120 protein-coding genes and 1 other RNA gene (2 of these 121 cut by a window edge) are annotated in these 115,343 nt (G+C 36.5%); 72 read left to right on the top strand and 49 right to left on the bottom strand.

Features of this window, described 5'->3' with window-relative positions:
• From IW16_RS13640 to IW16_RS13625, 4 genes are all read left to right on the top strand, one after another.
• Nucleotides 1-489, top strand: the 3' portion of a protein-coding gene (locus tag IW16_RS13640; RefSeq protein ID WP_034745120.1) for a mevalonate kinase family protein. 438 nt of this gene lie to the left of the window's left edge; 489 of the gene's 927 nt are visible here — the last part of the coding sequence; its start codon lies off the left edge, out of view; the stop codon is at nucleotides 487-489.
• A 10-nt stretch (nucleotides 490-499) separates the two neighbouring features.
• The gene (locus IW16_RS13635) at nucleotides 500-1,429 is read left to right on the top strand and encodes a UbiA family prenyltransferase (protein ID WP_034745118.1); all 930 of its coding nucleotides are present in this window, start codon (nucleotides 500-502) and stop codon (nucleotides 1,427-1,429) included.
• A 64-nt stretch (nucleotides 1,430-1,493) separates the two neighbouring features.
• On the top strand, nucleotides 1,494-2,660 hold the full coding sequence (locus IW16_RS13630) for a proline dehydrogenase family protein (protein ID WP_034745117.1): 1,167 nt from the start codon (nucleotides 1,494-1,496) through the stop codon (nucleotides 2,658-2,660).
• A gap of 226 nt (nucleotides 2,661-2,886) precedes the next feature.
• On the top strand, nucleotides 2,887-3,906 hold the full coding sequence (locus tag IW16_RS13625) for a T9SS type A sorting domain-containing protein (protein ID WP_034745114.1): 1,020 nt from the start codon (nucleotides 2,887-2,889) through the stop codon (nucleotides 3,904-3,906).
• 58 nt (nucleotides 3,907-3,964) lie between these two features.
• Here the strand turns inward: IW16_RS13625 and IW16_RS13620 are convergent, their stop codons facing one another.
• Nucleotides 3,965-4,501 (bottom strand): helix-turn-helix transcriptional regulator, encoded by a 537-nt coding sequence (locus IW16_RS13620; protein WP_034745112.1) that lies wholly within the window; start codon nucleotides 4,499-4,501, stop codon nucleotides 3,965-3,967.
• Nucleotides 4,502-5,339: 838 nt separating this feature from the next.
• Here IW16_RS13620 and IW16_RS13615 point away from each other — a divergent pair.
• Entirely contained in the window at nucleotides 5,340-6,449 is a 1,110-nt protein-coding gene (locus IW16_RS13615; RefSeq protein WP_034745111.1) for a M14 family zinc carboxypeptidase, read from the top strand.
• A gap of 77 nt (nucleotides 6,450-6,526) precedes the next feature.
• Here the strand turns inward: IW16_RS13615 and IW16_RS13610 are convergent, their stop codons facing one another.
• Nucleotides 6,527-7,042, bottom strand: a complete 516-nt coding sequence (locus IW16_RS13610; RefSeq protein WP_034745108.1) for a DUF4920 domain-containing protein — start codon at nucleotides 7,040-7,042, stop codon at nucleotides 6,527-6,529.
• Between the two features lie 143 nt (nucleotides 7,043-7,185).
• On the opposite strand from IW16_RS13610, the gene IW16_RS13605 reads away from it, so the two are divergent.
• The 5 genes from IW16_RS13605 to uvrA all read left to right on the top strand — a co-directional run bounded on the left by IW16_RS13605 (nucleotide 7,186) and on the right by uvrA (nucleotide 15,222).
• Nucleotides 7,186-8,601 carry an APC family permease gene (locus tag IW16_RS13605; RefSeq protein WP_034745106.1) on the top strand — a complete coding sequence of 472 codons (1,416 nt, stop codon included), beginning with the start codon at nucleotides 7,186-7,188 and terminating at the stop codon, nucleotides 8,599-8,601.
• Nucleotides 8,602-8,770: 169 nt separating this feature from the next.
• On the top strand, nucleotides 8,771-9,211 hold the full coding sequence (locus tag IW16_RS13600) for a GPW/gp25 family protein (RefSeq protein WP_034745104.1): 441 nt from the start codon (nucleotides 8,771-8,773) through the stop codon (nucleotides 9,209-9,211).
• Between the two features lie 25 nt (nucleotides 9,212-9,236).
• The gene (locus IW16_RS13595; protein ID WP_034745366.1) at nucleotides 9,237-11,123 is read left to right on the top strand and encodes a type VI secretion system baseplate subunit TssF; all 1,887 of its coding nucleotides are present in this window, start codon (nucleotides 9,237-9,239) and stop codon (nucleotides 11,121-11,123) included.
• 24 nt (nucleotides 11,124-11,147) lie between these two features.
• Nucleotides 11,148-12,080, top strand: coding sequence for a DUF3829 domain-containing protein (locus tag IW16_RS13590; RefSeq protein WP_034745102.1), 933 nt, complete (start codon nucleotides 11,148-11,150; stop codon nucleotides 12,078-12,080).
• A gap of 310 nt (nucleotides 12,081-12,390) precedes the next feature.
• Nucleotides 12,391-15,222, top strand: a complete 2,832-nt coding sequence (gene uvrA / locus IW16_RS13585) for an excinuclease ABC subunit UvrA (protein WP_034745100.1) — start codon at nucleotides 12,391-12,393, stop codon at nucleotides 15,220-15,222.
• 52 nt (nucleotides 15,223-15,274) lie between these two features.
• Here the strand turns inward: uvrA and IW16_RS13580 are convergent, their stop codons facing one another.
• The gene (locus tag IW16_RS13580; protein ID WP_034745098.1) at nucleotides 15,275-15,655 is read right to left on the bottom strand and encodes a DUF7079 family protein; all 381 of its coding nucleotides are present in this window, start codon (nucleotides 15,653-15,655) and stop codon (nucleotides 15,275-15,277) included.
• Between the two features lie 33 nt (nucleotides 15,656-15,688).
• Nucleotides 15,689-16,174: a hypothetical protein gene (locus IW16_RS13575; protein ID WP_034745096.1), complete on the bottom strand. Its 486-nt coding sequence runs from the start codon at nucleotides 16,172-16,174 to the stop codon at nucleotides 15,689-15,691.
• Between the two features lie 205 nt (nucleotides 16,175-16,379).
• Between IW16_RS13575 and IW16_RS26130 the strand changes: the two genes are divergently transcribed.
• The 4 genes from IW16_RS26130 to IW16_RS13560 all read left to right on the top strand — a co-directional run bounded on the left by IW16_RS26130 (nucleotide 16,380) and on the right by IW16_RS13560 (nucleotide 18,111).
• Nucleotides 16,380-16,514, top strand: coding sequence for a bacteriocin-like protein (locus tag IW16_RS26130; RefSeq protein ID WP_084694546.1), 135 nt, complete (start codon nucleotides 16,380-16,382; stop codon nucleotides 16,512-16,514).
• Between the two features lie 204 nt (nucleotides 16,515-16,718).
• Nucleotides 16,719-17,231 (top strand): DUF421 domain-containing protein, encoded by a 513-nt coding sequence (locus tag IW16_RS13570; RefSeq protein WP_034745094.1) that lies wholly within the window; start codon nucleotides 16,719-16,721, stop codon nucleotides 17,229-17,231.
• A gap of 5 nt (nucleotides 17,232-17,236) precedes the next feature.
• On the top strand, nucleotides 17,237-17,731 hold the full coding sequence (locus IW16_RS13565; protein WP_034745093.1) for a GNAT family N-acetyltransferase: 495 nt from the start codon (nucleotides 17,237-17,239) through the stop codon (nucleotides 17,729-17,731).
• Between the two features lie 146 nt (nucleotides 17,732-17,877).
• Nucleotides 17,878-18,111: a hypothetical protein gene (locus IW16_RS13560; protein WP_034745091.1), complete on the top strand. Its 234-nt coding sequence runs from the start codon at nucleotides 17,878-17,880 to the stop codon at nucleotides 18,109-18,111.
• Nucleotides 18,112-18,153: 42 nt separating this feature from the next.
• Here the strand turns inward: IW16_RS13560 and IW16_RS13555 are convergent, their stop codons facing one another.
• Nucleotides 18,154-18,468, bottom strand: coding sequence for a DUF4286 family protein (locus IW16_RS13555; RefSeq protein WP_034745089.1), 315 nt, complete (start codon nucleotides 18,466-18,468; stop codon nucleotides 18,154-18,156).
• Nucleotides 18,469-18,616: 148 nt separating this feature from the next.
• On the opposite strand from IW16_RS13555, the gene gyrA reads away from it, so the two are divergent.
• The 6 genes from gyrA to IW16_RS13525 all read left to right on the top strand — a co-directional run bounded on the left by gyrA (nucleotide 18,617) and on the right by IW16_RS13525 (nucleotide 25,597).
• Nucleotides 18,617-21,202 carry a DNA gyrase subunit A gene (gene gyrA, locus IW16_RS13550; RefSeq protein WP_034745087.1) on the top strand — a complete coding sequence of 862 codons (2,586 nt, stop codon included), beginning with the start codon at nucleotides 18,617-18,619 and terminating at the stop codon, nucleotides 21,200-21,202.
• Nucleotides 21,203-21,230: 28 nt separating this feature from the next.
• Entirely contained in the window at nucleotides 21,231-22,259 is a 1,029-nt protein-coding gene (locus IW16_RS13545; protein WP_034745085.1) for a tetratricopeptide repeat protein, read from the top strand.
• A 157-nt stretch (nucleotides 22,260-22,416) separates the two neighbouring features.
• Nucleotides 22,417-23,253 (top strand): 1,4-dihydroxy-2-naphthoyl-CoA synthase, encoded by an 837-nt coding sequence (locus IW16_RS13540; protein ID WP_034745083.1) that lies wholly within the window; start codon nucleotides 22,417-22,419, stop codon nucleotides 23,251-23,253.
• 92 nt (nucleotides 23,254-23,345) lie between these two features.
• Nucleotides 23,346-24,275: a 1,4-dihydroxy-2-naphthoate octaprenyltransferase gene (menA, locus tag IW16_RS13535; RefSeq protein WP_034745081.1), complete on the top strand. Its 930-nt coding sequence runs from the start codon at nucleotides 23,346-23,348 to the stop codon at nucleotides 24,273-24,275.
• Between the two features lie 12 nt (nucleotides 24,276-24,287).
• Nucleotides 24,288-24,734, top strand: coding sequence for an SRPBCC family protein (locus tag IW16_RS13530; RefSeq protein ID WP_034745079.1), 447 nt, complete (start codon nucleotides 24,288-24,290; stop codon nucleotides 24,732-24,734).
• Nucleotides 24,735-24,910: 176 nt separating this feature from the next.
• On the top strand, nucleotides 24,911-25,597 hold the full coding sequence (locus IW16_RS13525) for a metal-dependent hydrolase (protein ID WP_034745077.1): 687 nt from the start codon (nucleotides 24,911-24,913) through the stop codon (nucleotides 25,595-25,597).
• A gap of 105 nt (nucleotides 25,598-25,702) precedes the next feature.
• Here IW16_RS13525 and ffs read toward each other — a convergent pair.
• Nucleotides 25,703-25,800, bottom strand: an RNA gene (gene ffs / locus IW16_RS26125) — signal recognition particle sRNA small type.
• Between the two features lie 130 nt (nucleotides 25,801-25,930).
• Between ffs and IW16_RS13515 the strand changes: the two genes are divergently transcribed.
• The 15 genes from IW16_RS13515 to IW16_RS13440 all read left to right on the top strand — a co-directional run bounded on the left by IW16_RS13515 (nucleotide 25,931) and on the right by IW16_RS13440 (nucleotide 38,191).
• On the top strand, nucleotides 25,931-26,530 hold the full coding sequence (locus IW16_RS13515) for a DUF4199 domain-containing protein (protein WP_034745073.1): 600 nt from the start codon (nucleotides 25,931-25,933) through the stop codon (nucleotides 26,528-26,530).
• A gap of 16 nt (nucleotides 26,531-26,546) precedes the next feature.
• Nucleotides 26,547-27,497 carry a glycosyltransferase family 2 protein gene (locus IW16_RS13510; RefSeq protein ID WP_034745071.1) on the top strand — a complete coding sequence of 317 codons (951 nt, stop codon included), beginning with the start codon at nucleotides 26,547-26,549 and terminating at the stop codon, nucleotides 27,495-27,497.
• Nucleotides 27,498-27,499: 2 nt separating this feature from the next.
• On the top strand, nucleotides 27,500-27,892 hold the full coding sequence (locus IW16_RS13505) for a hypothetical protein (protein WP_034745069.1): 393 nt from the start codon (nucleotides 27,500-27,502) through the stop codon (nucleotides 27,890-27,892).
• Nucleotides 27,893-28,288: 396 nt separating this feature from the next.
• Nucleotides 28,289-28,543 carry a hypothetical protein gene (locus tag IW16_RS13500; RefSeq protein ID WP_034745067.1) on the top strand — a complete coding sequence of 85 codons (255 nt, stop codon included), beginning with the start codon at nucleotides 28,289-28,291 and terminating at the stop codon, nucleotides 28,541-28,543.
• 18 nt (nucleotides 28,544-28,561) lie between these two features.
• A complete protein-coding gene (locus IW16_RS13495) occupies nucleotides 28,562-29,290 on the top strand; it encodes a DUF3667 domain-containing protein (RefSeq protein ID WP_034745065.1) in 729 nt (242 codons plus the stop codon).
• A gap of 6 nt (nucleotides 29,291-29,296) precedes the next feature.
• Entirely contained in the window at nucleotides 29,297-29,998 is a 702-nt protein-coding gene (locus IW16_RS13490) for a GIN domain-containing protein (protein WP_034745063.1), read from the top strand.
• Nucleotides 29,999-30,240: 242 nt separating this feature from the next.
• Entirely contained in the window at nucleotides 30,241-30,594 is a 354-nt protein-coding gene (locus tag IW16_RS13480) for an ATP-binding protein (protein ID WP_131327892.1), read from the top strand.
• Between the two features lie 17 nt (nucleotides 30,595-30,611).
• Nucleotides 30,612-32,327 (top strand): phospho-sugar mutase, encoded by a 1,716-nt coding sequence (locus IW16_RS13475; RefSeq protein ID WP_034745058.1) that lies wholly within the window; start codon nucleotides 30,612-30,614, stop codon nucleotides 32,325-32,327.
• A gap of 19 nt (nucleotides 32,328-32,346) precedes the next feature.
• Complete coding sequence (locus IW16_RS13470; RefSeq protein ID WP_034745055.1) at nucleotides 32,347-33,249, top strand: outer membrane protein assembly factor BamD; 903 nt, start codon at nucleotides 32,347-32,349, stop codon at nucleotides 33,247-33,249.
• Nucleotides 33,250-33,275: 26 nt separating this feature from the next.
• Nucleotides 33,276-34,529, top strand: a complete 1,254-nt coding sequence (locus IW16_RS13465; RefSeq protein WP_034745053.1) for a pyridoxal phosphate-dependent aminotransferase — start codon at nucleotides 33,276-33,278, stop codon at nucleotides 34,527-34,529.
• A gap of 168 nt (nucleotides 34,530-34,697) precedes the next feature.
• On the top strand, nucleotides 34,698-35,288 hold the full coding sequence (locus IW16_RS13460) for a hypothetical protein (RefSeq protein WP_034745051.1): 591 nt from the start codon (nucleotides 34,698-34,700) through the stop codon (nucleotides 35,286-35,288).
• A 19-nt stretch (nucleotides 35,289-35,307) separates the two neighbouring features.
• Nucleotides 35,308-36,030, top strand: a complete 723-nt coding sequence (gene kdsB / locus IW16_RS13455) for a 3-deoxy-manno-octulosonate cytidylyltransferase (protein WP_034745048.1) — start codon at nucleotides 35,308-35,310, stop codon at nucleotides 36,028-36,030.
• A 103-nt stretch (nucleotides 36,031-36,133) separates the two neighbouring features.
• Nucleotides 36,134-36,796: a hypothetical protein gene (locus IW16_RS13450; RefSeq protein ID WP_034745046.1), complete on the top strand. Its 663-nt coding sequence runs from the start codon at nucleotides 36,134-36,136 to the stop codon at nucleotides 36,794-36,796.
• Nucleotides 36,797-36,883: 87 nt separating this feature from the next.
• Entirely contained in the window at nucleotides 36,884-37,459 is a 576-nt protein-coding gene (locus tag IW16_RS13445) for a glutathione peroxidase (RefSeq protein ID WP_034745044.1), read from the top strand.
• Nucleotides 37,460-37,675: 216 nt separating this feature from the next.
• A complete protein-coding gene (locus IW16_RS13440) occupies nucleotides 37,676-38,191 on the top strand; it encodes a VOC family protein (RefSeq protein ID WP_316931925.1) in 516 nt (171 codons plus the stop codon).
• Nucleotides 38,192-38,199: 8 nt separating this feature from the next.
• On the opposite strand, the gene IW16_RS13435 is transcribed toward IW16_RS13440, so the two are convergent.
• A complete protein-coding gene (locus tag IW16_RS13435; protein WP_034745043.1) occupies nucleotides 38,200-38,856 on the bottom strand; it encodes an NAD(P)H-binding protein in 657 nt (218 codons plus the stop codon).
• Between the two features lie 99 nt (nucleotides 38,857-38,955).
• Here IW16_RS13435 and IW16_RS13430 point away from each other — a divergent pair, with 99 nt between their 5' ends.
• Nucleotides 38,956-39,309 (top strand): MmcQ/YjbR family DNA-binding protein, encoded by a 354-nt coding sequence (locus IW16_RS13430; RefSeq protein WP_034745041.1) that lies wholly within the window; start codon nucleotides 38,956-38,958, stop codon nucleotides 39,307-39,309.
• Here IW16_RS13430 and IW16_RS13425 read toward each other — a convergent pair.
• Nucleotides 39,306-40,226, bottom strand: a complete 921-nt coding sequence (locus tag IW16_RS13425) for a bifunctional riboflavin kinase/FAD synthetase (RefSeq protein WP_034745039.1) — start codon at nucleotides 40,224-40,226, stop codon at nucleotides 39,306-39,308. The two genes, IW16_RS13430 and IW16_RS13425, sit on opposite strands and share 4 nt — an antisense overlap.
• A gap of 330 nt (nucleotides 40,227-40,556) precedes the next feature.
• Here IW16_RS13425 and atpD point away from each other — a divergent pair, with 330 nt between their 5' ends.
• The 3 genes from atpD to IW16_RS13410 all read left to right on the top strand — a co-directional run bounded on the left by atpD (nucleotide 40,557) and on the right by IW16_RS13410 (nucleotide 43,339).
• A complete protein-coding gene (gene atpD / locus IW16_RS13420) occupies nucleotides 40,557-42,065 on the top strand; it encodes a F0F1 ATP synthase subunit beta (protein WP_034745036.1) in 1,509 nt (502 codons plus the stop codon).
• A gap of 84 nt (nucleotides 42,066-42,149) precedes the next feature.
• Nucleotides 42,150-42,431, top strand: coding sequence for a FoF1 ATP synthase subunit delta/epsilon (locus IW16_RS13415; protein WP_034745034.1), 282 nt, complete (start codon nucleotides 42,150-42,152; stop codon nucleotides 42,429-42,431).
• Between the two features lie 80 nt (nucleotides 42,432-42,511).
• Complete coding sequence (locus IW16_RS13410) at nucleotides 42,512-43,339, top strand: hypothetical protein (RefSeq protein WP_034745032.1); 828 nt, start codon at nucleotides 42,512-42,514, stop codon at nucleotides 43,337-43,339.
• Nucleotides 43,340-43,399: 60 nt separating this feature from the next.
• Here IW16_RS13410 and IW16_RS13405 read toward each other — a convergent pair whose 3' ends face one another.
• Nucleotides 43,400-45,589, bottom strand: coding sequence for a B12-binding domain-containing radical SAM protein (locus tag IW16_RS13405; RefSeq protein ID WP_034745362.1), 2,190 nt, complete (start codon nucleotides 45,587-45,589; stop codon nucleotides 43,400-43,402).
• A gap of 191 nt (nucleotides 45,590-45,780) precedes the next feature.
• Nucleotides 45,781-46,524, bottom strand: a complete 744-nt coding sequence (locus IW16_RS13400) for a bactofilin family protein (protein ID WP_034745031.1) — start codon at nucleotides 46,522-46,524, stop codon at nucleotides 45,781-45,783.
• A gap of 323 nt (nucleotides 46,525-46,847) precedes the next feature.
• Here IW16_RS13400 and IW16_RS13395 point away from each other — a divergent pair, with 323 nt between their 5' ends.
• From IW16_RS13395 to IW16_RS13385, 3 genes are all read left to right on the top strand, one after another.
• Nucleotides 46,848-47,435 (top strand): Crp/Fnr family transcriptional regulator, encoded by a 588-nt coding sequence (locus IW16_RS13395; RefSeq protein ID WP_034745359.1) that lies wholly within the window; start codon nucleotides 46,848-46,850, stop codon nucleotides 47,433-47,435.
• A gap of 130 nt (nucleotides 47,436-47,565) precedes the next feature.
• The gene (locus tag IW16_RS13390; RefSeq protein WP_034745357.1) at nucleotides 47,566-48,216 is read left to right on the top strand and encodes an NADPH-dependent F420 reductase; all 651 of its coding nucleotides are present in this window, start codon (nucleotides 47,566-47,568) and stop codon (nucleotides 48,214-48,216) included.
• A 2-nt stretch (nucleotides 48,217-48,218) separates the two neighbouring features.
• Nucleotides 48,219-48,719 carry a YybH family protein gene (locus IW16_RS13385; RefSeq protein WP_051890214.1) on the top strand — a complete coding sequence of 167 codons (501 nt, stop codon included), beginning with the start codon at nucleotides 48,219-48,221 and terminating at the stop codon, nucleotides 48,717-48,719.
• Nucleotides 48,720-48,737: 18 nt separating this feature from the next.
• Here the strand turns inward: IW16_RS13385 and IW16_RS13380 are convergent, their stop codons facing one another.
• The 3 genes from IW16_RS13380 to IW16_RS13370 form a co-directional block, all read right to left on the bottom strand.
• Complete coding sequence (locus IW16_RS13380) at nucleotides 48,738-49,640, bottom strand: DMT family transporter (RefSeq protein WP_034745030.1); 903 nt, start codon at nucleotides 49,638-49,640, stop codon at nucleotides 48,738-48,740.
• A 72-nt stretch (nucleotides 49,641-49,712) separates the two neighbouring features.
• On the bottom strand, nucleotides 49,713-50,975 hold the full coding sequence (locus IW16_RS13375; protein ID WP_034745029.1) for an aminotransferase class I/II-fold pyridoxal phosphate-dependent enzyme: 1,263 nt from the start codon (nucleotides 50,973-50,975) through the stop codon (nucleotides 49,713-49,715).
• A gap of 79 nt (nucleotides 50,976-51,054) precedes the next feature.
• A complete protein-coding gene (locus IW16_RS13370) occupies nucleotides 51,055-52,092 on the bottom strand; it encodes a PLP-dependent cysteine synthase family protein (RefSeq protein WP_034745028.1) in 1,038 nt (345 codons plus the stop codon).
• A 222-nt stretch (nucleotides 52,093-52,314) separates the two neighbouring features.
• On the opposite strand from IW16_RS13370, the gene IW16_RS13365 reads away from it, so the two are divergent.
• The 9 genes from IW16_RS13365 (at nucleotide 52,315) to IW16_RS13325 (ending at nucleotide 66,516) form a co-directional block, all read left to right on the top strand.
• Nucleotides 52,315-55,800, top strand: a complete 3,486-nt coding sequence (locus IW16_RS13365; protein ID WP_034745027.1) for a glycosyltransferase family 117 protein — start codon at nucleotides 52,315-52,317, stop codon at nucleotides 55,798-55,800.
• Between the two features lie 91 nt (nucleotides 55,801-55,891).
• On the top strand, nucleotides 55,892-57,379 hold the full coding sequence (locus tag IW16_RS13360) for a hypothetical protein (protein WP_034745026.1): 1,488 nt from the start codon (nucleotides 55,892-55,894) through the stop codon (nucleotides 57,377-57,379).
• Nucleotides 57,380-57,528: 149 nt separating this feature from the next.
• Nucleotides 57,529-58,059, top strand: coding sequence for a DUF1697 domain-containing protein (locus tag IW16_RS13355; RefSeq protein WP_034745024.1), 531 nt, complete (start codon nucleotides 57,529-57,531; stop codon nucleotides 58,057-58,059).
• A 30-nt stretch (nucleotides 58,060-58,089) separates the two neighbouring features.
• The gene (locus IW16_RS13350) at nucleotides 58,090-58,497 is read left to right on the top strand and encodes a hypothetical protein (protein WP_034745022.1); all 408 of its coding nucleotides are present in this window, start codon (nucleotides 58,090-58,092) and stop codon (nucleotides 58,495-58,497) included.
• Between the two features lie 893 nt (nucleotides 58,498-59,390).
• Complete coding sequence (kdsA, locus tag IW16_RS13345; RefSeq protein WP_034745020.1) at nucleotides 59,391-60,200, top strand: 3-deoxy-8-phosphooctulonate synthase; 810 nt, start codon at nucleotides 59,391-59,393, stop codon at nucleotides 60,198-60,200.
• Between the two features lie 44 nt (nucleotides 60,201-60,244).
• Entirely contained in the window at nucleotides 60,245-62,449 is a 2,205-nt protein-coding gene (locus tag IW16_RS13340; protein WP_034745018.1) for a TonB-dependent receptor plug domain-containing protein, read from the top strand.
• A 219-nt stretch (nucleotides 62,450-62,668) separates the two neighbouring features.
• Nucleotides 62,669-63,049 (top strand): HYC_CC_PP family protein, encoded by a 381-nt coding sequence (locus IW16_RS13335; protein ID WP_223878173.1) that lies wholly within the window; start codon nucleotides 62,669-62,671, stop codon nucleotides 63,047-63,049.
• A 118-nt stretch (nucleotides 63,050-63,167) separates the two neighbouring features.
• Nucleotides 63,168-63,641, top strand: coding sequence for a DUF3347 domain-containing protein (locus IW16_RS13330; protein WP_034745351.1), 474 nt, complete (start codon nucleotides 63,168-63,170; stop codon nucleotides 63,639-63,641).
• 88 nt (nucleotides 63,642-63,729) lie between these two features.
• Nucleotides 63,730-66,516, top strand: a complete 2,787-nt coding sequence (locus IW16_RS13325; RefSeq protein ID WP_034745016.1) for a multicopper oxidase domain-containing protein — start codon at nucleotides 63,730-63,732, stop codon at nucleotides 66,514-66,516.
• Between the two features lie 126 nt (nucleotides 66,517-66,642).
• Here IW16_RS13325 and IW16_RS13320 read toward each other — a convergent pair whose 3' ends face one another.
• The 7 genes from IW16_RS13320 to IW16_RS13290 form a co-directional block, all read right to left on the bottom strand.
• Entirely contained in the window at nucleotides 66,643-68,694 is a 2,052-nt protein-coding gene (locus IW16_RS13320) for a S9 family peptidase (RefSeq protein ID WP_051890212.1), read from the bottom strand.
• Between the two features lie 349 nt (nucleotides 68,695-69,043).
• Nucleotides 69,044-70,162, bottom strand: a complete 1,119-nt coding sequence (locus IW16_RS13315; protein ID WP_034745014.1) for an FAD-dependent monooxygenase — start codon at nucleotides 70,160-70,162, stop codon at nucleotides 69,044-69,046.
• A gap of 20 nt (nucleotides 70,163-70,182) precedes the next feature.
• Nucleotides 70,183-70,680, bottom strand: coding sequence for a GNAT family N-acetyltransferase (locus tag IW16_RS13310; protein WP_034745013.1), 498 nt, complete (start codon nucleotides 70,678-70,680; stop codon nucleotides 70,183-70,185).
• A gap of 5 nt (nucleotides 70,681-70,685) precedes the next feature.
• Nucleotides 70,686-71,279 (bottom strand): hypothetical protein, encoded by a 594-nt coding sequence (locus tag IW16_RS13305; protein WP_034745011.1) that lies wholly within the window; start codon nucleotides 71,277-71,279, stop codon nucleotides 70,686-70,688.
• Nucleotides 71,280-71,341: 62 nt separating this feature from the next.
• Complete coding sequence (locus IW16_RS13300; protein ID WP_034745009.1) at nucleotides 71,342-71,773, bottom strand: hypothetical protein; 432 nt, start codon at nucleotides 71,771-71,773, stop codon at nucleotides 71,342-71,344.
• Between the two features lie 64 nt (nucleotides 71,774-71,837).
• Nucleotides 71,838-72,704, bottom strand: coding sequence for a sigma-70 family RNA polymerase sigma factor (locus IW16_RS13295; protein WP_002979276.1), 867 nt, complete (start codon nucleotides 72,702-72,704; stop codon nucleotides 71,838-71,840).
• Between the two features lie 275 nt (nucleotides 72,705-72,979).
• The gene (locus tag IW16_RS13290) at nucleotides 72,980-73,771 is read right to left on the bottom strand and encodes a S1/P1 nuclease (RefSeq protein WP_034745007.1); all 792 of its coding nucleotides are present in this window, start codon (nucleotides 73,769-73,771) and stop codon (nucleotides 72,980-72,982) included.
• A gap of 374 nt (nucleotides 73,772-74,145) precedes the next feature.
• Here IW16_RS13290 and IW16_RS13285 point away from each other — a divergent pair, with 374 nt between their 5' ends.
• From IW16_RS13285 to IW16_RS13270, 4 genes are all read left to right on the top strand, one after another.
• Nucleotides 74,146-75,087: a type VI secretion system baseplate subunit TssG gene (locus IW16_RS13285; protein WP_034745005.1), complete on the top strand. Its 942-nt coding sequence runs from the start codon at nucleotides 74,146-74,148 to the stop codon at nucleotides 75,085-75,087.
• Nucleotides 75,088-75,141: 54 nt separating this feature from the next.
• A complete protein-coding gene (locus IW16_RS13280; RefSeq protein ID WP_034745003.1) occupies nucleotides 75,142-76,044 on the top strand; it encodes a TssN family type VI secretion system protein in 903 nt (300 codons plus the stop codon).
• Nucleotides 76,045-76,071: 27 nt separating this feature from the next.
• Nucleotides 76,072-77,211 carry a hypothetical protein gene (locus tag IW16_RS13275; RefSeq protein ID WP_034745001.1) on the top strand — a complete coding sequence of 380 codons (1,140 nt, stop codon included), beginning with the start codon at nucleotides 76,072-76,074 and terminating at the stop codon, nucleotides 77,209-77,211.
• 110 nt (nucleotides 77,212-77,321) lie between these two features.
• A complete protein-coding gene (locus tag IW16_RS13270) occupies nucleotides 77,322-78,488 on the top strand; it encodes an aminotransferase class V-fold PLP-dependent enzyme (protein ID WP_034744999.1) in 1,167 nt (388 codons plus the stop codon).
• Nucleotides 78,489-78,548: 60 nt separating this feature from the next.
• Here IW16_RS13270 and IW16_RS13265 read toward each other — a convergent pair whose 3' ends face one another.
• Nucleotides 78,549-79,202: a metal-dependent transcriptional regulator gene (locus tag IW16_RS13265; RefSeq protein ID WP_034744997.1), complete on the bottom strand. Its 654-nt coding sequence runs from the start codon at nucleotides 79,200-79,202 to the stop codon at nucleotides 78,549-78,551.
• An 85-nt stretch (nucleotides 79,203-79,287) separates the two neighbouring features.
• Here IW16_RS13265 and IW16_RS13260 point away from each other — a divergent pair, with 85 nt between their 5' ends.
• A complete protein-coding gene (locus IW16_RS13260; protein WP_034744995.1) occupies nucleotides 79,288-80,322 on the top strand; it encodes a threonine aldolase family protein in 1,035 nt (344 codons plus the stop codon).
• 98 nt (nucleotides 80,323-80,420) lie between these two features.
• Here IW16_RS13260 and IW16_RS13255 read toward each other — a convergent pair whose 3' ends face one another.
• Nucleotides 80,421-80,921 carry a hypothetical protein gene (locus IW16_RS13255; protein WP_034744993.1) on the bottom strand — a complete coding sequence of 167 codons (501 nt, stop codon included), beginning with the start codon at nucleotides 80,919-80,921 and terminating at the stop codon, nucleotides 80,421-80,423.
• A 223-nt stretch (nucleotides 80,922-81,144) separates the two neighbouring features.
• On the opposite strand from IW16_RS13255, the gene IW16_RS13250 reads away from it, so the two are divergent.
• The gene (locus tag IW16_RS13250; RefSeq protein WP_034744991.1) at nucleotides 81,145-82,104 is read left to right on the top strand and encodes a hypothetical protein; all 960 of its coding nucleotides are present in this window, start codon (nucleotides 81,145-81,147) and stop codon (nucleotides 82,102-82,104) included.
• A 1,049-nt stretch (nucleotides 82,105-83,153) separates the two neighbouring features.
• Here the strand turns inward: IW16_RS13250 and IW16_RS13240 are convergent.
• The 7 genes from IW16_RS13240 to IW16_RS13210 form a co-directional block, all read right to left on the bottom strand.
• Complete coding sequence (locus tag IW16_RS13240) at nucleotides 83,154-83,711, bottom strand: DUF4256 domain-containing protein (RefSeq protein WP_034744987.1); 558 nt, start codon at nucleotides 83,709-83,711, stop codon at nucleotides 83,154-83,156.
• Nucleotides 83,712-83,970: 259 nt separating this feature from the next.
• Nucleotides 83,971-84,372 carry a DoxX family protein gene (locus IW16_RS13235; RefSeq protein ID WP_034744985.1) on the bottom strand — a complete coding sequence of 134 codons (402 nt, stop codon included), beginning with the start codon at nucleotides 84,370-84,372 and terminating at the stop codon, nucleotides 83,971-83,973.
• 17 nt (nucleotides 84,373-84,389) lie between these two features.
• Entirely contained in the window at nucleotides 84,390-84,968 is a 579-nt protein-coding gene (locus tag IW16_RS13230) for a YdeI/OmpD-associated family protein (protein WP_034744983.1), read from the bottom strand.
• Between the two features lie 111 nt (nucleotides 84,969-85,079).
• Nucleotides 85,080-85,538 (bottom strand): SRPBCC family protein, encoded by a 459-nt coding sequence (locus IW16_RS13225; RefSeq protein ID WP_034744981.1) that lies wholly within the window; start codon nucleotides 85,536-85,538, stop codon nucleotides 85,080-85,082.
• Between the two features lie 122 nt (nucleotides 85,539-85,660).
• Entirely contained in the window at nucleotides 85,661-85,978 is a 318-nt protein-coding gene (locus IW16_RS13220; RefSeq protein ID WP_034744979.1) for an ArsR/SmtB family transcription factor, read from the bottom strand.
• A 128-nt stretch (nucleotides 85,979-86,106) separates the two neighbouring features.
• Nucleotides 86,107-86,823 carry an HNH endonuclease gene (locus tag IW16_RS13215; RefSeq protein WP_051890210.1) on the bottom strand — a complete coding sequence of 239 codons (717 nt, stop codon included), beginning with the start codon at nucleotides 86,821-86,823 and terminating at the stop codon, nucleotides 86,107-86,109.
• Nucleotides 86,824-87,018: 195 nt separating this feature from the next.
• The gene (locus IW16_RS13210; RefSeq protein ID WP_034744977.1) at nucleotides 87,019-87,438 is read right to left on the bottom strand and encodes a helix-turn-helix domain-containing protein; all 420 of its coding nucleotides are present in this window, start codon (nucleotides 87,436-87,438) and stop codon (nucleotides 87,019-87,021) included.
• Nucleotides 87,439-87,610: 172 nt separating this feature from the next.
• Between IW16_RS13210 and IW16_RS13205 the strand changes: the two genes are divergently transcribed.
• Both IW16_RS13205 and IW16_RS13200 read left to right on the top strand, forming a co-directional pair.
• The gene (locus IW16_RS13205) at nucleotides 87,611-87,853 is read left to right on the top strand and encodes a SymE family type I addiction module toxin (protein ID WP_084694545.1); all 243 of its coding nucleotides are present in this window, start codon (nucleotides 87,611-87,613) and stop codon (nucleotides 87,851-87,853) included.
• Nucleotides 87,854-88,242: 389 nt separating this feature from the next.
• Nucleotides 88,243-89,112: a nucleoside hydrolase gene (locus tag IW16_RS13200; RefSeq protein WP_051890208.1), complete on the top strand. Its 870-nt coding sequence runs from the start codon at nucleotides 88,243-88,245 to the stop codon at nucleotides 89,110-89,112.
• A 96-nt stretch (nucleotides 89,113-89,208) separates the two neighbouring features.
• Here IW16_RS13200 and IW16_RS13195 read toward each other — a convergent pair whose 3' ends face one another.
• The 4 genes from IW16_RS13195 to IW16_RS13180 form a co-directional block, all read right to left on the bottom strand.
• Nucleotides 89,209-89,682 (bottom strand): DUF6265 family protein, encoded by a 474-nt coding sequence (locus tag IW16_RS13195; RefSeq protein WP_034744975.1) that lies wholly within the window; start codon nucleotides 89,680-89,682, stop codon nucleotides 89,209-89,211.
• A gap of 65 nt (nucleotides 89,683-89,747) precedes the next feature.
• Nucleotides 89,748-90,560 carry a helix-turn-helix domain-containing protein gene (locus IW16_RS13190; protein WP_034744973.1) on the bottom strand — a complete coding sequence of 271 codons (813 nt, stop codon included), beginning with the start codon at nucleotides 90,558-90,560 and terminating at the stop codon, nucleotides 89,748-89,750.
• Nucleotides 90,561-90,881: 321 nt separating this feature from the next.
• Nucleotides 90,882-91,754, bottom strand: coding sequence for a DMT family transporter (locus IW16_RS13185; protein WP_034744971.1), 873 nt, complete (start codon nucleotides 91,752-91,754; stop codon nucleotides 90,882-90,884).
• 197 nt (nucleotides 91,755-91,951) lie between these two features.
• The gene (locus tag IW16_RS13180) at nucleotides 91,952-92,347 is read right to left on the bottom strand and encodes a VOC family protein (RefSeq protein WP_034744969.1); all 396 of its coding nucleotides are present in this window, start codon (nucleotides 92,345-92,347) and stop codon (nucleotides 91,952-91,954) included.
• A 208-nt stretch (nucleotides 92,348-92,555) separates the two neighbouring features.
• Between IW16_RS13180 and IW16_RS13175 the strand changes: the two genes are divergently transcribed.
• Together IW16_RS13175 and IW16_RS13170 are read left to right on the top strand one after the other, a co-directional pair.
• Entirely contained in the window at nucleotides 92,556-93,089 is a 534-nt protein-coding gene (locus IW16_RS13175) for a hypothetical protein (protein WP_034744967.1), read from the top strand.
• A 23-nt stretch (nucleotides 93,090-93,112) separates the two neighbouring features.
• The gene (locus IW16_RS13170) at nucleotides 93,113-93,706 is read left to right on the top strand and encodes a hypothetical protein (protein ID WP_034744965.1); all 594 of its coding nucleotides are present in this window, start codon (nucleotides 93,113-93,115) and stop codon (nucleotides 93,704-93,706) included.
• 115 nt (nucleotides 93,707-93,821) lie between these two features.
• Here the strand turns inward: IW16_RS13170 and IW16_RS13165 are convergent, their stop codons facing one another.
• The 5 genes from IW16_RS13165 to IW16_RS13145 all read right to left on the bottom strand — a co-directional run bounded on the left by IW16_RS13165 (nucleotide 93,822) and on the right by IW16_RS13145 (nucleotide 97,350).
• Nucleotides 93,822-94,553, bottom strand: a complete 732-nt coding sequence (locus tag IW16_RS13165; RefSeq protein ID WP_165571980.1) for a WG repeat-containing protein — start codon at nucleotides 94,551-94,553, stop codon at nucleotides 93,822-93,824.
• A 46-nt stretch (nucleotides 94,554-94,599) separates the two neighbouring features.
• Nucleotides 94,600-95,562: a zinc-binding dehydrogenase gene (locus IW16_RS13160; RefSeq protein ID WP_034744961.1), complete on the bottom strand. Its 963-nt coding sequence runs from the start codon at nucleotides 95,560-95,562 to the stop codon at nucleotides 94,600-94,602.
• Nucleotides 95,563-95,605: 43 nt separating this feature from the next.
• A complete protein-coding gene (locus tag IW16_RS13155; protein WP_034744959.1) occupies nucleotides 95,606-95,911 on the bottom strand; it encodes an ArsR/SmtB family transcription factor in 306 nt (101 codons plus the stop codon).
• 151 nt (nucleotides 95,912-96,062) lie between these two features.
• A complete protein-coding gene (locus tag IW16_RS13150; RefSeq protein ID WP_034744957.1) occupies nucleotides 96,063-96,653 on the bottom strand; it encodes a methyltransferase domain-containing protein in 591 nt (196 codons plus the stop codon).
• A gap of 190 nt (nucleotides 96,654-96,843) precedes the next feature.
• A complete protein-coding gene (locus IW16_RS13145) occupies nucleotides 96,844-97,350 on the bottom strand; it encodes a RidA family protein (RefSeq protein ID WP_223878172.1) in 507 nt (168 codons plus the stop codon).
• Between the two features lie 184 nt (nucleotides 97,351-97,534).
• Here IW16_RS13145 and IW16_RS13140 point away from each other — a divergent pair, with 184 nt between their 5' ends.
• Nucleotides 97,535-98,353, top strand: a complete 819-nt coding sequence (locus IW16_RS13140) for an aminoglycoside phosphotransferase family protein (protein WP_051890207.1) — start codon at nucleotides 97,535-97,537, stop codon at nucleotides 98,351-98,353.
• 135 nt (nucleotides 98,354-98,488) lie between these two features.
• Here the strand turns inward: IW16_RS13140 and IW16_RS13135 are convergent, their stop codons facing one another.
• Nucleotides 98,489-99,280 (bottom strand): helix-turn-helix domain-containing protein, encoded by a 792-nt coding sequence (locus tag IW16_RS13135; RefSeq protein ID WP_034744955.1) that lies wholly within the window; start codon nucleotides 99,278-99,280, stop codon nucleotides 98,489-98,491.
• Nucleotides 99,281-99,411: 131 nt separating this feature from the next.
• Between IW16_RS13135 and IW16_RS13130 the strand changes: the two genes are divergently transcribed.
• The 4 genes from IW16_RS13130 to IW16_RS13115 are packed head-to-tail and all read left to right on the top strand — an operon-like array spanning nucleotide 99,412 to nucleotide 104,035.
• Nucleotides 99,412-100,737: a TolC family protein gene (locus IW16_RS13130; RefSeq protein WP_034744953.1), complete on the top strand. Its 1,326-nt coding sequence runs from the start codon at nucleotides 99,412-99,414 to the stop codon at nucleotides 100,735-100,737.
• 15 nt (nucleotides 100,738-100,752) lie between these two features.
• Nucleotides 100,753-101,796, top strand: a complete 1,044-nt coding sequence (locus tag IW16_RS13125; RefSeq protein ID WP_034744951.1) for an HlyD family secretion protein — start codon at nucleotides 100,753-100,755, stop codon at nucleotides 101,794-101,796.
• 5 nt (nucleotides 101,797-101,801) lie between these two features.
• Nucleotides 101,802-103,394, top strand: a complete 1,593-nt coding sequence (locus IW16_RS13120) for an MFS transporter (RefSeq protein WP_034744949.1) — start codon at nucleotides 101,802-101,804, stop codon at nucleotides 103,392-103,394.
• 35 nt (nucleotides 103,395-103,429) lie between these two features.
• Nucleotides 103,430-104,035, top strand: coding sequence for a TetR/AcrR family transcriptional regulator (locus tag IW16_RS13115; protein WP_034744947.1), 606 nt, complete (start codon nucleotides 103,430-103,432; stop codon nucleotides 104,033-104,035).
• Nucleotides 104,036-104,098: 63 nt separating this feature from the next.
• Here the strand turns inward: IW16_RS13115 and IW16_RS13110 are convergent, their stop codons facing one another.
• The gene (locus IW16_RS13110) at nucleotides 104,099-104,773 is read right to left on the bottom strand and encodes a phosphatase PAP2 family protein (protein ID WP_034744945.1); all 675 of its coding nucleotides are present in this window, start codon (nucleotides 104,771-104,773) and stop codon (nucleotides 104,099-104,101) included.
• Between the two features lie 221 nt (nucleotides 104,774-104,994).
• Here IW16_RS13110 and IW16_RS27080 point away from each other — a divergent pair, with 221 nt between their 5' ends.
• Entirely contained in the window at nucleotides 104,995-105,126 is a 132-nt protein-coding gene (locus IW16_RS27080; protein ID WP_262484364.1) for a hypothetical protein, read from the top strand.
• A gap of 224 nt (nucleotides 105,127-105,350) precedes the next feature.
• Here IW16_RS27080 and IW16_RS13105 read toward each other — a convergent pair whose 3' ends face one another.
• The 8 genes from IW16_RS13105 to IW16_RS27205 form a co-directional block, all read right to left on the bottom strand.
• Nucleotides 105,351-105,620 carry a hypothetical protein gene (locus IW16_RS13105; RefSeq protein ID WP_051890205.1) on the bottom strand — a complete coding sequence of 90 codons (270 nt, stop codon included), beginning with the start codon at nucleotides 105,618-105,620 and terminating at the stop codon, nucleotides 105,351-105,353.
• A 123-nt stretch (nucleotides 105,621-105,743) separates the two neighbouring features.
• Entirely contained in the window at nucleotides 105,744-106,304 is a 561-nt protein-coding gene (locus IW16_RS13100; protein WP_051890243.1) for a helix-turn-helix domain-containing protein, read from the bottom strand.
• A gap of 204 nt (nucleotides 106,305-106,508) precedes the next feature.
• Nucleotides 106,509-106,793: a bacteriocin-like protein gene (locus tag IW16_RS26635; RefSeq protein WP_034744943.1), complete on the bottom strand. Its 285-nt coding sequence runs from the start codon at nucleotides 106,791-106,793 to the stop codon at nucleotides 106,509-106,511.
• A gap of 375 nt (nucleotides 106,794-107,168) precedes the next feature.
• Nucleotides 107,169-108,200: an ACR3 family arsenite efflux transporter gene (gene arsB / locus IW16_RS13090; RefSeq protein ID WP_034744941.1), complete on the bottom strand. Its 1,032-nt coding sequence runs from the start codon at nucleotides 108,198-108,200 to the stop codon at nucleotides 107,169-107,171.
• A gap of 16 nt (nucleotides 108,201-108,216) precedes the next feature.
• A complete protein-coding gene (locus IW16_RS13085) occupies nucleotides 108,217-108,834 on the bottom strand; it encodes a low molecular weight phosphatase family protein (RefSeq protein WP_034744939.1) in 618 nt (205 codons plus the stop codon).
• A 23-nt stretch (nucleotides 108,835-108,857) separates the two neighbouring features.
• The gene (locus IW16_RS13080; protein ID WP_034744937.1) at nucleotides 108,858-109,310 is read right to left on the bottom strand and encodes a DUF6428 family protein; all 453 of its coding nucleotides are present in this window, start codon (nucleotides 109,308-109,310) and stop codon (nucleotides 108,858-108,860) included.
• Nucleotides 109,311-109,368: 58 nt separating this feature from the next.
• Nucleotides 109,369-109,695: an ArsR/SmtB family transcription factor gene (locus tag IW16_RS13075; protein ID WP_034744935.1), complete on the bottom strand. Its 327-nt coding sequence runs from the start codon at nucleotides 109,693-109,695 to the stop codon at nucleotides 109,369-109,371.
• Nucleotides 109,696-109,812: 117 nt separating this feature from the next.
• Nucleotides 109,813-109,959: an AraC family transcriptional regulator gene (locus IW16_RS27205; protein WP_394332456.1), complete on the bottom strand. Its 147-nt coding sequence runs from the start codon at nucleotides 109,957-109,959 to the stop codon at nucleotides 109,813-109,815.
• Between IW16_RS27205 and IW16_RS13070 the strand changes: the two genes are divergently transcribed.
• Nucleotides 109,951-110,796: a M24 family metallopeptidase gene (locus IW16_RS13070; RefSeq protein WP_084694543.1), complete on the top strand. Its 846-nt coding sequence runs from the start codon at nucleotides 109,951-109,953 to the stop codon at nucleotides 110,794-110,796. The two genes, IW16_RS27205 and IW16_RS13070, sit on opposite strands and share 9 nt — an antisense overlap.
• Before the next feature lie 155 nt (nucleotides 110,797-110,951).
• Entirely contained in the window at nucleotides 110,952-111,914 is a 963-nt protein-coding gene (locus tag IW16_RS13065) for a beta-1,6-N-acetylglucosaminyltransferase (RefSeq protein WP_228376940.1), read from the top strand.
• A 164-nt stretch (nucleotides 111,915-112,078) separates the two neighbouring features.
• Here IW16_RS13065 and IW16_RS13060 read toward each other — a convergent pair whose 3' ends face one another.
• Nucleotides 112,079-112,873 (bottom strand): hypothetical protein, encoded by a 795-nt coding sequence (locus tag IW16_RS13060; protein WP_228376939.1) that lies wholly within the window; start codon nucleotides 112,871-112,873, stop codon nucleotides 112,079-112,081.
• A gap of 702 nt (nucleotides 112,874-113,575) precedes the next feature.
• Here IW16_RS13060 and IW16_RS13055 point away from each other — a divergent pair.
• The 3 genes from IW16_RS13055 to pdxR form a co-directional block, all read left to right on the top strand.
• Nucleotides 113,576-114,022 (top strand): DoxX family protein, encoded by a 447-nt coding sequence (locus IW16_RS13055; RefSeq protein ID WP_034744932.1) that lies wholly within the window; start codon nucleotides 113,576-113,578, stop codon nucleotides 114,020-114,022.
• Between the two features lie 14 nt (nucleotides 114,023-114,036).
• Nucleotides 114,037-114,477 carry a carboxymuconolactone decarboxylase family protein gene (locus tag IW16_RS13050; protein ID WP_034744930.1) on the top strand — a complete coding sequence of 147 codons (441 nt, stop codon included), beginning with the start codon at nucleotides 114,037-114,039 and terminating at the stop codon, nucleotides 114,475-114,477.
• A gap of 129 nt (nucleotides 114,478-114,606) precedes the next feature.
• Nucleotides 114,607-115,343: the 5' portion of a MocR-like pyridoxine biosynthesis transcription factor PdxR gene (gene pdxR, locus IW16_RS13045; RefSeq protein ID WP_034744928.1), read on the top strand. It continues 727 nt past the right edge of the window; only the first 737 of its 1,464 coding nucleotides appear in the window; the start codon lies at nucleotides 114,607-114,609; its stop codon lies beyond the right edge, outside the window.

Below are 115,343 nucleotides of genomic sequence, written 5' to 3'. Positions count from 1 at the left end.
GATCCGCTGATCTGTTACATGAATCTGCCTATTCTTATCGAAAACAGAGAAAACCTGGATAGAGTTTCTATTCCTGAAGGAGAGGAAGGCAAAGGTGCCATATTTCTTATCGACAGTGGTATAACCGGTGAAACCGGACCTATGATTCAAATCTTCTTTGAAAAAATGAAAACGGAAGGTTTCCGTAAGACACTAAAAGAAGAATTCATCCGTTACAACAATGCATGTATCGAGTCTTTTCTTAAAAAAGATATGAATCCGTTCTTCAGAAACTTAAAAAAACTTTCTCATTGGGCATACGAACATTTCCGTCCTATGATCCCTGAAAGTATTTTCAATATCTGGAAAAAAGGACTGGATTCTAATGCCTATTATCTGAAACTCTGTGGAAGCGGTGGTGGAGGATACATTCTGGGCTTCACTAAAGATTATGCGAAAGCCGAAAAAATGCTTGACGGTTTTCAGAAAGAAGTGATTTACAGATTTTAAAGAGATCGGAATGAATTCTGAAAAAGAAAATTTCCAATCCAAAAATTACATCTCTAAATCTATATTTTACAGATTATCACAATTTGTAGGCTTTCTGATTGGTGCAAGATTTTTTGTCGCTATACTGCTTACTTTCGCACTGTATGTTTCTACTTTTTTCCTTTTCAATCAGGATGAAACCTTTAGAAATTTTGTCTTTGATTTTAAAGTACACGGCATTATTTTCTGTACAGTGATTACTATTCTGGCCGGCGGGATTATCAATCAGTTTTATGATCTTGAAAAAGATCATGTAGTAAAACCTTTCAGGACCAGGATCCAGAGTTTTATAAAGCAAAAATATTTTTTATATGCCTATCTGGCTCTTACCGCAATTTCTCTTGGTGTAGCATGGATGATCTCCCATAAAGTTTTCGCTTTTTTTTTGGTATATCAGTTTTTTATGTGGTTTTACAGTCACAAACTGAGCCGTTTGCTGATCATCAATAATCTTACTTTTGTAAGTCTTACGTTATATCCGTTTTTTGGAATGATGGTATACTATGAAACCTTTTCCAAAAAGGTGTTGTTAATGGCTATTTTTCTTTTCCTGATTCTTCTGTGTATTGATATTGTAAAAGATATGCTTACCAAAAGTGTGGACAAAGCGTTCGGATATACAACAATTCCTAACTTTTTCAAAAGCAGAAATACACAAATCATCATTATTTCTTTACTGATCATTACGATGGCGGTTTCTATGAAACTTATTCTCAAAACAGGGATCACAGGCTTTATGGCTTATTACTTTACGGGTGGTCTGTTTGTAATGATTCTCTGTATTTATCTTTTGCTTGATTCTTCAAGGAAAAGTAAATTCTTCACACTCAACATTTTAAGGTTTTGGGTTTTTGTAGGAATTATGGCAATGCTTTTGAATGGAATTGAGAACAAATTATAGAAAAATTTCTTTAAATAAACTGAGGTTATTATTACCTTTGCAAAACTAAATTTAATAAAAAGGAATGCCCATTTTTAACGATACTAAAGTTGCATTTGCAGACAAGTCTGATGCACAATTGAGAAAGGCGTACTGGATGTTTAAAATGATTGAACAGCCTGCTCTTACCAGCCTTGGAACTTCTGTTCTTAATTTTACAGTACATAATAATTTTCCATTCGTGACCGGAATTGTAAAAAGCACATTATTTGAGCAGTTCTGCGGAGGAGAAACGAGGGAAGAGAGTATGAAAGTGGTGAAACAGCTTTTCAAGAGAGGAGTAGGAAGTATTTTTGATTACTCAATTGAAGGTAAGGAAGATGAGGAAACTTTCGATGCAGTATGTAAAGAGATTAAGGATATCATCAGATTTTCAGTTGGAAATCCTGCTATTCCTTTTATCGTGTTTAAACCTACCGCTTTTGGAAGAATTGATCTTTATGAAGCTGTCGGAAAAGGTGCTGAACTTACTTCCAGTCAAAAGGAAGAATGGGCGAGAGTTGTAAAAAGATTTGATGAAGTATGTGCTCTTTGCCATGAAAATGATAAGAAAGTGATGATAGATGCTGAAGAAACCTGGATGCAGGATGCGGCAGATCACCTTTGTGAGGAGATGATGGAGAAATATAATCAGGAAAAACCGATCGTTTGGAATACCATTCAAATGTACAGAACGGGTAGACTGGAATATATGGAAGAAAATCTTCAGAGAGCAAGAGAAAAGAATTATTTTATCGGGTACAAGATCGTTCGTGGTGCTTACATGGAGAAAGAAAGAGCAAGAGCCGCGGAAAAGGGATATCCGGACCCGATTCAGCCAAACAAAGAATCTTCAGATAAGAATTATAATGCGGGGATCGATTTCGTTATGAATCATCTTGACAAAGTATCGGCATTTTTTGGGACTCATAATGAGATCTCATCTGAACTGATCATGGATAAGATGAAGTCCAAATCTCTTGAAAACGGGAATCCACACATCTATTTTGGACAACTTTACGGAATGAGTGATAATATTTCCTTCTATCTATCAGATAAAGGCTATAATGTGGCTAAATATCTTCCGTATGGACCAGTAAAAGATGTTGTACCATATCTTACAAGAAGAGCACGGGAAAATACTTCCGTGGCCGGACAAACAGGAAGAGAATTAGGTCTTATTAAAAAAGAGCTGGAGAGACGTAAAAAATAGTAATATAGAATAAATACACAAATAGACCTGCAGAATTGCAGGTCTATTTTTTATATATAGATGTATAGTAAAATATGATGTGAGTAATGAATTTCAATAGTTAGCCTCTATTGTTGAATATTCTAATAAATATAAAATAGATTGTATATATGTTAAAAATATGAACTTTTTATTGTTTAATTAATTGCAATGATCTATATTTGGTAAAACAAATAAAAACTAATATATGAAAAAAACATTACTCATTGCTGCCTTGATGGCAGTAAACTTTACCTTAGCACAAACCTACAGTAATGGAGGTTTAAGTACGGGGGCAACCTCAAAAAACGGGACTGCTGCACCTGCAGGATATACCTGGTCTGAGCTTCAGAATAATACAGGAAATACAACAGAGTCTAATACCAGTCTTGGATTGGGAGGAACATTCAGTTCTGCTGCTGCAAGTTTTTTTATTGCAGATGATTTTACAGTTCCAGCAGGATCAAGCTGGCAGGTTACTACCATTGACTTTTTTGCCTATCAGACTAATTATACAGGGACAACCGCTCCTTTTAATACGGTCAGGGTTAATATTTTTAGCTCAGATCCGTCGGTAGCAGGCGCTGTAAGTGTTTACGGAGATGATACAACCAACAGATTCAGTGTCGGAGCAGATGCCAATATGTACAGAACCGGAAACAGTTCGGTACCAGTGAATGCTTTACCAGGAACAACCAGAAAGGTATGGAAAGTTACTGCTAGTACTCCAACTACTTTAAATCCCGGAACATATTGGGTAAAATATCAGTTGCAAAACGTCGTTACTGCCAGTGGTGGCTTTTTACCTCCGGTTACTATTGTAGGAAACAGGGGGCTTCCCACTTTTAATGCCAAACAGTTTGATGCTGTTCTGGGAACCTGGGCTCCTATAATAGATAATGGAAACCCTACGAGTGCTCCGGATTATCCTTTGGATATGCCTTTTGTAATTACCTTTACATCTACAACATTGGGTACACAGGAGACCATGCAATATGATAACAGAGTTCAGGTTTATCCTAATCCGGTAAAAGATAATTTCAGAATTAACAATCCTGAAAAGCTCAAAATAAGTTCTATCGAAATTATAGATACTTCAGGAAAATTGTTGAAAACAATAAAAAGTTCCGAAGAGTATAATGTTTCAGATCTGCCAAAAGGAATTTACATTCTGAAAATAAAGAATGAAGGTGGGCTTACAAAAATCACAAAATTAATAAAGCAATAGCTTTAGTTTTCTTCTTCAAATATTTTTTATCCTGATCATTTTCTATGATCAGGTTTTTTTATGGCTCAAAACTTTCAAATTTTCCATTTTCATAGAACAGAACAATTCTTTTAATCTTATTTTCTTGATTACCAATAGCTTGACTTATGATATGATCTTTAGAATTTTCTAATCGCTGAGAATCTGTTATATTTTCCTGAGTCTTATAAGGTGGTGGTATAAACGATTCTCGTGGGCTCTCTTTCACAGACTCACTTACGTCTTCTGTTCCAAAGTCATCATCATCCTTCATCATAGTAAAGAGGTCGGGGAGCGGAGTAGGTCTCACTTTGTCATCAGTGGGTTGTTCTTCATTTGATGATTCTGTTTCCGGTAATTCTGACTTCAGCATTTCACCTTCACCAGTTATCAACCAATCCCAAAGGATTTCGGGAAAACTGGATTTGATCTTAATGACAAATTCAAGAGACGGCTTGTTTCTTCCTGAAGTAATATGGGAAATGGAAGAACGCTGCACATCAATCTCATCTGCAAACTCGGAAGGGCTGAGATTGGAATACTCAATAACTTTGGAAATTCTTTCGTTTAAACTCATAAAACTAAGTTGTCAATTGTGTTACAAATGTAAACAATATAATTTACACAAACAAATCACAAAAGTAAATTCTGTTTAATTTCATCAGTATACAGATGTAAACAGATATAACGTGATTATTTACAGTTATTTAGAGTATTTATCTTTTGATTACACCACTATTTAACAAAGTAAACAACTTTTTATAAGCGTCTAATTTCTTTGATCATTTTTGTTGAGTGCTAAGAGTGAAAGAATTATTAAAATACTTATCTAAACGTTAATTAACCAATAAATGTCTGATTACTAGTGTTGTCAAATGTAAATTCCTAATTATTGAATATTTCATGGAATAGGTTTTTTTAGATCATATAAGACCTTTTTTTGCAGTATACAGATGTAAATTAACCATTTAAATGGCTAATCATCAGTATTATGCAAGCTTTCAATCTGTACTCTTTGTTGTAAAAGCATTTTAGTATTTGAAATGACCAAGATGTAGAGCTAATGAAGCTAAAGTAAATTGAATTTCATAGATAGAATACAAAAAGAAGTCAATTTACATTTGTATATAGCATTATTCAACTAAGTTTTCCACAGCAATGACGTTTAATAATAATACCCTTATTTACAGAGTAATAGGCTTTTTGTCACTTAAAGCAATGTTGTAAATATTGTTTAGATAAATCTTGTAAATAACTGAAAATAAGGTATATGAATTAATATGTTTAGGTTATATTCAATTAACAATTTTATCAACAGACAAAATGGCAGTACGGTCTGTTTGGTGAAATTACAAATGTTAACCAATGCTTTTTGTCTAAAAATCATTAAATTTGACTCTTGTAAATTATTTATAATGAATTTTGAACAGATCTATTCTCCCAATCCTAATTTTGTAAACCGCTATATTTCCCCTGAAAAATTATTTTCTTACCTACAGACAAATCTCAGCGATTATATTCAGGAGATCGGAAGATCATATTTAGATAAACCTATTTATCAGTTAAGCATCGGAACCGGAACTATTAAAGTTCTTGCATGGTCACAAATGCACGGTAATGAGTCAAACGCTACCCATGCTATGCTCGATCTTTTGGAAACTTTGGATAAGGTTCCGGAAATGAAAGAAGAGCTTTTTACTAAGATCAGCCTCGAATTTATTTTTATGCTTAATCCGGATGGATCTGAAAGATGGACCAGACTGAACGCAGGAGATATTGACTTGAACAGAGACTTCCATAATGAATCCAGCAGAGAAATAAAATTTCTTAAGAAAGCTGTTGCTTCAGGTAAATATAACTATGCACTGAACTTGCATGAGCAGAGAACGATTTTTACGACAGATGGTATACACCCTGCTACACTCTCATTTTTGGCGCCTTCAGAAAATGAAGAACGTACCATAACAGATAACAGGAAAAAATGTATGGCTGTAATAGGAAGGATTTATGAACATCTCAAAGAATTAATTCCAAATCAAATCGGACGATATTCTGATGAGTTTTATCCAACTTCTACGGGAGATAACTTTATTAAAGCAGGAATGCCGACAATTTTATTTGAAGGAGGTCATTTCGCAGATGATTATACAAGGAAAGGTACCAGAAAATATTACACGGTTGCTTTATATTATGCATTAAAAGCTATCAGTGAACTGGACTCTGGTATTGAAGGATGGGAGAAATATCTTGAAATTCCGGAAAACCAGGAGACACACTATGATATTATATACAGAAATGTAAAACTGAATACAGATCATGAATGCATTCTTGATGTTGCTGTTCAGTACCGTGAAATTATAGAAGAGGGAAAAGATGAAATATCTTTTGTTCCTTTCGTAATGGAAGTGGGAGATGTGAAAAAAAGAAAAGGCTGGCTGGAAGTAGACTGTACAGGTAAGAGATTTGTTGCGGCTACCAAATATCCAAAACTTGATGCCGTAGCGGAATTTAAGATAGAAGACTAGAAAAACGGATTGTGTAAAAGAAAACGACCTCAAAAAGTACTGCTTTTTGAGGTCGTTATTTTTTATGTTGATAAAAATTAGTTCACCACTTTGATTCCATTGGCTACAAATCTAATCTCTTCTTTAGGCGTTGTGATAGCATCAATTTCAGCCTGAGGCTTTTTAGCATCCTCGGCATAATGTTTTTGTTCGTCTATTGAGGTTACTTTTCTTTCTGCAGTTCCTTCAAGTACTACTGTTTTACCCTTTAATGCGGTAGGTACAAAGAATGCATAATCTTTCATCTTTACGAAAAACTGAGAGTTATCTTCAGTTTGGATGGTAAGCCAGCATCCTTTTTTCTCACAAACATCAGTTACTTTTCCCTTAACTGCTACACCTTCCACTTTTTTATTATCTTTTTTAAGCTTCTTGCTCAGTTTATCTACTGTGATGGCTTTAGATTCTGAAGTTGAAACCACTCCAGCTCCGTAAGCATCACCTACAACAGCATTTCCTGCCGGTGGTCCAAACTTTTTCTGTGACGTCTCCTGTGCAAAAGCTAAAGTTGAAACACTCACTGCTGCAGCAAATAATATAGCCTTGAATTTCATTTTTAATATTTTTTTCAAAAGTACTAATTAAAATTGAATAACAATTCGATAAAAGGTTGATAAAAAACAGGTGGTGCAGTAAATTTTAAACAAATTTCAAAATGAATGACAGATTTGTTTATATTTGAGCCCTATACTTGACTATGCAAAAAAAACTGAAACTTTGGGATGCCATTATGCTGGTAATGGGTTCTATGATCGGAAGTGGGATCTTTATTGTGAGTGCCGATATGATGCGGAACCTTGGATCCGGTTTCTGGTTGGTAATAGTATGGATTATTACCGGAGTGATGACGGTAGCCGCTGCAATCAGCTACGGAGAGCTTTCAGCTTTGTTTCCAAAAGCAGGCGGGCAGTACACCTATCTTAAGGAAATCTTCGGAAAAAGAATGGGATTCCTCTATGGATGGGGACTGTTTACGGTGATTCAGACAGGAACTATTGCAGCAGTAGCGATGGCTTTCGGTAAATTTACTGCTTACCTTGTACCATCATTGAATGATGCAGCGCCACTTTTTCAGAGCGGGGAATTCAAAATTACATGGATACAGATTCTGGCAATGGCGGTTATTCTTTTACTTACTTATATTAATACAAGAGGGGTTCAAAGTGGAAAGCTGCTTCAAAATATATTTACAGGGTCAAAAATAATTGCTTTATTGGGATTGATTGCTGCCGGATTCATCCTTGTTGATTTTTCGCATATGTCTGAAAATTTCAGTCTTGGCTTAGATTCGTTTAGTAATCTTAAAAAAGATATTAGTGGTAATTTTCTTAAAGAAGGTTGGGAACCCATCGGTGGAATGACTTTGCTTGGAGGTATTGCTGCAGCAATGGTAGGCTCAGTCTTCAGCTCAGTGGCTTGGGAAAGTGTAACCTTTGTTTCCGGAGAGGTGGAAAACCCAAAAAGAAACATCGTTAAATCGATGATCTACGGGACTTCTGCTGTAATGATCCTTTATCTGGCGGTAAATTTTGTATACCTGAATGCTTTAGACAGAGAAAGTATCGCTTTTGCTACCAATGACAGGGTTGCAGTAGCAGCATCGCAGAATATTTTCGGCAGCGCCGGAACGATTATTATTGCTGTTCTTGTGATGGTTTCTACATTTGGATGTAACAATGGGCTTATTCTGGCAGGTGCGAGAGTGTTTCAGACTATGGCAAAAGACGGTATGTTTTTTAATTCAGCGGAGAAAAACAATAAGAATGAAGTTCCGGCAAATGCTTTATGGATGCAGGGAATTTGGGCTTCAATACTTTGTCTGAGCGGGCAATATGGCAATCTGCTGGATATGATTTCTTTTGTGATTGTTCTGTTTTATATGATTACTGTCTTCGGGGTTATTTATTTAAGATTCAAAAAACCTGATATTGAAAGACCTTACAAAACATGGCTTTATCCGTTAACTCCGATTATTTATCTTCTTATTGGAACCGGATTCTGCGTATTGCTTTTGATATACAAACAACAATATACCTGGCCTGGATTTTTAATGGTATTACTGGGTCTTCCGGTCTATTACTTTATTAACAGAAAAAAACAAACGGATCAATAAGATAACATTGAACGGTATTAATAATACTCCAGGGCTTCCAGACAATTCTGGAAGCCCTTGTTTTCGTAATATTTTTGATGTCTTTTCCTATTTATTTCATGAAAATGTGTATTTTGGTACTTCTTTTTAAGTCAACTAGACCATGAAGTAAAAAATTAAGAAGCTGACTATGGATACACCAAATTACAGAATGCCTTTTGTGCCTTCAACGCTCATGACTGAGGGAGGGAGCATTGATATTTGCGACATGGGCGAAAGCATTGCGCACAATATCATGCTGCTGATCACCACCAAAAAAGGAGAGAACCGATATGATGACAATTATGGAAACGACGTATGGAGCCTGGAATTCGATAATGGAGTTACCAGTGCCGTTTGGGAGAATGTTTTTATTAAAAGCCTAAGAAGGCAGATTCAGGAATATGAGCCAAGGATCGTACATGCACAGGTTGATGCCCACATTCAATTTGTAGAACACAGCTACGATACCAAAGAACACACAGAGATCAAAAAGAAAGTAAGAATTGCCATCAATGCAAAAATGGAGGCAACAGGAGAGCGTTTCAGCTTTTCTACAGAATTATTTTTAAGTCCGATGTCTATTGACTAAATGTTTTAAACAGCAAGAAAAATTTATGAACTTAGATCAAAATATATATTCCAAAGAATCTGTAAAGGCTAGAATGCTTCAGAATGCCACCAAAGTTTGGGGACTGAAAAGCCCGCAATCTCTGGATCCATTTGTTAAACTATTAATAGATGCTTTCAGTACAGAGGTATTTAAAGCCAATAACGAGATACAGACAGTTAATGCAAGGATACTGGAGAAACTCGCAAAACTTCTCACTCCTTCTATCTATACCCATCCGATCCCTGCTCATGCGGTTGCTTTCACGCTGCCTTACGAGTCTTCAGAAGTTCTGCTGGAACACACGGAATTTTTCTTCCGTAAGCAAATGACCTCTACGGTAAAATCAGAGTCTGATAAACAGTTGAATATCCCATTTACGCCGGTAGGGAACGTACGTATTAACAAAGTGCAGACCGCAGTGATGTTTGTAGGAAATACCTGCTACAGTGTTGATGATCGACTTAATAAAATACCTGTAGCCAGATTTCAGGGAAAACCAGAAGATTACCGAAAGATCACGATAGGGGTGGACGTGAGCAGATTTGCAAATGATAACTTTCCTAAATATATCAGTGTGTTCTGTTCAAACCCTGCTTTTGAACATATGGATTTTGTCTATAAGCTTCTTCCTTATATTACCGTTACAAGTAATGGAAATCCTTTGTTTGTAAGGGAAGGACTAAGCTATCTTACGAATAATAACCAGCCTGACGGATACGAACAGATGTTCAAAGAACAGTCTATCCGAAATAAAGCTATTGAGGATATCAAGAGTATATACCGTCACAAATTCATTGAAATTACGGGACTTTCAAGCAGCCTATTTTCAGAACCTGGAAAACTGCCTCAGAATCTGGATTTTCTGGATGGAAAAGAAGAGATCAGAAAACAGATTGGAGACAAGAAATATTTATGGCTTACTTTCGAATTCCCACCGCAGTTTTCTGCAGAAATTTTGGATAACTTTTCATTTGTAATGAATGCTTTCCCAATATATAACAGAGGTTGGAAAAAGACGGAATACAGTCTTGATATTATGGGAAATAATATTCCTCTGGTTACAGACGAAGGGGAGCATTTCCTATATGTAGATGAGGTTCAGGATGGAGATGGAAGAAGATATACTGAAATTCCTTTTACACCTGCAGATGATCTTAAAAAAGGTCTTTATACGGTTAGAAAAGGCGGAATGGAACGGTTTACCAATAGAAATGCCGTTGATATGATCGCTAACGTACTTGAGCTTACAAGAGATGAGATTGCTGCGTTTTCACTTTTAAACAGAGATAATGTAAAAGGTGTACTCAGCGAAATGTCTGACAAAATGAAGACCATGGTACAGAAAGTCAATAACGCAAAAAGAAATATCCGACAGGAACTGAATTATGTGATCATGGAACCTGTAGAAAAGACAGATCACACATATGCTTCTTTTTGGGTTACGCACTGTACACTGGCCAATCATATGCGTCCGGGAACGGAACTGTCCAATCAGTTGAAGTCACAGACCGTTATTCTTCTTACCGAAACGATAGGTGGAGCTGAGGAACAGAAAGGAACAGACAGTATCCAGGCTTATAAATATGCCTTAACAACAAGAGATAAGATTATTTCTCTGGAAGATGTTAAAAACTATTGCAGAATGATCCTTAAAGATGAGTTGAAAGAGGTAAGAGTAAGAAGAGGCACTATGATAAGCAACCGACCGAAAGAGGGTTTTGTAAGAACTGTTGAGGTGGAGATCATCCCACAGAATTATTCTTTCTATGGTAGGGCGTACTGGGAAAATATGGCCAATATTATTAGAAATCAGATCATTTCAAAAGCTATTGACGGAATTGAATATGTGGTAAAAATCAGTAATGAAGATATCGATTTTGACGAAATATAACTAACTAAACTAAAACTATAAAATATGAGAAAGATTATTGTACTTGCTATGGCTCTGACATTTACGTCGGTCGGTGTTATCAGCTGTAAAAAAGACGTCAGCCAACTGGGAAAATCTGTGTTGAATCTTGGAGGAGCAGATGATGCCAATGCTATTATTGATTTTAATAATAACTTTTTAGATTCTTATAAGAATACATCCAGACACATTGAAAGCATTCTCAAATATGCAGAAGCAGCCTCAGCTAAAGCAAAAGGGCAGAATGTAACAATGATGCCTATCGTGATAAGTTCAATGGATTTTTCATTTGGAAAAATTAAAGAAGTTCCATCAGGGTTTGGAAAAGACAAAGCGGCCATAGAAGCGGACTTTAATACCTACAAAGCTAAAAAGGAAAATATAACTAAAAAGTTCGAAGAGCTTAAATCTTATATGACCTCTGAAGATTATAAAGATGACAAAGGGGCAAAAGCAGATGCTATAACAAAAGAAATTGAAGCCGATGCGCAGGCTGTATTTACTTCAGGAGAAAATGTAGTGGCAAAGATCAAACCTGGAACAGATGCTGCAGAAGAAGTGATTCTCAAAGATCATCCCATGAAAGAGTATATTGTCTCTTCCAAAGGTATTATGAACTCTTTGGATGCTACAATTGATGTTTTGGATAAGCAGTATTCAGGGAAGTTCAATGAAGCGGAAGCTCAGAAAAAATATGATGATCTTGCCAAAAATGTAGAAGCGAATTCAAAATTAGATTTCAATGTCAAAGATCCACAATATTCTTACAAAAAATCACAGTTTGAAAGTTTCAACAAAAGTGCTTCAGGATTTTTAGATACTTATAGAAAATTGATCCGTAATGCTAAAGGTGCAGGGAAAATTTCTGATAGTGATATCCAGCAGATCGATTCTTCTTATGAATCTGTACTTAATTCGTACAATTCATTTGTAAAATAAATAGTAAATCAACCTATACATAAAGACTGGTACATTGTATCAGTCTTTTTTGCTTGCAATGAAAACGAACGTAATAATCTTTGTTTTTTGAAAAAGCTATGGTAAAAGTTTTATACACTAAGAAACAAATTGATAATAAAGGGGATAAAAACAATAAAATAACAAATAGCATTCTCTGGACAAAGTAAAATTTTACATGACTAAAAATTTAACTAAAATTAAACTTTAATAAAAACTTTCCGGTTCATACAATTCCATAAAATTCCGTAATTTTGCACATTGTGATTTTCAGGCAGAGTCACTCCAAATTATGAGCAAATCAACAGAATATATAGAAGTTTACGGAGCACGTGAACACAACCTTAAAAATATTAATGTTAAGATCCCGCGTAACGAACTGGTAGTAATAACCGGGCTTTCGGGAAGCGGAAAATCATCTTTGGCTTTTGATACCATCTTTGCCGAAGGGCAGCGTCGGTATATCGAAACATTTTCAGCCTATGCACGTCAGTTTTTAGGAGGATTGGAGCGACCTGATGTAGACAAGATTGAAGGACTTTCCCCCGTAATTGCTATAGAACAGAAAACCACCAACAAAAACCCAAGGTCTACCGTAGGAACTGTTACTGAACTTTATGATTATTTACGTCTTTTATATGCAAGGGTTTCCGATGCATATTCACTGTCTACAGGGAAAAGACTGGTAAGTTATACAGAAGACCAGATCCTTGAAACGATCAAGGAAAATTATAAAGGCGAAAAGATAATGCTGATGGCACCGGTGGTACGTTCAAGAAAAGGTCATTACCACGAGCTCTTCGTGCAGATGGCAAAAAAAGGATACGGCCAGGCACGAATTGATGGTGAACTTCAGGATATAGAGTACGATCTTAAATTAGACCGTTACAAAACACACGATATTGATATCGTTATTGACCGTTGGATCATTGGAGAGAATGCCTCAGAAACCCGAATGGAAAAATCCCTTCGTACAGCAATGGAAATGGGTGAGGGAATCATAGGGATTCAAAAACTGGGAAGTACAGATATTGAATACTTCTCGAAGAATCTAATGGATGCCGAAACTGGCCATTCACTGGCGCTTCCGGAACCCAATACATTTTCTTTCAACTCTCCGAAAGGAAGCTGTCCGGCCTGTAAAGGATTGGGTATGATCAAAAAGATCAATACAGATTACTTTGTTGAAAACCCTAAACTGTCGATCAATCAGGGTGGACTGTTGCCGCTGGAAGATATTAAATCTAATAAATGGATTCTGTCACAGATCAAAAATATTCTTGAGATCTTTGGATTAGGAATGTCAACACCTATGCAGGACATTCCGGAGGAAGCTTTGGATTATATCTACAACGGATGCCATAAGGAATTTAATAAAGATCTGAAATACGCAGGTATTACCAAAAAGATAAAAATAAGCTTCGACGGTATGATCTCTTTTATGGAAGAGATCATTGAAGAAAGAGAATCTTACGAAGCTGTGTTGCTGGAAAGACACTTTACAACTGAAGAAACCTGCCCGGAATGTGGGGGAACACGCCTTCAGCCTGCCAGCTTAAGTTTTAAAATTGACGGAAAGAATATCGCTGAGGTGAATGCTTTAAGTTTATCTGATTTAAAAGAATGGCTGTCAGATGTTAAAGATAAGTTCTCTGAGAAAAATAAAATCATCGCTTACGAAATCTTGAAAGAGATTGAAACAAGACTTCAGTTTCTTCTTGATGTAGGTTTAGATTATCTGAGTTTAAGCAGAAGTTCCAAAACGCTTTCAGGAGGAGAGTCTCAAAGAATCCGTCTTGCCACACAGATCGGCTCACAGTTGGTAAATGTTCTGTATATTCTGGATGAACCAAGTATCGGACTTCACCAGAGAGACAATGAAAGGCTGATCAATTCATTAAAGAACCTAAGAGATATTGGAAACTCTGTGATTGTGGTTGAACATGACAAAGATATGATCCTGGAGGCTGATGAGGTATTGGATATTGGCCCGAGAGCTGGAAAATTCGGAGGAGAAATCCTGTGGCAGGGAAAACCAAAGGACCTGTTAAAAGCAGATACCATCACGGCACAGTATATTAATGGAAAAAGAAAAATAGAAGTTCCTTCAGAAAGAAGAGTTGGAAATGGTAAAAATATCCTTTTAAAAGGAGCTACAGGAAATAACCTTAAAAATGTTACTTTAGATATTCCTTTAGGAAAACTGGTTGTGGTAACGGGAATTTCAGGAAGTGGAAAATCATCGCTGATTAACGGGACTTTATACCCAATCCTGAACAAGCATTTTTACAGAGCAGTTCAGGAGCCTCTTCCGTATAAGAAGATAGAAGGTCTGGACAATATTGATAAAATTGTAGATGTAGACCAAACGCCAATCGGAAGAACACCCCGTTCAAATCCTGCAACGTATACCGGAATGTTTACAGACATCAGAAATCTTTTCGCAGAACTTCCGGAGAGTAAAATCCGTGGTTATAAACCGGGAAGATTTTCTTTCAACGTAAAAGGAGGAAGATGTGAAACCTGTCAGGGGGGTGGACTGAAAGTAATTGAGATGAACTTCCTGCCTGATGTGTACGTTCACTGCGAAACATGTAATGGAAAACGTTTCAATAGAGAGACTCTGGAAGTACGCTATAAAGGGAAATCTATTTCTGATGTACTGGATATGACGATTGATGAAGCCGTTGACTTCTTCCAGCCGATTCCTAAGATCTTTGCTAAAGTAAAGACCCTTCAGGATGTAGGATTAGGATATATTACCCTTGGACAGCAGTCCACAACGCTTTCAGGAGGTGAGGCGCAGCGTATCAAGCTGGCAACAGAACTTTCCAAAAGACAGACTGGAAATACACTTTATATCCTGGATGAGCCGACTACCGGACTTCATTTTGAAGATGTAAAGATCTTGATGGAAGCGATCAATCAGTTGGTAGAATTAGGAAACTCATTCATTATCATCGAACATAATATGGACGTCATAAAATTAGCCGACCATATTATCGACGTTGGACCTGAAGGAGGAAAACACGGCGGGCAGATCGTAGCTCAGGGGACTCCTGAAGAAATCGTGAAGTCTAAGAAAAGTTTGACTGGAAAGTTTCTGAAGAGGGAATTGGAATAAGAAAATATCTATATTATTATATGAAAGAATCTGTGAAAGCAGATTCTTTTTTTTATTCTTTCCGAATTTTATTATACATATTTTCCAGCCGTATCCAATAGTCTTCCTGCATCCAGCCATATTTTTTATAATTAATACTGATCATCAAATGATTAAAGCTGTTTCTGGTTTCAAGGTGGTTCATAATAGCTTCAATCAGCCATTTTTCATTAAAACCTGCCCACTCACCGGCAGGTTGCAATAGATTGGATTGGAGAACAGGAAAGACTTCATAAATATTTATTTTTTTTACCTCTTCGAAACCATATGGGCTTTCCAGAATTGTCTTTGCAACATATTGAAAGTCCGAATCCTGAAGTTCAGTATCGAGATAAAAATCAGAAAGAGCGATCCAAATAGGTTTTCGCTCTTTAATATTTATTGACGTTGACATTTTGCAAGGCTAAATAATGATGTTCAGGTTCTTTTACAAAGAAGATATGTAAACCTCTATTTTAGTTCCATCATAATTAAATGTTCCATCAGAGTTACGCTTGCCTAATACCCATTTCATATCTACAGGAACAGACCAGGCAGTTCCCAGTGAAAACCCGTTTACAGATCTGATTTCTGAACCGCTGCCTGTAGTGATCGCAGAATGAAACCATGTTGTGTCTCTTACTCTGTAAAATCCTATAGCTTTTCCTTTAGGAATTACAGAATAACCATTCCATTTCTCTCCTGCAGAATAATTGAATTTATTGAGCCAGCCCTGTGCATGGAACTGTACAAGTTCACTCGGAGATATAGCCGCTCCTCTCATGTATAAAGCATAGGCTACCACATCATGGCATATTCCTTTATTGTAATTACCCATATCATCCTGACCGGAAAGAAGACCATTAGAGATTAATGATTTTTTTGCGGGTTCCAATTGCCCGGCGTGGGCTCCTTTTGGTGTTATAATTTCCATATTTTTTTATTGTTTGGTGTGATGTTTTTGGCTTATTGAAAGATACGGAATAAATTTTAAACAGGATTTTCATAAAAAGGGGTTGATTTTTTTGAGTATTTATATCGTGTAGGATCATCTATAAATCTTGAAAGCTTTAAATATTAAATTGTAATAAATAACTCAGAAATCCGTTATAAATTGAGCACACATAAAATTAAACGATATGAAAAATTTAAAGAAACTTACAAAGACAGATTTGAAATCCGTGTACGGAGGTGAACCTAAAAAGTATTGTGTATACTGCGAAAGATTAAATAAAGTAGTATGCAGCGAAATTCCAATCGCTCAATGCCCTTAATAATTAAAGCTGCTTTTTAGGCAGCTTTTTTTATGAGAACGTGCTAATTATTTTATTTGATAATACTGGCAAAATCTTTCAGATTTTTTTTCCGTTGAAGTTTTAAATCATATTCAGATTTCTCAATTTTTTTATTAAGTGTGTTAAAAATAAATTGAGCAGTCAATCATAAAAATGTATACATTTGATTATAAAATGTGATCTGTGAATCCTATTCTTGATGTCGTCGTGCGCTCCCTTTGCGTTTACCTTTTTATGGTAGTTGCGATTCGCCTTTTTGGTAAAAATCAGCTCTCTCAGCTCAATGCAGGGGATGTAGTGTTGCTTCTCCTTATTTCCAATGCAGTCCAAAATGCAATAGTGGGCCCAGATACCTCACTACAGGGAGGTTTGATTGCGGCTCTTGTTCTTTTTGCTGCTAACTTTATTTTAAAAAGGCTCATGTTTTCCAACCGTAAATTTGAAACATTCATGGAAGAGGATCCTGTGATTCTGATCAGGGATGGGATGATAGACCAGACTGCTTTAAACAGGGTGAAGATCACAAAAGATGAGTTGGAAGAAGCAATTAGAGAGCACGGTGTTGAAAAAATAGAAGATGTAAAACTTTCTATCCTTGAAGTAGATGGAAACATTAGTGTTATTTCACAGGATGAAACAGGAAAACAGACACATTATTCAAGAATAAAAAGAAGAAATAAAAGAAAATACCATTAAATATAATGAATTACGAATTAAGAGAAATGCTTCCCAGTGATGAAAAAAAAGTACTGGAAATCTTCAGAATGGGAGTGGATGGTGGAATAGCTACTTTTGAAACAGAAGTACCGACTGCTGAGGCATGGAATATGGAGTATTTCAATGATTGCCGCTGGGTACTGGAAAACGAAAGCAATGAAATAGTAGGTTGGTGTGCGCTAAAACCCGTAAGCAAAAGAGAATGCTTTAAAGGAGTAGCTGAGGTAAGTATTTATTTTGAAAATTCCTATCAGGGAAAGGGGTTAGGTTCGGTGTTGCTGAAAAAGTTGATTCTTGACAGTGAAAGCCATGGATTCTGGACATTGCAGGCCAATATTTTTCCGGAAAATGAAGCATCGATAAGATTCCATCAGAAAAACGGATTCAGAACAGTAGGGGTCAGAAAAAAGATAGGAAAGCTCAACGGACAATGGAAAGATCTTGTGATGCTTGAAAAGCGAAGCGACATAATAGATTAGTTGTATTCTACAAAGTAGAAGTGGTCATCTGAAATTACGGATAAATTTTAAAATAGGGGACACAACTAATTTCTAATATTTAACCTCTTTTCAAGCTTTGGCATCAACCTTGTTATTTCCCTGCTGAAATTTGAAAAAGTAGAATAATGAAAGGTTTAATTAAAATGGCAGGGGTTGTTACGGTCTTGTTCATGATGTCATCATGTGTAGTGCATGATCAGCATGCAAGAAGAGTTCCGCCGGGACATGCCAAGAAAATGTATGGAGGAAGCGCAAGATACTATGCGCCTGGACACGTCAAAAAAAGAGTTTATTACTATGACGATGATGACAGAGGTCGCCACCATAAGCATAAAGGTAAAAAACACCACAGAGATTGAAAAATAGAAAAGCCCTGAAAAATTCAGGGCTTTTGATTTTATTTAAAATCTGGATTTTTTAGGATTCAGAAACGTATTGAAGATCATGACTTCTGTTCCGAATTTTTTTTCAACTCTTTCTGCAATGTTCAGCATTTCACTTTTGATGAAATCTTCTCTGAGTTCTTCATTGTCAAACATCAGAAGGAGATTATAATTCTTACCCTCATCAATATAGTCGGTATGTACTTCGGAAAGAATATATTTGTTGACATCCATAAGGTTTTCCGCCATAAGGACCAGTGTTTCGTCGATATAATTTTCCCATTCTTCAATATTGTTTTTCGTGCAATGGAAAGTTATACTCAATAAGCTCATATTTTATGAATTTTTAAGATTTTCTGAATAAATTCTAGCACAAAAATCGGTAAAAATTTCGTAAATTAGCCCGTTAATAAAAATTGGAAATAAATAATTTTCAGACGCACAGCTAAGGGTCTGACTGTCATTATAATAAAATTTGTTTATGCAAAAAGAAGGAGAAAGACTGATTCCTATCAACATTGTTGATGAAATGAAATCGTCTTATATCGATTATTCGATGTCGGTTATCGTTTCAAGAGCGTTGCCGGACGTAAGAGACGGCCTGAAACCCGTTCATAGAAGAGTACTGTATGGTATGTATGGACTAGGGGTTTTTTCTAATAGAAAATATTTAAAATCTGCCAGAATTGTTGGGGATGTTTTAGGTAAATACCACCCGCATGGAGACTCTTCTGTTTACGATGCAATGGTAAGAATGGCTCAGCCTTGGAGCTTACGTTACCCTCAGGTAGACGGGCAGGGTAACTTTGGTTCAATGGACGGTGACCCGCCTGCAGCAATGCGTTATACCGAAGCAAGACTGAAAAAAATATCAGATGATATTCTTGCTGATCTAGATAAAGAAACGGTAGATTTTCAGAATAACTTTGATGACAGTATGACGGAACCTACCGTTATGCCTACAAAAATTCCAAATCTTCTGGTAAACGGAACATCCGGTATCGCTGTAGGTATGGCGACCAACATGGCACCGCACAATTTATCAGAATCTGTTGATGCTATTTCTGCATATATCGATAATAAAGATATTACGATCGATGAACTGATGCAGCATATCACGGCACCGGATTTCCCTACAGGAGGTATTATCTACGGTTACGACGGGGTAAGAGATGCTTTCCATACAGGAAGAGGAAGGGTCGTGTTAAGAGCAAAAGTAAATTTCGAAGAGATTGGAAACAGAAATGCTATTATTGTTACTGAAGTTCCTTTCCAGGTCAATAAAGCTGACATGATCGCCAGAACGGCAGAACTTGTTAAAGATGATAAGATTGTAGGTATTCATGAGATCAGAGACGAATCGGACAGAAATGGTCTGCGTGTCGTTTATGAACTTAAAAATGATGCAATCCCGAATGTTGTCTTAAACCTGTTATATAAATATACAGCACTTCAAACTTCTTTCAGTGTTAATAACATTGCTTTGGTTAAAGGAAGACCGGAACAGCTGAATTTAAAGGATATCATTCACCACTTCGTAGAGCACAGACATGAAGTGATTGTGAGAAGAACTCATTTTGAGCTTAAAAAAGCGAGAGAAAGAGCTCACATCTTGGAAGGTTTCATGAAGGTGATTGGTGCTCAGGATTCTTTAGACAGAGCAATTTCTATTATCCGTCACAGTGCAAACCCTCAGGGCGCAAAAGAAGGCTTGATCGAGGCATTTGATCTTTCTGAAATTCAGGCTCAGGCTATTCTTGATCTAAGATTGGCACGTCTTACAGGAATGGAACTTGACAAGATCCGTGATGAATATGACGCGATCATGAAAGAAATCATGAACTTGGAAGATATTTTGGCTAATGAACCTAGAAGATTTGAGATCATCAAAGAAGAACTTGCTGAGATCAAAGAAAAATATGGTGACGAAAGAAGAACGGCAATTGATTTTTCAGGAGGAGAAATGTCTATCGAAGATATCATCCCCAATGAAGCAGTTGTTCTTACTATTTCACACGCAGGATATGTTAAAAGAACATCTCTTTCCGAATACAAAATTCAGAGTAGAGGCGGTGTAGGAAACAGAGCGGCAACGACCAGGGATGAAGATTTCCTTGAGTATATTGTTTCTGCGACTAATCACCAGTATATGCTGTTCTTCACAGAAAAAGGAAGATGTTACTGGCTAAGGGTATTTGAAATTCCTGAAGGATCAAAAACTTCGAAAGGAAGAGCGGTACAGAACCTTATCAATATCGAACAGGATGATAAGATCAAAGCATATATCAGAACCAACAACCTGAAAGACGCTGAGTATGTCAACCAAATGAGTGTGGTGATGGTTACCAAAAACGGTACGATCAAGAAAACATCTCTGGAAGCTTATTCAAGACCAAGGGTAAATGGGGTTAATGCAATTGAGATCAGAGATAATGACCAGTTATTAGGAGCATACCTTACCAACGGGACATCTCAGATTATGATCGCTACCAAAAATGGTAAATGTATCCGTTTCCCTGAAGAGAAAGTAAGAGAAGTAGGTAGAGGGTCTATCGGGGTTCGCGGGATCAGCATGGAAGAGGATGATGAGGCAATTGGTATGATTGTTGTGAACGATGTAGACAAAGAAACAGTTCTTGTAGTATCTGAAAAAGGTTATGGTAAGAGAACTGCTGTAGAAGACTATAGAATTACCAACAGAGGAGGAAAAGGAGTTATTACCCTAAACATTACCGAAAAGACAGGAAATCTGATTGCTATTCAGAATGTGACAGACGAAGACGGATTGATGATCATCAATAAGTCTGGTGTTGCCATCAGAATGAATATGGATGAAATGAGAGTGATGGGAAGAAATACTCAGGGAGTAAGAATGATCAACCTTAAGAAAAATGACGAAATTGCAGCAATTGCAAAAGTAGAAATGGATAAAGAGGTAGAAGAGGATTCTGAAGAAAATGAAGAAGGAACAGAAATTGTAGCCGATAACCAGGAAAACAATACAGTACCTCAGGCTGAAAAAGAAAATCCGGCTGAGGAAAATGAGAGTTCTGATTCTGAAGAGTAAAATGTACAATTAATATAATATAGTTAATATGAAGAAACTGATTTTAGGTATAGCCATCGTGGCTTCTGCTTTCGTTTTCGGTCAGAAAGGCGACGTTAATGCCAAGTTACAGGAAGCGAATAAAGCTGCAATGGATGCATATACTGCAAAAAATTATACTGTTGCTGCGCCTAAGTTTTTAGAAGTTTATAACTTATTGAAAACAAATGGGCAGGATGATAAGATATATATGTATTATGCTGGTTTAAGTTATGCTTTGGCAAATAACAACGATGAAGCCATCAAAATATATACAGATCTTGTTAATACCGGTTTTACAGGTATTCAGACAACGTATACTGCAAAAGAGAAAAAGTCCGGTCAGGTAGTGAACTTGGATAAAGCAACTTGGGATCTGATGAAGAAGAATGCTGATTATTCAGACTTCAAAACAGAACAGACACCAAGTGTTGAACCTGAACTATATGAAACATTAACGACTTTGCTTCTTAATGCTAAGAAACCTAATGATGCATTGGTGATCATTGAAAAAGGATTGGCAAAATATCCTAACAATACCAAGCTTAAGGATGCTCAGGGTACTGCATATTACGAATCCGGTAATACTGAAAAGTTCATTGGAGCTTTGAAAGAGCAGTTAGCTAAAAATCCTACTGATGCTACCAACTGGTATAATCTTGGAGTAATGCAGTCTAAAAATCCTGCTACAGTAGAAGATGCAATTGCGTCATTCAAAAAAGCAATCGAAATTAAGCCAGACTTTGATAATGCTTATCAAAATCTTGTGTATACAACGGTTGGTGATGATTCTAAAATTGTAGAGCAGATCAATGCTACAAGAAAAGATAAGCCGGATGAAGCGACTAAGCTGATTGATGCAAGAAGAGAAAGATTTGCTAAAGCACTTCCATATGCCGAAGGTTGGTATAAAGCAGCGCCGGAAAATCTTGATGCTCTTACTGCATTAAAAGAGATCTACATTGTAACAAAAAATGTAGATAAGGTTAAAGGACTTAAAGCTAAAGAAGCCGAGCTTAAAGCTAAGGTAAAACAGTAATTCTTTATTTTAATAATAAATAGAACCGGAACATTTATGTTCCGGTTTTTTATTTTTTTTACCAAAAATAAAACTCTGCTTTTTGCTGTGATTATCGTTAAATTTCACCGTAAAAATTCTCTGCAATTCCGTATCTTTGAGAAAAATTTTTTACAAGATGATAGAGTGGAAAACCGTCAAAGAATACGAAGATATTACCTATAAAAAATGTAATGGTGTAGCAAGAATTGCTTTTAACAGACCTGAGCTTCGAAACGCTTTTCGTCCAAAAACTACTTCCGAATTATATGATGCTTTTTATGACGCCTCTGAAGATTCTTCAATAGGTGTTGTGTTGCTTACCGGAGAAGGACCTAGTCCTAAAGATGGAGGCTGGGCTTTCTGTAGCGGAGGAGACCAGAAAGCAAGAGGTCATCAGGGTTATGTGGGAGAAGATGGAAGACATCGTTTAAATATTCTGGAAGTACAGCGCCTTATTCGTTTTATGCCTAAGGTGGTTATTGCAGTTGTTCCGGGATGGGCCGTTGGTGGAGGGCATTCACTTCATGTGGTTTGTGATCTTACTCTAGCGAGTAAAGAGCATGCTATTTTCAAGCAGACTGATGCTGATGTTACCAGTTTTGACGGGGGTTACGGATCTGCTTATCTTGCAAAAATGGTGGGTCAGAAAAAAGCCCGTGAAATCTTCTTTTTAGGAAGAAATTATTCTGCTCAGGAAGCTATGGATATGGGAATGGTGAATGCCGTAATTCCACACGATGAGTTAGAAGATACAGCCTATGAATGGGCTCAGGAAATTTTAGCTAAATCTCCATTGTCTATCAGAATGTTGAAGTTTGCAATGAACCTTACAGACGACGGAATGGTAGGGCAGCAGGTTTTTGCAGGTGAAGCAACCCGTTTAGCTTACATGACGGAAGAAGCTCAGGAAGGACGAAATGCATTTCTTGAAAAAAGAAAACCGGACTTCGGAGAAAATCAGTGGATATCTTAAAATAAGAAATTAGTGTTTAGAAGTTAGAGATTAGACTCCCAAAGTTTAAAATCTAACTTCTGACCTCTAATATCTAACATCTAAATATAAAAATGGTTGATTGGATAAAAGCCGCAAGGCTAAGAACTTTACCGCTTTCACTAAGCGGGATTATAATGGGTGCTTTCATTGCAAAATGGAGACTTTACAGAGAAGGTGGAATATGGGACTGGAGAATTTTTGCTCTGGCCCTTTTGGTAACGCTGTTATACCAGATTTTATCAAACTATGCCAACGACTACGGTGACGGTGTAAAAGGAACTGATGCCAAAAGGATCAATGAGGCAGAATCAAGAGCCGTAGCTTCCGGAAAGATCACGGCAAAGCAGATGAAAAATGCTGTCATTATTTTCTCAGTATTGTCTTTTGTGGCAACAATTGGTCTTTTATATGTTGCATTTTTTCCTGATTTCATGAACGAATTTTATACATTCGTTGGATTGGGTGTTGCGTGTATTTTGGCTGCAATAGGCTATACAGTAGGAAAAAAACCTTACGGATATATGGGGTTGGGAGATCTTTTTGTATTTGTGTTTTTTGGATTGGTTTCTGTATGCGGAAGTTATTTCCTGTTTACAAAAACCTTCAGCTGGGATATGTTACTTCCCGGAACAGCTATCGGTATGATGAGTATGGCTGTTTTGAACCTAAACAATATGAGAGATATTGAAAGTGACAGACTTTCAGGTAAAAATAGCTTAGCGTTAAGAATAGGCTTTAAAAACGCAATGATTTACGAAATGATCCTGTTGCAGCTTCCTTTGATTTTAATCCTTGTCTTCTTAGGCGTAAACGGATTTATACAGGCACAGAACTATTACGTTTTCATCGTCATGATCCTTCTTTTGCCATTGATGAAGCTAAGAAGAAATATCATGACGGTAAAAGAGCCCAAAGAGTTAGACCAATACCTGAAGCAGGTGGGGATCATGACTTTCATGATGGCAGTGCTTACAGCCTTTGGACTTAATTTTTTTAACTAAAATAATACCACTATGAGTACTGATGTTTATGTTGAAGCTCAGATGCTTATCAGAAAACCTGTGGCAGAAGTTTTCGAAGCATTTGTCAATCCTGAAATAACAACTCAGTTCTGGTTTACAAAATCTACGGGGAAACTCGAAGAAGGAAATTCAGTAACCTGGGAATGGGAAATGTATGGCGTGAAATCCAATGTAACGGTTCATGAGATCATTCCGGATCAGTCGATAAAAACAGAATGGGGAGATCCTGCAGTGCAGGTGGATTATGAGTTTAAAGAAATGGAGAAAGGAACTCTTGTGGTCATTAGAAGCTATGGATATGACCAGACAGGAGAAAACCTTCTACGGACGGTAAATGATAATACAGGTGGTTTTACGACTGTTTTAGACGGTTGTAAAGCTTATCTTGAACATGGAATTAAGCTGAATCTCATTGAGGATAAATTTCCCCGGAAATAGAAAATCTCATGAGAAGAGTAGAGAGCATTACATCTTGGGTATCTGTTATCATGGCTCTGTTTCTTATGTATGATCTGATTAAAGAATTAATCAGAAAATACCGATGTGCTGGGAGCTATATCAGATTTTTTTCAACTCAACCATTTCATGTACTTAATTAGAAAAATCAATTAAAAATGAAAATACAATTTTTAGGACAAAACTGTTTTTTGTTTACTTACAAAGACAAAACAATTTTAAGTGATCCTTTTTACAATTACAAAAAAGCGGAATCAGGATTTGATATCGCTGCTCAGAAAATCGATTATATTCTGCTGACTCATGCCCATGGTGATCATATTGCAGATGTGGCAGAAGTGCTGCATAACCATCCGGACGCTACCGTAATTGGAGTGCCTGAAGTATGCGCATATTTTACAACAGCGAAAAATAAAGATGATGTGAACTTAGGAGGGTCGGCAAAAATCGACGATCTTAAAATTTCCATGGTACCTGCTCATCATACAAGTTCGTTCCCGGATGGGAGCTATGGAGGTGTTCCTGTGGGATATATTTTCAGACTTCCTGAAGGTAAAAACATCTATTTGGCTGGAGATACTGGTGTAATGGCTGATATGGAGCTTTTCCCTAGACTTTACGGGAATATCGACCTGTCTATCCTTCCCATCGGAAGTCACTACACGATGTGCCCTAGAAAAGCGGCTTTTGCAGCTGCAGAACTGCTGAAAACTCCGAAAGTAATCGGATGCCATTTCGATACATTCCCTGCCATTGAAATTAATCATGAAAGTGCGCTGAAGCATTTTGCAGATAAAAATGTAGAACTTGTTCTTCCTAAGCTAGGAGAGGAGTTTGAATTTTAAATAAGAAATAAAAGGTAATATGGAAATTGGAATGGAAATGTTGAAATGTATAGAAACAAAAAAAGATAATCTTCCAATTACCTTACTTCAACTTAAATTAAAAAAAAATGGCAAGCTACCTAAATCACACCGCTACGACCAATTACCTTTGCTGTGTTCCCACCCTGGAGGATTCTCAGGAGCTGGTTGTTTAGGACTTGCCGTTGCAAAGGTAGGAATAATTTATAAACTTCAAAATATTATTAAAGAAAATTAGTAGAAAAAATGTAGTATTAAAGCTAAACAGCTGGAATTTAGTGCAATAATTTTTCAACTTTTTTTAAAAAATCTAACATGACGAAAAGTCCATCAACATTAGGAATTATACTTTTTATCGCTACAATGATCATTTTTTTTGTAGCTTATTTCTTTTTCTCCGGAATCAATTATTTTGAAATCTCGTTGAAAATCAATGCATTCGTTCTTCCGATCTTATATGCGGGAGGAGCTTTCTGGTCCGTAAAATCGTTCTGGAACAAAAATAGAGTGGTAAGTTTTAAAGATGCGTTCTCAAGAGCGTTCGTCCCGATGTTCATCGGAGGGATTCTGTCCATCTTCAGTATCTATGCTTTCCTGAATTTTGCAGATACGGATGCCAAAAAATTGCTGAACTACCAGTATGTACAGAGGCAGAAAACAGAGTTAGACACTGAATACCAGTCTGCAAGAAAGATCATGAAGCATCAGAAAGATATTGATGAATTAGACAAAAAGTATCAGGAAAGGCTTCCAAGTTTTTCTCCGGAAGCCATTAAAGGAAAAGATATGCTTACCGCAAGTCATTTTTCAGGATATTTTGCGGCAATTCTTATATTTTACGTAGTTTTGTCAGTGTTTTTTGGAGCGTTTTTCAGAACAAGAACAGTTTATCAGGAAACAGAAAATCAAGAATAATTTTTATTAGAATTAAATGAATTTATCTATAGTTATTCCGTTATTAAACGAAGAAGATTCCCTGGAAGAACTTTTTTCAAGGATTGATAATGTCTGTTATACCAACAGCTTATCCTATGAGATCTGGTTTGTAGATGATGGAAGTACAGATCTTTCGTGGAGCATTATCGAAAATATGAAGGTTCAACATCCTCAGATCCACGCTATTAAATTTTCCAGAAATTATGGAAAATCTCAGGCCCTTCATGCTGCTTTTGAAAGAACAAACGGGGATGTGGTTATTACCATGGATGCCGATTTACAGGACTTTCCGGAAGAAATTCCTGAGCTTTATAAAATGGTTATTGAAGATAACTACGATATTGTTTCAGGCTGGAAAAAGAAACGTTTTGACAATGTAATGACGAAAAATATTCCGTCAAAGTTGTTCAATGCTGCAGCTAGAAAAGTGTCGGGAGTAGAACTTCATGATTTCAACTGTGGCCTGAAAGCATACAAAAGGCAGGTTGTAAAATCGATTGATGTGTACGGAGATATGCACCGTTATATTCCTGTACTTGCTGCTAATGCAGGATTCAGGAGAATCACAGAAAAAGAAGTACAGCATCAGGCAAGGCCATATGGAACTTCAAAATTCGGAACCGAAAGATTTATCAGAGGTTTTCTGGATCTTGTAACGCTTTGGTTTGTAAGTCGTTTTGGAGGAAGGCCCATGCACTTCTTTGGCGCGGTAGGAACTGTAATGTTCATTGTAGGTTTTCTTTCTGCACTTTGGCTGGGTATTTCAAAACTGATTGATGTGGCAAGAGGGATTTACGGACATTTGATTACCAACAACCCATGGTTTTTTATTGCTCTGACGATGATGCTTATGGGAACGCTGCTTTTCATAGCCGGATTCCTGGGCGAAATGATCATTAGAACCAATAGAGAACATAAGAATTACAATATTGATGAAGTGATTTAACGATGGAAGAGAAATTACCGAAAATATATTCTACAAAGGCGATTTTAGGTTTTTCAATTTTTCTATCTACACTTTTTGGTGGTGTTTTACTGTTCCAAAATCTAATAGATATCAATAAAAAGAAGGAAGCTTACACCGTACTTGGAATTTCAATTCTGATTACAGTAATAACTATTTTGATTGTTAATGTACCAGATGAGCCTAAAAGTTCGCTTGCTTATTTGTGCGGCATTGCCGGAGGAAGTTTTCTTTCTTATTACTTTGTTCCGAAATACTTTCCGAATGAAGAACTTTATCCTAAGAAAGCGATATGGAAACCTCTGATTATTGGCGCAGTTATCGTAGTTTTTTTTGTAACACTGATGATTTATTCAGCGTCACATGAAAACTATTAAATCCGGTTTCTGATTGCATAATAGTGTTCATAATAAATAAATTCCCCAAACGGCATTGAGCTTTTTGGGGATTTTTTATTCTGCCGGTATTGAGGAGAGATAAGTAAACTCTCAGGATTTTCCATAAATAATCATGTTTTTATGACGCATAATTAACTTGATAATTCTGAATATTCCAGAAATCATGAAGTGTAAATTTTTAACAGAAAACATCCTTATAGAAGCTTTTTTGACACCTTTTTTATTTATATTTGTAGGTAATTTATAAGATTGGTAACAAAATACAACAATTCGGTTAAATTTATTTTAATATGTTTTTCCTTTATTTTATTGTCCTCCTGCAGTTCATCAAGGCTCCTCGGATCGTGGGAATTTATAGATTTATATGATGGGGAATTGACTCATATCGACACGTTAAAGTCCAAAGAAAACAATTCCAGATATGGGAAAGGAATGCTGACCTTTTATAAAGATCATTCTTTTAGTTCACTGGAGAGTACAGGTAAATACAGGGAACAGCATCAAAAATTAAAAATGAAGTATAGTGATGGGACCGATACAATAGTGATGAATATTTCTTATATAAGCAGAAATTATCTTTTGCTGTCAGCCGGAAAGCAGCCTACAACCTGGTTTTACAGGAAAAAATAAACTAAACTGATTTTTAATATGAACCCAAAAAGCTGTCTGAACTGTGGTCATAAGATTTCCGATGAGTTTTGTTCTCATTGCGGACAGAAAGCAGATACAGCAAGAATAACTCCTCAGACATTAATTAAAACAGATATTCTGGGATCAATCTGGCATATAGAAGCAAGGTTTTTCCGAACGGTAAAACATATTTTATTTGGACCCGGAAGAATGGCGATGGATTATATTTCAGGGAAAAGAATTAAATATTATAATCTGTTTTCTTTATTGCTGATTTTATTTGGATTCAATGTTTTAACCATGCATTTTTATTTGCATCTTAATCCAGCCGAAATTCCGGAAGGAAGCTCAAATATTTTGGACTTTTTCTCTAAATATTCTAAAACAATTCTCTTTGTAATCATTCCTATGCTGGCTGTGAATGCTTTTTTCGTATTCAAAAGAAAAAAATTGAATATTGCAGAGCATTTTATCATCGGAACAGTAAGCCTGTTAGGAATTTTAATCCTACTTTTGTTTAATGATATGGTAAGTCTGATCGGTCTGTGGAAACCTGCAGCGAAGATTTTTGCTATTTTAGATAAGGCTTCAGTTGTACTTCTCGCTCTCTTTCCGGCAGTTACGTATTGGAATGCATTTAAAAACTCATACTCAAAACCGGGCCTGCTTTGGAGAGTATCGGTACTTTATGTCCTGATGGGAATAGAAAGTCTTGCAGTTATTATCGTTTTATTTAGAATATTTTAATTAAATATGAAAAAAATATTGTACACATCCCTGCTTGTAGCGGCAGTTTCCTGTGGGAAAATTTCTCCAAAAGGAACTATTGAAAGGAAAGACGTGGATGTTTCAGAATTTGTGAATCTGGATCTGGAAGGAAAGTTCCGGGTATTTTATGCCAGGGGCGCTAAGAATTTTGTAGAAATAGAAACCTATCCCAATGTAGCCGGAAACCTCGATGTAGATGTAAAGGACAAAACCCTTTTTATCAAAGAAAAAAGAGGGACAAAAGGAGTGGATTTTTATAACGTAACCATCTATTCAAAATATAATCTTGAAAAAGTTGCCGTTGCAGACTCTGTAGAAATGAATATTTCAAGCGAAATAAAGACCGATAATTTTAGACTCAATTTAAAAAATTATGCTACATTTATGGGTTCAGTGAACACCAGAAGAGCAGAAATAGACATGCAGAATAAGAGCCGGGCCAACTTTCGGGGACTGACCAAAAATGCAGTGATAAAGATCTCAGATACAGCAAGTCTGATCGCTCCCTACTGGAAGATAGAGAATCTGAATATCGACTCTAAAAATGGAAACTATGCTGAAGTCAATGTGAAAGATTCTTTAAAAGGAAATATCAGAAACACAGCTAAATTTATCTACTATAATAACCCGATCCGCGCATTTAAAATTGATAAAACGACAAGGGTTGAAAATAAAAAGTTAGAGTAAAAGTTGGAAGAGAAAAAGTACACAGAAAGTAGTATAAAATCTTTGGATTGGAAGGAGCATATTTGGCTTCGGCCAGTGATGTACTTTGAAAAATGTTTTGAGGAACATAATCTTAACAGTATTGCATTGGAGATATTGTGTCCGGCAATTGATGAATATTTTGATGGTAACTGCTCCGAAATTCGTTTGAGTATTAAAGAAAATGCTGTCCAAATAGAATATAATGCAGGAATGGAACTGCGGTGGCTGAAAACTTTATGACTAAGTTGATGGCCTGCAAGAACGAGAAAAAACATTTGGAAGTTGGTCAGGAATATTGCCTGTTGGGAATAGCGACAATAAATGCAGTCTCAGAAAGATGTGAATTAAATACAATCTGGAATAAACAAAAAGGATATTTCATTTTCGAAAAGGGCAATACTTTTTTAAGAGAGATTTCCTCTGCAGAGACTTCTCAAAATTTCACAAGAATTAGTTTTGAAATGAGCAAAGTAATTTTTGGAGATTTAAAATTTGAATGGGAGGATTTGCAATTAAAATTATCCTCTTTGAAAGAAAAACTGCCTCAATTAAAAATGGAACTTTATAAACTATAAAAGAACAAAATACAAATATGACAACATTAGAAAAAGCGAAACTTTGGTTAAGTGATACATTCGACAAAGAAACAAGAGATGCCGTGCAGGTATTGATTGACAGCAATTCTCCGGATCTGGAAGACTCGTTCTACAGAGAACTGGAATTCGGAACAGGAGGAATGAGAGGTATCATGGGCGTAGGAACCAACCGCTTGAATAAATATACATTGGGACAGGCTACACAGGGATTGGCCAATTATATGCTTCAGCAGTTTAAAGGAGAGGAGATCAAAGTGGCTATTGCTTATGATGTGCGCCACAATTCTAAAGAATTTGGTAAACTGGTTGCTGATGTTCTTACAGCAAACGGAATTAAAGTGCTTCTTTTCAAAGACCACAGACCGACTCCGGAATTATCTTTTACCGTAAGAGACAAAAAATGTAATGGAGGAATTGTTTTGACAGCATCTCACAATCCACCGGAATATAACGGGTATAAAGTATATTGGAATGACGGAGCACAGATTGTTCCGCCAAATGATGAAGCGATTATCAATGAAGTATATTCTGTAAAATTTGAGGAAATTAAATTTGATGGAAACGACGATCTTATCGAATGGATAGGAGAAGAGCAGGATGACGTATACATCGATGCCTGTATTGAAAATTCAACATATCAGAATGTAGGTAAAGAGAATTTAAATATTGTTTTCACCTCTATTCATGGGACAACATATACTACAGTTCCTAAAGCACTGGAAAAAGCTGGATTCAAAAAAGTGGATCTGGTAAAAGAACAGATGATCCCAAGTGGTAATTTTACGACAGTAGAATCTCCAAACCCTGAGGAACCTGCTGCATTGGAAATGGCGATTGATCTGGCAAGAATTACCAACGCAGACATCGTGATCGGAACAGATCCTGACGGTGACAGATTGGGAATTGCTGTGAGAAATCTTGATGGTGAAATGCAGCTTCTGAATGGTAATCAGACCAATACAATCCTTACTTATTACATTTTAAATGAATGGAGAAAGCAGGGAAGAATCACAGGAAAAGAATTCATCGGATCTACGATCGTAACCTCAGATATCTTCTTTGATATTGCTCAGAAATTCGGAGTTGAATGTAAGGCAGGACTTACAGGATTCAAGTGGATCGGAAAAATGATCCGTGAAGCCGAAGGAACACAAAAATTTGTATGTGGTGGCGAAGAAAGTTTCGGTTTTATGACCGGTGATTTTGTCCGCGATAAAGATTCATGTGGAAGTATCCTTGTGGCATGCGAAATTGCTGCATGGTGTAAAGCCAATGGAAGAACAATGTATCAGTACATGATTGAAATCTATGAAGATCTTGGTATGTACTATGAAGGACTGGTCAACATTGTAAGAAAAGGAAAAGAAGGAGCTGAAGAAATTCAGAATATGATGAAAAACTTCCGTGAAAATCCACCGAAAGAACTGGCTGGGTCATTAGTAGAAGAAGTAAAAGACTTCAAAGAGCAGACCAGCTTCACTGTTTCAAAGAACGAGACAAAAGTGATGAATGACATTCCAAAATCGAATGTACTGATTTATTATACTCAGGACGGGACAAAAGTCTGTGTGAGACCTTCCGGAACAGAACCTAAGATTAAGTTTTATGTTTCTGTAAAAGACAGTATCAGTTCTGAGGCAGATTTTAAAGATAAATTAAAATCCTTAGAAGCGAAAATTGAGGAAGTAAGAAAGGATTTAAAGTTAGATTAATCTTACTGATCTGTAGGAGATGATAAGAAAAATTATAGCGGTTGGTGTACTTTCTCTGCTTATTTTTTCCTGTAAAAAAGAAGCAGAGAAAGCAGCAGAAGGAGTAACAGCCAAGGATTCGATTGCCAAAACAGAAGTAAAAGAAGATCTTTTTAAACCCATTGATACAGCTTGTTCACCAAATAACAAAACGGAGGATTATATTACAGCTTTTCAATGGTATAAGGCTAAAATTGATAAGGAAATTGCAGGAAACAGTCCGGTACAAAATGATAAGGTATACGATGATTATGTAAAAATAAGAACAAAGTATACAGACTGTCTGAATGGTTTACATGCTGATATATTGGATAAATATACCGATTATCATACACGTGAACCGGATACTTATAATTTGCCAGCCAACGTAAAAAAAATTGCTGGCGAGCTGAATAAGGTTGGGCTTGAATTTCGTGTAATGGGAGAAGGGCTTACCGAGATTAGGTCGTTGCCCGGATATGATTATTCCGTTTTTAAGAATAAGGTGACTCCTGATTATGATGGTTATATTTTGCAGCTTGCAAAAGATAATAAAGAGAATTATGCTGTGAATGGAGGCCTTATGATTACCTGGGAAGAGTTAGGTGACAGACTGATAGCATGGGAGAACTTTATCAATACCTATCCTAAAAGTCCTTTGATAAAGAGAGCGAAAAAGGAGTATAATGATTATTTGTTAGATTATATTCTGGGGATGGACAGTTCACCTACTTATGATAGAACAGAGGGGAAGTTGATGGATGACACCAGAGAAGAGTACAACAGGATCATAAAAAAATATCCGAATTCAAATACAGCAAAAAAAGCAAAAGAACTCATAGCAGCTTTTGATGCACAGGTACCGGTGGATCAAATAGAAGAGAAGATTAATTTGAGGAAATAATAGTAGTAAATTTAAATAAAAATAAAGTGAAAGTTTCAAAATTAGCGGCGAACCTGATTGGTTCCGAAATCGTAAAAATTGGTAATGAAGTAAATGATTTAAAAGCAAAGGGAGCGGAGATAGCCAATCTTACTATTGGTGACCTGAATTCTAATCTATATCCTATTCCGGCATTGCTGAAGGAAGAGATTCAGAAGGCCTATCAGAATAATCTGACGAATTATCCGCCAGCCAACGGACTTTTATCTTTAAGAAAAGAAGTTTCTAAAGACTTGAAAAACAGATGGAATCTGGATTATTCACCCAATGATATTTTAATTACTGCCGGATCGAGACCATTGATCTATGCAGTTTATAAAACAATCGTAGATGAAGGTGATAAAGTGGTATATCCTACACCATCATGGAACAACAATCATTATGCTTACCTTACTTCTGCAGATGCAGTAGAGGTGAAGACTACCCCCGAAAATAATTTCCTTCCGACTGCGGACGATTTGAGACCACACCTGGATGGTGCAGTTCTGCTGGCATTATGTTCACCATTAAACCCTACGGGAACAATGTTTACCAGAGAACAGCTTTCTGCTATCTGTGAACTGGTTCTGGAAGAAAATAAAAAAAGAGGAGAAGATCAGAAACCATTATACCTGATGTATGATCAGATCTATTCTAACCTTACTTTTGGGGCAGAACACGTAGATCCGGTTTCTCTTTTCCCCGAATTGAAGGAATATACCATCTATATTGACGGAATCTCTAAATGCCTTGCTGCAACTGGTGTACGTGTAGGTTGGGGATTTGGTCCTGCTCATATTCTGGATAAAATGAAAGCTCTTCTGACGCATGTTGGAGCTTGGGCACCAAAACCAGAACAGGAAGCAACTGCAAAATTCTATGAAAACCCTGAAAACGTAAATGTTTTTGTGGAAGATTTCAAAGGAAAATTAGAGGAAAGCTTAAAGGTTCTTCATGGTGGAATTCAGGATTTAAAAGCAAAAGGACTGGCTGTAGAAAGCATCGAACCAATGGGTGCTCTTTATCTTACCATCAAATTGGATTATATCGGTAAAACTAAACCGGACGGATCAGTTATTGAAAACTCTTCTGATTTGGTTTTCTATCTTATCAATGATGCTGGTGTTGCATTAGTTCCATTTTCAGCTTTCGGAGAAGCAAAATCTGAACCTTGGTTCCGTGCTTCAGTAGGAGGATTAGATGTAAATGAAATTAAAGTGATGATGCCGAAGCTAGAGACTGCTTTGAATAATCTTAAGTAATTTTTTAAGGTAACAGTATAGCACTGTATCAATTCCGGGATTTATAATATTGGTAAACTGTTACACAATCAGAGGATTACATTAAACAATAAAATATATATGCTTCGACCACGCTGAGCGGAGTCGAAGCTTTTTTTATGATAAGTATAAATAAAATTGAGTTTATTCATGAAGCTTTCGAAAAGGTTTTTCCTGGAAACTAAAATCTTGAGCTATTCAACGCTTGGAATTATCATTTTGGTTATTTTAAGTGTTTGGCTTTCAGGAGAAAGTTCTCACAGGTCTTTATTTCAGAATTCTATCTTATCAACATCTATTTTAGCAGGTATATTCTTCATGTTTATCAGTTCTGGACTGTATTACGGGCTAAAGCTTAAAGACAATGTAGGAAGTATTTTAAACAGAAAAAAATTAAAAACTTTTTCGGATAATTCTCCAGGTTTTAATACCCTTGAATTTGATGCTGATGTAGGAGAGGGCTGTTTCAGTATTTTAATCTCCATTGTATTATGGGTGCTATTTTCAGTAGTGATCATTTTCGGGCTGTACTTTTTGGGTGTTTTCTTCTGGGCAGGAATTTTGTTATTGACAGCCATGTTGTACTGGATTTTTTTCCGGGCTTTAAGGCTGGTATTTAAAAATTCAGGAAAATGTAAAGGAAATTTACTGAAAAGTCTTACTTTCGGATTGTTTTATTCTTTTCTGTACATCTCCTGGATCTACGGAATTATCTTTTTAGCGAATTATATAAATTCATAACTTATAATTTTAATAATAAATGAAAATCATAGCTGTTATTCCTGCACGTTACGAAGCAAGCAGATTTCCTGCAAAGCTGATGCAGATGCTGGGTGAAAAAACAGTCATCACGACTACCTACAGAAATGTTGCTGAAACAGGACTCTTTGATGAAGTATTTGTCGCTACGGATTCAGAAATTATTTTTGATGAAATTGTTGAAAACGGAGGAAAAGCCGTCATGACCGGGCAGCATGAAACCGGAAGTGACCGCATTGCGGAGGCTGTACAGGACATCGATTGTGATATTGTGATCAATGTACAGGGAGATGAACCTTTTCTTAAATTAGAGCCCTTAAAACAGCTTATCGGCGTTTTCCGAGAAGATGAGAATCAGGAAATTTCACTGGCATCATTAAAAATAAAACTGACAGAAAAAGAAGAAATAGAAAATCCAAATAATGTAAAAGTAATAACAGATAACAACGGATTTGCTCTTTATTTTAGCCGTTCTGTAATTCCTTTTCACAGAGAGATTTCTTATGATGTCAGCTATTTTAAACACATTGGAGTCTATGCTTTCAGAAAACATGCCTTGCTTCAATTTTCAAAACTGGAAATGAAACCTCTGGAAATATCAGAAAAGATCGAATGCATCCGTTATCTTGAATATGGGATGAAGATCAAACTGATAGAGACAAACTTCATCGGAGTAGGGATTGACACACCGGAAGATTTGGAAAAAGCCCGGAAATTAATTTGAAAATGAAAAGCATAGAGCAATTAGATAAATTATCCTTCTGTCTTTTCGCTTTCTTTGCTTTTTCGCCCAATTCCCCCTATATTTGAATTTATAAATAAGATTAATGAAGAAATTACTTTTGCTATTCGTGCTTATATTCTCTCAATTATCTTTTGCTCAGACCGCAAAAGAAATTATAGACAAAAATATAGAACTGTCTGGAGGATTAACGAATTGGAAACTCTTAAATTCAGTATTGCTGCAGGGAAAAGTGATCTTAGGAATTAAAGATGAATATCCTATAAAAATTTACCAGCAGCGTCCCAATCTTACGAAAACTCTGATCAGCATTAGTGGTAAAGAAACGGCGATTGAGGGTTTTGATGGCAATAAAGGATATGCAATGAATTATGCAGCCAATAAACTTCAGGTATATCCGGAATATGTTCCCGAAAGCTTCGACAACGACTTTATTGAGTGGGAGAATAAGGGATTTGATGCGAAATATCTTGGGAAAGAAAAAGTAGGAGAGATCTATTGTCATAAAGTGGAACTGACCAAAAATGTTAATAAAAACATTTATTTTTTTGATGTAAAAACATATATGTTATTAAAAGAGGTTAAAAAAGATGAAACACTCGTATATTCGGATTATAAAAAAGTAGGAAATCTTGTGATGTCTTTCAGGATAGAATCTTCAAGTTCTAAAAAAGATGGAGATTATGTGATGATCCTGAACAGAATTGATGTCAATAAAGTATTTCCGGCCAATATTTTTAAGTTTTAATGAATAGGATAGAAGCCTAGTGGAACGCTTGACGTTTCATTACATTATAAATAACTTTGGCAAAACTGCCAATTAAAATTGATAAGAATGAAAAATATTTTCATCTGGCTGCTTTCTTTAGTAGCACTTTTACAGAGTTGTACCAATCAGAAAAGTGAAATTTCTCAAGCTAAAACCAAAGAACTTATGGGAAAAACGATATATGACTATAAAGTTGAAAGCCTTGATGGTAAGGAAATCAACTTTGCTGATTTTAAAGGAAAAAAAATCCTTATTGTTAACACAGCATCAGAGTGTGGATTTACGCCACAGTATGCAGATCTGGAGAAAGTGTATGAAGAATATAAAGACAAATTGGTCATTGTAGGTTTTCCAGCCAATAATTTCGGAGGACAGGAACCTGGAACCAATACAGAGATCGGGGCTTTCTGCCAGAAAAATTATGGTGTAACATTTCCACTGGCTGCAAAAGTATCAGTAAAGGGAGATGATACGGCTCCTATTTTCAAATATTTAACGGAAAAAGATCTAAACGGAGTAAAAAATACAACGATTCTTTGGAACTTTACCAAATTCCTTATTGATGAAAACGGAAAGCTTGTTGATACTTTTGTAAGTACGACAAAACCTACTGACGAGGCTATTACAAAATATCTGAAGTAAGAATAAAAATTATAAAATAACGTTTCAACTCCGCTCAGCAAGACAGTTCAACAATACAAACAGTATTAGAAATGTCATGCTGAACGGAGTTGAAGCATTTTACAGCTGACCTGTATTATTCTCAAAGTATTTCAGATAAAAAATATATTTTTACAGAGTGGATGGATGTCTTTATCCACTTTTTTTATGACTATATTTTTAAAACAACATTGACTTATGAAAAAAATAATTTTTGGGCTTTGCATTCTTGCTTCCTTTATGATGGGGTTTGCTTTTAAGTCAGCTACAGAAAAGGGTTCTGATAATCTGAAAAAGGTAACGGGAATCGGTGGTATTTTCTTCAAATGTAAGGATCCTAAAAAAATGAGAGATTGGTATAAAGATCATCTTGGTCTTAATACCAATGAATACGGAGCCGTATTTGAGTGGTATCAGGGTGCCGATAATTCTAAAAAAGGATTTAGTCAGTGGAGCCCTTTTAGTGAAAAAACAAAATATTTTCAGCCTTCAGAAAAAGATTTCATGATCAATTATCGTGTACAGAATCTTGAAAAACTGGTAGAACAACTTAAAAAAGAAAATGTTACCATTGTTGATAAGATAGAGACTTATGAATACGGAAAATTCGTACACATTATGGATGTAGAAGGAAATAAGGTAGAGCTTTGGGAGCCTGATGATGTTGAATATGAAAAATTAGGAAGTAGTATGGGCAGCAAAACCACCAAATAAAAGGTCAACTATTCATTAGTCTTCTCCGCAAAACAGAAAATATTTCCCAGCTTGATACTGGAGTATCCATTACTTTTTATTTTCGATGAATTGATCATTGCTTTAGCTAAAATATCGGTAGGCAAAGGTTTTTGACTTTCCAGTAATCCAAGTTTATTGGCAAATTTTATAATTCTGCTGCCTAAAACTTCTCCGGTTCTTTCAGAGTCTTTTCTTTCGAGCATTCCGGGTTTAAAAATAGTGATTTTAGTGAAATGGAGCTGTTTTACAGCTTCTTCCAGCTCTCCTTTCATTTTGGAATAAAAAATCTTCGAGGTGGGATCTGCTCCATAAGAAGAAACCAGAATATAGTCATCCACTTCATTTTCTTTAGCAGCTTTGGCAAATTGATACTGATAATCAAAATCTACTTTTCTTTGAGCCTCTTTGCTTCCGGCATCTTTTAAGGTAGTTCCTAAGCATGAAAAGGCTACATCTCCTTTTACTTTGTCTTTCCATTCATCAGGATTCTCAAAATTAACCACATGTACTTTCAGCTTATCGTTCTGGACAGCTACAGGCTTTCTGACAAAGATATCTACTTCATCAAATTCATTATCATTAAGCAGTTGCTTAACCAAATCCTTTCCTGTAGCGCCAGTTGCGCCAATTACCAAAGCTTTCATAGTCGTTGTGATTTGTATAGATTGTATTTTCTTTCTTAAATTTACTACATTTGAAATTAATATCAATGATCATTAATCACTTATCATTTATAAAAATTCATGGATGCTAACGAAATTTTAGACTATTGCCTTGCAAAAAAGGGAGTTACAGAAACTTTTCCTTTCGATAATGAAACCCTTGTTATGAAAGTAGGAACAAAAATGTTTTTGCTCATGGGGCTGGGAAGACAGCCACTGGGAATTAATGTAAAGACGGATCCTGAGTGGAGCGCAGAACTCCGTGAACAGCATCCGCAAATCACTGGAGCATTTCATATGAACAAGACCCATTGGAATTCAGTGCTGATGGACGGTCTGAAAAGAGATCTGATTTTTAAATTAATCGATCACTCTTATGAATTGGTTTTTAATTCATTAACGAAAAAAGCCAGGGAGGAGATTGTAAACAGTTAGAATTGAAATTCCTGAGTAAGCCTCTTATCTTCATCCAATCTTTCGATAAGCTTTTCAAGACCTTCGAATTTTATTTCATCATGGAGAAAGTCTCTGAATCTTACTGTGATTTTTTCACCATAAATATCATCATCGAAATCAAGGATATAGACTTCAACCGTTAATTTTTCACCGTTTACTGTAGGGTTGGTACCAATGCTCAGCATCCCTTTGTACTGCTTGCCTTTTACTACAGTATCTACAATATAGGCTCCTTTTTTTGGTAAAAGTTTGATGGATTCTGTATCAATATTGGCTGTCGGATAGCCAATTGTTCTTCCAATCTTCTTTCCGTGAACTACAGTTCCTGAAACAGAGTAGGAGTAGCCAAGCATTTCATTGGCCTCTTTAATATTCCCTGTCAGTAGGGCATTACGGACTTTCGTAGAGCTGATGTTATTCTCGTGAATATTAATAGCTTCCATCTGCTCTACATCGAAATCAAGTTCTTTGGAAAGCTTTTGAAGAAGCTCAAAATTGCCGCTTTTATTTTTTCCGAACGAATGATCATAGCCTATAATAAGGTATTTTACGTTCAGTTTATCAATAAGGATCTGTCTTACAAATTCTTCTCCGGTAAGATTTCTGAATTCTTCATCAAATTCTTTGAGAAACAAATGATCAATGCTGTATTTTTCAATCAGATCTTTCTTCTCGTCTACCGTATTAAGAAGTTTCAGATCTTCATTCGGATTAAAAACAAACCTTGGATGAGGCCAAAAAGTAAGGATAGCTGTTTCCAGATTATTCTCTGTACCTACTTTGATCAGTTCATCGATGATACTTTTGTGCCCGAGATGTACTCCGTCAAACATTCCTAAAGACAATGCTAAAGGCTTTTGAGAGGAATAATCTTTAAAATTCTTGAAAACTTTCAAAACGGAAAAATTTGAATGCAAATATAAAACCTTTATTTTGAATAGGACGAGTTTTGAGGTATCGATTCGGTGATGTGATTATATAGTAATTAATGAACAGGCTAATTAGATGATCGGTTAATTTTTGAAATGCCGGAAAATCAGGGGCTCAACAAATATTCAAGTTTACATATAAGCTTTATTTTCTAATAACACTCCATAATTTGAGCCCAAAATCGTGAATCTCGCATCCCGAACCGAAATCTTCCAAAAAGTATGATAAAAATCTTTTTTTTACCAATTGTAGGTTTATGAAGAATCATTATATTTGCACCAAGAAAAAATTTAGCAATGGCAAACCAAATTAAAGGTAAAATTTCTCAAATTATTGGTCCGGTAATCGACGTTGTCTTCACAGATGTGGAAGCAATTCCAAGTATTTATGACGCGTTAGAAATTACAAAAGGCAACGGTGAAAAAGTAGTCCTGGAAGTAGAGCAACATATAGGTGAAGATACAGTAAGATGTATCGCAATGGATGCTACAGATGGTCTTCAGAGAGGTCAGGAAGTGATCGGATACGGAAATCCTATTACAATGCCAATCGGTGACGCTGTAAACGGAAGACTATTCAACGTTGTTGGGGATGCTATCGATGGACTTCAAAATATTTCTAAAGAAGGTGGTCTTCCAATTCACAGACCAGCTCCAAAATTTGATCAACTTTCAACTTCTGCAGAAGTTTTATTCACAGGTATTAAAGTAATCGACCTTATCGAACCTTACGCAAAAGGAGGTAAGATTGGATTGTTCGGTGGTGCCGGTGTAGGTAAAACAGTATTGATCCAGGAGTTGATTAACAATATTGCAAAAGGACACGGAGGTCTTTCAGTTTTTGCCGGAGTAGGTGAAAGAACGAGAGAAGGAAATGACCTTTTGAGAGAGATGCTTGAATCAGGAATTATCAAATATGGTGATGATTTCATGCACTCTATGGAAAACGGAGGTTGGGATCTTTCTAAAGTAGACCTAGAAGCTATGAAAGAATCTAAAGCTGCATTCGTTTTCGGACAGATGAACGAGCCGCCAGGAGCAAGAGCTAGAGTAGCACTTTCTGGTCTTACATTAGCTGAGTACTACAGAGATGGTGGTGAAAGCGGACAAGGTAGAGACGTACTTTTCTTCGTAGACAACATCTTCCGTTTTACACAGGCTGGTTCTGAGGTATCTGCACTTCTTGGACGTATGCCTTCTGCGGTAGGTTACCAACCAACTCTTGCTTCTGAGATGGGAGCGATGCAGGAAAGAATTACTTCAACTAAAAATGGTTCAATTACTTCAGTACAGGCGGTTTACGTACCTGCGGATGACTTAACTGACCCGGCTCCTGCAACGACGTTTGCTCACTTGGATGCAACGACGGTATTGGATAGAAAAATTGCTTCATTAGGTATTTACCCAGCAGTAGATCCATTGGCTTCTACGTCAAGAATCCTTGCTCCGGAAATCATCGGTGAAGAACATTATAACTGTGCTCAGAGAGTAAAAGAAATTCTTCAGAGATACAAAGCTCTTCAGGATATCATCGCTATTCTTGGTATGGAAGAACTTTCTGAAGAAGATAAGTCAGTAGTTTACCGTGCTAGAAAAGTTCAGAGATTCTTATCTCAGCCTTTCCACGTAGCTGAACAGTTTACAGGTATTCCAGGTTCATTGGTTGATATCAAAGATACGATTAAAGGATTTACAATGATTATGGATGGTGAATTAGACCATTTACCAGAAGCTGCTTTCAACTTGAAAGGAACTATCGAAGAAGCTATTGAAGCAGGACAAAAAATGTTAGCTGAAAACGCATAACTAGAATAAATAGAACAAAGAAAAAAGAGTAAAGACCATGCGTCCCTCTTTTTTCTTTTCTCTTTTCTCTTTAATCTAAGAAATATGAATATAAAAATTTTAACACCAGAGTACGTAGTTTTTGAAGGAGAGGTAGACTCTGTATTGTTGCCTGGAAAGAATGGTGAATTTCACATCATGAAAAACCACGCAGGAATCGTTTCTTCTTTGATCGGAGGTAAGGTAAAGCTTTTTACAAGTTCAGTTGGAGAAGCTTATGCTAAAAACTTTACTAAAGAAACTGAGAAAGACTCTGTTTTTTCTTATCCTATCAAAAGCGGTGTTGTAGAATTTAATCATGATAAAGGAATCATCCTTTGCGAATAATTAAATGAAAAGCTAAATATATTTTCAAGAAAGTGTAACTTTGGTTACACTTTTTTTATGTTGTGTAAAAGTCTGATTTTATGAAGAAAAGTATAATCACATTCTTTACCATTCTGGGAATCTTCTGTAATGCCCAGAATTTCAAAACCAAAAGAGGAATTGTAAGCCTGGATGGAATTCATGTTGCCAAGATCGCAAACAAACACAATATCTATACTTTTATGGATCTCAATGAGACACCCATGTATACCGTTGAGTTTATAGATAAAAGCGTAGTAGATTCTGTAAGAGACAGTTATATAAAACTAAACAGGGTTTATAACAGAGACAAAACGATAGAGCTGGACTATATATCACCATCAGCATTTTCGGGTGAAGAAAAATCAGCGGTCTATACATCTATAAAAGGTCTAAAAATCATTGATAACAAAGGAATCAATATCAAAAATCTTGATGAAGTTTTCAAAAATATACCCAAAAGAAAACTCGATACCAAAACAAAAGAGGCCTATACTACAAGAAGTAAAATTGATAAACTGAATATTGAAGTCAATAAAGTAGGAGAGATCATCAGCAACGGTGTACCTGTTGGATACTTTACCAATCTTCCGGTAAGTTTCGGTTCAGATGATACGATTACCGACAAAACTTTTCTCGATATAGAAATATATGATGCTAAAAGCAAGTATATTGGGAAATATATTACTACAACCAAACAAATCAAAACAGCTAACGGAAAAATCTTTACCCTCTACAGGGAAATGTCCGGGAGAGCATCACTTTTGAAATTTCCAACTTATAAATCCATTGCAGAACGGATAGCTATTATGGATCCGAGTTTTATTAAGGTTCAGGAGAAAGTGATAGTAGGTCCGGTTTTGAAAGACAGTGGTGACAGCAAAAATTAAAGGCTCACAAAATACCCAAAGGCTTATTTTGGGGATTTTTCCATCAAAAAGGTGAAAAGATTACAGACTTAAAATGACACCATTGTCCCTAAGCTGCTGTATAGGTTTTGAAAACCAAAACAATTCAAAATCTTCAAAATCTTCTTCAAATTGATTCTTAAGTTGTTGAGCTGTAATCTTTTTTGGATTTTCTATGGAATTTTCTTCCAGTACTTTCATCAGCCACTCTGCTTTATTCTGCTCCAAATCGATCTTTATTATGTTCGTTTTTAAGTGGAATGTAAGAAGCGTATATGGACCAGAGTATTTCTTTTTATTTTTTACGCGATTCTCAGCGATTACGTTTTTGGTTAAAAATACAACTTTTGAGTTACCCTTAAAATTGAATGATGGATCATCCAGAAGACAGTCGTGAATATAGTCAGGGTGAACAGCCGGCCTTGGAATTTTGAAGTCAAACCATTCCTGAAGCGGAAATTCAAAATTGATTCCATGCATATAGTTGAAAAGAGATTTTTTCAATCCGAAACTGAATTTACTGTGATCGATTCCGGTTTTGTCGGTAAAATCAATATCGTTGTTCGCAAACAGAATTTCTTCCTTTACAGGAGTTACTCCGAATTCTTCCGGATTGATTCCAACAGGTGAATGAGCTGTCATCGCAAACTGATGCCAGAATCCACTTTGAAGAATTCCCATTTCAAACATCTGTCTTACCATTTCTAAAGAATCTACTGTTTCCTGAATAGTCTGAGTCGGATAGCCATACATCAAATAGGCATGAACCATAATTCCAGCTTCCGTAAAATTCCTTGTCACTCTGGCAACCTGTTCTACTGAAACTCCCTTATCAATTAATTGTAACAAACGATCGCTGGCCACTTCAAGTCCTCCGGAAACAGCAACACATCCTGAAAGCTTCAAGAGATAACATAAATCACGGGTAAAACTTTTTTCAAATCTGATATTGGTCCACCAGGTAACGACCAGATTTCTTCGGAGAATTTCCAATGCGACCTCCCTCATCAATGCGGGTGGTGCTGCTTCATCTACAAAATGGAATCCTGTTTCACCTGTTGTTCTGATCAGTTCTTCCATTCTGTCCACCAGAATTTTTGCAGAAATAGGTTCGTAGATTTTGATATAATCTAAAGAAATATCGCAGAAAGTACATTTCCCCCAATAGCAGCCATGAGCCATCGTGAGTTTATTCCACCTCCCATCGCTCCATAAACTGTGCATTGGATTAGCAATCTCAATTACTGAAATATACTCATCCAGTTTTAGATCTGTATAATCCGGTGTACCAATGTCGGCCTGTTTATAATCGTGTTTCTTAGAGTTATTTTTATAAGTAACCTTTTGGTTCTCAATCAAAAATGTCCTTTTGTATTCTGTTTCAGGTGAAGGATTTAATACACTGTTGCAAAGAAGTTCAAGAGGAACCTCACCATCATCAAGTGTAATAAAATCAAAAAATTCGAAGACCCTCTGGTCTTTTACTTCCCTTAATTCTGTATTCGGGAAACCTCCTCCCATTGCCGTTTTAATGTGAGGATAATTCTTTTTAATAAATTGAGCACATTTGAAACCGGCGTATAAATTTCCGGGAAATGGCACCGAAAAGCAGACCAACTTTGGCTGGACTGATTCTAATTTTTCTCTGAGTATTTCTAATGTGAAATTATCAATAAATGTCTGATCATCAGATAATTTAGAATATAATTCATCAAAAGAATTGGCGCTTTTTCCAAGACGTTCCGCATACCTGCTGAATCCAAAATCCGAATCAATATTTTCAATGATATAATCAGAAATATCCTCTAAATATAACGTAGCAAGATGCTTTGCCTTATCCTGAAGCCCCATGTTTCCGAATGCAAAATCCATATCATCCAGCTGATTGAAACGGGAAGCTTCGGGAAGGAAATTCATACTGCAGATCTGCCTTGCAAGGGTAGGCGTTTTGCCCTGAAGAAATGGAATAACCTGATCTATCGTCTTCAGGTATTCTTCACGAAGCGCATAAATTCGCTGTGAATTTTCAGAGATTTCCTGAAGATTGATTTCTGTTTCAAAAATTTTACGGATCCCGTTTTTGGAGAATAACTCCAAAATAACATCAAGTCCCAGATCGATCTGATAGCTGGAAATATTTTTGGTATTCAAAAAGCCTTTTATATAAGCTGTTGCAGGATAAGGAGTATTGAGCTGGGTAAAAGGCGGAGTGATGAGAAGCAGATCTTTCAACAGGAAAATTTTCAAATTTATTTACATTCAATCATAATTTAAGAATTTGAATTTCAGTTGTTTAGTAACAAAATGTATCAAAAATTCTTTTCAAAGATTGCGGCAACAAAGATAGTCAATTTGTAGTGTATGCTGCAAATATAGACATGAATTATAAAAATACCGATCGGGTAATGACTTCTTATTTTTATTTATATGAATAAAGATTCAGGTTGATGGATATTGATATAATTCAAAAATGCATCTTCATCAAAGAATCCGTTTTCATCAAGTATTTCAGGATTCAGAACAGACGCTTCATTTCCATTTTCCAGGGCTGTATTTTCAACAAACCTTCCTGATTTTCCTTTTATTGTATTATGGAAGCTCATCAGATATCTGGAATATATTTTACTCTCAGAAACTGTATACTGACCGTTTTCTGCAATAAGAGAAGTATACATATTTCCCGCGCTATAGGTTTGATGATCATTACCAGATGCACTAAACAATACCGTACAGAAAATATTTCCTGAACAATATAATGAACCGTTGACGATGATATTTTTGGCTTTTATATCCCCGGTTACAATAAGTGTAACATAGTCTTCAATGAAAAGATTCCCGGTTAGATTAATATCATTTTCAATAAGTATAACGATATATCCATCACCTTGTTCGGTAACCACATCCAAAGACGTTGTGCTTTCATTTTCCATAAGCATGATCTCGGGTTCGTCATCGTCACTGTCCCTATTAAAAGCAGCTTCTTTTATTTTTTCTGCTGTTTCCTGATCCAGCATATCCAGAAACTCTGTAAAGCTGTCTTCATCAGGATCATCTTCGTTATTGAACATAAATTCCAACTCCGGTTCAATAGCAGTATATAATACTTCCGAAACCTTCATTATCTGATCAGTTAATTGTGCTCTTGTTAGTTTCTGAATTTTTTTCATTGGTGTTAATCATCAAATAATACATATTTCTCCGTTCACTAATCTGAGCGGATAGTCATACAAAGATATACCTAAAAGGGATTAATTTTGGAATTCTTACAATATTAAACTTAGTAAATTAGATGGAGGGATTGATACTATGGTGCCGTCCCTATATTAAAAATAGATCATAGAAAAGATGAAAGCTATGGAGCCACAGTTTTTGAACTGTTGGTAAAAACAGGGAGACAATTAAAATACGGACTTTTCATGAATTTACAATTCAGTTTTTTTTGATATATTGTGATGGGATTGATCAGTATAAAGAAACACATACAGTAGAAATGTCAAAAGAAACAGCATCACTTATCAGTTACTTTAGAAGTTATATTCCTCTTTCCAAAGAGGAGATTGAAGTATTAAATGAAAGGGTAACGGAAAGACGAATAAAGAGAAAGCAGTTTATCCTGCAGGAAAATGAGGTATGCCAGTATTATACTTTTGTAGTCTCCGGATGTCTCAAAATGTTTAGCATAGATCATGATGGAGTAGAGCATAATCTTCAGTTTGCCTCAGAAAGCGACTGGATCGTTGATATAGACAGTTTCCACAATAAAAAGCCAAGCAAGCTATATATTGTAGCTCTGGAAAATTCTGTTGTTCTGCAAATCGAGAAGACTGACCTTTGGTACTTATATACCTACTATCCGAAATTTGACAGGAACTTCAGAGTCATTATAGAACATAAATTTATAGAACTTCAGAACCGTATACTTCAGAATATAAGTGCTTCAGGAGATGAAAAATATGAATTTTTCCTGAAACAGTACCCACAGCTGGCGAACCGTCTTTCTAATACACAAATCGCTTCATACCTGGGGATTACTCCTCAATTCCTTAGTAAAATCCGTGCTAAAAGAATAAAGGATTAGTCCGTTTTATGAAACTATATTAAGAATTCATCTTACCAAATGTCAAGATGTTTTCTTAAACTTGTTTATCGGTTTTTCATCCATTTCTGTCCTAATTTTGACCCATACAAAAACATTAAAATTTAAAAAAATGGAAACAGAGAAAAAAGTAGCGGTAATCGGATTGGGAAATATCGGTAAAGCAGTAGCGACTAATTTAGTAAACAATCAACATAACGTTATTGTAGCAGCAAGAAATGCTGATGAAGCGAATGATTTCGCTGCACAGTCAGGTGGATTTGCACAAAGTGCAACTATTGAGGAGGCTATCAATACGGCAGATATTATTATACCTGCGATATGGTTTGGTTCTTTTAAGGATTTCTTTAATGACAATGGAAACAGTTTACAGGGTAAAATCATTGTTGATGTATCCAATCCTATTGCTCCCGATGGAAATGGAGGATTTAAAAAGATCATCGGAGAAAGAGAATCAGCAGGAGAGCTGAACAAGGTGATTCTTCCTAAAAATTCTAAACTGGTGAAAGCGTTCGGAACACTTGGTGCAGGAACCCTTGCATCATCGTCCAATAGACAGCCAGAAAAAGCAGTATTATTTTATGCTTCTGATGATACCGGCATTAATAATGATATTGAAAATGTGATCAGAAATACAGGCTTTGAACCATTGCGCATAGGTGGTATTGATCAGTCGATCCGAATTGAAGTTTTCGGCGATTTGCACGAATTCGGAAAGTTAGGAAAGACCGTAAACCTTGAGGAAGCGAAATCAAACCTTTGATAATGAAGAAGATATTCATAGCGACTCAGATTATATTCCTATTATCGGCCTGTACAGGGAAGAAGGAAAGCAATGGTCCAACGATTAGTAAAACAACAGAAAAAAATACAATAATGGAAGCCAATATAAAAAAGAATATAGAGGAGACTCTTTACGCCTACGAAAATGCCCTTAATACTTCGTCTACTGAGAAGGTACTGCCGTTGTATACCCAGAACGGAATATTCATGCCTCAGGGAGCGAATAGCGCTGAAGGTCAGGAACAGCTGAAGAAATCCTATGACTTTGTTTTCAAAACACTGCAGCTTAATGTTAAGTTTACCATTGAAGAGATTACATTGATCAACGAAAATTACGCAATAGCACGTACCTTATCTAAAGGGACTCAGCAAATAAATACAGAACGTAGAATAACCCCTGAAGAAAACCGTGAACTTTTTGTAATGGAAAACGAAAACGGGAAATGGAAAATTGCCCGGTACATGTTTAATAAGATGAAATAAAAAAATGCCTGATCAACGTCAGGCATTTTTTAATATATTTTGTCGGTCATGTTTTGATTTTCTGTGGTCTGCGATGACGTTAAAAATGACGGCCAAAAGAATCAGTGTAATACCAATGAGGAGATTGGTGGTAAACTTTTCATGAAACATAAGAACACTTACCATTACAGCAACTACAGGTTCGAGAGCTCCTAAAATAGCGGTAGGAGTAGACCCGATATATTTAATGGCATACACTAAACACAGACTTGAAATGACCGTCGTCAGAAATGCGAAAATAAGAAAACTGACAAAGACAGATACCGAAGGAATAGCAAAAGATTCTCCGCTTGCTGATGCCTTAATCATAAAAAATGTTGAAGTAAAAAGCATCGAATAAAATGAAAGCTTGAACCCTGACACTTTAAGGTCTGATTTATTTACGATCACCATATAAAGCGCATAAAATAATGAACTCAACATTACAATTCCAAGTCCTGCGAAATTGATCTCCAGACCTTTTCCTTTTAAACATAAAACAATAACTCCTGCAAATGCCAATAGCAGAGACATAACAGAAAGTTTATTGAGTTTCTCCTTATAAAAGAAAAATAAGAGCAAAGCTACGATAATGGGATAAATGAACAGGACGGTAGAAGCAATTCCCGGGGTAAGAAAATCATAGCCTATGAATAAAAATTCCGAGGACAGAGCATAACATACTCCAAGAACTGCAAGGATCAGTAATTCTTTTTTATTGATTCTAAAACTTTCTTTGGAATAAAGCAGATATCCGCCTACCATTAAGGCCGAAAATAAAAATCGGTAGAACAAAGTAATGTCCATAGAAAAATGAGCCTGCTTTAGCGGCAGGATAAAAATGGGAATGAGTCCGAATGAAACAGACGACAAAACTCCTAGCAGATAACCTTTAAATTTCATGCGTTATTTAGTTTATAAAAAACCACTGAAAATAATTCAGTGGTTCTTTTTAAGTATATGGCGATATCGATATTACATTTGCTTGTATTCGATATTCATTTGTTTTTCCATTTCTCTGTAATGCCCTGAAGTTAATTTTTCGCGGATACCATCAAAAGCAGCCAGCGTTTCATTAATTTCTGAATCCGTATGCGAAGCCGTTGGAATCAGTCTTAATAAGATCATTCCTTTAGGAATTACAGGATACACTACAACTGATGTGAAAATTCCGTAGTTCTCTCTCAGGTCTTTAGCCAGAAGAGTAGCTTCAATTGTTGTTCCTTCTATGAAAACGGGAGTTACACAGGTATTGGTATTTCCAAGATTGTAACCTCTCTCTCTCAAACCATTTTGAAGTTTATTGACGTTTTCCCACAATTTTGCCTTAATTTCCGGTCGGTTTCTCAAAAGTTCTAATCTTTTTAGACCTCCAATTACCATTGGCATTGTTAAAGATTTAGCGAAAATCTGAGAACGAAGATTGTATTTCAAAAATCTGATAATCGTTTCATCTCCTGAAAGGAAAGCTCCGAAACCTGCCATAGATTTGGCAAATGTAGAGAAATAAACATCAATCTGATCCTGGCATCCCTGCTCTTCACCAGCTCCGGCTCCGGTTTTACCCAAAGTTCCGAAACCATGGGCATCATCTACCAATAGTCTGAAATTGAATTTTGATTTTAAGTCACAGATTTCTTTCAGTTTCCCCTGCATTCCTCGCATTCCGAAAACTCCCTCAGTAATTACTAAGATTCCGCCTCCGTTTTCCTCTGCTACTTTTGTTGCTCGGGCTAAGTTTTTTTCCAAACTTGCCATGTCATTATGCTTGAAGGTAAAACTTTTACCCATATGAAGACGAACTCCATCTACAATACAAGCGTGAGAATCGGCATCATATACAATAACGTCATGTCTTGTCACTAATGCATCGATAGCTGAAACCATTCCCTGGTAACCGAAATTCAATAAATAAGCAGCTTCTTTTTGAGTAAACTCTGCCAATTCTTTCTCCAATTGCTGATGCTGCTGAGTTTCACCGGACATTGCTCTTGCACCCATCGGATAAAACATTCCGAATTCTGCAGCCGCTTTTGCATCAGCTTCTAAAACTTCCGGATGATTACAAAGACCTAAATAGTCATTTGCACTCCAGAAAATTACATCTTTACCTTGAAATTTCATTCTTGGACCAATTGGACCTTCCAGTTTTGGGAAAACAAAATACCCTTCAGCATAATCAGCAAACTGTCCTAATGGACCTGGGTTTTGTTTAATACGTTCAAAAATATCTAACATTTTGTATAGTAATTTTTAATTGAAAAAGTCTTTTCTGCAGAACACAAAAGACTTGATTTGTATCGTGGTTTATTTATTCCTATTTGATGAATTCCGTTTTGAAAACTTCATCGTAATTGTGTACACAGTTATTCACAAAACCCTGCTCAGCCATCCACTTATCACTGTATACTTTAGTAATATATCTCGACCCGTGGTCTGGAAATATCAGGACAATGATATCATCTTTAGTAAGCTCGTGAGACTGAGCATACTGTATCAGTGCCTGAGTTACAGCTCCTGTAGTGTATCCTCCCATGATAGCTTCTTTAAGCGCTATTTCACGGGTTCTGTAAGCAGACATCTCGTCGTTGACTCTTACAAATTCATCTACCTTATCAAAAAGAAGGGCCGCAGGGATCAGATTTTTCCCCATTCCTTCGATTTGGTAAGGATGTACATCCTCTTTATGAATCTCTCCGGTTTCGTGGTAGCTCTTCAGGATAGAACCGTCAGCATCCACACCGATGATTTTGATATCAGGGTTTTTCTCTTTTAAAAATTTACCCGAACCGGACAATGTTCCACCCGTTCCAGTGCAGGCAAAAAGGTGGGTTACCTTTCCTTCTGTCTGCTCCCAAATTTCCGGACCTGTAGTCTGGTAGTGCGCATCAATATTCAATTCGTTAAAATATTGATTGATGTAAACTGAATTTGGGGTCTCTGAAGCTATTCTTTTAGCTACTTCATAATATGATCTGGGATCATCTGCTGCAACATTAGCAGGACAGATATATACGACAGCCCCCAATGCTTTTAAATAAGCAATTTTTTCAGGCTTTGTTTTGTCGCTTACCGCCAGAATACATTTATATCCTTTAATAATACAGACCATTGCAATAGAAAAACCGGTATTTCCGGAAGTAGTTTCTACAACTACTGAATCTTCCTTTAATAAACCTTTTTGTTCAGCGTTTTCTATAATATGAAGTGCTATTCTATCTTTTGTGGAATGTCCAGGATTATATGATTCTAACTTGGCATAAACGGTTGCAGGAATATCTTTTGTAACAGTATTAAGCTTCACCATAGGAGTATGTCCTATTAGGCCAAGAATATTATCGTAAACATTACTCATTATTTGTTATTTTCAATAAAAATCTGACCGCAAAAATACAAAAAAATAAATAATTACTAAACTTTTGTTTGATTTCAAGCCAGCGATTCGATAAAATTTATTTTCTGATTTGCAATCTTAGCTGAAGTACGGTCACAAATACTACGCCAAATTTTTTAAATTTTGTTAAAAACACCATAGAATGCTATAAAAGCCTTATTTTCGCGTAATTGATTTAATACTATGAAAAATTGGACTTTTAAGCAATGGAACACCGTTTTAGGATGGGTGATTTTTGTCATTGCATTTTTCACGTACTTGTCGACCATAGAACCCAATTTCAGTTTCTGGGACTGCGGCGAGTACATTTCCTCTGCTGTAAAACTTGAAGTAACGCACGCTCCCGGAGCTGCCTTATTCCAAATCGTGGGTGCCGTGGCAGCCATTTTTGCTTTAGGAAAAGGCGAAAATTATTCTATCATCATCAATGCAATGTCTGCATTGTTCAGTGCGCTGACTATTTTATTTTTGTTCTGGACAATTACTCATTTTGTCAGAAGACTTTTAAACAAAGATTTTGATGAAGTTACGAAACACCAGGAAATCTCCATTCTTTTTGCAGGAGCAGTGGGCGCATTATGCTTTACGTTTTCAGATACCTTCTGGTTCTCTGCAGTAGAAGGAGAAGTATATTCTATGGCTTCAATGTTTATCGCATTGCTGGTATGGCTGATCACCAAATGGGAAAATGAGTATCTGGCAAAAGACAGCGAAAGATGGATTATCCTTATTTTCTTTGTATTGGGACTTTCCGTAGGGGTACACATGATGGGGATGCTTGCAGTACCAGCAGTATGTCTGGTTTATTATGCAAGAAATTACAAATTTACCTGGAAAAACTTTATCTGGGCCAATGCGATTACGCTGGGAATTTTGATCATTGTTTTCAAAATTATTTTCCCGCTGATCATGACAATGTTCGGAAGACTTGAAATATTCTTTGTGAATGGGCTTGGACTTCCTTTCCACTCAGGAACGATCGTCGCATTTATTTTAATGACAGCAGTATGTTTCTTCATTATTAAATATGCCAGAAAAGCTAAGAAAAATATTTACCAGACCGCTGCATTGTCAGTCGTTTTTATGATTATTGGTTTCTCTTGCTGGATGGTCATTCCAATCAGAGCGAATGCGAATCCTCCAATGAACCTTAACGATCCTGATACAGCAATCGGAATGCTGGATTACTATAACAGAGAGCAGTACGGTGACTGGCCTACCATCTATGGACAGAACTATACGGCTTTTCTTGATGCCAACGGAATTGAGAAAAATGAAGACGGAAGTTTTAAGACTCAAAAAACAGGTGAGATCTACGAAAAAGATGAGAAAACAGGAACGTACAGAAAGACAGGAGACCGTTTCAACTATGTCTTCAGTAAATCTCAGATCAGCTTAATGCCAAGAATGTTTAATGAGGATAAGGATGTGATGGGCAACTATATTTCGATGTATGGGGCTCCGGATTTTACCTTTAATTATGCTAACGAAGATGTAGCAGACAATCCTCAGGCGAAGCAGATTTTTGATGAGCTTAGAGGAAAATATGAAGATAAATCTATTACAGCGGCAGATTACCTGAAAGTTAAACCGTATAATCTGATCAATGTTCAGAAGCCTTCACTGGCTCAGAATATGGACTACTTTATCACATTCCAGAATGGATATTACTTCGTACGATATCTGATGTGGAACTTTGTTGGAAGACAGAATGACCTTGAAGGAAACATGGAAAATACGAAAGGAAACTGGATCTCAGGAATTTCTTTTATCGATAATGCTTTATTGGGGAATCAGGATAAAATGCCTGCTAAATTCCAGAATGAAAGTACCGTTAAGTTTTTCTTTTTACCATTGATCTTAGGATTGATCGGTTTCTTCTTCCAGTTGAACAGAGACTTCGGAAGATTCTACGCTCTTCTTTCATTATTTGTTTTAACAAGTGTTGGAATTATTTTCTATACAGGAGTAAAACCTTTTGAGCCAAGAGAGAGAGATTATGCCATGGTAGGCTCCTTCTATGCATTTGCGATCTGGATAGGAATGGGAGCCGGGGCTATTATGTGGTTCCTTCAGTCTAAAGTAAAATCCAATGGAGCTAATATTGCAATCGGAGTGGTTTTATTGGGAGTCCCTTTTATGATGGGCTTCCAGAACTATAATGTTCACGACAGAAGCAACAGATATACAGCGTATGATTATGCTTATTCCGTATTGAAGTCACTTCCGAAAAATGATATCTTATTTGTTTACGGAGATAATGATACCTATCCGGTATGGGCTATTCAGGAAACTGAAAGATTCAGAGATGATGTGAAGGTGGTTAACTTCACCCTTGCTTCAACACCTTGGAACCTGGATCAGATCAAGAGAAAAACATATAATGCTGCAGGAATTCCAAGTGAACTGACTCATGATGATTACAGAGATGGCGTCAATGATCAGATCTATATGATGAAGAAAGAAGACTGGGAAGGCGTGTTCTCTATGTTGAAAGAACAGGGAGTTCCCGACAGTCAATTCGGAGCCTTCAGAAAATACCTTACACAGGATTCACTGACATTGAAAGAAGCTGTAAATTTTATCAAATTTAAATCTCCTGAAAAGGATGAGCTTTTAAAAATGTACTTCGGGGAAGAAAAATTTGAAAAATACAATATTCTTCCGGTGAATAAATTCATTCTTCCTGTTAATAAGGAGAATGCACTGAAAGCAGGAATCATTACTCAGGAAGATCTTCCGAATGTAGTGAATCAGATCATGATTACTTACAAAGGAAATACATTATATAAAAATAACCTGATTATGCTGGATATGCTGGCGAATTTTGATTGGAAGCGTCCGATCAACTTTTCATCAGGAGGAATCTACGACAGTGAAAACATCTTCTATCTGAATGAATACCTTCAGTTTGACGGATTCAGCTACAGATTGGTACCTATCCATACGCCTCCAAATGCAGACGGAGATATGGGAAGAGTAGATACCAACTCATTATATAATGTCGTGAAAAACTTCAGATGGGGTAATTTTAAACACTTGAACAGCCACTTTGACGAAACAGCTACTTCAAATATTATGAGCTACAGAATGTCAGCAAGCAGAGCTGCATCAGCACTGGCATTAAACGGGCAGAAAGCTAAAGCGGTGGAATTACTTGATCTTGCATCAAGAGAAATCCCTGCTGAGAAATTTAATGATCCACGTTCATTAAGTGCTATGGTAACAGGATACATCATTGCCGGACAGGAGAAAAAAGGTCTTCAGCTGGCAGAAATCCTTAAAAAAGGAATCTTTGAAGAATATGATTATTATTTAAGCCTTGCCCCTGGAGATCAGAATTTTGCAAGAAGACAGATGAGAACAAAACCGATGGAATATTCTCTTGTCGTTTCTGCGGTTACAGATGCTTATAAGAAATTGGGTCAGGATGACAAAGCGTATCAATACCTTGTTAAATCTATAGAGCCAATCGATAAAAAGTTCAATACCTTCATCAAAGAGCTTCAGCAGATGGGTAAAGAAAAAGCGATGAAGGAGTCTGAAAACGTACAGAAAATTACTCCTTTCTACCAATACTTATTTGATGTGATGGAACCTTTTGATTCTACGTATTCAAAAGAAAAAGAAAATCAAATCACCACAGCAATTATTAAAGTAACACAATAAACATTAAAAAAAAAAACGGAACTTCGGTTCCGTTTTTTTGTTATTGGGATTCCTGAATTTTAAGATTATATTTGTGATCTAAAAATGCGTGATGGCAAAAAACACCAATAACCGACTCCCAATCTATGCTGTGATTTTCACAGTGATTATTAAACTCCTTTTTTTACTGACCCACTATATTCAGGAAGATGCGTTCATTACCTGGAGAGTGGCTCAGAACCTGCTGGACTACGGAGTGATAGGCTTTAATGGGGAAACCCGGATTTCAGCTTCTACCACGCATCTGTATGTTTTCGTATCGTATATATTCAATCTGATTTTTGGTAAAGAATATTTTATTGAACCATTATTGATTTTTAATTCCATCCTTTTTACGATAGGAACCTTATTCCTTGCCCATTTAACACTTAAAAACCCCTGGCAAAAAGCTATATTTATATTTCTGATCGGAATTCTGCCGCCAGCAGTGAAGATCTCTATTCTGGGAATGGAATACGGAATTCTTTTCTTTCTTGAAATGGCACTTCTGTATTACGGTTTTAGTAAAGGAAAAAAGTGGGCACTGATTCTTCTCCCGCTTTTGATCATGTTCACAAGGATTGATACCGTAATTTTTCTTGGGATTGTATTTTTGGTAGATATTTTTTGGAATAAAAAGATCAGGTGGAGTTATATTTTCGGAGGTATTCTGGGGCTTTTATCGGTGCTTTCATTCAACTGGTTATATTTCGGAGAATTGGTCAATAATACTATTGTTGCCAAAAAACTTCTTTACGAACACCATTTTACTTTTGAGCAGAATCTCAATTATTTTCTGGTAAGCTTTGGTAATTTCTGGGGAATGCTTAAACTTCCTGGAAGTTTTAATCCGGTGACCATTATTGTCCTTATTTTTGAGCTGCTCTGTTTTATATATCTGGTAAGACAGCGGGAAAAGAGGAATTATTTTTTATGGATGATATTCCTTTTCGGTTGGGCAAAACAGATTATTTTCATCTCTCAGAAAAGTTTATTCGACTGGTATTACTGGGTGCCTCAGCTTCTGCTGTTTGTTCCTGTTCTTATTTTTGTGCTGGAGCAGAAAGAGAAACGTAAGCTATGGCTGTCTCTTCTGGTTGTATTCTATATTTTACCAATGACCGTTTTTCAGACCATACATTCGATTGCTACAGGAAACGGAGAGTGGAATTACCGCCGAAAAATAGGGTTGTTTTTAAATACCTACGAGAAAGATAAAAATCAGTGGATTCTATTGGAACCGGCAGGTTATGTTCCTTATTTTTCAGGATTAAAAACCATTGACGAAGTAGGACTGGTAGACAAGCAGATCCAGACGGAAGTTAAAAAAGACAAAGCTCATTACTGGCTGAATACGGTAAAAAACAGAAAACCAAAATATCTTCTTTCTTATAATAATCTGTTTAAGGGGAAAGATGCGGTATATTATATGGAGCATTACAGGCTTCTTCAGGAATTTCGGGTACAAGACAATCTGAAAAGTGATAACCGTATCCTGGAAAAGATCTACCATCTTAAACCTTCGGGAACAGATTATAATTTATACGTTAGGATTGATTGAAAAAATGGAAGTTAGAAATTAGAGGTTAGACGTTAGAGGTGAGAAATTAAAAATTTTGATGGACGACCCTTAATTCAAAATTCAAAAATTCTAATACCCTCAAATCTGAAAAATCTTCAACTCAAAAAAAAACCATAAAGCAAAAAAATATGAAGTACTGTGCTTTTCTCCGCGGTGTCAACGTAAAAGGAACCAATATGAAAATGGCTGATGTATGCCAGGTCTTTAAACAGGCCGGAATGCAGGAGGTAGGTTCTGTACTGGCTTCAGGAAATATTGTTTTTTCTTCTGAAAAAAAGGCAGAAGATTTGAAGGGAATTTTGGAAAAAGCGATGTCTGACCATTTTTCGTATGAAGCTTTTTTATTCATTAAGTCTCTGGAAGAAACCGAACTTTTTTGGAAAAATATTCCTTTTGAAAAAAATGAAAACCTGCATATTTACGCTTTTGTTGGAAACTCAGGAATAGAAAGTGTTTTGATGGAAGAATTTGAGAAAGCTTCCAAAACTGAAAACGAAAAAGCTGAGATTTCCGGAGAAATATTTTACTGGCAAGTCCCCAAAGGAAATACTCTGGATTCTACCTTTGGAAAGGTGTTGGGAAAGAAAAGCCTTAAGGACCAATTTACCAGTAGGAATATCAATACATTTGAGAAAATTTTAAAGAAAATGTATTCCTGATTAGATTAATAATCACTAGTAGGAAAATATATGGAAAAGAATGACTTTTTACATTTTGTTATTACCGAACCCATTCGTGATATTCTTGTGAGTGGATATGTCGATTTACAAAATATACCAGTATTTCATCCCTTATATGAACGTATTTATTTAATATTTGATCAAATTAAAATTGAAATCTGTGTTGGTGATGAATCGAAAATTATTTTTACGGTTATTGAAAATATAAGGCAATGGATTGATGTGGATGAGGATGACCTATTTTCTGTAATGTCAATATATTCACTTGTATTTAAAACAGAACAAGTGATACGTATCATATCAGCTGCGTGTGGTGATTCGTTACTTTCTGGCTTAAAGTTAAAGTATATCGATGGTGAAGCTGAAAGATGTGTGACATTTGATCCTAAGAATTTTTTCGGGTTCAGCTTTGAATAATGAGTTACCATTTCGTTAACGATGTCAATAGAAATGTTTCTGAGCATTTTATATATAGGATGATGTATCATAATGTATTCATTGCGAAACAAAATTCTGTTAGCTCTCAATAATTATGGTAAAACTGTCCGTTTAATCAAATAAATATCTTATGAAATCCCTCTGTAATGGTAATGAGATTTGAACAGGTAATCATGTATATACGAAAGACAGAGCAGTAGGTTTCTTGCATGTGATTCTGATCGACAAGAATGCGACATGATACCATACATTAATAAAAATGAGCGAAACGGATTTGAAGTTAATTGTTTTTACATCTTTTTTGGGGGCAATAAAAGATGGTATGCGAGCTATCGCATATGACCTTATATACTTGCGTGGATACTTTTCCAGAGATCCAAATAATGACGATTAATGCTGTTACAGAAATAATCGCATCATACCCTCAATTTAATAGACAGAAAATAGAACTTACTCGATCGAATGAGTCTATTGGGATTTTAAATCCGTACAAAGGCTGGGTATTTGTACGCTGTGAGAACTAGATGATAGTATTCCATAATTCTTTATGGAAAGCTGGCTGATTATTTTAAAGCTGAAGATTGGATACGAGTCAACTATACGGCTAGGGCAATAAGAATTTATTACAATCAATACTTCTTGCTAGAGCATGATAGCTAGGATAAAATATAATTTAGTCTTTTAGAAAGCTGCTTAATCGAAAACACACAATGAAAATATTTTCTAAAATTCAATGTATTGATGTTCATGGTCTTATAGTTAATATATCCAGTTTGTCATCTCGAATCTCGAATCTTACATCTATTCCCGCCAAATAATTTCCAAGTCTGAAACTTTCTCAGTATTTTTACTGAACTTTTAATTACAACAAAATGATTCAGTATTTAGATAATATTCAGCACAAAGATTCAAAGAACTTTTTCCTTATTGCAGGTCCTTGTATTATTGAGGGAGAAGATATGGCTTTAAGAATTGCTGAAAAAGTGATTAACATTACAGACAAGTACAATATTCCATATATTTTTAAGGGAAGCTTCAAAAAAGCAAACAGAAGCCGTGTAGATTCTTTCACATCCATTGGAGAAGAAAAATCTCTTGAAATCCTTAAAAAAGTAGGAGAGACGTTCAATATTCCTACTACAACAGATATACACGAAAATGACCATGCGGCTTTGGCGGCACAATACGTTGATGTATTGCAGATCCCTGCGTTTTTGGTACGCCAGACCGATCTTTTGGTGGCTGCGGCAGAGACCGGAAAATGTGTAACGTTAAAAAAAGGACAGTTTCTTTCTCCGGAATCGATGAAATTTGCAGTACAGAAAATTACAGATTCCAATAACCAGAAGGTAGCCATCATTGAAAGAGGAAATTCTTTTGGGTATACAGATCTGATTGTAGATTACAGAGGTATTCCTACCATGAGAGAATATGCACCGGTCATTTTGGATGTAACCCATTCATTACAACAGCCTAATCAGAGTTCGGGAGTAACAGGAGGAAGACCTGACCTGATCGAAACAGTGGCCAAAGCAGGAATTGCAGTAGGCGCAGATGGAATCTTTATAGAAACACACCCAACACCGGAAACCGCTCTATCAGACGGAGCCAATATGCTAAGATTAGATTTATTAGAAGATTTGTTAAAAAAATTAACAAGAATTAGAGAATCGATTTTGTAATTGTTAAAAAATCCCTATTTTTAGAAATTCTTAAAATATTTCTTTTGAAAAAACTAGTTTTACCGTTGAGCCTTATGGTTCCTATGCTTATTTTCTCTCAAAACAGAAAAAGAGATACAGCAGAAAAAGTAACCGATATTGAGGAAGTCGTTTTCCAGAAAAAAGTCATCGGAAGAACGAACGACATTACCAATGTCAAGATTTCGGCAAAAGATGCTAAAAATGTAGCCTCTATAAGTGGTGGAATTGAAGGACTTCTTAAAACACTTCCTTCGGTAAACTCCAATACTGAGCTGTCTTCCCAATATATGGTACGTGGTGGAAACTACGACGAAAACCTTATCTATATCAATGATATTGAAATTTACAGACCTTTTCTGATCAGAAATTCACAGCAGGAAGGGATGAGCATCATTAATCCGGATATGGTTTCTGCAGTCAACTTCTCAGCCGGAGGATTTGAGCCTAAATATGGCGACAAAATGTCTTCAGCTCTGAATATCTATTATCGTGAGCCTGAGAAATTTGAACTCTCAGGAGAAGCCAGTTTAATCGGCGGAAGGCTTACAGCTGGGTTGGCTTCAAAGAATAAAAAACTGACCGCATTATTTTCAGGAAGATACAGAAATACCAATCTTGTTCTGAATACGCTGAACGAGGATACGGATTTTAACCCTACGTATTGGGATTTCCAGTCATATATCAACTACCATTTCAGTGATAAATTCTCCATGTCATTCATTGGATATTATTCCAAGAACGATTATGAAATGATTCCTAAAGCGAAAAGTGTCACTTTTGGGAGCCTTCAGCAGCCTATTACGGTCAATATCGGCTATGGCGGGCAGGAGCAGGATATGTATAAGAATATGATGGGAACTGTTTCGATGAATTATAAGCCTTCAGACAAATGGAAGCTTACATTGGACAGTTTTGCCTATCAGAACAGAGAAAAAGAATATTATTCTGTTGCTTCAGGCTACGAAATACAGACTTTTGATCCTGTGACGCAGGAGCCCAACGCTTCTTTTGATGGAGGAGGACAGATAGAGCATGCAAGAAATGACCTGTATGTAAGAACTTACGGTACGCAGTTCAGAGCGAAATTCTCTCCGAATATCAATACAGATATAGAAGTTGGTTTTAAATATGAAAAAGAAAACCTGAATGACAATACCAACGAATGGAAATTGGTAGACGCTTCGGGATACAGTATTCCACGTCCAATTGATGATCCGAGAACAGGAATGTCCGGAGATCTTCAGCTTTTTTACCAGATTGCCGGAAAAAATAAAATAGAGCCTTCAAGACTTTCTGCCTATGCACAGTATTCTCAGAAGTTTTACTGGGGAGCCAGCAAAGTATTTGTGAATGCAGGGGCAAGAGTTTCAAACTGGAGCTTCAATAAAGAAACAATCTTTTCGCCAAGATTTCAGTTTGCTATAAAACCTGACTGGGATACGGATATGCTCTTCAAACTTTCAGGAGGGATATATTATCAGGCACCTTTCTATAAAGAGATCAAAGATCTGGACGGAAACTTTAATTCCGATATAAAATCCCAGCGTTCGATGCAGTTAATTCTTGCCAACGACTATGAATTTTATATGTATGACAGACCATTTAAGCTGACTACAGAGGCTTATTATAAAAAAATGGATGATCTGATCCCTTATTATATGGATAATGTAAGGATCCGTTATTCCGGGAAAAACAATGCTTCAGGGTACGCTTATGGAATTGATACAAGATTATTTGGAGAATTTGTCCCGGGGGTAGATTCTTGGTTGTCTGCGAGTTATGCCAGAGTATTTGAGAATATTGACGGAAGAGGAAATATTCCGAGACCAACCGATCAGAGATTCAGATTTGCGATGTTCTATCAGGATTATATGCCTAAATTCCCTTCAATGCGTGTCAACCTAACGTTGGTTTATGCGATGGGACTTCCGAATGGAGCACCTGTTTTTACCGATCCTTATCAATATCAGAGAACACTGCCTTCTTATAAAAGAGTGGATTTAGGACTTTCAAAAGTATTCATAGATTCCAAAAGCAAGAAAAACCGTTCAGGTTTCTGGGGTAATTTTGAAGAACTCACGTTAGGCGTTCAGGTTTTCAATGCATTTAACATCAACAATACTGTGGCCAACCAGTGGATTACTGATTATAATTCGAGTGTTATGTATCCGGTTCCGGTACGTCTTACAGGACGTTTCTTCAATGTTAAACTTGAGTTTAAACTGTAACCGGGAGAATAGATATAGATATTAGATGTGAGATTTTAGAAGTTAGAGATAAAGTTGTAAAGACTGATATTCTACTTCATACAACTATTCTTTGCCTGTATAAAAATATAGAAAAGCTTCTGAAATGTTCAGAAGTTTTTTCATTGGGCTGAATTTTATAACAAGTATACAGAATTTTATAACAGCAGTTTCAAGGATATTTTTACCTTTGTCTTACCAATGAAAAAGATTCTCGCCATACTGTTCTCTGTTTTCTACTTCGGATTTTCTTCCGGAGCTGCATTCAGCGTACATTTCTGTATGGAGGAGTTTGTTTCTGTAAGCCAGAAAACCACGGACATCTGTGGCAAATGTGGTGTAAAGGAAAAAAAAGGATGCTGTAAAACAGAGATTAAAGTCGTAAAAGTCGATGATTCGCAGAAATCTGATTTGCTGATGATCGATTTTTTAAGTCAGATCGCTCCGGTATTGTCGCAGCAGCAGTTTTTCTTTGCCGATAAATCTTTTTCAGCTACAAAATTTACCCAGATAAGAATCAATGGCCCCCCCGAATACAGGCCGGTTCCTATCTATATCAATCATTGTAATTTTAGAATTTAAGATTCGTCTGTTGTCTGGTATTGTTCAGATGATCATTCCTTTCGTAGACAACACGTTTCAGCGCATGATGCGTTTCAATTATTCTTTATTAAAAAATTTAATTCTAAAATTTAAAACAATGAAAAAGTATATCATTACAGCAGCATTATCTCTATTCTCAATTCTTTCAATTTCTGCACAGTCTAAAAAAGACGCTCAGGTTTCGAAACTCTATCAGAATTATATCGCCATTAAGTCAGCTTTGGCTTCAGATGATGCAGACAAAACATCAAAAGCAGCTGCAGAATTTATTAAAACAGCCTCGGCCGTTGATTATAAATTAGTTTCAGAAGGTAATCTTAATATTCTGAGAAAAGATGCTACGGTAATTTCTGATGCCCGAAATATTACAGCACAAAGAGAAACCTTTTCCAACCTTTCCGAGAATATGATCGCTTTGACCAAAGAATTTAAGCTTTCTGAAAAACCTGTCTTTGTACAGTATTGCCCAATGGCTGACTCAAGTTGGTTAAGCGACGAAAAGCAGATCGCTAATCCTTACTACGGAAAATCTATGCTTTCTTGTGGAAGTGTAAAGTCAGAAATCAACTAATTATCCTATTTAGTTTTAAAATAACAAGTTGCATAGCCTGATCTATAATTGGCTTTAGGTTATGCAATTTTAAAAAGTTCGGAATATTATGAAAAAAATGATCATATTTCTGGTGCTTTTGTTCTCTGTTTTTACTTTCGCACAAACAACGAAAACATATTATACCTGCCCGATGCATCCAGAAGTAGTATCCTCAAAACCAGGAGACTGCCCGAAATGCAAAATGACCTTGGTAAAGAAAACAGTTGTGTTGAAACCAAAGGTTGTAGCACAGCCGCCACAAAAGACAGTTCAAAAGCCTGCAGATATTAAAAGCAATAAAGTTAAGGTTAAGACGGAAAGTAAGGTAAAGTCGAAGGCTGACATGCCTAAGGTTAATGTAAAGATAAAAACTAAAGAACCTGCAGTAAATAAAATCACAGCGAAGCCAAAATCTTCTCAGCTCCCATTTCAGCATAAAGCTCTTTACAGCTGCCCGATGCATCCTGAAGTGACTTCAGATCAACCTGGTAAATGCCCGAAATGCGGAATGGAATTGGTGGAAAAAGAAGGTCCTAAGCATTTTGTTGCAGAAGAACCGAAACAGAATCAATCCCTATTTAAAAGAAACTCTGAAAACGGAAAAGTTACTTTTGGTGGAAAAACAGTGAGATATGATCTCTATGTAAAAGATACGATCGTTAATTTCACGGGAAAGAATCGTAGAGCACTTGCCGTCAACGGGAAACTGCAGGCTCCCACTTTATATTTTACAGAAGGAGATACAGCAGAAATTTACCTGCATAATATGCTTAAGGAAAATACAGGACTGCACTGGCATGGTGTGATCCTTCCCAATGAACAGGATGGTGTTCCATACCTTACCACAAAACCTGTTACACCTGGCGAAACGCATTTATATAAATTCAGAGTATCTCAAAACGGAACCTATTGGTACCATTCCCACGAGGCACTTCAGGAACAGATTGGAATGAACGGGATTTTAGTCTTTAATAAAAGAGAAGGTGAGCCCAAAACTTCTTATACAAAAGAAATTCCCGTACTGCTTGGAGACTGGAGCGATGAAGATCCGATGCAGATCGCCAGAAGACTTCATATGGCCAATACAGACTGGTATGCCATTAAAAAGAATGCGGTACAAAGTTACTGGGAAGCCATTAAATCCGGAAATTTCGGAACGAAAGCCCTGAATGAATGGAAAAGAATGGAGGCGATGGATGTAAGCGACGTTTATTATGATAAATTCCTCATCAACGGACTTCCAAGTTCTGATTATTCTAATTTGAAAGCAGGTGATAAAGTACGTTTGAGGGTAGCCAACGGCGGATCGTCAACGTATTTCTGGCTGAATTATGGAGGAGGAAAAATAAAAGTAATAGGAAATGACGGTAACGATGTAGTCCCGGTGGAAGTTGACCGTCTTATCGTCGGTGTTTCTGAAACTTATGATATTGAAGTGACCATTCCTGAGAACAAAAGTTTTGAATTCCGTTCTACATCTGAAGACAGAGTAGGACATGCTTCACTATGGCTTGGTTCCGGTGAAAAAGTAGAAGCTCCCAATCTGCCCAGACTGTTGCTGTTCGAAGGAATGAAAATGATGAACGGCATGATGGAAATGAGCGGGAATATGAAGCCTATGAATATGACGATGGGCAATCAGATGATGGATATGAACGAAGTCATGTACCCTGAGCTTTCTGAAAGCCAGAGAAAAATGACGATGAAACATATGAACGAAATGATGGGGGTGAAAACCAAAGAGTCTGATAAAGATAAAAAGGAAGATCATTCTCAACATTCAGGAATGGACATGAAGGAAGAAAAGCCGATTAAAAGGCTGTCGTATAATCTCTTAAAGTCTCCTGAAAAGACAATTCTTCCGGATGAAAATGTTAGGGAAATGAAGTTTACCCTTGAAGGAAATATGAACCAGTACCTTTGGACCCTTGATAATAAAACGGTAACAGAAACGGATAAGATTCTGGTTAAAAAAGGGGAGGTTCTTAGAATTACACTCTACAACAATTCAATGATGCGTCATCCCATGCACCTTCACGGGCATGATTTCAGATTGATCAATTCAAAAGGAGAGTATTCTCCACTGAAAAATGTAGTGGATATTATGCCTATGGAAACCAATACCATTGAGTTTGCAGCCAATCAGGATGGGGACTGGTTTTTCCACTGCCATATTTTATACCATATGATGGCCGGAATGGGAAGGATTTTCAGCTATGAGAACTCAAAACCAAACCCGCAACTTCCAGACAGAAAGCTGGCATGGAAAAATTTCCTGAAGGATAATAAAATGATCAGCTCTATGGGAATGCTTGACATTGCAAGCAATAAAATACATGCAGAAAGCATGACGATGTTCGGACCAAGATGGGCCAATCTGAATCAGTTTCATTCCAATTGGGATTTCGATCACTTTGAAGGAAATGTAAAAGTAGGAAGATTCTTAGGGAAATTCCAGTGGGCACTTCCTTATGCAGGTTTCAGAATTCAGAAAAACCATGAGATTATGGAGAGGCAGATGGCAGAAGATATGGGGATGAAATTCCGTGGCAAAAAGACGTGGTTTGGACAGCAGAAAGCTTCAAAAGATCAATATGCCTTTATGGTCGGTGTACAGTATATGCTGCCGATGCTGGTGACCGCAGATGCAAGTGTAGATCAAAATGGGAAAGTTCTGCTGGAACTGAGCAGAGAAGATATTCCGATTTCCAGAAGGATAAGGGGAAATTTCAGCCTTAATTCTGATGGAGAATTTTCGACAGGACTGAGATATATCTTACAGAAATGGGTGTCAGTTTCCGGAAACTATGATAATGAAATAGGCTGGGGAGCCGGACTTACTTTTACCTACTAAAATGAGGCTGTTACAAATGACAGCCCTTTTATTTTGTGAGATCACGGATTCTTTATAATAAAAAAGCCAGCTCATTTAAAGTAATGAGCTGGCTTTATGTATGGGTGTAATCCGTCAGTTCTGCTTTTATTTCGAAACTTTCGGTGTAGCAGCATTTGCTTTTTCTTTTACTTTTTCAGCTGGTTTATAAGTAACATTTTTAATATCAACGGTCATTTCCTTCAGACGTTTTGCAACAGCTTCCGGCATTTCTTTCTGATATCTCCCTCCAATGATTTCCGAAAGGAATTTCTCCGTTTCAGCATACATCGCCATATTATTCACCGGCTTTCTGAATCCGTGTCCTTCGTCATCTGCCAGAATATAGTTCACCTTTTTTCCTTTATCACGAAGGGCAATTACAATCTGGTCTGCTTCAGCCTGTTTTACTCTTGGGTCATTCGCTCCCTGGATAATCAATAGAGGTTTCACGATTTTGTCCACGCTGAATAGCGGGCTTGCCTCACGGATCAGCTTTTTACCTTCTTCGGTTTTCGGATCACCTACCATTCCATAAAGGAAGGCACGTCCTGATTCCCAATAGGCAGGAACAGAATCGAGCAGGGTAAATATATTACTTGGTCCAACGATATCCACTCCTCCGGCATACAGGTCCGGAGTGAAAGCTAAACCAGCCAGTGTTGCATATCCACCATAGCTTCCTCCCATGATAACTACCTTATTTTTGTCAGCAATACCATTGTCAATCAGGTATTTTACGCCCCAGGTAATATCATCCTGCATCAGTTTTCCCCACTGTAAGTCTCCACCATTTTTGAATTTTTTACCGTAACCGCCGCTTGCTCTGAAATTAGGTTGCAGAACAGCATAACCTCTGTTGGCCAAAAACTGTACAGTAGAATTATACCCCCAATAATCTCTTGGACCTTTTGGACCTCCATGAACCAAAACGACAACCGGTAGATTTTTTCCGGAAGAACCTGTAGGCACTGTCAGATAAGCAGGGATATCCAGACCGTCGCTGCTTTTATAAGTTATAGGAGTCATAGCAGCCAGATACTTCTCCACCTTTTTCAATTCAGTTCTTGGTGTATACTGGAAAACCAATTCTTTTGTTTTTGCATCAAAGAAATAGGCTTCAGAAGCATACTTGTCTCCCCAAACTGAAATTAAAAATTTAGAATAGTCTTTTGTTGAACTGGAAAAATCAACTTCTCTTCCCGGGAATTTACTTTGTAGAAATTTGTAATTAGCTTCCCATGTTTTGTCTTTCCAGTAATTTTCAGTCTTATCTCCCGTATAGGTTGTTGAAATGATTTTTCTGGTATTTCTATCCATAAATAATCCTCCGAAATCAACCTTTCCCTTTGGATCACTTTCTATTTTTGTCGTCTGTTTGGTTTTAGGATCCATCAGAAATAGTGTTGATTTATCCAAATCTCCTTTATCAGTTACGAGATAGAATTTAGAATTATCTTCATTCCAGTTGGAAATATAAGCACCTTCTGTCACTAATGTTTCATAGATCGGAGTAAGTTTATCACCGTCCTTGTATAAAAATTGGGTAGTTCCCTTATCGTCTGTTTTGGATAAAACCCTTAGTTTTTCATCCCAGTCGAAATCATAACCCGTAACACGATCTTTATTTTCGTAGATCTTTTTCAGTTCCCCTGTTGAAATTTTCAGTGAATACAGATCATGCCAGGCTTTATCCCGGTTATTCAGTCCAATCATTAATAAGTCAGGATCTTTTTTGCTTACCATATAGATCTGGGCTGTTACCTCATTAATGGGGGTTAAATTTCTTGATTCAGGAACTCCTTTTGTTACACTTGCATTAGGATCCACTGCAAAAATATTCATATTCTCATCCCCATTTTTGTCTTTTACATACAAAATATATTTTCCGTTTTCCGACCAGAAATATCCGGCCAGCGGACGCTTGCTGTCGGTCAATGGACGGGCTTTGTCAAAAGGCTCATTCACCTTTTTTACCCAAATGTTCATAATCCCTTCATATTGTTTCATAAAAGAAATCCACTGTCCATCGGGGCTCAGCTGCCCACCGGATATTTCCGGGTTTCCATAAAATAATTCCCGATCCAGTAAAGGAACTTCCTGTGCGTGTGTTGTCTGAAATCCTATCATGAGTAATAATAAATAAAATATTTTTTTCATTGTCCTATTTTTTGTATTTAAATATATGAAAAAATACGCTTAAAGATAGAGAGTGAAAAAAAGCGCGTTTTTAGTGCAAATTGTTTAAAATTATTAGTTTAAAATACAAATCTGTCTGATTTATTTACTGTAAATACTAGTAAGGTGGTTAATTTTTATTCTTGAATTGCTTTGAAGTCAAATTGTGATAATCCCATATTTAGTACGTGGAATGTATCATAATTCTAAAAATAAAAATTAGCTCAAAGTAAATTGGTACTTAAAATATCTTGGAATGAATAAAGCCAACAGGAATATCCAGAGCAGGTAAGAGTTGAATGAAATGATTTCAGTTAAAGAAAAGGCTGTCCTACATTTCCAGTCGGATAACTTTTTCTGCCAGCTTTTGGTTCGTACTTTCCGGAATTAACCGCATCAATAGATTTCGTACTGTATTTCCTTTTTCCCACTGTGAAATTTTTCCGATCTTCCAGCTGGTGTCTACAATATAATCAACCTTTTTTCGTCTTATTTTTTGAAATTTTTCAAAAACAGCATTAAAATCCCGATTCTCTTCGAGAAGTCTTCCAATAATGTAGGCGTCTTCAATTGCCTGACAGGCACCTTGTCCCATATTGGGAGTAGTTGCATGAGCAGCATCTCCAATCAGACAAAGGTTATCAGAGTACCATAAAGGAATAGGAGACAGGTCGTTGATATCGTTAAGAATGATATTTTCTTCTGAAGTCGCTTCAAGAATATGTACAATAAGCGGATGAAATTCACTGAAAATTTCAGACAGATGATGATAGAGTTTGTAGTTCTGTTCATTCACTAAAGCATACCAGTATACTTTTTTCTCTGAAATTTTCACGAAACCAAACCGCTTTCCTTTTCCCCATGCTTCAATGGCTTCGTGATTGAAATGGTCGGGCAACTCAAATTCTGTTAATCCTCGCCAGCATTTCTGTCCGGCATTCCGGATGTTTCCTGTTTTCAGGATCTGGCTTCTAATCTTTGATTTGATCCCGTCAGCTCCAAATACTATTTTACTTTCCGTATGGATTCCGTTTTCAAAGGATAAAGAATAATTTACCTTTTTTTCAATCTTATTTAAAGAGTGATTAAGTTTAATATGTTCATATCCAATATTTTCTGCCAGAATCTTCTGCAGCTCAGCTCTGTGAATAGCTACATTACAGGAATTGTATTTTTTCTCCAGCGTATGAATGTTTGTTTTTGTTATGGGTTTTAAAGATTCATCCGTTATGGAAATTCCGTGGATTGTATGACCTGCATTTTCAATTTTTGTTTTTAAACCCAGCCTGTCAAAGATCTGCATGGCATTGACGGCCATCATGATTCCGGCACCTACGGGTTTTATTTCCGGAGCACCTTCATATATGGTAAAGTCCAACTGATGCTGCTTCAGAATATTTCCCAAAGCCAGTCCGCCTATTCCGGCTCCTATAATTGAAATTGTATTCATACAGGTTTGGGTTTTACTTTTTAAAGGGTCAGAATATAATTTTCAGATACTTTTTTGAATCCATATTTATTGAAGAAATGATGGGCTCCTGTATTGTCGATTCCGCTTTCCAGCATCAGAAAGCTGATATTCCAGTTTTTTGATTCTTCCACAGCCTTTTCCAGCAGCGTACTTCCAAGTGACTGTCCTCTGAGAGAATGATCTAGAAGCATATCTTCCAGTACTGCGTAATTCTTAAATCCACGGATGATATTGAAAACCAGCATTCCGATGATTTTTCCATCTTCATTTTCGGCAATAAGAATACTTAATCTGGAATTATGATCCGCATCAAAACCTGAATTAAACTGCGCTGTCAATATGTTTTTAAGGTCAGGATTCCAATGATTTGAATCTAAAGCTCTTCCTGAAACAATCTCACCATGGGATATATAGGAATCTGTTTTGTGTGTGATAAAAAAGTCAACCAGTTCTTCAGTTCGTGTCGTATCGTTAAGCCATTTTGTGGAGTAGTTCATTATTTTTATTTAAAATTTTTCAGTTCGTTTAACAGGTGATTCTGTTTATTGATAAAGTTTTCAAGACTGTCAGCTTTCAAGGGATGTGCATTCTGATATTTTACGATTTCAGGAAGCGTTTTTCTGATTTTGAAGGCTGTATAAAGGTTGTTGATATCATCACTGTTTTTATTCACTTTTGCAATCAGTTCTTTTACGTTGCTGATCTTAAGATCATATTGGTCAGCACTTATTTTGATTTCTTTTTCTACCTGCTGTTTCAGGAGAGAGTCTTTAATCATTTCAGCCTGCTGATGAGCATCAAGATAAAAAGATTCCGATTTATTGAGCGTTTCGCTATACAGGGACAGAACCTTTCCGCTTTCTTCAGAAACCTTGGAGACTTTGTCATCAAGAGCTTTTAGGTTTTTATCATTTTTGAGGAGCTCAAAATAAATTTTATCGATCATATTATCCTTACGGCCGCTTTTCAGAGAACCTGAAATAGATGATTCTGAATTGTCGATGGCATTTTCTGCAATTGGTGCATTTTCAGACTTATTTTCTTTACAGGAAAGCACTGAAAGTGCCAAAGCTGAAGCTAAAAGTATTTTTTTCATAGGTTTTTTAGATTGGTTTTATTCCTTATTAGTTGAAGATAGTCTAAAAATTGTTACAACCTTTATACAACCGAATGCAAATCAAAGTTTTTATTTTTAAAATTTAATGTAATCTTAAAATGTCCTAAGCTTGTATTCCCCGTTATTTCCAGGAAATTATGATGCACTTTTCTAAAGGAAACTTCAAACCTTTCGAAAATGGAGGGAAATTTTTCATTGCTTTTGCTCAATTGCAGAATAGGTTTATTGAAAGGAATGATAAAAATTTCCTGATCTAAAAAAACGATGTCTGCCTTAAAATAGGTCAGTTTTGCACTTATTTTGGAATAGCTCTCGATATTGGTTTCGACCTTTTCTATTAAAGTATAATGACGGTTTTTTATATGTCTGAAAAAGACAGCATCTCTATTCTTATGATAAAAATAGAGTAGAAGATTAATTACAATAAAACATAAAATGATTCCTCCAATGAAGAAAAAGATGTCTATATCCATCAATACAAAAATAAAAAAACGGAGCCTGAAACAGACTCCGCATACATTGTTTTTTACGCTAAAATTATTTACCTAAATAAGATTTCAGGATCTTGCTTCTGGTATTATGTTTCAGTCTCTTAATTGCTTTTTCTTTGATCTGACGAACTCTCTCTCTTGTAAGATCGAAAGTTTCACCGATTTCTTCTAAAGTCATCGGATGTTTTCCGTTCAGTCCGAAGTACAATCTTACCAAATCAGCCTCTCTTGGAGTTAAAGTATTCAATGCTCTTTCAATTTCAATCTGAAGAGATTCAAGCATTAAGTCTTTATCAGGACTTGGAGATTCTCCTGAACGCAATACGTCATAAAGATTAGAATCTTCACCTTCTACTAAAGGAGCATCCATGGACAGGTGTCTTCCGGAGTTTTTCATAGATTCTTTAATATCTTCCTCACTCATGTCAAGAACTTCAGCCAATTCTTCCGGAGAAGGTGGTCTTTCATTTTCCTGCTCAAGGTGAGCGTATGCTTTATTAATTTTGTTGATGGAGCCGATTTTATTCAACGGAAGCCTTACAATTCTCGACTGTTCAGCTAGTGCCTGTAAAATTGACTGACGAATCCACCATACCGCATAAGAGATAAATTTGAAACCTCTAGTTTCATCGTACCTTTTTGCTGCTTTCATCAATCCTAAGTTACCTTCATTAATTAAATCGGGTAAAGAAAGACCTTGATTTTGGTATTGTTTAGATACAGAAACTACGAAACGAAGGTTGGCTTTGATTAATTTCTCAAGTGCTGCTCTGTCGCCCGCACGTATTCTCTGTGCCAATTCTACCTCTTCGTCCGCAGTGATCAGTTCCACTTTACCAATTTCCTGCAAATACTTGTCTAATGAAGCAGTTTCCCTGTTGGTAACCTGCTTAGTGATTTTTAATTGTCTCATCTATTTTTATCCTCAAAAAAGAGTTACTATATATTATACGTCTGAAGTAGTAAAAAGGTTACACCAGTTTTAATTATTTTTTAAATGTAAGGCCGAGCGAAGATAAAAGGGGCCATGTTTTAAGCCTGTAATATGAACCTTAACCTTATATATATCCGATTTACAAAATATCAACCACAAAAAAAGCGAAACCGAAGTCCCGCTTTTATGATGAAGAATGAATAATCAGAAATTAAAAATTCTTTTTTTCAGTTGATGTGATCCATCAGTAACTCTTAAAATAAGTCATTCAATAATTTTGCCAGTCTAAGACCTCCGTAAAGAAGCTGTCTTTCAAGTGTTTCATTGAATTTGTACTGATAATCGTACGATAATTTTGAATCATTTGGAGTCTGTGCATAGATCTTATTGGCGATTTTATGAGAATCATACAACCAGTCTTCTACACTTCCTGTCTGGATTTGTGCTACTTCATCCTTAGATTTGATATCCAGAAGCTTTGCATATTCTGTGTAGCTGTATTTTTGAGAATCTACCAGTTTTCCATCCCATACAGAGTGAAGATTGGTTTTGTCTCCGAAATACGTAACATTGATTTTGTTTCCTCCAAGATCTTCAGATCTTCCTACATGAAGAGGCTGTGCAAGGTCTCCCATAATATGAATAAGGAAGATCAGCGCAATTTTTCTGTCTTTTTCAGACGTTTTTTCGTCTTTGATCTGGCTGGACAAGGTGTTTACCTGCGTGTAAAGGCTAGGTCCTGCCTGCATTTTAAGATTCTGGTCAAAAGCTTTAAAGTCCGCCTGCGGATCGATGTTTACATAATGCCATGATGACGCCTGTTTCCAAACTCCTGTTGTATCAGACTTGATGAAATCCGGCCAGTTGGCCCAATAAGCAAGGCGCTCTTTACCCATTATTTTTTTGATTCCTCTTCTTGCTTTACCGGACAGGTGATTTTCTGCGATCTCCGCGATCACACGGTGTCCCGTCAATCCCCATGCATAAGAATAAAGTGAAGATGAAATGAATGCTAAAATCAGAATTTTAGAATAAATACTTTTCATTATAAATAACATTTTACAAGGTGCAAAGATACGATCCGGTTTCCGATCCTGCATCAAATATGGGCAATTTCTTATCTGAGAGATGTTAATAAAACTTAATCTAAATAAAGAAGTTGCTGTAAAAGCGGTATAAAGAGATCTTTGATTAAAGCCTGACAATGGGTAAAGCATTGCCTGTCAGCTTTAAATTTAATTTTGAATAGGGAACCTTAAACCCCGGAATAGTGAGGATTACCGTATTTTTACGGAATTTCTCATGGATAATTCCTTTTAGTGTTAATAAATTAGTATTTTTAAATGAAAATTATTAGCAAATTATTTTTTCAAACTTATGAGATATATTATCTTTACAAGTCATAATCAAAGGAAACACTATGTATGAGAATAATATTGTAGACATGTATTACAATAAACTGCAGACCGACTTCAAAGCTGAAGCCGTAGCGGTGAACCTTTTGAAATATCAGCGTGCCGTAAGTAATATATTTATAGAACGGATCGGGATCAATGATCGGGCTTATCTGAAGGATATCAAAAGCATTTCGAGCAGTTATTTAGGATTTGATGAAGAAGTCTTCACTATAGAAACATATAGGGAAGGTATTTATGATTATCTCCCGGAAGGGCTGTTTCATCCGCCTTCTTTGGGAGCTTCGAGAAAGAATGTGGATACTGTTGTCCGTGAAATCCGTAAGCAGAAAAGAGTAGAAGAGGATGCCCGTAAGTTTTTCCGTCCTTTTGAACTGGAAATTTTTTTTACGGAAATCAGTTCCCTGCTTAAAGAATCCGAATTTGATATATCAAGCAGTACAGATGCGCTGCTGGACACCGTAAGTGAGCTGTGGCCTCTTATCAAAATGCTTGATGAGCAGAGTGCCTATATTTTTATTTATATTCTGCCGTTTTTTCATCAGATCAGGGGCGACAAGAAATGGTTTGAAAGATGTATGACCGCTTTTCTTCAGATACCCGTAGAAGTTACTTTTGCACCAAATATTATTGATAGAATTGAAAAAAACGATGATTCTATGTTATTGGGAAATTCCAAACTGGGAGTTACCTATATTCCAAGCGGAAAACACATGGACGGACAACGGAATTGGGTAGTCAATATTGGACCGATTCCTTATTCAGAAATGAAACAGTATATATCGGGGAGTCCCTTCAGAAATGTTCTTCAGGCTTTATATGATTATTTCCTTCCCGTAACTGTAGATGTACAGGAGAATTTCATTACGGAGAAGCAGGAATATTCGTTCAGTCTGGAAGATGATGAAAGAAATGCCAGCCGTCTTGGATACTCTACATTCCTCTAAAATAATTTATTATATTTACAACGACCAACCAAGTATAAATTTGAAAAAAAACTAATGGAAATTTCTTCAGTAAAAGGTATTTTTTTAAGGTATATATTAATGCCTTTAATCGCAGTAATCATGATGTTTATTTTGGGCTTGCTCAGAAGAAACAAACCTGCGATAAAAATTAAAGTAATTATTATATATGTTCTTCTGTGCAGTTTATGTCTTGCCCTGCCTGGTATTTTTGGTTTTGCCGGCAATCTTTTTAATCCGTATTGGTATCTTATTGCACAGATCATCTATCTTATTTTCGGGATCATTCATGTCAATTTATTACACAAATTTTTCAGAAAGCATATTGATTCTGTAGGAATGAGTATCTTATTTGAATCCATACTTTCATTAACGTGTATTGCTTTTGGAGGATTTTTGTTTACGCTGATCTTTAACTGGATAAGCAAGGGAGCGGGGTATGCTGTAATGGCTGCTACCAGTATGGTGATTTTTGTCGTTCCAATGGTATTTTATTACTGTTATATTCAGTTTATCAGTATTCCTTTTGACATCTATAAAACATGGAGATATTCTCCAGACCAGAAACTTCCTGATTTTGAAGGGGTTGATTTTGACCGATTAATGGTACTGAATGTAGAATTAAGTAAAAACTTAGAGGATTCCAACAGATTCAGAATCAAGGCCAAGACGCTGCCGACCGGGGTAACTTTCGGAGACTGGTTCTATAGAGTCGTTGATGACTATAACCATAAAAATCCAAACTCTATCATTCATCTTTCTGATATAGAAAAAGAATCTTATTATTGGATTTTTTACACCAAAAAATCATTTTTCAGTTTTAGAAGATATATTGATTTCGACCAGGACATCTCCACAAACGGCATTTCAGAAAATGAAGTCGTGATCTGCAAGAGAGTGATCCAGCATGAGGAAGAAGGAGTATTGAAAAAATCATAATCACAGAAAATTTAAAAAGTATTAAATATGATACAGCCTATTAAACATTTTGCAATCAATTGGGTAGATGGGATGAAAGTTTCCCAGAGACACCTTAATGATCAGGATAATTTTTTAATTGACACCATCAGAGATGCCAGCTCGCTTGGGATCACTACATATAATTATGGGCTTCTGCCTATTTCCAACGAATTTACGGACAAAACAATTTTTGATGTTCATAATACTGCTACGAATGATGTACAGCTCGTTATAAAAAGATGCAGTGCCATTACCATGGCAGGTTACCGTATTGATCTGAGCGACAGGAGAGTCAGTGTAAAGTCTTTGGCAAAATCGATGACGGAAGAACAGGCAGACGGAGAGTATTATATCCTGATCTCTGTAAATCCATTCGATAAAGTGCCTTTTGGAGATATTGATCCTGAAGAAATTCCGCCTCGCCATCCAAGCGCACAGCCCAATCACCATATCGAGCTGCTTCCGGTTACTTCATTAAACAGCAGTTATTCCGGTGGAAATTATCTGATCATTGGAAAAGTAGATTTAAAAGCCAATATCGCACAGGTAGATTCTAATTTTATCCCACCTTGTACTTCTATCCAGAGCCATCCTGCTTTGATCGATTATTACAACAGCTATGCAAAATCGATTGGAAATCTGCAACAGTATGCTTTTAAAATTATTCAGAAAGCATCTCATAAAAATCAAAATACTGCATTGGCACAGAATGTTAAATTCCTGTGTACGACGATGGTGAATACTTTTGGAGATATGTATTTCCAGTTCAGAAATATCATTCCATGGCAACCACCTGTATTTCTGATTGAGACCTTTGCAAAACTAGCGCTTCATATGTATAATTCTACCCAGCTTCTGGTACCGTCCGAGCTGGAAGAAATGCTGAACTACAGCTTAGAATGGAGTGAAATTGCACCGCATACTTTGCTCAATCAGCTTTCTATTGTAGCAGAAACCAATTATGACCATCATAATTGTGGAGAGCCATTATTGTATATCCAGCAGATGCTGCGCAGCCTGGAGATTATTTTCTCTAAACTAAGCGAACTGGACTATATTGGTCAGAGAAAAGAAAATATCATTGTAAACGAACAGGAAGTTTCTTCAAACACCAATCCGAAGAGAGGCTGGAGCGTTTTAGATTAACAAAAACAATTAGAAATATAAATCCCGGACAGAAATTTTCGGGATTTTTTTATGTTTAAAAAACACTCATTTGTAAATTTGCTACTCAATAATTAATTCGTAAGCAGAACATGGACTTAGATATCATTAGGAAGGAAACAGCTGGTTGTGGAGATAAAATATTTTTAAACAGTGCGGGAGGATCACTGATGCCAGACATTGTAGTAAAAACAATGATGGACTACATCCTTCTGGAGCAGCAATACGGCGCTTATGGAGCTGCTGACCGAAAGAAAGGAGAGATCAGCCAGTTTTATACAGAAACAGCAAAACTGATTAATGCAGGGGAGGAGAATATAGCCTTTACGGTAAGCTCTACTGATGCTTATGCCAAAGCTTTGTCCAGCATTCTTTTTAAAGACGGGGATGTGATTATCACCACTAACGATGATTATATTTCCAATCAGATTTCCTTTATTTCCCTTCAGAAGAAACTGGGCGTGAAAATAATCAGAACTAAAAATCTTTCCAATCATGAACTTGATCTGGAAAATCTGGAAAATCTGATCAAAAAATACAATCCGAAATTAATTGCGGTAACCCATATTCCAACCAATTCCGGACTGATCCAGAATGTAGAGGGCGTAGGGAAACTTTGTCGCCATTACGACATTCTTTACTTTGTTGATGCCTGTCAGTCGGTTGGACAAATGGTTGTAGATGTAGAGAAGATAGGATGTGATTTCCTTACTGCTACAGGCCGGAAATTTATGCGGGGACCAAGAGGAACGGGATTTTTATACGTTTCGGACAGAGTTTTAGAAAGAGGTATGGTGCCTTTGTTTTTGGATATGTCCGGTGCGGAATGGACTGATTTTGACGATTATAAGCTGCTTAGAACTGCAAAAAGATTTGAACACTGGGAAACTTCCATAAGTTCGATGCTCGGCTTTGCAGAAGCGGCAAAATATGCGACAGGAGTAGGTCTGCAGTCTATCCAAAATTATAATAAAAAACTGGCAGAAAGATTAAGAACTGGACTTCATGACAATGGTCTAAGAGTTTTAGATCAGGGAAATCATTTAGGAAGTATTGTTACTTTTTGTTCAGCCGATGGCAGTATTGAAAACATTTATAAAATACTTACAGACCATAAGGTCTATTTTTCGGTAAGCAGTAAAGGCAATGCACTGATAGATTTTACGCTGAAAAATCTGGACAGGGCAATCCGGCTTTCGCCTCACTATTTTAATACTCCGGAAGAAATTGACGAAGTAATAAGAATTTTGACACCTTAGGCCCATAGAATATAGGAATCCGGTGGCCAAGCGCTGAAGGCCACCGGATGATCCTTGTTTTTACTTCTTTACCAGTATTATTTCTGTAGCTTTCCTGCTGAGAACTTCTTTATTATTACCGATTTCTATCGTCATTGATTTATCAAAATCTTCAATTTTAATAACTTTTAATTTAGTATTCAGAAGTAGTTTTCTTTCGTTGAGATAGCTTAGGAAACCGTCATCGGAAAGAGTAACAGACGCAAAAATTACGGTTTCGCCAACGCTGCATACACTCAGTTTCTGAAGATCCTGCGCGATAATATTCCCGTCTTTGTCCGGAATGGGTTCTCCGTGTGGATCAAATTTGGGATAATCCAGTATCTCATCCATCTTGTCAAAAAAGATCTGCGAATGTACATGCTCCAGCTGTTCTGCAATCTCATGGACATTTTCCCAGCCAAAGTTCATTTTTTTTACAAGAAACATCTCAGTAAGCCTGTGTTTACGTACAACAAGTGCTGCTTCACGTTTTCCGCTTTCTGTAACTAAAAGGGGTTTGTATGTTTCATAAATGACCCATTTTTTTTCGGCAAATTTCTTCATCATATTATTCACGCTCGGCATTTTTACATTCAAAAATTTGCTGAGTTCATTGATGGTCACTTTCCCTTCATTGTCTCCTAAATGAAAGAGGGCTTTCAAATAGTTTTCTTCTGTTAATGTTGTTCTCAAAATGTTAGATGATTTTCAATACAAATCTAACAAAATATTATCTAAAATCTGCTCTTGTTATTTTAACTTTTTTTAATTTTACTCTATGAAATTTTCATTTAAAAACGACTATTCAGAGGGTTGTCACCCGAATATTCTACAAGCACTTACAGAGACTAATTTTGAACAGGAGGCAGGGTATGGAGAGGATCAATATTCTTTGCAGGCAAAAACACTGATCAAAAAGAAAATTAACAGTACGGATTCAGAGATTTATCTGGTCTCCGGAGGAACGCAGGCCAACCTGATCGTCATTTCGGCAATACTGAGGCCTTACCAATGTGTAATATCTTCAGCACCCGGGCATATTTTGAATAACGAAACCGGCGCTATTGAAGCTACAGGACATAAGGTTTTAAGTATTGATACCGAAGACGGTAAGCTGAGACCTTCTGATATCATTCCTGTTCTGGAAGGTCACGGTAATGTTCCGCATCAGGTAATGCCTAAGCTGGTGTATATTTCAAATTCTACAGAGTTGGGAACAGTTTATCTGGCTGAGGAATTGGAAGAACTTTCAAGATTCTGTCGTGAGAACAATCTGTATCTGTTTATGGACGGAGCCCGACTGGGACATGGCCTGACTTGTGAAATCAATGATCTTACCATGGAAAAGGTAGCAGAACTTACTGATATTTTTTATCTGGGCGGAACCAAAAACGGAGCATTGATCGGAGAGGCTATTGTGATTAATAATAAAGATCTGCAGCAGGATTTTGCATTCAATATCAAACAAAAGGGTGCATTACTGGCTAAAGGAAGACTTTTGGGAATCCAGTTTATGGAACTGATGAAAGATGATCTGTATTTTGATCTGGCTCAACATGCGAATGTTCAGGCCATGAAGATCAAACATGCACTGAAGGAAAGGGGAGTACAGTTCCTGTCTGATACCTACACCAATCAGATTTTCCCTATTATCAACAATGACCTGATCGCCATTCTGTCTGAACATTTTGATTTTTTTGTTTGGAAAAAAATAGATGAAAAATCTTCTGCCATCCGTCTGATCACCTCTTGGAATACAGGTGATGAGCCTGTCGAACGTTTTATAGAGATTATCAAAAGAGAACTTCAGTAAAATATATAACAAAGGAGGCTTCGTATTTCGAAGCCTCCTTTGTATTTTTATGATATTAGCCGATAGTAACTGCTGCTATGTGGAAATAGCTTTTCAGACTATTTTAAAGCTTTTGTCACGACTTTGCAGTCTGCAGGCTCCAGTTTTTGTCCGTCTTTATAAGTGATTTTCTTCTCATCAGCATATTTGGACTGTCCGTCTTCTTCTTTATGAGCACCAATTCCTTCCGTTAAAGTATTATCTTTCTGAATAAAGAAAATATCTCTTTTGCTTTTTGTGCCTTCAGACTGGAACTCGTAGGTCAGTTTCAGGGTATCTCCAGACTTAAAGCCTGTTATATCTCCTTTAGAGCTGTCTTTTTCACTGTTTTTATAAGCTAGTTTTCCGGTAATAGTTCCCAGATTATCATCAATAGAGGCAAAAACACTGTCTTTTCCGGTAACTGCCATATAGCAGAATGATTTTGGTCCCAGGGTATCTACTACAGGCTCAACGACTGCTACAGTGTCGGTTTGAACTTTTGCTGCCGGTGTTTCTGTTTTTTTATTACAGTTCATCAGCAAAACCGATACTGAACCCAGTAAAATTAATTTTTTCATATCCAAAGTTGTTATATTAAATTCAAATTTCAAGGTACTAAATTAGTAATAGTATTTAAATATGAAAGAATATCAGATACAAATAGAAATTATTTTCAATATAAATAATCTGTAATTTCTTTTAAAAGAATAAGGTTGATAATTTTCTACAAGTTCCATTTTGAGATCCGGGAAATATTTTGGGCACGATAAATGATTCATTATAGCCTTATATTTTACAATTATGAAAAGAAGGTTGACAATGACTGTATTGGGTTTGATGTTTTCAGGACTACAGTTTTTAATGGCACAGACTCCACAAAACTATATTTATACATCGTCCGGTGATCTCAAAAGTATCGAAAAAATGATCACACGGAAAGATATCGGTGGCGTACAGATCGTTTACAACTGGAGAGCGTTGGAAACCTCAAAAGATGTTTACGATTTTTCAAGAATTGAAAGTGATTTAAAGTATCTAACCTCATTAGACAGAAAACTTTTTATTCAGCTTCAGGACAGGTTTTTTGAACCGGAAGCGAGATATATCCCCGATTATATTTTAAATGAAAAAGAATACACTGGCGGACTGGTTCCTCAATATGATAATCCGGGCGAAAACAAACCCATCGGAAATGGCTGGGTAACGCAGCAGTGGAACCCTGCCGTTCAGAAGAGATATCAGAAACTTATTGAAGCACTTGCTGAAAAATTTGATGGAAAAATACAGGGAATTAACCTTCCGGAAACCTCCATTGATATTGATATGAAAAGGGATAAAACAGGTTTTAGCTGTGACCGTTATTTTCAGGCAGAACTGGATAATCTGAAATTGGCAAGAAATGCTTTCAAAACATCGTACGTTTTGCAATATGTCAATTTTTTTCCGTGCGAATGGGACAATGATCATCACTATATGTCGAGATTATTTGAATTGGCCGCCAAAAATAATATAGGATTGGGCGGGCCGGATATTGTTCCGAATAAAAATGGCCAAATGAAAAATTCCTATCCTTTTTTTAACCAGTATAAAGGAAAATTGCCTTTAGTGGCGATGGCTGTTCAGGAACCTACATTAACTTATACGAATCCTAAAACTAAAAAACCTTTCACCAAAGAAGAGTTTGTAGAGTATGCGGAACATTATCTGGGCGTGAATATTATATTCTGGAGTGTGGAATCTCCCTGGTTGAGAGGTTCGTAATTTATTCTTAGAAAAAAATATCACTCTATAATTGGTAAAATCTAAAGTAAGAAATTGCTATGCAAATTAATCTCTCATAAGAAAAGGTTCTAGCTTTAAATGCAATATAATGCATGTACACGCCTGTGTACATGTTGCATATTATGTGCAATTATGAATTTTCATATTACCGTACTTCATAAATTATTTACTTTTATCCTGTGACGAAAAATCACACAAGAAAGAATTAATTGCCGGAGTCAACACTAATACTCTTGATATTCAAACTCCAGATACTGTAGCTAATTTAATTGGAGGATTACCCAAACCAGGTACTGCACCTGTAACTAATAATACTTGTAACTAACAAAATTAAAAGTAATGGTAATAAAAATTCTTAAAATTATTTCAATTATTTCTTTTTTACTTATATGTGGAATAGATCAAAAAGGATTTCCTGTGTTCATTGCTTTATTGATTTATTTATTTGTCTTTACACAAGAATTATTTTATTCAGGAAATTCGAATGACATTCCGTGGGAGGCACTCATTATTCCTATTCTTATTATAGGTAATATAATAGTTTTTTGGATTTATAAAATTTATAGAGATAAATATTTCATAGTTCTATGTTTTATAGCATTACTGCTATCTACATTTGTATTTACAGGAATTACTAATCCGTATAATTATCATCAAGATTTACCATTATCTTTTATACTACCAATGTCTATTTTTATTATAAGTTCAATAATTTTGATTGTGAAAAATTTCAAAAAAAATAGTGAATAAAATTATAATCCCGGATTAATGATCCGGGATGTTTTTTTCTCCAGTTCTTCAATACTGTCAATACTATAATCAAATTATAGTTGAGGAAAAGCGGGTCTATTAATTCCACAAAGGATATAGATCTAACAAAAACAATAAAAAAAAACAGTTTTGGACTGCCCCCAAAAAGTTAGACATTTTTAGGGGGAATTTTTGTTAACTCGTCAGGAATGCTTCAATTGTTGCTCCCATCGTTCTATTTTTTTGTTTTTTACCGTTTAAGAGTCAATTTCTCCGGTTTATATTTTTAATACTCCTCTAAATCCCCGTGCAGCATAATAAGAATCTGCTCCATTGTGATACATAAAAACGGTATTATACCGTCGGTCACAGAAGATAGCACCTCCCAATTCGCGGATGTCGGCAGGTGTCTTTACCCAGCTTGACGTTTTAAGATCAAATTTTCCCAATTCCTGAAGCTGGCGGTATTGTTCTTCTGTTAACAATTCGATGCCCATTTCAGAGGCTTTATCGATGGCATTGCTTTCAGGCTTGTTGGCTTTTCTGGATTCCCAGGCTGGGTAATCATAGCAGAGGCTTCTGCGTTTCGGACTTTCGGGAGAACAGTCGAAGAAGATGTATTCGTCTGTTTTTTTGTCGTAGTTTACCACATCGGGTTCGCCTTCGGTTTCTTCCATTTCGTTCAGCGACCACAATTTTTCCGGAGCTGCTTCCAGTTTGGACTGGATCTTTTCCCAGTTCAGGCCTTTATGGCGGTTTATATTTTTCTCAAAACGGGCTTTCAGTACTTTTAAAAGAGTTTCGCTTTGTTCTGGAGTTAATGCTTTCTTTTTCATATTAAATTTTGTTTTAGTAGTGCTTTGTTTCTGGAATGCTGTTGTATGGTGGCTAATCCCGAAGACGTAATTTATGATACAAAGACTGCTTTAGGGCGTAAAGATTTTATCTTCGATTTTATTTAAAAACACTTTAGTTCAATTAAGTAAGTTAAAAATAAGAGCAGATAATAAGTTCACTGAGGAGAAAAATAAAATGTTTTTTTTAAAATTCAGTGGTTGCCTTTTTCAGAAGTATAAAGAATCCCGGGATTAAAAATTAATAATCAGTTGTGGAGATCTTTCTGTCCGCAGGTCTGAAATACCATGAAATAATGACTAAAAGCAAGAGCAATAAGGCCGGAAAAGTTCGTCCCAATGGATCACCAATAATGAGATGCGAGATGAATGCTCCGGACATCACGAAGAAAAATCCGGCATAGGCCCATTCTTTCAGCAGTGGGCGTTTAGGAATCAATACAGCGATCACTCCGAGGAGTTTCCATAGCCCGATGATGGTCATCAGGTAGGCAGGGTAGCCCAGATTGGTAAAATTGGCGAGTTCATCTTTATTCTTCATGAGCTGAACAATGGCGGTAGAGACCATTCCCAATGCCATCCAGATCGTGAAAATCCAATAGATGATTCTGTTTCTTTTTTGTGATTTGTTTGGTGTTTCCATGAGTTTGTTTTTTTAAGTTAATCGTTCAGACCTTTTCCTGTAAGGATTTGAGGAATGTATTTTTCAATTCTTGTTTCTCTTGTTTTGGATTGTTTTGCGGAGGAAAAATGGAGCAGGTAGGCTCTTTGTCTTCCGGGAGTGAGTGATTCAAAAGCTTCTTTCAATGCCGGGCTTTCATCCAGTTTCTTCTGGAATTCGTCTGTCATTTCGAATTCCTTAGTCTTCTTCATAGGAACTTTTATTCCTGATTTTTCTACTTCTACGGCTTCATACATGTAGGTTGGAATTACTTTTTCGAGATCAGTAATTTCTTTAAGAGCTGTAAAACGGATCTGCCGTGCTGCCTGTACATTTTCGCTCTGCTGGATAAGGATATTCCGGGTATCTTTTAATAGAGCGCCTTTGAAAAAGAGGAGAGCACAATATTCCTTAAATCCATGGATCAAAACGACATTTCTGCCGTGGTAGGTGTAGCATGGACAGCCCCATTTCAGTTCCTCTTCCAGTCCTGTTTCAAGAAGGATGGTTCTTAGCTTTTCAAATTCTTTCTGCCATTGATTGGCTTCATCAAAGAAAAAATCAACTTTTGGATTCATAGTTTTTTGTGTTTGAGGGTGGGAGAGTACTAGAGTATTAGAGAGGGAGGGAATTTCAACTGCTAACTTCCAGTATCTGAAATCTGATGTCTGGTGTCTGGTGTCTGAAATCTAATCAAAAACCTTCTCCAATCTATTATGCGCCATATTAAGTCCCTGTGCAAAAGGTAATTTCAGCATCTGATCTCTGAAATCCACTGATTTGTAAACGGTGTGGATTGTGATTTTGCTTGTGATATCTGTTAGTTTTTCAAATTCCAGAAAATCGATCTGAACCGGGAAAGGTGTATTTTCCATTTGGAAAGTACGTGTAATTTTCTGTTCGGGAACAAATTCATGAATTGTTCCGTTGGCTCTGAAAACTACATCGCCCTGCGGATTGGAGGTCTCAAACTGATACCCGCCATGCGGTTGGTTTTCCAGTTTCAGGACTTTGGTGCTCATCCATTGTTCTACCAATTCGGGTTCTGTATACGCTTTAAAAAGAAGTTCTACAGGAAGTTCAAATTCTCTGGTGATGAATATCTCCTGCTTGCCGTCCTCAGCGTGGATTTTTGTTTTAAGTTCCATATTTTTTTGTGTTGGATTTGGTAATTTGAGAGTATAGTATTAGATATAATTTTAATTCATCATTTTTCACTATTCACTATTCACTATTCACTATTCACTATTCACTATTCATTCTTCATTCCTTACGCCTTGTAGGCTTTCATCACACTTTCCAGCTTATTAAATCTGTCGTCCCACATTTGGCGGAAGGGTTCTATAAAATCGGCTATTTCTTTCATTTTATTGGGATTTAGGTGATAGGTAATTTCACGGCCGTTTTGTTCAGAGGTTAGGAGTTCACACTCTGTAAGGATCTGAAGATGCTTGGAAACGGTAGGTCTGGCGGTATCGAAATTGGAAGCAATGGCTCCGGCCGTCATGGATTGTGCGGCCACCAGCATCAGGATCGATCTTCTGGTAGGGTCTGCGATTGCCTGGAATACATCTCTTCTTAAATTCATTGTGTAGTTATTTGACTACAAATTTAAATGAAGTTATTTGGCTACGCAAGTTTTTTTTGAGGAAAAGTTGGTTTTGAGGATGAAGTATGTGAAAAAAAAGTAAATCATTGAATAACTAATATAATTAGTTATTGCTTTAACCTCTTCTCCCTATGATATTTTAGGTATTTTTTATTGTTGTTTGTAATATCAATGATAATATCATTATCAATATTAAGTTTATCAAAATTATTTAACAATTTTGAAATAATTATTTTTCCACTATCATCGAATGAGATAAATCCTAAATCAAACAATTTATCATAGGTCGGTAAAAGTAATAAGCCGTTGTATTTATCAATTTTTTCCTGATTTGTAGATTTTTTCCAAGGTTTAATATGTGAAGCAATTAAAAATTTTGAATCGTCAAATTTTGATATTGCGCAACCTTTCCAAAGTTCAATTAATTCTTCTCTAAATTTTCCTTGTCCAATGCGACTTAAAATAATTGATTCTTTCTCAAGATTGCTTAAAGTATTGTCATTCTTTATTTGATTAATTTGATCTAAGGTATCATCAAGTTTTTCCTCATTAGTTACAAAAAATTCTATATAAAGATCCCAGGAACGACTATACATTCTGTTTCCTCTTTTATTTTTTTGAAAAAACTCGTCATTACTGAAATATTCATCTTTTAATAAAAGTAAATCTTTCAAATTTCTTATTTCATATAAATCAATGGCTTTATTGAATGATTTTTTGAAATGATTTGAAATAGTAGTTATTGTGTTGGAATATTTGTCAGGTTTCGTTAATTGCAGTTTATTTTCAATAAGCCATTTTTGGAACTGTGCTTTTAAACTCATTTTTTTTTCTTTGTATAATGTAGCTCTCCAGATAATGTGTTTTACAGTGAAAATTTATACATTCTTTATTTGCAGAACTACTTTCCGCCATCTTTACTTTAAGAATTTACAGCCTTTATGATTGCTTCAAATTCTTGCTCATATTGTAGCTTCTGATTTCCTTGCTGTGAACGTCTGCCATTTTATTTAAAAACTTTATTTCTTATCAATCAACGTTTCCAACTTCTCAATCATCTCCCTCTGCTGCTCAAGCATACGCTCATAAAGTTCCACCATTTTATCAATAGGATTGAAACTTGGTTGGTAATTGAAAACTGCAGGATTTGTCATCGTCGCATGGTCATTATTATTGATTGTATTAGCAATAACATTCACCGCTTGTTCTTCGTCAAAACTTTCAATGGCTTCTACAGGAATTTTCAGAATTTTAGCAACTTGCTTTACAATATCGGATTCTACTGATTCTTTCTGCTCAAGAAGAGAAACTTTTTTCTGGTTCCAGTCTTCACCCAATTCAAAAGCCATAGCTTCCTGTTTGATGCCCATCATTTCACGAAAACGTTTGATGTTGCGGCCATGATGTATTTTTTTATTCTGCATATCTGTGTCAATCATAATAACAAATATAAAGTTTTAAGATATAAAAATAAAGCTCCTGTTCAAAATAAATAAAATTCTATAATATCCCTTTGTTCAAGATAAAATATCCCATATTTCAGATAAACTATTCTTTTAGAAACTGAATTATTCTTTATCATATCTCTTTGTTTGCAATATAAAACAATAAATGATGAGAAAGAAGATCAGCCTCAGGGACAAATATAAACTGTTCCAAAACCGGAACCTTACGGTTTCCCGCAAATCTTTTCTAAGATCTTACTATCGGCATGCCTTATTTCCTGAAATTAAAATTGCAGGGAAATGGGTGCAGGAATGTGGGTTCGAAGTGGGAGATAAAGTAGCCGTGATGGTAAGCAAGAATCAGATTATTTTAAGGAAAATGGAGGTGGATGGTGATTCGTTAGCTTAAAACCGGGGAGGGAGTGTTCTTTTTTACTCCCGCGGATGGAACAGATTGGGTAGGTTTTGGTTATTTTTAATCTGCCTGATCTGGGAGATCTGTGGGAGATTATTTGATTGATTTGTGCTTTTTTATAAAACGCAAAGTTTTAAAGTGGATAGTGCTGAGTTTTAGGGAGGCAAAGAGAGGGCACGTGAACTTGCCTGATGAAGCTTGATGGATAGAGTTTCGGCTGCCAAAGGCAGCCGAAACTTATCTTTATTTTTTATAAAATTTACGTTTAATAGTATCCTTTTTTAGCTTTAAATATAACCTTCAGTAAGGTTGCCGATAAAGCATAATTTTTATTTTCTTTATCTTTGCAGCTGAAACTAATAAACCAGACAAAAAATTACTACATGCAGCCTAAATTGCCTTTCCATTTCGATATGGAAACTGCTGATCCCGACGATTCCATGACCCTCAGTATTTTAGCAACACATCCCAAGGTTAACCTGGTAAGTGTCTCTGTGCATCCTGGAGGAACAGACCAGATTGGTTTTGTACGCCATATTCTACGAATGCTGGATAGAGAAGATGTCCGGATCGGAGCCGGAACACCCAAATCTACAGCCAGCCGTGTTTCCGGTTTTTACCGGGATTGGGTCGGAAATTTTGAGCATTCAGAAGCAGACGATACTGCGGCCACCATCATGGCGGAAACACTTCTTCAATTTCCCGACTGCACTTTGCTAACCGGAGCGGCACTGACGAATCCACATTCTTTATTTGAAACCGGAATTTTCTTTGACCGCTGGTTTTGTCAGGGAGGTTTCGCAGGAGACAATATCATCCCGAAGGAACACCGCCTAGAGAAATTTGACGGAAAACGTACTTGCGCGACCTTTAATCTGAACGGTAATCCGCTTGCTGCCGAAGCGCTGTTCTCCATCCCGATGGACGAAAGACGCATGATCAGTAAAAATGTATGCCATGGCGCTGTCTTTACCAAAGCAGATGCTGAACTGCTTATTCCGTTTCGCAGCCATAACAAGGGGCTCAGCCTGTTCCTGGATGCCGTGGAACTCAAAGAAAAAGCGCTCCACGATACGGTAGCCGCTTTACTGGCTATTGATCCCTCCAAAGCCCTTTGGGCAGAAGTGATCCCATACCGAACAAAGGGCGAGTGGGGTTGTATGGAAGCAAAAGACCACCCGGAAAGACAAGTATCCTTGATTACGACTCACATTCCCAATTTAACGGACCTGTGGATGGTCATCAAGCCGTAAACTCATTGTATTCTGAAATTTGTTTTAATGGAAAGGAAAGATTATAAATCCTTTACCTGAAATTTTAACTTCTCAGAGTAATCCATAAGATTCCAACTACTTTATCTTTTTCATGGGAAATGCCTGTCTGGCCATTTTTCCGTTCATCATACCGGAGATCTCAGCGAATAAAGAATCTTTGCGGATCTTTTTGTAAGTGATCGTTTGAGGGAAGTCATTTTCCTTATTTTCAAATACTAGCGAAGAGGAATTGGATTTTGGGGTTGATACAAAATCAACAGGCTGTTCATCATGCTGTCCTTTTACAGAAACAATATAATGCAATTTGCTGTCCTTTTCCACCAACTGTACAAATTCAAACATAATGGTATCTTTTTTATTCAGGTAATAGCTTTTTGCCTGAAACTCGCTATCGCTTTTTCGGGACCAGGTCTCGTAGAGGCTTCCTTTTGGTGTTTTGGTTTCCCATGTTCCGAGAAGCCAGTCCAGTTTTTTGATTTCATTTCTTTGTGGAGCCCAGCCGCCTAAGATGAGTACACCGATAATGGCAGGAATTAGTTTTGTTTTCATTATGGTTTATTTTATAATCACAAAATTCATCATAAGTGAAGCATCAAAATTGTAAAAATGCGACATCACAAATCTTTCTTATAAAACAGCGAAGACATCTGTAGGTTATGGCCGTAAAATTCTTTGGGAGTAAGTCCTGTAAATTCTTTAAAATCTTTAATAAAATGAGCCTGGTCATAATATTCTGACTCATGAGCAAGGGTAGTAAAATTGGTGTATTCCTTGTTCAAAAGAAGAGTGAGAACCTTCTGAAGTCTTATAATTTTGCAGAGCTGTTTGGGACTGAGGCCAATAGAAGAAGAAAATTTTCTCTCCAATTGTCTGCGGTTAATGTGCGTCTGCTCAGAAAGTGTATTTACAGACATTTGACCATTAGCATTCAAAAGCAGGTCTACCGTGGACTTTATAATCCGGTCTACTGTTTCTGTATTCAGTCTTTTCAATAGAAATATTTCAACAGCATTGATTTTTTCCTGAATGGTTGGTGCCAGAATAACCTGTTTTTCAAGTTCAGTTCCTGCTGTGCCAAACAGTGTTTCCAGAGAGACCGCCTGATCATCCATTTCTTTAATAGGAATGGTAGCAAACGGAATAAACCCTTCATGATGAAAACGTATAGAAAAGATGCCTGTAATACCGGTGGGTTCTATTTTCAAAGGCTGGGTTAACTGTCCGAAAACACAGCTTCTGGGTTGCACAACTGCTGCTCCGTCAATATATTGTTTGTACAGATCCCCATAATGAAAAATCATTTCCATACAGCCGTCTGGAACAATGGTTTGAGATTGTGGAATCTCTTCCTTTGGGCTGTCAAGAGTCCAATAGCATTTTATAAAAGGAGCAAGATCTGTATTGGGCTGAAATGTTTGGTAATCCATAGTACATCTATATTCTGATTCTATAAAATTATTAAATTAATAAGATAGTTGGGGAATTAATAAATAACATTATAAAGTTTGTTTTAAACACTTGAGAACACTTAAGAAAGTCTAATGTCTTCCTGCATTATAAGTTCACTTCAGCAGAAAAATCAATGATTATCTAAGAACTTTAGTGTACTTCATTATATACGCAACGCTTTAAACTTAAGAAGCTAAAGCGTTTAAAAAACTTTTGTGGCTAAAGTAAAAATTTGTAAACCATGTCAGGGGGTTGAACCTTGACATGGTTTGTTATTTCGAAAGAATCAATAGCTTTATTTAGTATTGTACTTTCTTCACTGAAATGACTGTCTGTAAAATAACAGAAGTGATAATCAGCGAAAGGCCTATATAAAATGGAAGTCCAACTTCTTTGCTTTCTCCAAAAAAGAGAAAAGCTATAATGATGGCATAAACAGGTTCCAGATTGAAGGTTAAATTCACAGTGAATGCCGGAATTTTCTTTAAAACCTCTGCAAAAGCCACATACAGTCCCACAGTACAAAAAAGAGCCAAAACACCCAAATAAGCGGTGTTTTTCAAGTCAGGTACTATGCTATCTGACGGGAAAAAAGCGAGGTAAACGGGCATTAATGCTCCGAGGCATAAAGTTCCGCCAATCATCTGGTAAAAGTTGATGACTTTGGTGTCAAAATGTCTTACCAGACGGTTATTGTAAATGGTATAAAGCGCTCCTAAAGCCGAAGAAACAACCCCTAAAATAATTCCCAGCTGGTAAGAGGAATCGAAATGAAAAATCAGACTGATCCCCAGCAAAGTCAAAGTGCTGAGAAGCAGTTCTGAGATCTTAAATTTCTCCCGGTCAATCAGAGGTTTGAAAACTGCCGTAAAAAAACTGGTGAGACAGTAGCAGACCACCCCGATTGAGATATTGGAGTATTTGATGCTGGCGTAGAAAAAAAGCCAGTGCATGGTAATGAGCAGCCCAGCTTTAATTATACGGATCTTTTCCTGTGTGGAAATTTTATACGGGATTCTCAGCAGTTTTAAAATAAAGAATAAAATGACAGAGGAGAACAGAAGTCTGTACCAGACCAGTAATCCTTCATTAAGGGTGATTAGTTTTCCGAACACGCCTGTAAATCCGGCCAGAATAACGGCCAGATGCAATAATACATATGATTTTTTCATTGAGAATGAACTGTAAAGATTTGAATTAATATTTTTTTGTCTGAATCTGAAGCATAAGAATTCCAGCCATTATATTTTAAGGGCATAAGAACGCTTCAAATTAATTTGAAAATATTAAGGTGCCGGAGGAGGCAAACAGTTCGCTCGGTTCATATTGATATGTTGAAAGTCAAATATAGGAAAAATATTTTTTAAGCTTACATATAAAAAACATTAAACTTATGACCATCAGGATCGGCAAATACAAAACCATAATAATGATCTCCAAAACTTTCCGGTTCTGAAATAATGGTTCCGCCAGCTTTTTCGACTTCTTTGGCCCATGCATCTACCTGATCTTTAGTCTCAGCTGATAAAGTGAAAACGATTTCATTTACTTTCTCTGTGTCACAGAATTGTATTTGCTTCAGGTTAGCTTCTATGATATGTTTTAGAAAGAAATGAATAATAAAATCCTTTTCCCCGAAAAAGAAGCTTACCAGTTGATCGGAAGTGTGTGGGCCATTGGGTTTAAATCCCAGGTCTGTATAAAATTTGTACGTGCGTTCCAGATTGGCTACAGCCAGATTGGACCAGATCATTTTAGGTTTCATATTACTTTATTTTTTGGTTAGGATAAAGGTATTATGTTTGGGATGAATAAAAGCTGTCATGTGACAAGATTTTGTACTTTTAACGAACCGTTGGGAATTATAAAAAATACGCTCCAGGAAGTAGAATCATCTGCGAAAGACTAAGGACTGTTTTTAAAAATGATGTAATTTAGTACCCACCGGATTCAGTCCGGTTCAGGGCATTGATATGGAATTAAGAAAAGAAATAGAACCGGATTATGATACGGCAGAAAAGCGGTATCCTGAAATACTTAAACTTATTTTACAGTATACAGATTATTGTGATGAAAACGGAGATGAAGATCATACAGCCTACAAAAAGCTTGAACATCAACTTCATGAAATGACAGGGAAGGACATGTCCCAATTCAATCTGTGGGAGTGGTGGGAAGCTGATGGAGCAGAAAATTTAGCCTTTGATATTGCCTTGCCGGAGCCGGAAACAGTAAGGGATATCACAAAAAATGAACTGACCGAAATCGTAAGACGCATGAAAACCTTCGAAATATCTGATGGAGAAAGCTTCAAATCAATGTTTTACAGTCGGATATGCTTTGGAAACGGCTATTATCATCAGTTTTTGAAGCTGAATTTCAAAACATATGATCTCAGATTATTCCAGCGAAATAAAGATAAAAAAGGGAATTATTTTGAATACAGCCAGCAAGAGACCACGGAAAAACTGTGGAATGCCGGAGATTATCAAACTGATTTTAAATAAGTTAAACTATTCAATTTAACATAATGTATACAAAAATACTGGAAAGACTGAACGTTTTAGGTGCAAATACAGATGCTGTAAGCCCAGAAAAAAGCTTCGCGGAGAACTGGAAAAGCCTGACATTCAGCAATTATTTATATGACAAGGAATGGGATGTTTACGGAATAGATCAGTTCTACGAGAATAACAGAGTTCTGTACAGCAGTGACAAGGAAGTTTTCTACATCAATCTGCTGGAGCATTATTTTTCAAATCATGAACAGTTTTACGGGCAGCATTTTTATAAAGACTGGCTGTTTACGCCATTTAAAGAAGATTCAAAAGATTTTGGCGAGCTTGAAGGCTTTGTAGAGGAAAATGAAATCAGGGAAACGGTACAGGGAACAGAAATGGAATTTATCTGTATATTTTATTCTTACGGATATCCGGATCATTATTTTGTATGCCTCACAGATCCTGACCAAAATAATCCAACAGTATATGGTACGGATCACGAAAATTATTTTGAGGAAATAGAGAACGAAGGCAACCTGGAAACATTTCTGGAGAAGTATATGACTAAAGAAGAGTTTCAGGAAGTCGTTAAAGAGTATTTGGAAGAAAAATTTGGAAAATAATCGATTCTGGAGCAGTTGTTTGCTCTATTCCATCGATATTATAAAAGTCTTATAATTTATATTATGTTAAATTGAATATTATTGAAGACTTTTCGTAGAATCTCTGTGCTCTTTATTAATGGATTTTTTGCGGATCAAAGATAAACTGATAAGTATAAGTATATTCCTCAGTAAACTGTTTGGAATATTCTGATTTGAACTGTTCTAATACTTCACTAAATTCCCCAAGTCCGGTTTCTGTTCGGCGATGCCATTTTGAAGCTTCAATAACTTTCCACAGTCCTCCAAAAGTTTGAAGATATTCTTCTTTATCATCTCCATCATACCATTTTATGAGGCTTCCTCCAACATTACAACAAACAATTTTTCGGTCAATTAAAATCAGCCATTGAAATTCAGGAGCAATTAAAACGGTGCAATTTACACCACTAATTTCAACCAGGCCCCATTGTCCGGTTGATAATTCGCCAATATAACGGTCTCCATTCCAGGAATGGGTATCGATGTGTTCTGCAAAATATTGAAATGAGTGCTCATCAAACTTCCATGAATAATCACCATTGAAAATTTTGTAAAATCTATCTTCAATTAACGGTGATATATAATCGTAAATTGGAGGAATTATTTCATGTCCGGAGATATGAATAATTCCCCACTTTTTTTCGCCTTCAATACATTTGAAATAACGCACCTGATCATTCTCTGAATCAATAATTTCCGTAATATCAAGCTCTTCAATAGCATCTTTTTTCACGTGGAATACTTTTCCATTTTTCAATTGAAAAATGCCACATTCGAATTTCTTTGAAAAAAAGAAATTGTCGTAAAGATCAATTGGATTCTCCATATTCATAAATTATTATATCATAAAACATCCAAATTTACGGATTGCATTACAATGACAGGACAATTTTTCCAAATAAAGGTCTTTCTCTTTTCGTATCCTGCAATCTTTGATGCGCATTTTTAACGTCTTCGATGGGATATATAGTGTCTATAATGGGTTTTACCTTTCCTGCTTCAATTAATTGGGTAATATGATGAAGTTCATCACGGCTTTGTCGGGTAAAAACGAAATGATAGGTTGCATTTTTTTCCCAGGCATGGATCAGATTTTGAGGCTGTGGAATATCAACCAGCGTTACAATTCTTCCATAACCGGCTAAGGCCAGCGGACCGTCCGATAATGTGCTGCCTCCTATGGTATCAATAATTACATCTACCCCTCTCCCCTCTGTATGAGCCTGTATCTCTTGAATATAGTTTTTTTGATGATGATCGATCACTACATCTGCTCCAAGATTCTGAAGTTTTTCATGTAAAATACTTTGCCCTGTCGTGTATACAAAAGCACCCAGGGATTTGGCAACCTGTATCGCAAGGGTGCCAATGCCTCCTGCCCCTCCAAGAATGAGAATGGTCTCCCCTTTTTTCAGCTGGGCCCTTACCACAAGCATTTCCCACACTGTTCCTCCGATAAGAGGAACAGATGCCGCTTCCTCGTAGCTAAGATTATCCGGCATTCTTGACAGGGACGATTGGTCTGTAAGATGATATTCAGCATAGCTGCCTGTTCCTCCAAAACGTGGAGAATAATACACTTTATCCCCGGGTTGCCAATTTTTTACGGCGTCGCCCACTGCTATAATTTCTCCTGAAACATCATGACCTGTGATAATGGGCAGATCAAAAAATGCTTCATAATCACCCCTTATTACCTGGTAATCAAGTGGATTTACGGAGGTAGCTTTTACCTTTACCAGTACCTGGGAAGGATCGGTGATCAAAGGTGTCGGAACTTTCTCTAGCTGAAGGACTTCCGGTCCTCCATAATTTTTAATGACAATTGCTTTCATAATTAGATATTTCGCTTATTTTCGAAATGATTGATTAAAAAGTTTAAAACACTTTTTGGATTAATTGGTTCAGCGTCTCAATTGCGCCTTCTTTACGCTTGTAATACGTCCACTGCCCTGAACGGGTAGCCTCGATAAGTCCGCATTTTTGCAGCAAACTCAGGTAGTCCGATGTTGTAGAAGGAGATAAGCCTGCTTTTTTGGTAATATCGCTTACGCAAACACCAAGATGAGCATCGTAGTCCTTCAACTCTTCTTCTGGAAAGTGCAGATGAGGCTCTTTGAGCCAGATCAGTATGTTGATTCTGGTTTCGTTACTAAGTGCTTTAAATACCATAATTAATTCCATGGTACAAATATATCGATATTTTCCGAAATACCGAATTTTAAATTTGAAGATCCTTTCAGGAATGCAGAATCAGGTCTTGGCTATTATTCGTTTCTCTGAAAAATTCAGGGAGTTTTTATTGAAAAGTCTCATGCTTTTATAGAGCTTAACTCTATTTTTCCCAAAAGTTTAATAATCCATTACAGTCCGTTGCGATTAAATTAAAACTGCCCGGCACTTCGTCCCACTTGCTCCAATAGGTCACCAGACGTGTCCCTGCAGGAGTTTTGTCGAGCTGTTCTTTTACATAATCCGAATATGCAAAATATAAGTCTTTATCCGGAAGTATGGTATTGTCTATTAAAGATAAAGTATCTATATTTTCGTAAAAAGAATTAAAAAAATAGAAGGCATCATAGTCGGAAAAAGAGATTTCATTGATGTTGGAATGAATAAATTCCACATTGGTAATTTTATGTTTCTCGGCTATTTTTTTTGATATTTTGGTGAGAGATGCTCTTTGCTCGACGCCAAAAAACATTCCTTTTGTATAAGCGGCTCCCACCAGACAAAACTTTCCGACCCCGGCACCAATATCCAGTATTTTACTGTTGGGCTTTTCGGCAAGATACTCAGCGGCCATTTTTGCTATGGCAACTGGGGTCCAGTGCTGGCCTGCCAGTTCTTTTATATGGACGGGATACAGTTCATTAAAGGTACTGTCTTTAACATCAATATTTAATTTGATATCATTAAAAATCATTGGATAGTGTGTATATATTCTTCAATCGTTCAAAAGCCACTTGTTCCCAATACAAAAATCATACTCAAAAATCATAGCTGAAACATGAGTGCTCACAATTTTCTGGAATAGCTTTAATTTACATAATTATTTGATATATACACTATCAATCCTGTATTTTTATCTGATTTTTTATTAAATTTTATCCTGCTTAATTTTTTTTCATAAAAGCGACAGCATCTACTTCTATCAGCATATCATCCAGTGCCAGTTTTGGGACCGGGATTAAAGTACTTGCCGGAAACTGATGGCCTTTCCATACTTTATGAATTTCTTCTGACCATATTTTAAGTTTTTCCTGGTTATGATCTACAATAAGAATGGTAATCTTCAGTACATCTTTGACTTCTAATCCATATTCTGCAAGTACAGTTTCTAAGTTCTGCAATGAGACTCTAACCTGGGTTCTGAAATCCTTAGAGAGATCATGATTGAGTCCTTCTCCTCCACTTTGCCCGGAGATAAATACATACTTGCCCTCAGATTCAGCAGGTGTTGCAGCGTGAGAAAAAGCATAGGGTGTAGGATCAAACAGAGCTTTTGGATTTTTGTAGGTAATGGTATTCATACTCGTTTGTTTATTGTTACTAACCGTATTTTGAGAAAATGCCAGAAATCCCATGCAAAGGGCAGGCAGGCTTAATAGTACAGATTTCATTGTCTCTTTCTTAAATTATTAAAGCAAATGTAGGCTGCTAAATGATAAGAAAACTTTACATATGTTGATGTTATTTTTTTTTAAGGGTAGTACATTTGTAGAATTTTTATAGTGTATTATTGGGGTATTAATTTTTTTCAGGATATTCTACGGGCATTAAATCTTTATAAAGTTAAATTTGATTATGAAATTAAAAGATGAATATACACAGTTATTGAGCATGTACCGGCATCGATGGAATTTAAAAGATAATGGAGATCCTATGGTAACCCATTCATCAGTCCTACAACCGATGGTATGGGATGGAAATAACGTTATTCTGAAAATAGCACTGATTAATGAAGAGAAACAGGGGAACCAACTGATGGTACAATGGAATGGTCATGGTGCCGCGAAGGTCCTTCTTCATGATGACAACAGTATACTGCTAGAGCAGTTATCAGGAGAGACCGCATTATTTCAAATGGCTCAAAATGGAGAGGATGATCAGGCAACCAAGATTTTGTGTGATGTAGCCCGGCATTTACATTCAGTGGAATCTTCTGCTAAATTGGTATTGTCGCCATTAAAACAATGGTTTAATGAACTCTTTAAAGCTGAAGAAAAGGATAAAGCCCTTTTTTCTGAAAGTGCTTCAATTGCGAGAAACCTATTAGAATCTCAAATAAACAGTACGGTTTTGCATGGAGATCTTCATCACCAGAATGTTCTTTATTCTAAGGAAAAAGGATGGCTGGCTATTGACCCAAAGGGGCTTTACGGAGAGAATACATATGAATTTGCGAACCTGTTTTGTAACCCTGATCATCATGTAGCATTAATTCCAGGCAGACTGGAACGGCTGCTTGATATTGTCTGTAATCAAACTGGAATCGACAGAGATCGGATGCTGCAATGGATTGTTGCTTATTCTGCATTGTCAGCCAGCTGGAGTATTCAGGATGGTATGGATGCTGCATTGGCTCTCAGTATCAACGCCCAGGCATTAAAATTACTTTCGTAATTCTTAATTTTTACATTTAATTAATAAATACTGCAACCTTCAAATAAAGACTTTAGCAGTTCACTGATACACAAGCCTAAGTAGTGTCTGCGAGATCATTCTGAGCTGGGGACGCCCAATAACTCTATCCTATGTCTACTGAATCATCGATTTGAATTCAGTTGGTCTTAAGTTCGTGAGCTGCTGAAATGTATTACTGAACGCCGCGATACTGGAATACCCTACTTCATAAGCTATTTCACTGATGCTCATGTCCGAATCTTTTAGCAGCTGCATGGCGTGAATAACTCTCAACATTTTAACGTATTGAACAAATGAAATCTGCAGTTTTTCATTGAATAGCCTGGTTGTACTTCTGATGCTTAATCCAAACTGATCTGCAATGTGGGCCAACGTTAGTGCTTCCTGTAAATTGTCTTTAATATAAACCGTTATTTTTTTCAGGCGTACATCATCTGTAGTGGGAAGCTGAATAGAGAACTTTTTTAAATTTTCTTTAGGCAGTAAATGTTTAAGGGTGGACAAAACCTCATATTCCCAGGAACCTTCAAAGTAATTACCATACCATTGGCCCGCAAAATTGAGAATTTCCGACAGCAATTTGCTGACCGGATAAATACCCAGTTCATTGTAAAACGGATCATCATACTTGTCAGTACTGGGAAAGTAAATATTGGTAATGTAAAGATCCTGAGCATTGAACATCAAGCTGTGGGTATATGCCCCCGGTATCCAGATATAATGATTGGAAGGAATGTAAAAATCTTTTTCCCGGGTCTGTAAATACGCGATACCCCCGAAAACCAGTAACAGCTGCCCTTTCTGATGGTCATGCGGAGGCAAAGCCTGCTCAAGTTGCTGACTCAAAAACAAAATAGAATCCTCATGCTCATCTACTTTGTGCATTAATTCTTTTATATCATTCATAATCCTCAAATATATTCAGTGATCTGCTTAATTTTTTCTTTGGCCCGAATGAGTAAAAATAAGGCTAATAATGCTAAAACAACCTTTGAAATGTGAAATAATTTTGCTGAAGCAAGTTTAAGCTGATCAAAATGAAAAAATACTTAATAGTGCTTATCATCATTTCATGGTGGAATAATAGTAATGCACAGGATAAAAACGATTCAGAATCGCTGAGCCTTGAGCAGGTTTGGAACACTGTAGATGTACAAAATAAAAATTTAAAGCTTGATGATATACAGCGCAAACAGTCGGATTTAGATATTGAAATAGCAAAAGACAGAAGAATTCCTTCTCTGTCGGTATCCGGTAATTATGGTTTAAACACCCACATGCCGATTTACAGTGAAGGGCTGTTCTCAGCACCGGATTTCGCTCCCGTATCGAAGTATGGGTATTCGTTCGGATATCTGTTTAATTTGAATTTGTATAATGGCGGAAAAGACACCAGGAATATTCAGATTAAAAAAGAAGAAAGCATCAGAAGCCAAAATGAATACGATGTACAGAGAAACAATATCCGGTATGCTGTAGCTGTAGCCTATTATGATCTGTATAAATTTTTACAGTTTCAGGAGTTTATTGAATCCGAAATTACAACGGAAAAAAAACAGCTGGCCACTATCGAAAGTCTGTTTAAAAACGGAACGGTACTTAAAAGTGATGTGCTCAGAATCAATGTCAAACTTTCTCAGCTGGAATTAACCAAATCTGATATCGACAAAAAGATCTCCATTGCCAAACAAAGGCTTAATGTCTTTATGGGAAGACATAATGAAGAACCATTATCAATACCGTATAAAGATGCCATTGATCTTAATGCTCTGACTGAAGATTCCGACTATATGGAATACGTGAATCTGGCACTGACAAAATCTCCGGATTTTAAAATTACCGAAAACAATATCAACATCAGCCTGCTAAATATCAAACAGGTCAGATCCAATATTTTACCTAAAGTATCATTATACTCGAGCTATAATTATACCTATCCGCAGACTTCATTTTATCCTTACTCCCAGAACCTTTGGGGATTCGGGCAGACAGGTTTAAAAGTTAGCTTATCACTCGATCAGCTGTACACCAATAAACATGCAGTTGAAAAAGCCCGGAATACCAATGATGAGCAGATTCAGAAAATGGAAATTAAAAAGGATGCGCTTACTGTAGATATCAAAGAAGCATTTTTACAGCAGCAACAGTCTTTTGAGGGGGTAAAAACAGCAGAAAAAAACATCACACAAACCAGCGAAAGTGTCCGTATTATAAGAAACAGTTATCTGAATCAGGAATCGCTGCTGACCGATTTACTCGATGCCGAAAATATTTTACTGGAAGCAAAATTCTCATTAATATCTGCCAACATCAATGTGATATTAAGTCACTTGAGGCTATTGGTGAAAACAGGAATCATTTAAAAGAAACAATTCATTATGAACAAAAACAATACAGATCAGATCATAGTCGCCATTACAAAATGGATAGGAATCATTATTTTGATTGTGGTGATCATTTGGGGAATACTCTATTTCCAAAAAGCAGATCAATATGAGCAGACCAATGATGCACAGGTTGATGCGTACCTTTCTCCCATTAATGCAAAGGTTGGCGGCTATATCAGTAAGATCTACTTTAAGGATAATCAAAAAGTAAATGCCGGTGACACCCTCGTCGTTATAGAACAGGATGAGTATCAGCTGAAAAAAAATACAGCTTCATCAGAGTTGATGAGTTCCCGCGCAAAACTGGATATTTTGGCTGCGAATGAGGAATCGCAACGAAGAAATATAGATGTGATACAAGCCAGAATCTCCGGTTCCAGGGCAAAAGTACAGCAACAGGAGCAGGAATATGAAAGATATAACAATCTGTACAAAGAAGAGTCTACCACAAAACAAAAGCTTGAAAATGTCTATACCACGATGCTGATCAATAAATCAGCTTTTAATGAGACTCAGGCTTCCTTAAAAGCTGCCGAGTCAAAACTGAACGATTTAAGAGCTGAACGTAATGCAATATTGGCAGAAATAAAAACGAAAGAAACGCTTCTGGAGAGACAGAATCTCGATATCAGATATACGGTGATCACAGCCCCTTTCACAGGACAGCTGGGAAAAAAAACGATTCAGGAAGGACAGCTTATTCAGCCCGGACAAACGCTAGCATTTTTAACCAACGAAAGTGCTGAAAAGTGGATCATTGCCAACTTTAAAGAAACTCAAATCGGCAAGTTCAAGGTAGGACAGAAAGCAAAAATTGAATTGGATGCATTTCCTTCAGAAAGTTTTTCAGGTGAGATAGAATCTCTGTCTCCAACTACAGGATCCAGATATTCCCTACTGCCACCGGATAACGCAACGGGAAACTTCGTGAAAGTGATACAGCGGATTCCGGTAAGAATAAAACTGACTGAGACCAAAGCACGTATTGCAAAATTATCGGCAGGGATGAACGCTAACGTTTACATTACAAAATAACAGATATGCAGGTACATCAAATTCCTATCTTCAAAGATTGGGTGCCGGAATGGCTTGCCAGAGCGGTGATCTTTGCGGTCTTACTGAATTCAATTTTAGGTTTTGCATTATATTATAACAATCCGGAAAGTACAGTTGGATATTATGGCATAGAGCCTTCTGATGTTCAGTATTCCGTAGTGGTGATGTATGCTTCAGTGGTCAGTTTTCTTGCTCTTGACTTCCGCATCATTAAATACTTTACCACACGAAAATATCTTCTGATCGGTCTGGCTTTGAATGCTGTAACTTATGTGATATGTTTCTATACAAAGAACTGGATCCTTTTCCTTATTTGCAGATTTGTGCAGGGCGCTGTATGTGCATTATTCTGTAATATTGTACTGAATCTTATCTTTCCCAGACTTCATTCGGGAAGATCAAGAGTCATTGGATATACCATATTCTACGGAAGCCTGCAGGTATCAATCCCTGTATGTGGAATTTACTGTTCATATGTTTTGTATTATTTCAATTTTAACTGGCTGTTTTACGGATTAATCATCTTATCGCTACCGGTTCTTTTTGCGGTACTTCTCACCATGAATTCAAAATCCAGAATTCACAAAAAAATACCATTATATTATCTGGATCTTACCGGATACTTTTTCTATACCGTTTTCTGCCTTCTTGCCGGTTATATTTTGGTATACGGGCAGCAGTTGAATTGGTTTGAAAACCAGTTGATATGGCTGTTAACAGCAGCAGGAATAATACTTTTGGTGCTTTTTGCAGTAAGGGAAAACAGATTGAAACGGCCTTTAATTAATTTGGAAATTCTTAAAGCAAAAAATTTTGTGACCGGGCTTTTCCTTCTGTTTGCATTCTATATTTTCAAAGGAACTTCAGGATTCACCTATGGGTATATTGAAAGTATTTTGGGAGTGGATCCACTGAATATCATTCCGATATGGGTATTTACTATTGTGGTCACCATCATCAGCATGTTTATTACATCCAGATTTATCTTGACAGGAACTCCCCTGATCAGAATTGTGATTGTTGGATTTTTTATACTGGCCCTGTTTTACATATATATGCTTTGCTTTGTATCCAATACCGGTGAAACCAATGATTTTATCATTCCTACCTGCCTTTTTGCTATCGCATCAGGAGTTGTATTTGTACCGGCGGTAGCTTTTACGGTTTCCTCTGCCCCGCCCAAAATTGCATTCAACGCCTCTTTCATTGGGATTTTCGCAAGATTTTTAGGTTTTTGCACCAGTATTGCCATCAACAATTATGTACAGCTCTATACGAAAGCCACAGTCTATGAAAAAGTCCGGGAATCAATGACTGAGCTAAATCCACAATTGGATCTTACACTACAAAATATCCAAAATACTTACATCAATCAGGGGAGCGATTTCATAGCAGGAAAAAATGCTTCAGGTATGTATCTCAAAACCCTGATCAGGGAACAGATATTAGCACGTTCAATCCGGGATTATTATGAAATAATGCTTGTGAGTGTTAGTGTGGTGATCATTCTTTTGATCTTAATGCCGGGTCTCAATAAAGTTGTTATAAGACTGAGAAAAGGCAGTCTGCCTTATTAAATATAATCTGTTTTAACCCAGTAAAAAGAGACGTAATGCATTTTTCCCATACCAGAGCCCGAATTATACGATCAGGTGAAAAGCTTTTTGCCCGATATGGAATATCAAACGTGACCATCAGACAGATCGCAAAGGAATCTGGTGTCAACAGCTCTACGATTTATTATTATTACCAGTCAAAAGAAGATCTTTTCGAACATATAGTAAATCATATAGAGTTGGTTTTTGGAGAGGATTTTTCTATCGCTGTTGAAAAAAATGACCCCCTGGAACAGGTCTCAGAATTGTGTTGGTTATTTTTTGATAAGTATAATCAAAACATCAATCTTGTCACCCTGTTTTTGGATGAAAGGATTAAAAGCAATCAAAATGAAAGGGTCAAAAAAACAATACGAAAAGTAGAAAACACAATCAATGAAGCCCTGGAAAAAATACTGGACAACTGTCGTGATCTTGGTTATTTAAAAAGTGATTTATCCAATCTTGTCTACATAAAAATGATTTTCGGAATACTCGTAGAAACCATCTTATTTCAAAAGCGGTCCGGTTCTCTGTTAAAGAATGAGAATCAAACCCATCAGTTTTTAACATTCCGGAATGAAGCAATCCACCTTATTAAAGGTATATTGATGGTGAAATGAGAAATGGGGGCATCTACTCTGCTCATAAAGAAATCGATATCTTTAAAGACTTTTTTATCTGAACTATTGACTTATATTTCCTGAAGCATTTTTAGAATTTCCAACATAAAAATATCCCATCACCAATACACATAAAGTACCCAGAATAAAACCACCGACTACATCTGTAAACCAATGTGCTCCCAGATAAATCCGTGAAACGGCTCCAAGAAATATCATAGAAAGACACATGGCAGTAAGAAATATTCTGACGGTATATCTTATCTTTTTCAAACGGAGAATAATCAGTATAAGAGCTCCGAAAAAGACGGTATAAAACAAGACATGACCACTCGGAAAGCTTTGATATTTCGTATCTTCCAAAAGAATCACAAGATCTTTGGATGGTCTGGGTCTGTTGATCAGCATTTTCATTCCTAATCCTAAAATTCCTGACAGTAATGTTGACAAAACCAGTATCGCCTCTCTTTTGTATTGTAAAAGTAAGAGTGAAAGTGAAATGATAACAACCATGACAACAGATACAGGAGTTCTTCCCAGCCAGCTGATCCAGATCATCAATGTATTAAGGCGCGGACTGTGGTTTTCCTGTATTTCTCTGGAAATATGAAGGTCCACATGCTTGGTGGGCTGAAAGAATACAAAACAGCTGAGCACAATAAATGCAATAAAAAGGGTAACGAGTGCAGAACGGAATAAAACGGATTGATTATTCTGCAGAAAAGTTATAAATCTCATACTTTAGAAAAAAGGTCAGTACAATATAGCATTCTAATTTTAAATAAAGAATGAATAGCGGGTAGAATGAAGATAATTTGTATTTATCAAGGGGTTTAAAGTTCTAAATTTAATTTTTTTTAAATAATAATACTGTGATTTATGTAACAAATCAACAGACTATTGCAAGCCATTCCATTTTTAATCACTGATCTTTACGTTTAATAAGAAAATGAAGGAAAATGGCTAAAGAAAAAGACGGAAAAAAGAAATCGGATAAAACAGCACCCTTAAAAACAGCAAAAGAAAAGCGGGAGGACAAAGCGACGAAGAGAAAAGACAAAGAAAGCGAAAGCAGAAATACGGCTACATAATTGAAATTTATAGCGTGACCAGACTATTGCTAAAGAAAATTTCATTTCAAAAATTTCTAATGAATCAGAAGATATCATTCAAATAAATCTGATCATCATAAAAATGACTCTACCGGCTATGCCTTTTATAATAAAGGGATGTATAGCCTGTGAGTCCTTCGGATTTCCGTTATTAAAAATAATAATGGGATGATTGCAAAAGCCTGATATCCGTTATTACGCTTTTAAATAATATCATTGTATCCTGAATCGGTAACAAAATAATGCTCAACCGTTTCTTTTGCATTCTCGCAGAGTTTCAGCAGATCCTCCTTTGAAGTATTTTCAAAAATAAACTCATCATTGATCTCAATGATAAATTCGGTCACTTTTTCGGTATTCATTAAATCGTATTCCATTAATTCATTTAAGGTATCCAGCCCGTAGCTTTCGTTAAAAAAGGGAATTTTAAGTGAAATGGAGTCTTTAAATTGAAAGAGATGTATCGTTTTCATAATTCTAATATTTTAAAAGCAGTATTGTTTTTTTGAGAAGTGGCTGTGAGATCACGTTCATCCCTACCATTAGTGATTGGCATCTTCCTGATTTACATTTTATTAATCTTATCCATCTCCCTCTTATAAATCTTCCAGGTTGTTTTTGCGTTTGAGCCCCAGCTGTTTATAGAAAGACGGCGAAAGTCCGGTATTTTTTTTGAACTGATTGGAAAGATGAGCTGCACTGCTGTAATTAAGTTTATAGGAAATCTCTGTAAGGTTGAGCTCATCATAGAGCAGCAGTTCTTTTACTTTTTCAATCTTATTGATGATGATGAAATGCTGTATGGTAATTCCTTTCACTTCAGAAAATATATTGGCCAGATAGGTATAATCGTAACCCAGTTTTTCACTGATGTATCCAGAGAAGTTCTCTTTGGGAAGCTCTTCAGAATAATGGATCATTTCGGTAATTACATTTTTTATTTTTTCGATCAGAATACTTTTTTTGTTATCCAGTAATTCAAGACCGGATTTTAGTAATTCCCTTTTTAAATTCTCCCGCTGATCCTGAGTTAGATCTTCTAAAATTTCGACCACACCGAGGTCAACAACCGCATGTTTGATCCCCAGATTATTGAGTTCTTCGTGCACAACCATTTTGCAGCGCAGGCTTACCATATATTTTATGTACAACTTCATTTCAATCAAAGTTACCATTAAATTTATTGGTAATGAAGCGCACAAAGTTGAGAACGGTAGATTTTGAAGGCTACAGTGAATTACATGTTCATCCTTAATCCATCAGTCTTACAAATACTAAGAAGTATTTTAACGTCCATTTCAGGAAAAGACATAAAAAAACCGCTCTTTTCAGAGCGGTAAATTTTTTAGTGCCTGCTGATGTTAGCAAGTAGATCCACATGAAAGAACCTGGATGTGTACTACTCCATTCAATACACACTGTACCTGACATAGTGTACCACCTACAAGAGTACCTGTAGCGTTTAATGCTCCACCTACTGTAGCACCAACACCTCCAACTACTCCACCTACGATAGTACCTACACCACCTACTACTCCACCTACTACTCCACCAAGGCCTCCGATAACACCTCCGATGTTGTCAAAGATTCCATTTCCTGAGATAGCTTTCAATTCGTTTCTGTCTAATTTTTTAAAGTTTTTCATGATATAAAATTTATATGATTAATACATCACTAAGATAAGAATAATTAGAATATGTTTATATTTTTTCGAAAAAAATAATCAAATATCTTTATAACTTAATATTCGATTAACATAAATGCGAATTAATGAATATACCATTATTTGAGTTATCTTATTAATCAGGGTTTTTTGTGATTGAGAATGAATAATTTACGACGGATATTTTTTTAGGGAATTAGAAATCCTATTTCCCCGTAAAAAATTAACAACACAGTCCATCAAATTATATTCGGTTTACGTTAAAGTGATTTTCACCATCAAAAACTGAAAATGAAGATGAAAAAAAAGACGTTCATGAGTCCATTTTATGAAAAATCAATTTATTTTGTTCCTGTTTCATGGATAATATTTTTTCTTCAGCCATAAACTTATTCGGACAAGAAACATTAAAACAGGCACTTCTATCAGGGGACCTATAACTCCAACAAAAGCCTGAGGAGAATGAATCCCAAATACAGCAATGGCTACGGCAATAGCCAGCTCGAAATTATTTCCTGTTGCGGTAAAAGCTATGGAAGCATTTTTATCATAAGGCACATCAAATAATTTATTAATAAAGAAACTTAGAAAAAACATCAATATAAAATAAATGACCAACGGTACACCTACTTTTAAAACATCTAAAGGTAATTCAAGTATTTTCTCTCCTTTAAGGCTGAACATTAATACAATCGTAAATAATAAAGCGTATAAAGTCAAAGGAGATATGGCAGGAATAAATTTTCTGTTGTACCATTCTGCTCCTTTCAGTTTTGTAAGAACATACCGGCTTAAAAATCCTGCAATAAAGGGAATCCCCAAATAGATCAATACACTTTCTGTAACATCACTCATTGATACGCTCACGTTGAAACTGGCCAGGCCCAGTTTTTCCGGCAGAATATTGATAAAAAGCCAAACCATAAAACTATAGCTGAGCACCTGAAATATACTGTTTAGAGCAATCAGTAATGCTCCGTATTCACGGTTGCCTTTGGCCAGATCATTCCAAACAAGCACCATAGCAATACATCTTGCCAGGCCGATGAGAATTAACCCTATCATATAATCGGGTTCGTTTCTCAGGAAAAGGATGGCCAGCAGAAACATTAATACGGGACCTATCACCCAATTCAGCAGCAAAGAAATTCCTATTATTTTTTTGTCTCCAAATATTTGGGGCAACAGCGAATAATCAACCTTTGCTAATGGAGGATACATCATAACAATCAAGCCAACAGCCAAAGGGATATTGGTTGTTCCCACTGATAAATAATTGGTCATGCTGGAAATATTAGGAAAGAAATATCCTAAACCAATTCCGGAAAACATCGCCAGAAATATCCAAAGGGTAAGAAATCTGTCAAGAAATTTTAGTTTGGGCTGCATGAAGTTTGTTTTTAAATTATTTTTCAGTTTTTATTTGTGAAAAAATATAGAACATCTCTGCTCCTATCAGTAAACTTGTTTCATGATAAGTTTCCGTTTGACTCTCTGTCCCGTCTGAAACCTTAGGGTCTTCAAATGGTATAGCAATACGCTGTTCAGCGCCCGGAATAAAAGGACACCCTCCATCTGCCTGTGAGCAGGTCATTACTGCGGCAAAACCATGAACAGGATTAAATGGATGATCATACTTTTTTGAAAAACCAATGATCGGGTGATGGTCTTCATCATATCTGATGGCATATGTTGGATTTTCAGTGTCAGATATTTTAATGACCTTACATCCCTGCTCCTGTAAAGTCTCTATAACTTTGGAGTATACTGCCGTTGCTTCCGTTCCGCCGGAATAACTGATGACTCCGGGAATATCAAAATAAGCACTGGCAATCTGTGCCCAGATCTGGGAAAAATGGCTTCTTCTGGAATTATGGGTACAGATGAAATTAATTGAGATTGGTTTTCCCTGCTGAATTCTTCTTTGTACAAATTCAGTTAAGTTCATCAACACCGCTTTCCTCTCCTCTCTTATGGGTTGATTTTTAAAAAGTTCTACTGTTTGTAGGAGTTTAGGATACATATCTTATTTGTTTGAATTGATTTTTAGCAGCATCCCGAGTTGGGTGTACAGCATGAAGTTAGATCTGATTTTTGATTTTCTGCAGGAATTCCACAGGCATCCTGAGCCAGACAGGCCGTTGTTTTATTTTTAAGGACAAAAGTTTTTCCGTTAAATTCCAGATCATATTTTCCGATCGTTGTATTTTGATACTCCACTTCAATTTCATCATCTTCTATCTCCAGCCTTTCTTCTGAAAGCTTGATGATGTTAAGAAGTTTACCGGGTTTTAAACGGTGCTCAAAATCATCAGCATCCCAAAGCTGGAAACTGACCGCTTTTTCTGTTCGTGTAGTTCCTCCGCAATCGATGAAATGCTTCGTGATCATCCCCACTTCTGTAACATGGAAGTTTTCCGGGACCAATGTTCCGTTTTCTAATTGAAATTCAACATTATTCAATGTTGGTAAAATCGTTTTGATTTCAGATAGTTTCATTGTTTTTATATTTATCGTTTAAATGCAATATTACGATACATTAAATTAAAAAAATGCCTTAACAACATTTTTGATCTGTAACAGTCAGTATTATTTTTGAAAAATAATCTTTCAAAATTCCGAAAGTGCGCTCGTCAATACAATAGCAGATGGCGGTTCCTTCAATATTTCCTTTGATTAATCCTGCATTCTTAAGTTCCTTCAGGTGTTGTGATACTGTAGCCTGAGCCAGGGGAAGTTCATTAACGATGTCTCCGCAGATACAGGTATTCACTTTAAGCAAATATTCAATGATAGCAATTCGTGCAGGATGCCCCAGCGCTTTGGCGATAACAGCAATCTGGTTTTGATGATCTGTAAAATGGTCTGTCTTGGTTACTCCCATGATTAATTATTATATCGCAATATTACGATTTAATTTTGAATAAAAAACAATTGCAGCTATTTTTAGTTTAAAATTTGTTCAGATTCTCAAATTTATTTATTGGGCCTCTCTTTACTATTATTGATACCTGTATTCAGAAGGTGTCCTGTTTGTATGCCTTTTGAAAAACCTGCAAAAAAGGGAGGAATCGTTGAAATGCAGTAGATCCGTAACCTCCATGATGGATAAATTGGATGTTTTCAGGACAAACTTAGCATGTGCAATAACGGCTTCATTGATCCAGTTAAGAATAGATTTTCCAGTCTGTTTACGTATGATTGTTGTATTGATTTTTTCAAACTTGCTGCTCCAAAAAGTGACGAAGAATTAGCATTGGTAAGATATGCGGCACACATAGGTGAAGCGATGAGCGAGGCCATGCGTATCACAGTGAAACCTGGAGTGAGCGAGGCTGAAGTAGCGGCAGCGATCACTTCAACCTGTATTGCAATGGGAGGGTTTACAGCTGAAATATTAATGAGATCAGGACCTGAATATATTGGCTGGGGACCTCCTGCATGGCAATACCGTTCTCAGGTTCTAAGAATTATACAGGAAGGAGATATCGTTTTATCTGAGATATTTGCATTATATGGTATGTACGAAACTCAGCATCAGGCAGCCGTAGCCGTAGGAAATATACATCCGGAGCTGGAGCGGGCAGCTTTGGTTGCCCGTGAATGTTATGAAATAGGTGTTGGTGCTTTAAAAGAAGGAATAACTTTTGGAGAAGTTGTTGATGCTATGGAAAGACCTCTGTTGGAGGCGGGCGGATGGCATGTGCATCCTCTGGTCCACAGCATAAACCCATATGGCCCTATTGGATTTGGAACCGCTCCGGGGATAGAATTATTACCACAGGCTGGTCGTTATGGGAATGTAGGCCGATTACCCAATCCGGGTAGAGATTTAATATTACAGGAAGGAATGTGCTTTGCTTTCGAACCCAACTGTGCTTTTGGAAACCATTTAGCCAATATCGGAGGAACTGTCATCGTAGGCAAAAATGAAGGAATTGAGCTCAATAGTAATTCCACTCAGTTGATGAGAGCTGAATATTAAAATGTGAAATTTAAAAAAAAGCTTCTGATGAAGGTCAGAAGCTTTGATTGCGTATTATTTAAAAAATATCATTTAATTTTTGTATATTTACAAAAATGTCTATTAATACTTTATAAAATAAGTTGTAAACATTCATAATTTTTAAATAATATAAAATGAATAATGTTTACCAAAACGATAGCAATGGGCATAGTATCGGTAATGTTCCGATGAAATCCGTCACTATTGCGTACTTAATCTTAGTACATCGTTTACCTGATCAGTTCAAACGACTTTTTGAAGCCATCTACGACCCTTCCAATTTTTATCTTATTCATATCGATAAAAAAGCCAACGAGGAAATTGGAGAAGAGGTTGGTATCTTTTTACAGAAATATCCTAATGTGCATATTCTTAAAAGTAAAAACGTTGTTTGGGGAGGTTACAGCATGGTCCAGGCTGAACTGGATGGGATGAAATACCTTCTGGATATGAAAATGCAGTGGGACTATTTTATCAATCTGAGCGGACAGGATTATCCTTTGAAATCACAGGAAATTATCAAAGAATTTCTGTCAAAAAACAATGGGAAAAGTTACATAAAAGTTGCCGATCAGAAAAAGAGCAGACCGGAAACCATGAACCGGATTGAAAATTACTTTGAAGAATCTGAAGATAAAATATCTGAGAAAACCCATACCAGAGATTTCATGAAAGGAGTTGTTCCCTATATTGGCGGACAATGGATGATTCTCACCAGAAGCTGTTGTGAATTTATCTGTAACAGCACCGAAGTGAAAAGATTTGAAGACTACTACCTTAATACCCTGATTGCAGATGAATCGTTCTTCCAGACCGTTCTGATGAATACTTCTTTTGACGGAATTTTGGTAGATGATGACAAAAGAGCCATTATCTGGATTCCGGATGGTGATATCAAACTGAGACCCAAAACATTTACAGAAACAGATTTAGAATTTTTGCAGACAGGGAGTCATCTTTTTGCGCGAAAGTTCGATGATAATGTAGACAATAAGATCATAGAATATATTAAAGATCAATACGATGAGCCTTTTGAAACATTGATAAAAGTAAATGATATAAAAACCATTGGCAAAAACTTCAATAACCTCAATTAGAAACTGTTTCTTTTTGTAACGGTCAATTTCAGCATTTTCATCGAGCTGTAAGATGAAACTATTTTACTTTACAACAATGAAATCTCTGCTTATATTGGTTTTATCATGTATAGCAGCACTGTTTCCATTGTTGTAAGGTTCAATTTTCCCGCTCTGTCCAACATTTATTTCTTTTGGTCTTCCTGATCCAGTTCTTCCTGGATTTCAACCGAAGCCTTAGCAAGCGGAGATTTCAGACTTCCCTTTTTTTCGCCTTCATCCCAGGTTTTGAAAGCTTTTTCTTTTAATCCCAATACATAATAATAGCTTCCCAATACAGTGTATCCTTCAGGTTCACCAAGCTCTATAATCCTTTTGGATAATGAAATTAATTCCGGATGAGGTTTTAATTTTTTTGAAGGAATTTTCCCCGGATCACTCAGGAGTCCTGGCGTGTATTCCATCATATTTAATCCAAAGAGATTCATACACGCTTTTGCCAATCCTTTTTGACAAAGCTTTTCGTTGATTTCATTGGTTTTACCGGAGGCTAAAGCCTCAAAATCAAGACCGGATTTGGATGTTTTTTTTGTAGCATCATAATATTCAGCTAAAAGCTCAGCCTTTTTTTTCGCATCCGCAGGATTACGCCTGTTATTAGTTGAAACACTGTCTTTTTTAGGGCTCCAGATTCCTTTCTCTACCCAGTTTGAAACACCAATGAGTTTGTCTTTTTTAATTTTGAAAATGAATATGCTTTTATCGGGATAAATAATCAGGCTGTCATTCCTTGTAAAATAATCACCATAATCCATATCCATTATTAAAACTTTTCCGTTTCCATCAAAGCTGAAGCTGCTGTAAAGTGTTTTGTCATTATCTGCTCCATAATATCCATGAAGAGCATTGTCTGCCCCTTGTGCTGATAAAATATAACCATATACAATAAATAATAATCTAAGTAATTTATTTTTCATCATGTATAAAATCCTTTTAATTCTGAATGTCTGTTTTCTTGAACTGTCTCTGCAAAACTATTAAATAGGAATGAATATAGGCTTGATAAATATCAAACCCTTTATTAAATAACGGGTATAAGGCTGTTCGGGTACATTCTAAAAATTAAAATCACTGAAAACAGGGAGCGGGAATTCTCAGAAATTGGTATAGATTCGTTTGCAGATATTGTGAACCTACAAAATAGTTCTTTTATTGAAAAACAGTATTGATCGATAATTGCTCAGATCAGGAAAATCGTAAATAATAACAGATAAAAAATATTCCCAATGGGCTTAGACTTTACCAGACTTTTTATAATAGTTTCCTTACTGTTGAGCATAGTATTCTTTTTTATGGGTTTAACAGGCTTTACAAATCCTCAGCTTTTTAAACGAAAGACTGCCCCAAAGATCCCGAACAGATTTCTTCTCTTATTTATTTTCCTGCTTATTTCCATAGGATTTCTTCTGGCAGGAGCAGAATTTTTTGCGACACTCCTCCACAAACGCCCAAGCTGAAGTTTTACCCAAGGGTAAATACATTATATAAAAAGAACAGAATCCATAATTCTCAATGATATCTGAACAAATAAAACGGTTTATCTGGGCCATCCAATTTCATAAATCTGGGTGACTGAAGTGGCTCAGAGTCTTCCTAATTTTGTACTCAGAAAAACGAGATTTATGGAAGATTCATTTAAGATTCCGCAGCTGCTTTTAAGATATGCATTGGGAATTACATTCTTGACACCTGTCGCAGACCGACTTGGGATATTAGGGGCTCCGGGAACCGGAAATATAGAATGGGGAAACTGGAATAATTTTATTGACTATACCACTACATTGATGCCGGTATTTGACAGGCCTATGGTGAATGTAATGGGAGGCATTGCTACAGTCGCTGAATTGCTTGTGGGTATTTGTCTTATCATAGGATTTAAAACTAAATATGCAGCGATAGGTGCTTCACTTATTACCTTCACTTTTATTGTATTTATGACTCTTTCGGTTGGGATTCAGAAGCCTGTCAATTATGGTGTGTTTACAGCCGCAGCTGCAGGTTTGGTCCTTTCCCGCATCTCTATATACACATGGAGCATGGATAACCTTTTAAATAAAAAGACAAAATAAAATAACATCATATAATGGCAAAAAGAATTAAAATCGATCAGGTAGAACCCAATGGTTATAAAGCAATCCTTGGCCTTGAAAAATTCATTGAAAGCACGCCTCTTACAAAAACACACAAAGATCTGATCAAGATCAGAGCATCACAGATCAACGGATGCGCATTCTGTATTGATATGCATACCAAAGAAGCCCGTAAAGCCGGGGAAACGGAACAGCGCATTTATGCACTTAATGCATGGAGAGACACTCCTTTTTTCACAGAAGAAGAGCGCGCTATTCTGTCGCTTACCGAAGAAGTGACCCTGATCAGCAATCATGTGAAAGATGAAACCTATACCGAAGCCGCCAATCTGTTGGGAGAAACTTATCTGGCACAGGTTATTCTGGCTATCATCACCATCAACGCATGGAACAGAATCGGCATCACTACTTTGCTGGTTCCGCCACAGGATTAACGATCTTCCCCTTTAATTATACAGCTGTCCTGCTAATACCGGGACAGTTTTTATTTGTATCTCTTGATTAATATTTAACTTTGTTATGAATGTAATGGCAGTCATGTTCATTAAAACAAACAATCAGGAATGTTACCTTACAAATCACTCATACAACTGAAGAGAGACTCAAGTGTTGCGCTGTATGTTCAGTTATGCAACAGCTTTATAAGTCTTATAACCAATGGCACTCTTCGTCCATCTGATATTCTGCCCAGTACGCGCCTGTTGTCTGAATTGACCGGGCTCAACCGGAATACCATAAAACTAGCTTATGAAGAACTGATCAGTCAGGGTTGGGCTGAGTCTGTAGAAAGAAAAGGAATCTTTGTCCTTTCCAAACTTCCGGTGGTTTCCGAAAAGGGAAAAACAGATCCTGAGAAAACAGCAGATTCATTTGGAGAAGCATTCTTATGGACCAATCCCTTTAAAGAAATTCTGCCCGAAGAAAATTATCAGCAGTCCATTCTTACTATTGATGATGGTTTTCCCGATGTCCGCTTAACACCTGTTGACCTTCTGATGAGAGAATACAGAAGCATCTCAAAAAAATTCTATGGTAAGAATTTTCTTAAATACGGATTCCCAAAAGGTTCAGAAAACCTACGCAGAACACTGTCAGATTATCTGTCCAATACCCGCGGACTGTCTGTAAATCCCGAAAACCTACTGATTACAAAAGGAAGTCAGATGGGAATCTACCTGGCTACACAGCTTTTGCTGACCCAGTCAGACCATATTGCGGTAGGCGTATCCAATTACCGTTCTGCTGATGAAATATTCCGGTATGTTGGAGCAAATCTGCTGCGTATTCCCGTAGACGAATA

Origin of the sequence: Chryseobacterium vrystaatense (genome assembly GCF_000737765.1) — a bacterium.
GTDB lineage: Bacteria > Bacteroidota > Bacteroidia > Flavobacteriales > Weeksellaceae > Chryseobacterium > Chryseobacterium vrystaatense.
This window is presented reverse-complemented; position numbering and strand designations above follow the sequence as displayed.

Coding starts and splice junctions, on each gene's coding strand:
- IW16_RS13635 (WP_034745118.1), top strand. CDS start 500: ATGAATTCTGAAAAAGAAAATTTCCAATCCAAAAATTACATCTCTAAA.
- IW16_RS13630 (WP_034745117.1), top strand. CDS start 1,494: ATGCCCATTTTTAACGATACTAAAGTTGCATTTGCAGACAAGTCTGAT.
- IW16_RS13625 (WP_034745114.1), top strand. CDS start 2,887: ATGAAAAAAACATTACTCATTGCTGCCTTGATGGCAGTAAACTTTACC.
- IW16_RS13620 (WP_034745112.1), bottom strand. CDS start 4,501: ATGAGTTTAAACGAAAGAATTTCCAAAGTTATTGAGTATTCCAATCTC.
- IW16_RS13615 (WP_034745111.1), top strand. CDS start 5,340: ATGAATTTTGAACAGATCTATTCTCCCAATCCTAATTTTGTAAACCGC.
- IW16_RS13610 (WP_034745108.1), bottom strand. CDS start 7,042: ATGAAATTCAAGGCTATATTATTTGCTGCAGCAGTGAGTGTTTCAACT.
- IW16_RS13605 (WP_034745106.1), top strand. CDS start 7,186: ATGCAAAAAAAACTGAAACTTTGGGATGCCATTATGCTGGTAATGGGT.
- IW16_RS13600 (WP_034745104.1), top strand. CDS start 8,771: ATGGATACACCAAATTACAGAATGCCTTTTGTGCCTTCAACGCTCATG.
- IW16_RS13595 (WP_034745366.1), top strand. CDS start 9,237: ATGAACTTAGATCAAAATATATATTCCAAAGAATCTGTAAAGGCTAGA.
- IW16_RS13590 (WP_034745102.1), top strand. CDS start 11,148: ATGAGAAAGATTATTGTACTTGCTATGGCTCTGACATTTACGTCGGTC.
- uvrA (WP_034745100.1), top strand. CDS start 12,391: ATGAGCAAATCAACAGAATATATAGAAGTTTACGGAGCACGTGAACAC.
- IW16_RS13580 (WP_034745098.1), bottom strand. CDS start 15,655: ATGTCAACGTCAATAAATATTAAAGAGCGAAAACCTATTTGGATCGCT.
- IW16_RS13575 (WP_034745096.1), bottom strand. CDS start 16,174: ATGGAAATTATAACACCAAAAGGAGCCCACGCCGGGCAATTGGAACCC.
- IW16_RS26130 (WP_084694546.1), top strand. CDS start 16,380: ATGAAAAATTTAAAGAAACTTACAAAGACAGATTTGAAATCCGTGTAC.
- IW16_RS13565 (WP_034745093.1), top strand. CDS start 17,237: ATGAATTACGAATTAAGAGAAATGCTTCCCAGTGATGAAAAAAAAGTA.
- IW16_RS13560 (WP_034745091.1), top strand. CDS start 17,878: ATGAAAGGTTTAATTAAAATGGCAGGGGTTGTTACGGTCTTGTTCATG.
- IW16_RS13555 (WP_034745089.1), bottom strand. CDS start 18,468: ATGAGCTTATTGAGTATAACTTTCCATTGCACGAAAAACAATATTGAA.
- gyrA (WP_034745087.1), top strand. CDS start 18,617: ATGCAAAAAGAAGGAGAAAGACTGATTCCTATCAACATTGTTGATGAA.
- IW16_RS13545 (WP_034745085.1), top strand. CDS start 21,231: ATGAAGAAACTGATTTTAGGTATAGCCATCGTGGCTTCTGCTTTCGTT.
- IW16_RS13540 (WP_034745083.1), top strand. CDS start 22,417: ATGATAGAGTGGAAAACCGTCAAAGAATACGAAGATATTACCTATAAA.
- menA (WP_034745081.1), top strand. CDS start 23,346: ATGGTTGATTGGATAAAAGCCGCAAGGCTAAGAACTTTACCGCTTTCA.
- IW16_RS13530 (WP_034745079.1), top strand. CDS start 24,288: ATGAGTACTGATGTTTATGTTGAAGCTCAGATGCTTATCAGAAAACCT.
- IW16_RS13525 (WP_034745077.1), top strand. CDS start 24,911: ATGAAAATACAATTTTTAGGACAAAACTGTTTTTTGTTTACTTACAAA.
- IW16_RS13515 (WP_034745073.1), top strand. CDS start 25,931: ATGACGAAAAGTCCATCAACATTAGGAATTATACTTTTTATCGCTACA.
- IW16_RS13510 (WP_034745071.1), top strand. CDS start 26,547: ATGAATTTATCTATAGTTATTCCGTTATTAAACGAAGAAGATTCCCTG.
- IW16_RS13505 (WP_034745069.1), top strand. CDS start 27,500: ATGGAAGAGAAATTACCGAAAATATATTCTACAAAGGCGATTTTAGGT.
- IW16_RS13495 (WP_034745065.1), top strand. CDS start 28,562: ATGAACCCAAAAAGCTGTCTGAACTGTGGTCATAAGATTTCCGATGAG.
- IW16_RS13490 (WP_034745063.1), top strand. CDS start 29,297: ATGAAAAAAATATTGTACACATCCCTGCTTGTAGCGGCAGTTTCCTGT.
- IW16_RS13475 (WP_034745058.1), top strand. CDS start 30,612: ATGACAACATTAGAAAAAGCGAAACTTTGGTTAAGTGATACATTCGAC.
- IW16_RS13470 (WP_034745055.1), top strand. CDS start 32,347: ATGATAAGAAAAATTATAGCGGTTGGTGTACTTTCTCTGCTTATTTTT.
- IW16_RS13460 (WP_034745051.1), top strand. CDS start 34,698: ATGAAGCTTTCGAAAAGGTTTTTCCTGGAAACTAAAATCTTGAGCTAT.
- kdsB (WP_034745048.1), top strand. CDS start 35,308: ATGAAAATCATAGCTGTTATTCCTGCACGTTACGAAGCAAGCAGATTT.
- IW16_RS13450 (WP_034745046.1), top strand. CDS start 36,134: ATGAAGAAATTACTTTTGCTATTCGTGCTTATATTCTCTCAATTATCT.
- IW16_RS13445 (WP_034745044.1), top strand. CDS start 36,884: ATGAAAAATATTTTCATCTGGCTGCTTTCTTTAGTAGCACTTTTACAG.
- IW16_RS13440 (WP_316931925.1), top strand. CDS start 37,676: ATGAAAAAAATAATTTTTGGGCTTTGCATTCTTGCTTCCTTTATGATG.
- IW16_RS13435 (WP_034745043.1), bottom strand. CDS start 38,856: ATGAAAGCTTTGGTAATTGGCGCAACTGGCGCTACAGGAAAGGATTTG.
- IW16_RS13430 (WP_034745041.1), top strand. CDS start 38,956: ATGGATGCTAACGAAATTTTAGACTATTGCCTTGCAAAAAAGGGAGTT.
- atpD (WP_034745036.1), top strand. CDS start 40,557: ATGGCAAACCAAATTAAAGGTAAAATTTCTCAAATTATTGGTCCGGTA.
- IW16_RS13415 (WP_034745034.1), top strand. CDS start 42,150: ATGAATATAAAAATTTTAACACCAGAGTACGTAGTTTTTGAAGGAGAG.
- IW16_RS13410 (WP_034745032.1), top strand. CDS start 42,512: ATGAAGAAAAGTATAATCACATTCTTTACCATTCTGGGAATCTTCTGT.
- IW16_RS13400 (WP_034745031.1), bottom strand. CDS start 46,524: ATGAAAAAAATTCAGAAACTAACAAGAGCACAATTAACTGATCAGATA.
- IW16_RS13395 (WP_034745359.1), top strand. CDS start 46,848: ATGTCAAAAGAAACAGCATCACTTATCAGTTACTTTAGAAGTTATATT.
- IW16_RS13390 (WP_034745357.1), top strand. CDS start 47,566: ATGGAAACAGAGAAAAAAGTAGCGGTAATCGGATTGGGAAATATCGGT.
- IW16_RS13385 (WP_051890214.1), top strand. CDS start 48,219: ATGAAGAAGATATTCATAGCGACTCAGATTATATTCCTATTATCGGCC.
- IW16_RS13380 (WP_034745030.1), bottom strand. CDS start 49,640: ATGAAATTTAAAGGTTATCTGCTAGGAGTTTTGTCGTCTGTTTCATTC.
- IW16_RS13375 (WP_034745029.1), bottom strand. CDS start 50,975: ATGTTAGATATTTTTGAACGTATTAAACAAAACCCAGGTCCATTAGGA.
- IW16_RS13370 (WP_034745028.1), bottom strand. CDS start 52,092: ATGAGTAATGTTTACGATAATATTCTTGGCCTAATAGGACATACTCCT.
- IW16_RS13365 (WP_034745027.1), top strand. CDS start 52,315: ATGAAAAATTGGACTTTTAAGCAATGGAACACCGTTTTAGGATGGGTG.
- IW16_RS13360 (WP_034745026.1), top strand. CDS start 55,892: ATGGCAAAAAACACCAATAACCGACTCCCAATCTATGCTGTGATTTTC.
- IW16_RS13355 (WP_034745024.1), top strand. CDS start 57,529: ATGAAGTACTGTGCTTTTCTCCGCGGTGTCAACGTAAAAGGAACCAAT.
- IW16_RS13350 (WP_034745022.1), top strand. CDS start 58,090: ATGGAAAAGAATGACTTTTTACATTTTGTTATTACCGAACCCATTCGT.
- kdsA (WP_034745020.1), top strand. CDS start 59,391: ATGATTCAGTATTTAGATAATATTCAGCACAAAGATTCAAAGAACTTT.
- IW16_RS13335 (WP_223878173.1), top strand. CDS start 62,669: ATGAAAAAGATTCTCGCCATACTGTTCTCTGTTTTCTACTTCGGATTT.
- IW16_RS13330 (WP_034745351.1), top strand. CDS start 63,168: ATGAAAAAGTATATCATTACAGCAGCATTATCTCTATTCTCAATTCTT.
- IW16_RS13325 (WP_034745016.1), top strand. CDS start 63,730: ATGAAAAAAATGATCATATTTCTGGTGCTTTTGTTCTCTGTTTTTACT.
- IW16_RS13320 (WP_051890212.1), bottom strand. CDS start 68,694: ATGAAAAAAATATTTTATTTATTATTACTCATGATAGGATTTCAGACA.
- IW16_RS13315 (WP_034745014.1), bottom strand. CDS start 70,162: ATGAATACAATTTCAATTATAGGAGCCGGAATAGGCGGACTGGCTTTG.
- IW16_RS13310 (WP_034745013.1), bottom strand. CDS start 70,680: ATGAACTACTCCACAAAATGGCTTAACGATACGACACGAACTGAAGAA.
- IW16_RS13305 (WP_034745011.1), bottom strand. CDS start 71,279: ATGAAAAAAATACTTTTAGCTTCAGCTTTGGCACTTTCAGTGCTTTCC.
- IW16_RS13300 (WP_034745009.1), bottom strand. CDS start 71,773: ATGGATATAGACATCTTTTTCTTCATTGGAGGAATCATTTTATGTTTT.
- IW16_RS13295 (WP_002979276.1), bottom strand. CDS start 72,704: ATGAGACAATTAAAAATCACTAAGCAGGTTACCAACAGGGAAACTGCT.
- IW16_RS13290 (WP_034745007.1), bottom strand. CDS start 73,771: ATGAAAAGTATTTATTCTAAAATTCTGATTTTAGCATTCATTTCATCT.
- IW16_RS13285 (WP_034745005.1), top strand. CDS start 74,146: ATGTATGAGAATAATATTGTAGACATGTATTACAATAAACTGCAGACC.
- IW16_RS13280 (WP_034745003.1), top strand. CDS start 75,142: ATGGAAATTTCTTCAGTAAAAGGTATTTTTTTAAGGTATATATTAATG.
- IW16_RS13275 (WP_034745001.1), top strand. CDS start 76,072: ATGATACAGCCTATTAAACATTTTGCAATCAATTGGGTAGATGGGATG.
- IW16_RS13270 (WP_034744999.1), top strand. CDS start 77,322: ATGGACTTAGATATCATTAGGAAGGAAACAGCTGGTTGTGGAGATAAA.
- IW16_RS13260 (WP_034744995.1), top strand. CDS start 79,288: ATGAAATTTTCATTTAAAAACGACTATTCAGAGGGTTGTCACCCGAAT.
- IW16_RS13255 (WP_034744993.1), bottom strand. CDS start 80,921: ATGAAAAAATTAATTTTACTGGGTTCAGTATCGGTTTTGCTGATGAAC.
- IW16_RS13250 (WP_034744991.1), top strand. CDS start 81,145: ATGAAAAGAAGGTTGACAATGACTGTATTGGGTTTGATGTTTTCAGGA.
- IW16_RS13240 (WP_034744987.1), bottom strand. CDS start 83,711: ATGAAAAAGAAAGCATTAACTCCAGAACAAAGCGAAACTCTTTTAAAA.
- IW16_RS13235 (WP_034744985.1), bottom strand. CDS start 84,372: ATGGAAACACCAAACAAATCACAAAAAAGAAACAGAATCATCTATTGG.
- IW16_RS13230 (WP_034744983.1), bottom strand. CDS start 84,968: ATGAATCCAAAAGTTGATTTTTTCTTTGATGAAGCCAATCAATGGCAG.
- IW16_RS13225 (WP_034744981.1), bottom strand. CDS start 85,538: ATGGAACTTAAAACAAAAATCCACGCTGAGGACGGCAAGCAGGAGATA.
- IW16_RS13220 (WP_034744979.1), bottom strand. CDS start 85,978: ATGAATTTAAGAAGAGATGTATTCCAGGCAATCGCAGACCCTACCAGA.
- IW16_RS13215 (WP_051890210.1), bottom strand. CDS start 86,823: ATGAGTTTAAAAGCACAGTTCCAAAAATGGCTTATTGAAAATAAACTG.
- IW16_RS13210 (WP_034744977.1), bottom strand. CDS start 87,438: ATGATTGACACAGATATGCAGAATAAAAAAATACATCATGGCCGCAAC.
- IW16_RS13205 (WP_084694545.1), top strand. CDS start 87,611: ATGATGAGAAAGAAGATCAGCCTCAGGGACAAATATAAACTGTTCCAA.
- IW16_RS13200 (WP_051890208.1), top strand. CDS start 88,243: ATGCAGCCTAAATTGCCTTTCCATTTCGATATGGAAACTGCTGATCCC.
- IW16_RS13195 (WP_034744975.1), bottom strand. CDS start 89,682: ATGAAAACAAAACTAATTCCTGCCATTATCGGTGTACTCATCTTAGGC.
- IW16_RS13190 (WP_034744973.1), bottom strand. CDS start 90,560: ATGGATTACCAAACATTTCAGCCCAATACAGATCTTGCTCCTTTTATA.
- IW16_RS13185 (WP_034744971.1), bottom strand. CDS start 91,754: ATGAAAAAATCATATGTATTATTGCATCTGGCCGTTATTCTGGCCGGA.
- IW16_RS13180 (WP_034744969.1), bottom strand. CDS start 92,347: ATGAAACCTAAAATGATCTGGTCCAATCTGGCTGTAGCCAATCTGGAA.
- IW16_RS13175 (WP_034744967.1), top strand. CDS start 92,556: ATGGAATTAAGAAAAGAAATAGAACCGGATTATGATACGGCAGAAAAG.
- IW16_RS13170 (WP_034744965.1), top strand. CDS start 93,113: ATGTATACAAAAATACTGGAAAGACTGAACGTTTTAGGTGCAAATACA.
- IW16_RS13165 (WP_165571980.1), bottom strand. CDS start 94,553: ATGGAGAATCCAATTGATCTTTACGACAATTTCTTTTTTTCAAAGAAA.
- IW16_RS13160 (WP_034744961.1), bottom strand. CDS start 95,562: ATGAAAGCAATTGTCATTAAAAATTATGGAGGACCGGAAGTCCTTCAG.
- IW16_RS13155 (WP_034744959.1), bottom strand. CDS start 95,911: ATGGAATTAATTATGGTATTTAAAGCACTTAGTAACGAAACCAGAATC.
- IW16_RS13150 (WP_034744957.1), bottom strand. CDS start 96,653: ATGATTTTTAATGATATCAAATTAAATATTGATGTTAAAGACAGTACC.
- IW16_RS13145 (WP_223878172.1), bottom strand. CDS start 97,350: ATGAAATCTGTACTATTAAGCCTGCCTGCCCTTTGCATGGGATTTCTG.
- IW16_RS13140 (WP_051890207.1), top strand. CDS start 97,535: ATGAAATTAAAAGATGAATATACACAGTTATTGAGCATGTACCGGCAT.
- IW16_RS13135 (WP_034744955.1), bottom strand. CDS start 99,280: ATGAATGATATAAAAGAATTAATGCACAAAGTAGATGAGCATGAGGAT.
- IW16_RS13130 (WP_034744953.1), top strand. CDS start 99,412: ATGAAAAAATACTTAATAGTGCTTATCATCATTTCATGGTGGAATAAT.
- IW16_RS13125 (WP_034744951.1), top strand. CDS start 100,753: ATGAACAAAAACAATACAGATCAGATCATAGTCGCCATTACAAAATGG.
- IW16_RS13120 (WP_034744949.1), top strand. CDS start 101,802: ATGCAGGTACATCAAATTCCTATCTTCAAAGATTGGGTGCCGGAATGG.
- IW16_RS13115 (WP_034744947.1), top strand. CDS start 103,430: ATGCATTTTTCCCATACCAGAGCCCGAATTATACGATCAGGTGAAAAG.
- IW16_RS13110 (WP_034744945.1), bottom strand. CDS start 104,773: ATGAGATTTATAACTTTTCTGCAGAATAATCAATCCGTTTTATTCCGT.
- IW16_RS27080 (WP_262484364.1), top strand. CDS start 104,995: ATGGCTAAAGAAAAAGACGGAAAAAAGAAATCGGATAAAACAGCACCC.
- IW16_RS13105 (WP_051890205.1), bottom strand. CDS start 105,620: ATGAAAACGATACATCTCTTTCAATTTAAAGACTCCATTTCACTTAAA.
- IW16_RS13100 (WP_051890243.1), bottom strand. CDS start 106,304: ATGAAGTTGTACATAAAATATATGGTAAGCCTGCGCTGCAAAATGGTT.
- IW16_RS26635 (WP_034744943.1), bottom strand. CDS start 106,793: ATGAAAAACTTTAAAAAATTAGACAGAAACGAATTGAAAGCTATCTCA.
- arsB (WP_034744941.1), bottom strand. CDS start 108,200: ATGCAGCCCAAACTAAAATTTCTTGACAGATTTCTTACCCTTTGGATA.
- IW16_RS13085 (WP_034744939.1), bottom strand. CDS start 108,834: ATGTATCCTAAACTCCTACAAACAGTAGAACTTTTTAAAAATCAACCC.
- IW16_RS13080 (WP_034744937.1), bottom strand. CDS start 109,310: ATGAAACTATCTGAAATCAAAACGATTTTACCAACATTGAATAATGTT.
- IW16_RS13075 (WP_034744935.1), bottom strand. CDS start 109,695: ATGGGAGTAACCAAGACAGACCATTTTACAGATCATCAAAACCAGATT.
- IW16_RS13070 (WP_084694543.1), top strand. CDS start 109,951: ATGTGCAATAACGGCTTCATTGATCCAGTTAAGAATAGATTTTCCAGT.
- IW16_RS13065 (WP_228376940.1), top strand. CDS start 110,952: ATGAATAATGTTTACCAAAACGATAGCAATGGGCATAGTATCGGTAAT.
- IW16_RS13060 (WP_228376939.1), bottom strand. CDS start 112,873: ATGATGAAAAATAAATTACTTAGATTATTATTTATTGTATATGGTTAT.
- IW16_RS13055 (WP_034744932.1), top strand. CDS start 113,576: ATGGAAGATTCATTTAAGATTCCGCAGCTGCTTTTAAGATATGCATTG.
- IW16_RS13050 (WP_034744930.1), top strand. CDS start 114,037: ATGGCAAAAAGAATTAAAATCGATCAGGTAGAACCCAATGGTTATAAA.